Raw genomic sequence first — 115,343 nt, forward strand, 5'->3', positions numbered from 1 at the left:
GATGGCGAAACGATGGAACCGATTAATTTCGATTTTTCTCCGCTTGCGGGGTACTACAACGCGAAGATTAATCTCAGCCTTGCATCCGCACAGGCTCGCTCTGTCTCGTCTGCTCAAGCGTCGGAAGAAACAGCAACATCCAGCAGTGATCTGCCATGGCGCCAGGAAGTTGACCCTGATGACGCGTTGCGCAAAGCGCTGGGCGCAGCCTCTTTCCTTCCCGATAGCGTAGCGCGTGATGCACGCGATGAACGCGGCGACGTACCGAAAATTTTTGCAGCATACTCTGCGCTGGCTAGCATTACGGCGATTGCGCAGGCTGCCAAAGAAGACCGCCTTCCGGTCGGCCAGGAAAGCCGGGCCCAGAAAAGAATGCTGGAAGGCATTCTGGAAGTTAAGAACTTCCTTGCCAGCGTCGATATCCAGAAGACCATTCTGATCGCCGGACAGCGTCTGTCTGCGGCGCAGAGTGAAGCGGCGATCACGCGCTCCTCTTACGAGTACAACACCAAGGTCCTGCACTCTGGCGAGTATGACGCTGAGGTCGCTGCGTTCACCGGCGACAAAGTGTTCACAGTCACGGCCAAGAAGATCAACACGACCGCGTCTGTGACGATTGATCTTGCCGAGATGGAAGCCACGACGGGCAAGACAGTCCGTAATCTCGACAACGTCGCCGAGTTCATCAATTTCAAGCTCGAAGAAGCTGGCATTCGCAGCACGTTCGTCCGTGAAAAGATCGGTACGAAAGACGAGAATGGCGTCATTCAAGGCGATGATTTCGGCTTCAAGATTAAAGGTGTTTCTACCGAGACGCTGAGCTTTTCTGCAGCTGACGCTGCGCCTGCCGCCATCATGGTTGGTCAGTCCGGCATGGGCGATAATGGCGGCGGCCAGCTTTCTGTCTGGACAGGAATCGACGGTGGCGCACCGGTTATGACGAACGCTGCGCGCCTCGGCGAAGATGGCAAAGAAACAAGTATTGCCGCTACGGCGGTTCATCCTGATGGTGGATATGTCGTTGTTGGCACGACTGAAGGCGTGATCGGCGAGAGCGGTATTCGCGGTGAAGAAGACACCTTCATGGCGCGTTATGACAGCCAGGGGCAGATGGTTTGGTCGCGTACGCTCGGCGCTGCGACGTCTGCTGAAGGTCTGGCGCTCGCTGTATCCGATGATGGCAAGATCGCTATTACGGGCAAGACATCCGACGAGCTGATCACGAATGCAATCGGCGGCGGCGATGACACCTTCGTCACCATGTATGATGCTGATGGTATCGAGCAGTGGACGCGACAGCGCGGTAGCACATACGATGATCAGGGCAATTCGATTGCTTTCGCGGCAGACGGTTCGCTCGTCATTGGTGGTACAACAGCTGGCAGCATGACCGAAGACCTGCTCACGGGTGGCAAAGATGCGTTCATTGAGAAGCTGGACGCTGACGGCAACCAGCTCTGGCTGCGCCAGTTCGGCACGACCGAGAATGACTCCGTGAAAGAAGTGAAGGTCGCAGATGATGGCTCCGTCATCGTCGCGAGCATCGAAAACGGTGAAGCCATTCTGCGCAGCTATGCGGGTGGCACAGACGATCCAACCGACTGGACATACTCTCTTGGTAATCTCAATGGCGGCGATATCGGCGCGCTCGAGATTGCAGACGATGGCACAATCTATCTTGGCGGTTCGACGCGTACGACAGGAACCGATGCAACCGGGTTTACCACGGGCACACAATCGGACCGTGATGGGTTTGTTGCAAGCATCAGCGTTAATGGCGGCGGCGTGGTCAGCACGAACTGGCTACAACGTATTGGCGGAGCTGACTATCAGTCTGTTGAAGGGCTGAAAGTTTCCGGTAGCGAAGTGATTATCGCAGGCACCGGCGAAGGTGAGTTCGGTACAGCGACCTCTGATAAAGACCAGTCTGCCTTCCTCAGCTCGCTGTCTGTCGCAGACGGTACGCAGGGCTGGTCGTCCAGCCTGTCAGGCCGCGGCGGCATTTCGTCTGCCAGCGATGTGGTGCTCTCTGACAGTTTCTCCAACACCCTCGACGCGTTCGGTCTGCCGGATGGCGATATGATTCTGGCTGATACAGCGGCCGTGACGGACCGCCTGTCTATTCGTCCGGGCGACCATTTCTACGTCTCCGTAGATGGTGGACGGGATAAGAAGATTACAGTCGAGCAAGGCGATAATCTGCGGTCTCTGACATTCAAGCTGAATGCCGCGCTTGTGCTTGACGGCAAAGCCGATGTTCGCCGTAGCAATGGTTCGCAGTCGCTCAAGATCACACCGAATGAAGGTGTCCAGATCGAGCTGAAATACGGCGCGGAAGGCCGTGATGCGCTCGCTGCGCTTGGCCTGCCAACCGGCGTCATCATGGAAAAACCGATCCCGGGCCGCGATTCTGTCAGCGACAGCCCCGAAATCGTCGCGCTTGGTTTGCTGGACAATCTGAACTTCGACACCAAAGAATCCCGCGACGATGCATTTGATGTGCTTGAAGGCGCGCTTCGTGGTCTGCGTACAGCCTATCGTTGGGCGGTTGATGACCCGACGCTACTGTCGCTTCGGAACAATGATCAGGGGCCGGGCCGGAATTCGGGCGGCGCACCGCCTGCCTATCTCACAGCGCAGATTGCCAATCTTCAGGCTGGCCTTCAGCGCCTGACGGCTGGTGGTGGCGGAGTGAACTTCTTCGCCTGATCAGGCGTCGCGCCACGCGCCGGATGCTAATCCGTCAATGCTCCAGCTTCCAACCGAATAGCGTATGAGCCGTAAGGTCGGGTGGCCGACTGCTGCTGTCATGCGCCGTACCTGACGGTTTCTGCCTTCCGTGATTGAAAGCTCGATCCAGCTGTCTGGCACGCTTTTGCGGACACGTATTGGCGGGTCGCGGTCCCATAGCTCTGCTGGTGTATCCATCGCGCGCACGATGGCCGGGCGTGTCAGCCCGTCTTTCAGCTCAACGCCGTTTTTCAGGGCAGACAGGGCGGCTTCATCCGGCACGCCCTCAACCTGAATCCAATAGGTTTTGGGCTGTTTGAATTTCGGACTTGCGATTCTGTTCTGGAGCTTGCCGTCATTTGTCAGAACGAGCAGACCTTCACTGTCGCGGTCCAGACGACCGGCTGCATAGACGCCGGGAACGCCCACAAAATCGGAGAGCGTTTTACGATCACTGCCCTCCGTTCCCTTATCGGTGAACTGGGACAGCACATTGAATGGCTTGTTGAACAGAATAGTGCGCGACATGGCGCCCTTGTAACGCGGCTTTACAGACTTGCAAAAAGATCCGGCGTTTTGACATCGCGCGCGTTGCGAATGTCCTCGCCGACATAGAAGCACGGATGCTTGAGAGACTGTAGGCCGCCACGCGCTTCATAGTGCGACCAGCCGCCATTAGGCATTTTAGCAGAACGGACTTTCGCGCCACACATCGGGCAGTCATGAAGCCATGTTTTGGAGCCGTGAGAGGTGAGGGCGGTTTCGCGCACCATCCAGCTGCCGGGAATACGTGTGTATGCGCCGGATTTGAGTTTCCGGTCGTGAGCTTTGCGATAAATCAGCTGCACCGTCATGCCTTTCATCTCAGGTCATGGAGTCTCGCCTGATATACTTAATGAAAACTTGGCAAACGGGCCTTAGGCCAAATCCGTAGCGAGCTTTTTTATCGAACAGCGGTGTAGGCGGGAAAGTGCGAATACGTATAGGTTACCGCGCAGTGCCTGAGGGCCTGATCTTCAGTTTGGGTTTTGTCGATGAGTCTGCCGTTTCTTCCTAATATTCCTGTCAGTGATATTTCGGCTGCAATTCAGGTCGCGATTGGTCCGATCTTTCTTCTGGTCGGTACAGGCTCGCTGCTGAATGTCGTGACAGGGCGGCTGGGGCGCGTTGTTGACCGTGCGCGCGTATTGGAACGTCTCATTGAAGAAGGTGAGGAAGAAGTCTTGGAACGGCGTCATCTGATGGAGCTGAAGGCGCTTGACCGGCGTATGAAGTATGGCAACCGCGCTGTACTCATGTGTTCGCTCTCAGCAGTGCTGATCTGTATTCTGGTCGCGCTGGTCTTTGTGCTCGATTTTATCGGTGCGGCGGCCGGGATTATCATCGCCGTCCTGTTCATGATGGTGATGGCTGCCCTCGCAGCTGGGCTGATCAGCTTTCTTCTGGAAGTTCACACTGCGACGCGGTTTCTCCGGGTGCGCCATGAAGTGCTCGCGCGTCAGCACAAGACGGCGTCGAGCGACGCTTAGGCCTATTCCCGGAAATAGACGTCGACCCGTCGGTTCATCGGGTTGATCAGATTGTCTTCGGTGACCGCGTTGGTTTCACCCATGGCGACGATAGCAATGCGGTCCACGTCGAGATCAGCTGCCATGAGAGCGTCCAGCACATTGTCTGCGCGCTCCTGCGATACAGTCATATTCACCGTGTCGCTACCGAGTGCGTCTGATTGGGCGACAATTTCAATCGCTGAAAGGTCGCAGCTCTCTGCGGCCTCGACCGCAATAGCGATGGCATCCTGAGCGATTTCATCAAGATCGGTTTCGTTCGATGCAAAATAGATCGGAAAGTTTCGGTCAGCGCAAACAGGCGTGGTCGCCTCGGCTTCCATAACCGGTGCTTCTGGCGGTGGTGGCGGCAGGGATGTGGTCGTGCAGGCTGTGGCCATCATCATCAGGCCCGAAATCAGTGCGGCGCGCTGGACAGAAAGCGTATTCATTTCAAATTTCCCCCAAACTCCATCAGACCATGTGATGGAACGCGTTGTCTTGCAATCGGTTCCTGATCGATAAAATTTAAATAATGCCATTCACTATACAGTAATCAGTATTAACGGAAATTGGCCTGTTTTTTACCAAGGTAAATGCAAGCGGGTGTTTCATTAATTGGTTTTGTTAGTTTCTCCTGTGGACTACCGCATTTGCTTAACCATACGGAAATCCATAGCTGCGTTAATCAGGGTGTGCCTCACTATGGAGCCCTTATGATGAAAGCTATGATCAAACACGTCGCGTCAGCGACCGGTCTGTCCCCGAAGCGTGCTGAAAATGCCCTTGGTATTGTTCTCAATGCATCCGAACGACAAGGCTCTGTGTTCGTGGTCCAGCTATATAAGAAGCTTCCAGGCGCCAAAGCGCTGTCTGCGAAGGCGGGCAAAGCGACCGGCGCAGCCACAGGTGAACTTGCGCGCCTGATTGAACAGACGCCGGGTGGTCGCATGGCTGTCGCGACAGGTATGATCCGCAATCTGCAAAAGGCTGGCCTCGGCCATAACGAGATATCCGGCATCTTCCCGGCCGTTTCTACATACTGTGAAGAGGCTTTCGGCCTTAAAGGCTTTGGTCATCTTGGCGACTTGTTGGGAACGCGCGGCGCAGACGCAGCCACCGATACTGCCGTTGCCTGACCTGCAGGGCACGAATTGAGTTTCTGAAGGGCCACCCGAACGGGTGGCTCTTTTCGTTTGCGCAGATGTGTGACGCTGGATAAACCGGCGTTATGGCCGATAACGATATCCTCTCTTTTGAAATGATCATGACTGCGCTCCGTGAAGAGGCGGCAGACTGTTTTGCCGATCCTGTATTGGTGACGATTGATTTCAGTAAGATTGCCGATGTCGACCCGAAGGGCGGGGAGGCAAAAGTCCAGCGCGTGAAGGCCTCGCGGCGCGTCGCTTTCCTGAAGGCAGAACTCTATCAGGATGATGCTCTGATCTTCAGCGCGAAAGCAGTCTTCAAGGCTCGCGCCGGACTCGAATAAAGTAAACAAAAAGTAAACATAAAACTTTATTCCAATTTATTCTAAATTTGTTCCAAAACAATATTTACATGAGAACAAAAGAGGAATATCTATGACATATGGAACGGAGGGTGAACATGCCTGTTGTGAATTTCTGTGGTCAGTCTGGTCGGTCAGTGTCTTTCGAACGCGTCTCCCCGGACTCTGATTGGGCGGCGCGTGAAGGCATCGCCATGTTTGCTTCTCATACCGGTTTCGGATGGCGCATTATCCGTATCGTCGAGCTGGACGGTCGTCCTGACAATATCCAGCCGATCTGGGCCTATCGTGACGCACAGCGTTATGGCGCCCGCGCTGTCTTCTTTATGGAACATACCCGAATTCTGGATCGCAAAACGACTATCGCCGATCTTCGCGAAGGTCTTGATCCTGTCTGTGACACCCAACGCGCGAGCCGCGCTGCCTAAACTGAAAGGCCGGTCCGCTGCCCGTGGACCGGCCTTCTTTTTATTGATTTGGGGCGTGATTTATTCGCCGCGACCCGGTGTCTGCAATGCAGCCTGATCTGCCGCGACCTGCGCCGCTCTCACCAGTTGAACAAACTCGCTGCGATAGCCGAACTCATCGCGGCCGCGCGCATCAAGCGCCAGTTCAATGACGTCCTCATATCCAAAACCGTTTTGCATATACGGATCACCGCGCAAGAGCTGGCCGAAAGCGGCAACCGACGTAGCAAACCGCGTATAGAGCGGGGCGTCATCAATGTCGTCAAACACCAGGTCGTCTGTCACGGGCAGAGAAACCAGAATGGATTCATCTTCTTGTGGCGGCTTATAGCGTAGTTGAACAAAGGCCCATTCGTCGGACGTGCTCTCGCCCGCCGGTTCGTCATTCCCGTAACGACGCGGGTTCAGTAAGCCCGTCTCACCCGCCGGTGTGATTTCATAGATAGCCGTTACGGTGTGCCCTGCGCCGATTTCACCGGCATCTACGGAATCGTTGTTGAAGTCGGCTTCGTTGAGCATCCGCGTCTCATAACCGATGAGGCGATACTCGCTCACACGGTCAGGGTTAAACTCGACCTGAATTTTCACGTCTTCGGCAATGGTGAAGAGCGACCCGGACAAATCATCGCTGAGCAGTTTGCGCGCTTCATTCAGCGTGTCGATATACCCGGCGGTTCCGTTACCCGCCTGAGAAATAGACTGCATCATATGGTCGTTATAATTGCCGCGACCAAAGCCCATAACGGATAGATAAATCCCGCTGTCACGCTGACGGGCAACAAAGTCCTCAAGGCGTTCATTGCTGGTAATGCCGACATTGAAGTCGCCATCTGTCAGCATCATGACGCGGTTGACGGAGTCTTCATCAAAGTTCTGCTCGGCAAGAGAGTAGGCTAGGCGCAAGCCTTCACCGCCTGCGGTCGAGCCGCCAGCGCTAAGACGATCAAGCGCTGCCATGATCGCTGCTTTGTCATCGCCGGAGGTCGGCTCCAGCACCGTGCCCGCGGCGCCAGCATAGACCACGATGGAGATCGTATCCTGCTCGGTCATCTGGTCGATCAGCATGCCGAGCGCCTGTTTGGCGAGTGGCAGTTTGTCCGGCGCGTTCATGGAGCCGGAAACATCCACAAGCAAAGTCAGATTGATAGGCGGACGTTCATCCACCGGAATTTCATACCCCTGTAGGCCAACCTGCATGAGGTAATTATTATCTGCCCATGGCGACGGAACGAGTGTGACATTCGTAGAGAATGGTGGATCGGTGCTTTCGGGCACCGGGTAGGTGTAGTCGAAATAATTGATCAGCTCTTCAATACGCACGGAATCAACCGGCGGCATCGTCCCGTCATTCAGATAGCGGCGCATGACGGAGTATGATGCCGTATCCACGTCAACCGAGAAGGTGGACACTGGCTCGTCACTCACGCGCCGCACAGGGTTCGCGTCGAAATCCTCATATCGCTCGCGGTCTACGATATCTTGCTGAGGTAGCGCGATATTCCCGGCAACCGGTGACGGCGCGGCTCTCAGTGCTGGCGATACCATTGCCTGCATCGGAGGCGGCGGCGGCGGTGGTGGCGGAGGAGGAGGTGGTGGAGGCGGCGGCGATGGCGAAGGCGCCATAGCCTGATTGCCTGAGCCGGTAGATTCACATGCGGTTAGCGCAAGCATGCCGCAGGCGGCGAGTAGTGCAAGTTTAAGTGTGGGCTTCATCTTCCCCTCCCAAAAGCTGATCCACCATAACAGCTTGAGAGATATGTTCGAAATGGGGCCGAAACTTGCCGGACTGCGCGGCGTGTATGGAATTCCTGTGTCAGTTCACCTGCGTCGCAATCCAGCCGTCGACGTCGCGTTCGACCAGTGCAAGTGGGCGAGAACCCGTTGAAAGCAGCACGTCGTGGAAGTCCCGAATGTTTAGTCGGCCACCTAATACGCCACGGGCCCGTTCGCGCAGGCTGGTAAAAATGAGGTAGCCTTCCGTGGCGGCGCAGCCAAGGCCGGGTTCTGCTTTGAAGGTTTGAAGTCGTTCACGGGCATCGGCTTCGGAAATGCCAAGGCGTGCCGTCAGCAGATTTGCGGCTTCGTCCTCACTCAATGTGCCGGTCAGCAGCCCGATTTCCGCTTCCGCTTCGGTGAAGGTAACGAGGCGTTGGTACAGCATGGCGGCTTCCAATTGCGGCGCATCTTCAAAAGCAGACCGGCGCGCCAGCACATCCAGCGCATAGGCAGGCCAGCCCAGATCAAACGCAAGCGTGCGAAGTTCGCGCGACAGCAAAGGCAGGTCCTCGCGGCGCTCTTCTTTCATCTCGCGGAAAGCATGGCCCGGATAATAGGTTTGAAGAACCTCAATCACTGACAGGGCCATTGGATTGGCCTCAAGATAGGCGGTCGACACCCGAAGCGGCACAGTGTCGAAAATCTCGAAGCTGGAAGGCGCGTCAAACAGCTGTTCCGGGACAGGTGGGGCAGGGCCTCGCGGAGGTGTTTCGGGCGGTAGAACAGGCGTTAGCTCGTATTCTGGCAGGCGTTGAACCGAGTAGGCGGCCAGATAACTGGACAAATGCTGCAGCGCTCGCTCGAAATTCACAAAGCTCTCAGGCGGCGCGTCTTCGGTCGGCTCTGGCGTTGGTGGAGCAACGGGCTGGCCTTCTGCATCAGTCGCAGGTGTGGCCGGCGGCGGAACGAGCGGTGCACGTTCTTGCCAGACCATCATGGCGCTGAGCGGATTGTCGGGAATGGCTACATTATCGAGAAGCACATTGCCTTCCTCGTCGAGCGGGGCGTGGTCGTTCCAGTGATCCACGAGAAGCTGATCGAAGGCAGCTTCGGTCTCTTCTGCGAGGCGTTGCGCGTTGAACAGGCAGTCTTCTGCATTCGCGACGCCCGAGGTCACTTGCTGAAGTAACGCGTCATAATAATCGGTGGTCGCGCCGGCCGTGGCATCATGCGCCGCCGTTTGCGGTAGGGTCTCAATCGTTGCCAACAGCGCGGTCATTTCTGGCAGCAATAACCGCTCGACGCCTTCTGCGAGCTGGATCGTCCAGTCCGAACGCGGAAACTCTTCACTCTCCAGAGCTTCCCATTGCGCGCGCCAGGCTTGAAACGCTGTCTCGGATGCAAAAGGCGAACGTGTGATCTGCTCGGTTACGTCACTCAGAATGTCTTCCGGGGGTACAACGCCTGACACGGCATCCATGGCGAGTCGGCGATGAGCGCTACGAATATCGTTTGAGATCTCAGGGAGAAGACCCAGCAGCATCGGAACATCAGCCGTCTCATAGTCCAGTTGAAGCACGCCCATAATGTCCAGCGCAGCAAGATGCGGCCCGCTTAGCTGGTCGATCGGGTAGGGGCGGGAATAGATGAGGCCGGTCTGGCCATGACTGAACCGGCTCACCTCGCCAGCACGAACATAGGCGCCATGGATTTCCCAGAAGGCGTTGAAGTCTGGAGCATCTGCTTCCGGAGCTTGCAGATCGGACAGCTCCTCCATCGCGATAATCCGGCGCACGCGTGCATTCTCAAATGCCGCTGGCCCCGGCACGCCCGTATCTCGCAACCAGACGCGCGGGTTGCGCGTGGGGATGCCATAAAGGTCGAGTGGAATCGGTTGCGGTAATTGTGCTTCCAGCTGTTCGAGCTGGATATAGAGGTTCTGGCGCTGAACCGCAGCGGCTTCCGGTGACAGGGCTCCGTTTTCGGGCTGACAGGCGGCTAGCGCCAAAAGCGCGACTGACCCCGCCGACAGCCGTAATGGCGCGAATTTTTCCCGGCTTGGGCGCAGTTTGGAAAAAAAGTTAGCCTGCATGGGTGAGTCATCGCCTGTCGGTGTGTGCAGAAGGTTGTCGCAGAAATTGTTTTCCTTTAAGAGGCCTGCTGCACTGTGTTTTGGGAGACTATTATGGAATCGAATCCAGCCGGACAAGGCCCTGCGCTGTCTGGGAACGTCATGTTCTACAAAAAGCCGGAGCCACTGTCTCCGGAAGCTCACGGTTCGCTCGGCGTTAAGCGTATAGATCAGCCGCTCGGCTTCCTGCGTTCCGCGCACGCTGTACCGGTAACTGTAAGCGAATTCGGAATGGCTGCGGCATCTTTCCCGGTCATCTTCGTCGGTAACGACAAAACGCCTGTAGCTGTTATGGGCATCCGCGAAGGTCAGAACCTTTTTGTTGGCGCTGACGGCAACTCTGATCAGGATTTCTACCTGCCAGCATTCGTTCGTCGCTATCCGTTCGTGTTCGCATCAGACAATCAAAGCGACCGTCTGCTGCTCTGCGTTGACCGCGAAGGTCCGATGGTTACAGACCAGCCGGAAGTTCCTTTCTTCGAAAACGGCCAGCCGACAAAATTCACAAACGACGCCATTGAGTTCTGTAAAGAATTCGAACGTCAGCGCCGTGCGACTATGGAATTCGTCAAGCTGGTCGACAGCTATGGCCTGTTCGAGCAGAAGTCAGTGAACTTCACGCCGCGCGACCAGAACGGCCAAGAAGGCCCTCAGCAGAAAATCGCTGATTACTGGGCGGTTTCCGAAGAGAAGCTGAACCAGCTTCCAGCGGACAAGTTCCAGGAACTGCGCGACAATGGTGCTATCGGCGCGATTTACGCTCACATCCTTTCTCTGCTCAACTGGCAGCGCGTCATCCAGCGCGCTCTGCGCACACCGCCTCCGGGCCAGGCGCTGAGCTAAACTGCTTCGGGGGAAGCAGGAACCACTTCGTCGGGCGCGCAGAGGCAACTCTGCGCGCTTCGTCGTTCTAGGGATGAGTTCAACAGATGGGGCATTGTGCCTCACAAACGCGCGAGAGCCCTTTCGTGCTAACTTTTCCCTTTATATTCCATGCTAGACGACAAGACTGTCATTGATCGAGACACAGGTAGTACGCATGCGCATGAACTCTTTTTCCGCTTTTTGGGCAGGTCTGATTGCTCTTATCAGCCTTTCCTTTGCCGGATTTTCTGCGTCGGCATTGCCGCACGATTCAGGCCATGCGCGCGTCGAACTGATCTCTGACCATGTGAGTGTCGTGCCGGGCCAGACGGTACGCGCAGCGCTAGTGCTCGAACTCGATGACCACTGGCATGTCTACTGGAAGAATGCAGGCGACTCCGGGCTGCCAACCGAAATCATCTGGGATGATACGTCTGGTGTGACCGCAGGCGAGTTTAACTGGCCTGCGCCATTCCCGCAGCCGCTCGATATCCTGATGAATTACGGATACGAAGACGAGCTGATCCTACCGTTCGATCTGGTTATTCCTGAAGACGCTGTCGGCAGCGTGACAATGTCGGGCCTTGCGACATTCCTTATCTGCGCCGACATTTGTATTCCTGAAGACGCGCCGATCCGTCTCGACCTCTGGATCTCCGATACACCTGAACTCAACACAGACCGCGCAGAAGTCTTCCAGCGTGTGGATGCCCAGCTCCCAATGGCATTTGAGGGCGATGCAGCGATTGATCGTAGCTCCGACCCATGGAAGCTCTCAATCGAGAGCGATATAGTGCGCGCTGCGTTTGAAGCAGACATTGCGAATGTGCGTTTCTTCCCGACAGATCATCAGATCCTCCACCCGCCGGAACAGCCGGTCAGCATTGGTCCAAACGGCATCACGCTGGAGCTGCAAAGCTCGGGCCGCAGCCGTGTACCGGACAATATTGAAGGCGTTCTGGTTGTTGAGGATATCGATGCGAACCGTATCGCATTCGACCTGACCGCGCCGGTTGGTGACGTGATCGCAGGCACAAGCGGAACAGCGCTTGCTGGTGGCGCATCATCTCCTTCCTCCTCTGCTCCACCGCTCTCTTTCAGTGGCCTGCTGGCTATTCTGGGCGGTGCTCTGCTGGGTGGCATCATTCTGAACCTGATGCCGTGTGTGCTTCCGGTCCTGTTCATTAAAGCGCGCAGCATTCTGTCTCTGGCGGGCTCTAACGAGATGGGCGAAGTGCGTGCGCATGGCCTGTTCTATACAGCCGGCGTCATCACGTGTTTCCTCGGCTTTGGTGTGATCCTCGTCGCGCTCCGTTCAGCGGGCGAAAGCGCGGGCCTTGGCTTCCAGCTTCAGTATCCGATCGTGATCGCAGGCCTGTCGCTCCTCATGTTCATTCTTGGCCTCAACATGCTGGGCTGGTTCAGCTTTGGTAGCTCGCTCATGGGTGTGGGTAGCAATTTGGCCGAGCGCGGCGGACATCAAGGCGCATTCTTTACCGGACTTCTGGCGGCATTCGTTGGCGCGCCATGCATTGGCCCGTTCCTCGGCGCGGCAGTTGGCGCGGCCGTAAACCAGCCGCTGCACATTGTGCTTCTGGTCTTCTTTACGCTTGGCCTTGGTATGGCGCTTCCATTCCTGCTTGTGAGCCTCGTGCCGGGTATTGCGAAATACCTGCCGAAGCCTGGTGGTTGGATGGAACGACTGAAGCAATTCTTCGCATTCCCGCTCTTCCTGACGGCAATCTGGCTGCTCTGGGTTCTTGCAAACCAGTCCGGCGCTGACGCGGTTGCGCTGGTCGGTCTCGTTGCGGTTGGTCTGACATTCGCGATATGGCTGCTGAAAACGTCGCCGGAAAAAGGCACAGGCCGTAAGGTCAGCCTTGGCGTTGCGCTTGTGGTCACGCTCGTATCGTTGATCATTCCGGCGCAAATGCTGATGGGACCAGTCGGTAATTACGCGCAGGCAGGCAGTGCAGGCGGCGCCCATGCGGGCTATGACGGCGAATGGTCACCTCAGACGGTCGCAGATTTACGTGCAGAAGGTCAGGGTGTGTTCGTAGACTTTACCGCGAGCTGGTGCGTGACCTGTCAGGTGAACAAGCGCACGACGCTTTTCGGTGACCGCGTCCAGAATGCTCTGGATGACCAGAATGTGTCCTTGCTGATCGCTGATTGGACATCCCGCGATGATCAGATCGCAGAAGAACTCGCGCGCCATGGACGCGCAGGCGTACCGCTTTATCTCTACTACGCACCGGGCGCGGATGAGCCGGCTGTTTTGCCGCAAATCCTTAGCCCGTCAATTGTGATAGATACAATCAGTCAGTAATTCCCTGACCGATGTTGCAGACGGATAGAGTTGTGTTGAAGTTACTTCAACAGAGAAAAGGTTTGATTGCAGGCATGGTGCTCGCCATCGCGCTGACAGCGGGTGCGTTCATTTTCTCAACGGATCAGGGCGATCCGCACGGGGCTCTGACGGTCAGCGCAGATCTGGTGCACGAAGCGAACTGATATCTCCGCCACCACACTGGCCGTTAATGTCAGAGTGGAGGCTCATCTCGATCACTTCGCCAGCCTCTAATACGATTGCAGCGGCTTCACCTACAGATACAGCATCTTCCAGCATCTTAGAGAGCCGCTCTTCAGCCTGCATCCGCGACGCGTCAGAACTGTCTCCGCTAAAGGCCGAGAGCTGGAGGTCTGTTTCTTCCGCCATGCCTCTGAAAATACAGCCAAGGTCTTCTGGCAGCGGGGCATCCTCTGACCCGGATGTGGAAAGACGCGTTGCCGTTCGGCCAAAGCGTTGCAGACGAAAGCGCAGGTCATCCGGAAGCGTATGTGTGTCCATCGCTTCAATCCGCGTGTGCAGCTCTGCGGCCTCCTCAGACCAGCTTCTGGCCAGGGCTGGTGATGCGCTGGCTGATCCAGCAAACAGAAGGGCGCCCAATGCGAGCATAAATGACGGGGTCGTTTTCATGGCGCGAGTGTCCCGCGCGCCGGTTAACAGACCTGAAAGGCAGGTGTATTTGGGCGTGTGCGACACGTAAAAATATGCGACAGGCAACACATGAGGTTGGCAAGGCGCTCACAAGGCTCTATCCCGACCAAAAATTCCGGCGATATATCATGGCAAAAAATAAGAAACCCAATCCGAAATCTCTCGCTCGCAAACCTCGCGGTTTCCCGGACAAACGGGAAGACGTGCTGAAAGCTGAGCTGGATATGATCCATCGGGTTTCATCTGTTTATCGTCTCTGGGGCTTTGAAGGCATTGAAACCGGCGCATTCGAATATGCGGACGCGCTGGGTAAATTCCTGCCTGATCAGGACCGCCCGAATGCGGGTGTCTTCGCCATTCAGGATGACGACGAACAGTGGATGTCACTGCGCTACGATCTGACAGCGCCGCTCGCGCGATTTGCAGCCGAGCACTGGGATACGCTGCCTAAGCCGTTCCGTCGCTATGCGTATGGTCCGGTGTGGCGCAATGAGAAGCCTGGCCCTGGCCGCTTCCGTGAGTTCATGCAGTGCGATGCTGACACCGTTGGCGCGAAAGGTCCTGCGGCAGACGCCGAGATGATCGCAATGATGGCCGAAGCCCTCAAAGCGGCTGGAGCTCAGCGTTTTAATGTTCGTGTGAACACGCGTGATCTGATGTCCGGCCTTCTGGACTCCATTGATGCGCGCGATGAAGAAACGCGCCTCACCATATTGCGTGCGCTCGATAAGCTCGACCGCCTTGGTCTTTCCGGTGTGGCTGATCTTCTCGGTGAAGGCCGTGAAGATGAGTCCGGCGACTACACTAAAGGCGCTGGCCTTGATGCAGAGCGCGTGAAGCGAGTTCTGGCATTTGCTGAGTCCGGCAAATCCTCACGCGGTGAAACGCTTGAGGCTCTGGCAGCAGTCGTTTCCGGCAATGAAGCCTATGACCGCGGGATCGCAGAATTGCGCGAGATCGACGGTCTTCTCTCAGCGATGGGTGCGCCGGATGGCGTGGTGGTGTTTGACCCGACAATCGTGCGCGGCCTTGAATACTATACTGGTCCGGTCTTTGAGGGTGAGCTGCTAGACGAAATTCTCGACGAGAAAGGCCGTGCGGTTCGTATCGGTTCTGTCGGCGGCGGTGGTCGCTATGACGGTCTGGTGTCCCGTTTCCGAAATGAAGAAATTCCGGCAACGGGCTTTTCTCTGGGCATTTCCCGCCTTGCCGCAGCTATGTCACTGACAGGTGAGCTGAATGCGCTCTCCGGTCCCGTGGTCGTGCTGGTGCTTGATCGCGAGCATGTCGCTGACAGCCATGTGCTGGCGCATCAGCTGCGTGCAGCTGGTATTCGCTCTGAAGTCTATATGGGCAGCTCCGGCATGCGCCCGCAGATGAAATATGCAGACCGTCGCGGCGCGCCTGCTGTTGTCATCGTTGGCGAAGACGAGCGCCAGAAGGGCACCGTTACGATCAAAGATCTGATCGTGGGTGCCCAAAAGGCCAAGGCGATCAAAGACAATACAGAATGGCGTGAATCCCGTCCGGGGCAGGTTGAAGTCTCGCGTGACGAAATGGTCGCGACCATTAAAGGTATGCTGGAGGCAGACAATTGACCTCATTTCAGTTTGAAGCGATTGGCGGAGACTGGATTGATCCGCCTCTGCTGATCCCTGCGGCTTTGCCGCTGGAGCTTTCGGGTGAGAGCATCCGTTCCCGCCTGATCACCAGCTCTGATACGCCGGGCGAGGAACTGGCGCTGCGTCCGGACCTCACACTGCCTGTCGCCAACCACTATCTGGCGGAAGCGGGCGGTGAGCCGGTGTCTTATCGCTATTTCGGCCGTGCGTTCCGTCAGGCGCGCACAGAAGGCGAGCCGGTTGAATTCAATCAGACAGGCTTTGAGAATTTCGGACACACCGACCGCCTCGAGCGCGATGTGGCAACGCTGACGACAATCTGTTCAGAGATTGCAAGCGCAGGCATTCGCAATGCGCAGCTCAATCTCGGCGATGTGTCTATCTTCCACGCTGTCGTAGACGCGCTTGAACTCTCTGATCACTGGGATGCACGCATCCGCCGCGCGAACAAGCGCCGTGAGGGCGTAGAGGCGGTTCTGGCGAGCGCTGAAGGTCAGACTGTGAAAGCCTCTTCTGCGCTGGCCCAGACGCTTGCCAAACTGCCTGCGGACGATGCACGTGACCTGCTCGATGAAGTTATGTCGATTTCAGGAACGGAAGTCGTCGGCGGCCGTACGAAAGAAGAAATTCTGGAACGCCTTCAGGCCCGCGCTGAAGCGGCGAATGCCGGCGCGATGCCGGATAAGGCGCGCGCTGTGCTTGGCGCGCTCAAAGGTGTCTCCGGTACGCCTGACGTCTTCCTTGAAAAGCTTCGCGCCCTCGCGAGCGAATATGCGCTGAACCTGTCATCCGTTCTTGAATACACTGAGAAACTCTTCTCGGCGCTTTCAGACCGGGACATGCCGTTCTGGGCGAATGCTCATGTCTCCGTACAGTTCGGGCGTCGTTTCGATTATTATGATGGTCTCGTATTCGAGCTGTATCACGCCGGTTTAACCCGCGAGAAGCCGCTGGCGCTCGGCGGCCGATATGACGGCCTCGTGTCCTGGCTCAGCAAAGGCGCGAAAGACGTGCCCGCTGTTGGCGGCGTTGTGCGTCCTGATCGTGTAGAAGCAGCACTTAACCTCGAAGGAGGTGCAGCATGACACAGCTTATGTTGGCGATTCCGTCCAAAGGGCGCCTTAAGGAACAGACTGAAGCCTTCTTTGCAGACTGTGGCCTGAAGCTGAAACAGGTTGGCGGCGAGCGGGGCTATTCCGCCGTGCTCGAAGGCGCGCCTGGTATCCAGATCATGCTGCTTTCGGCGTCAGAGATCGCCAAGGGGCTTCTGGACGGTACGCTCCACCTCGGTGTGACAGGTGAAGACCTGCTGCGTGAGCACGCTGACAATTTTGATTCGCAGGTTCACCTGCTTCGTGCGCTCGGCTTTGGTTATGCGGATATGGTCGTTGCCGTGCCGCAGAGCTGGGTGGACGTCGATACGATCGAAGATCTGGAAGATGTGGGCCACGCATTCCGCGCGCGCCACGGACGCCGCATGCGTGTTGCAACCAAGTATCTGCGTAGTAGCCGCCGTTTCTTCGCTGAACGTGGACTGACACAGTATCGCCTGATCGATTCTGCTGGTGCTACAGAGGCAGCGCCGGCATCCGGCACTGCAGAGCTTATCGTCGACATCACAACGACGGGCGCGACGCTGAAGGCGAACAATCTGAAAATCCTCAGTGATGGTGTCATGCTGAAGTCGCAGGCGCAGTTATCGGCGTCTTTGAATGCTGACTGGAATGAGGACGCGCTGGCGGCGATCAAGAATCTGCTGGATATTTTTGAGGCACGCCGAGTCGCACGGGACGTCTCTGTCCTGACTGGCGGGACGTCTCTCCGGTCTGCAGCCACATCAATTAGTGATGAGGTCACTCTACTTGGTGATTCTGTAGTGCTGCCGCGTGAAAAGGCAAAATCTGTCGCTAATGCGCTGTCTAGTGCAGGCTTTGGACCGGTATCGGTTATGAATCCGGAGTTTCTGTTTCTTGAGGATAACCTTGTGTACGGAGAATTTTCCCGCGCGATTACCCGAAATGCTCAGTAATTTATCACTGAGCGATTAGTTTGTTACCAAAGATGGATTTTTTTTGTTGACACTTTGGTGAAGCTCGGGCCTTATCTTCTTGCAGTTCGGGAGGAAACGTCCTGCTTTATAAAGAACAAACGGCGTAGCTAACAGCTGCGCCGTTTATAATTTCAGCCTACTTCATCAAAATCAAAGTAATTACGCGCGCTCTAGTCTTGTTTATCTTGCATAGCATTCAACAAGTGTTGAAAATTTGCGCGGGTTTATTGATCTGAATTTGCGGCTCGCCTGTCCGGCGAATTCTGCCGCACCTCACGCCCTCTGCCGTCCGACACCGTGTATCTCCCTCAAACGCAAAGAGCAGGTCCGAAGACCTGCTCTCGTGCCCTGGGGAGGCAAACGTGAAAGGGACAATGAAGGGCCGCCAGCAGCTCGGGGGTAGGGGGCAGTGATGAATTGCCAGCGACCTTTTTTGTTCCTTGTTGATAAACAATAAGGATTATCTGATAAACGTCAAGTGAAATTATCGTTATTCGATGAAGTTTCTGTAACGGGCATAAAATTATCCCATATTTCCGTATCGTTGGGCTGATAATTCATGTTTCGCAGAAATGTTGGACGGTTTGCGCACTTTAGTGCGGATGTTGGTCTGGCTGCGGCAGCACGCCGCAGAAATAATTGCTGCGCCAGGTGCAAAATATTTCTACCGGGGCGAGCTATTATGGCTCGGTAAAGGTAGAAGCTGTGTGTTTGCTGAAGCGAAAACTCCGGGTCTGTTAATCCTTTGATCCGGTCATGTAAGCAACTGGTTCGAAGAGGCGTTAGAGCCGGAATCCTAAAGTTCTGATTTCATGACGATTTGCGGTTTATTCAGGAAAAAATGAATAAAGATTTCAGTAAATCCGTTAATGTTGACTCGGCCCAAGACTTGGTTGTGTCTGTATTTCTTAAATGAATAACAGATGTCAGCTTTATTTTAATTCAACTGTTGTTTCCTTTGCCAAATATCAACGCCCTTAAAGAATGTAAGGGTATGAATGAACAAAGGAACTAACGGATGAGAAAGTCTCTTACGGCACTTTCAATCATTGCAGCTTCGATGCTGGCGACGGTGCCTGCCCATGCGGCGGGTGAACGCGATCTCCAGCTTATCGGTCGTGCGCTTAGCTTTGTAGAAGGCGGCGCGACGGGCAATGTGACGCTTGCAATTGTATACGCAGACGATGTTGCCGGATCACAGGCGGAAGCAGAAAGCATTTCCGCAATTCTTGGTTCTGGGCTCAGTGCGGGTCAAGTCACGCTGCAGCCCCAGCTTATTTCAATTTCAGATGTTTCGGGCATTGGCTCGGACGCAGCACTTTTCGTGCCGTCTGGCATGTCGGCGCACTACTCTGCGATCTCTTCAGCACCGTCCATCACGGTCAGTACTGATCGCGCGTGTGCAGAGGCCGGTGCCTGTGTGGTTGCCGTTCAAAGCCAGCCAAGTGTCGAGATCTATGTGAGCCGCTCTGCGGCTGACGCGCGCTCTGTAAGCTTTGCGTCCGCGTTCCGCATGATGATCAACGAACTCTGATTACTCCAAGAAATTTCTCGTTCAGGAAAGAACAGACTGATGTCTAAATTTAATAAGAAATCATCTATCTTTGCACTGTCTGCTATTGCGATGTTCGGCCTGCCGGCAATGGCGCAGTCTATTGATTACGGCTCTCTCGAAATGCTGTTTGACGAGCCTGTCACTACGTCCGCTACGGGCGCGCCGCAGCGCTCTACAGATGCGCCAGTGACGATGGAAATCATCTCAGCTGACGAAATCCGCAATTCTGGCGCCGTCAACATTCCGACATTGCTTTCCCGACTCGCGGGCGTTGAAGTTCAGCAGTATGGTCGTAACTTCCACGATGTCGCGATCCGCGGCTATAACCAGAACAAGACGCCTCGTCTGTTGGTTCTGGTAAACGGCCGTCAGGTCTTCCAGGATTATTACGGGTTCACGGACTGGGACGTCATTCCAGTGCAGCTGGACGAAATCCGTCAGATCGAGATCGTCAAAGGCCCGAATACAGCCCTTTTTGGCTTTAACGCTGTCGGTGGTGTTGTGAACATCATCACCTTCAATCCGCTGTATACGGAAACCAATACGCTGCGCGGCGGAGTGGACTTCAATGATGGCGTTCGTGGGTCTGGCGTGGCGACATTCCGTCCGTTCGAAAATACCGCTATTCGAATGTCAGCGGGTGGCCAGCAGGCACAGGAATTTGAAGACCTGCCATTCGAACTGCGTGGTGACCCGCAGAACGAGCAATGGGCGTTCGCTGCAGAGGCTGGCATTCAGGCGACATCCAACACACAGGTTTTCCTCGAAGGTACGGTGTCCAGTTCTATTCGCATGGAGCGTTTGCCATCGGGCGCGAACATTGTCCGTGACGGCGAGACGACCAGCCTGCGCGCCACTGTTACGCATGATGGCGACTGGGGGCTGATCAACGCAACAGCTTACCGCAATACGCAGGAATACCTGACAAACCCATTTGCGCCGACGCCAAGCTTTGATGTCGAAGCCGGTCTGACCGTGTTCAAAGTTGAAGACCTGTTTAAAGTGGGCGCGGATCACACGTTCCGCGTAGCTGGTGAGTATCGTGAAAACACGCTCGACCTGATCCTGTTTGGCAACAGCTCTTCCAACGAATACAATGTGTTCTCCGTTGGCGGCATGTGGAACTGGGCAATCAATGACCAGCTCTCCTCCACTGTTGCGGTTCGTTCAGATACACTGAACTTCGAAGGCGAGACGATTTTCTCGACTAACTTTGGTGCACCTGAAGCCGAGCGTGAAATCAGCGAGATCAGTTATAACGCCGGTCTTGTGTACACACCAACGTCACGTGATCTGTTCCGTTTCCAGATTGCCCGCGGCATTCAAACGCCTAGCCTCGTTCAGCTCTTCTTCTCTCCGGATGTCGATCCGAGCATCGTGAACAATTATGCGATCGACTATGATCGTCAGATCAGTGAACTTAACGGCAAGATGCGCATCAGCGTATTCTATCAGGACAATCAGGATCTGTTCACGGTTGCCAATGCGGCATTCGCTCCAGGCGTGAACATTCCAACAGGCGAGAATCTTGGCGACTCCGAACTGTTTGGTGTGGAACTGTCTTTTGAAGGTCGTATCGGTAACCACATTGACTGGTACGCGTCCTACGCGATCAACGACACCACAGACGGTGATTTTGCTCAGGTTGCGTCATATGACGGTCTTCGCGACGTTCTGGACTTCGAAGAGTCCAACCTTGGTGACCAGCTGAAAGCCGGTGCTGTTTATGATGATGGCAAATGGGTATTTGGCGCACATGCGCGCGTTGTCCCATCACGTCAGGTCTTCGATTCACTCGATCCGGGCGACTATCAGTACCAGCGTGTGACCGTGGATAGCTATGTCGCGCTTGATATGAACCTCTCTTATCGTCTCAACGATGATGTCACGCTGTCACTTGATGCGTTTGACCTCACCAATGATGATGATGTGCAGGTTCCGGGTGGCGACATCGACTCACGCGTCTGGGCGTCTGTCCGCTTCACATTCTAACGCTAAACCAATGAAATCAGGCGCTTTATTGCGCCTGATTTTCGCCGTCGCATTAAATGAATTGCAATGCGTTCAGGCTATAATGACGAAAAGTTCCGAGGGTGCGTCATGAAGTATTCCAATATCTCCAACTGGCCGTTTACCGCCAAATTCGCAGTCCCGTCTGCTCTGTCTCTGGGAATGATCTGCGTTGTGGCAGGCGTCAGCCATTTTGCGCTGAGTGCGCAGGTGAACCGCACGACCGAGATTGTGGACGTGAACTTCCACAACGCGCTTGAGCTGGTTCAGGCCAACAGCGCCGTGCAGGATGTGAACGGACAACTCTACCAGACGCTGACCAATCAGGCCGCTAACGTGGTGGACTCATCGGCGGCTGCGTCAGAGGTTATGGCGCTGCAGGGCAGTGTCGATCAGATTGTTGCGTCTCTCGAGATTTACCGTGCGAGCACGGCCAGCGCTGAAGAAGCTGCAGCCGTTCAGAACATCATCGAACAGCTGACCACGTACAAAGAAACCATTGAAGTCGTCGCGACGATGATGGAAATCGACTTTGCGTCAGCCGTTGCCTTCGCAGAACCGTTTGCGGAAAACTATACGGTACTACAGACGCAGTTCCAGGAACTGGTCGATGAGGTCGTCGCCTCTTCTGAAGCTAGCGCGGCCGATGGTCAGGTTGCGGCAGGTCAGGCGAAACTAATCCTTCTGCTCGTGGCGCTGTTCGCGCTTCTCGCAGCAGGCGCGATCGCCGCTGTCGTGGCACGCTCTACCACACGCTCCATCCGAGAGATTGCGGGCGCGACGGACCGTCTGGCATCAGGTGATCTGGATACAAATCTCGATGGTCTGAGCCGTGGTGATGAGCTGCAGTCTATCGTCGAGTCTCTGTCTACTTTCCGCTACAATGCAGTCGAGCGTAACCGTCTCGCTGAACGTGAGCGTGAAGAAGCGCGTCTGCGTGAAGAGCGCACCGAGCGTATGGAGAAGCTTATCGCGTCATTCGAGGCGGACAGCCGTGACCTGCTTGGTCTGGTGGCTGGTGCTTCGGAACAACTGCGGTCAACAGCAGAGCACATGCGTGGCACGGCTGGCGAAACAACGAACCAGTCTCAGAATGCATCTCGCTCTGTAGGTCAGGCGGCTAACGATGTGCGCTCTGTGGCTGCGGCATCTGAAGAGCTATCAGCGTCTATTATGGAGATTGCAGGCTCTGTTGAGGATTCTGTCACGGCGATCAATCAGGCCGCTCAGAACGCTATGAGCGCGAATGAGACGATGGCAGATCTCGCATCTGCGGCTGACCAGATTAAAGAGGTTGTTGGTCTCATCAACGATATCGCAGAGCAGACAAACCTTCTCGCGCTGAACGCGACGATTGAGGCTGCACGTGCAGGTGAGGCGGGCAAAGGCTTCGCGGTTGTTGCGACGGAAGTCAAAACGCTGGCGAACCAGACCTCGCAAGCGACAAGCCGCGTTGCTGAAAGCGTAGCGGACATTCAACGCGTAAGCGATACGGTTGCCGGCGCGATGGGCTCTATCAACGACTCCATCAGCAAGGTCACAGAGATTTCTGCGCGTATTTCCCAGTCTATGCAGCAGCAGGGCGGGGCGACACAGGAAATCGCATCCAGCATTTCTCGTGTGTCCAGCGAAACAGAGAATGTGACCAGCTCTATGGTCAGCGTTCAGACGTCTGCGTCCGATACAGACAGCTCTGCAGGCGACGTTCTGGATGCAGCATCCACGCTGCAAAAGCAGGCCGAACAAATGCAGACAAGCGTCCAGCGCTTCCTTGAAGGCATTCGGGCAGCCTGATCGCAGGTTCAATACAAATTCAGAAAAGCGGTGCCCGTACGGTGCCGCTTTTTTGTTTGGAGGTGAAACAAAAAAAACGGCGATCCGAAGACCGCCGTTCTCTTTGTGCCGTAAGGGCGAGTGAAGCGAGGCTTAGAAGCCCATGCCACCCATGCCGCCCATTCCGCCCATGCCGCCCATATCAGGCATTGCAGGTGCAGAGTCGTCTTTTGGCGCTTCTGCGATAGCAGCCTCAGTTGTGATGAGGAGACCAGCAACAGAAGCAGCGTTCTGAAGAGAAGAACGAACAACTTTAACCGGGTCGATGACACCGAAGTTGAACATGTCGCCATATTCTTCAGTCTGAGCGTTGAAGCCGAATGCAGCGTCAGAAGATTCAAGGATCTTGCCGACAACGATTGAGCCTTCAACACCAGCGTTTTCAACGATCTGGCGAACTGGCGCTTCGAGAGCTTTACGAACGATGTCGATACCAGCTTGCTCGTCAGCGTTCAGGCCAGTGACAGTGATCGCAGCAGCCGCTTTCAGAAGCGCTGTACCACCACCAGTGACGATGCCTTCTTCAACAGCAGCGCGTGTTGCGTTCAGAGCGTCGTCGACGCGGTCTTTACGCTCTTTCACTTCTACTTCTGTTGCGCCGCCAACTTTGATGACAGCTACGCCGCCAGCCAGTTTCGCGAGACGTTCCTGAAGCTTCTCTTTGTCGTACTCTGAAGTTGTTTCTTCGATCTGACGTTTGATCTGACCAACGCGGTCTTCAATGTCAGACTTCTCACCAACGCCATCAACGATTGTTGTGTCGTCTTTAGTGATAGAAACGCGCTTGGCAGAGCCGAGCATGTCGATTGAAACGTTCTCGAGCTTGATGCCGAGGTCTTCGGAAACAACCGTACCGCCTGTGAGGATCGCGATGTCTTCAAGCATAGCTTTACGACGGTCGCCGAAGCCAGGTGCTTTAACAGCTGCGATTTTCAGGCCGCCACGGAGCTTGTTCACAACGAGTGTTGCGAGCGCTTCGCCTTCAACATCTTCTGCGATGATGAGGAGTGGACGGTTAGACTGAACAGCAGATTCCAGAATAGGAAGCATTGGCTGCAGAGAAGAAAGTTTCTTCTCGTGAAGCAGGATCAGAGGCTCTTCCATCTCAACCAGCATTTTGTCAGCGTTTGTGACAAAGTACGGAGAGAGGTAGCCACGGTCGAACTGCATGCCTTCAACGACTTCGAGTTCGGTTTCGAGGGATTTAGCTTCCTCAACCGTGATAACGCCTTCATTGCCGACTTTTTCCATTGCTTTCGCAATCATGTCGCCAATTTCGCGCTCGCCGTTTGCAGAGATCGTGCCGACCTGAGCGATTTGCTCAGATGTGTCGACTGGCTTCGCAGACGTTTTGATGGAGTTTACAACTTCAACAACAGCTTTTTCGACGCCGCGACGCAGATCCATCGGGTTCATGCCAGCAGCAACGCGCTTCATGCCTTCGCGAACGATAGCCTGAGCGAGAACTGTAGCAGTTGTTGTGCCGTCACCAGCCACGTCGTTTGCTTTAGACGCAACTTCGCGAAGCATCTGAGCGCCCATGTTCTGGAACTTGTCTTCCAGTTCGATTTCTTTTGCGACTGTTACGCCGTCTTTCGTTGTGCGCGGAGCACCGAAAGATTTTTCGATAACAACGTTACGACCTTTAGGGCCGAGTGTTACCTTCACCGCGTTCGCGAGGACGTCGACGCCCTTCATCATACGTTCGCGAGCGTCAGCGGAGAATTTCACATCCTTAGCAGCCATGTGTATTTTCCTTGTTCAGAATGAATTTAAAAAACGACCAGTGCGGTGAAGCTTACGCTTCAACAACGCCCAGAATGTCGGACTCTTTCATGATGAGGAGCTCTTCCCCACCAACGTTGACTTCTGTGCCAGACCATTTGCCGAACAGGACGCGGTCGCCAGCTTTGACGTCGAGCGCTACGAGGGAACCGTCGTCGCCGCGCACGCCTGTGCCAACTGCAACAACTTCACCTTCCTGTGGCTTTTCTTTCGCCGTATCGGGAATGATGATCCCGCCTTTGGTTTTTTCTTCTTCCTGTACGCGGCGTACAAGCACGCGGTCGTGAAGCGGACGGAATTTCATTGAATGCCCTCTCTCCAAATTGGATTGATACAAAGAGTTTTGCCTGTTTAGCACTCACTCGAGGAGAGTGCTAACAGAGGGGCAATTAAGAACACGGGGAGTTACCGTCAAGGGGCAAAAAACAAGATTTATCCTGTTTGTGCGGCGCCTTCTTCACTTATCCGACGACGTTGAGCCGCGCGGGGATTACGCCAGAAATGAGGATGGCATTCGCAATTACAACCGCGCCCCGGTGAATCTGTGACGGGAAGGCACAGATAAAAAAGAAACCGGCGCGGTGAAGGCGCCGGTTTCATGAATTTGAATTGAAGCGTGTGATCAGGTGATCGTCTGACCGCCATCAATCACCATCATCTGGCCATTCATGTAAGACCCTGCTTTGGAAGCAAGGAATACCGCAGCACCAGCGATCTCTTCCGGCTCACCGATACGTTGCATCGGTGTATAGGCCAGCGAGCGCTTGAGCGTTTCCGGGTTTTCCCAGAGTGCGCGGGCGAAGTCGGTGCGGATCAGACCCGGTGCGATACAATTCACACGGATATTGTCTTTCCCGTATTCCACGCAAAGGTTGCGCGCCAGCTGGAAGTCCGCGGCTTTGGAGATGTTATAAGCGCCGATCACCGGTGAGCCTTTAAGGCCGCCGATAGATGAAATGATCACGACAGCACCATCTTTGCGCTCACGCATTTGCGGCGCACACATCTGGACCAGCCAGTTGTTTGAGATGATGTTGTTCGACAGAATTTTCTGGAACTGGTCGTCATTGATATCACCCAGAGAGCCGTAGAACGGGTTCGATGCCGCGTTACAGACGACAATGTCGACTTTGCCGAACGCAGCATTTGTTTCGTCCACAAGGTTCTGAAGCTCTTCCTTAGAAGAAATGTTCGCCGGAACAGCAATTGCGGTGCCCACGCCAAAGCGCTCGTTAATTTCGTGCGCAGTTTCTTCGCATGGCTCTGGCTTGCGTGATGAAATCACGACGCGCGCGCCCTGTTCAGCCATAGCAATCGCAATCGCTTTACCGATGCCGCGGCTGGAGCCTGTGATAATTGCCGATTTTCCCGACAGATCAAAAAGTGACATATGTTTCTCCCTCTGGACGCTTTTGTCTTCTGATTGCGATCAGATGTAGCGTCCTGAAACCAGCGAGTACAGACGCTTGTTAGCCGACCGGAAGGTCTAATTTCCATTCACGGATAAGAAGCTTTGCCAGTCGCGCCGTCCGTTCGCGAACGATAGCAGGCGTCCATTCTTCATATGCCGCTACGTCACGTGTCAGGGCATATCGGCCGCCTCGCGAAGGGCGACGGAAGAACTCGTCTCGCTTTTGCAGAAAATCCAGACGGTCTGCGCGCTGATTATCTCTCTGTGTCAGCAAGCAGAAATTCCCGAGCGACTCACAGATTTCCCGACGCTCAACCAGGTCCGGCCAGACGTCATACCATTCAGACCCCGGTTCCGGATTGCGTGGAAGGACATGCTCGACGGTGGCGTCGCTTGTGTCGGGTGAGGTCTCGCTGCCATCCAGAAGACTGTTCAGCTTGATGGCCAGCGCGCGTCGCTGCGTTACGGAGCCAAACCGGCCATATAAGCGCTGCGTCAGCTTTTCCCGCTCATCGCCAGTCAGCGACAATGCGCCTGATGGTGAAAAGAGTTGCTGGTCCGACATGACTTCTTCTGAAATCCGCCTGTAACGGCGGGCGCGCGTATCGCGGTCTGTAATGACGAGCTGCATGGCAAAGCCGAGGCGCTCCAGATCACAAAAGAACTCACGCGCCGTGTCGGCATCACGCGGATGATAGACGAGGAATTGCAGGGCAGGGGCGCGCCAGCCCGCATGATCGAGCGATATCAGGCGTGCCAGATGTTCATTGACCGCGGGCATAGGCCGGGAGAGCTGCACATCGCCCTGTTTGAGCTCAAGATAGGCCTCAACAAAGCGCGGTAGTTCTTCCTCGAGGAAGCTACGCGGCGATGTTTCCTGAAGCACCGAGTTACAAAAGCCGGTGACGAAATCGCCGCGCATCTGACGGTCGTGCAGGGAGCGTATCTGGCGAAGAAGATCGTCAAAATCCTTCGCGCCAAGGCGTGCCTCATGCAGCGTCCAGGCCCGCGCCAGCCGGTCAGCGTCCTGAGATGACAGGTTAGCTCGTTCAAACAGCTCTGTTTTCAGAATGTCATGCGCGGTGGGTTGTCGCCCGCGCGTATTGAGTACCTGAAAGACTTTATAACCGGCGTCTCTGTTCTCGACGCAGACATGCACGATCGGACATTGGTGCAGAATGAAATCTGCCAGCGTGTCGCGATCCGCCTCAGAGAGCAGTTTAACCTCCTCGCGAATGGCGATGAGGTTGTCGATCAACATGCTCTGTTCGGATGTCTCAGGCACAACATTCTCGGCGTTTAAGGTCGAGCCGGGCCGTTGGGCGAGCGCGCGGAACACTGGCGCATCGACATGATTGAGCGTCAGCCGCCATTCACCGAGGCGCAGATCATCGGCCAGATAGCTGTGTAGCTCGTTGCGCCGTTTCTTATCTGCCATGGCGTCACGAAGACAGGCGATAAGAAGAGAGATCGTTGTGATGCGCTGCTGCCCGTCGACAATTTCGCAAAGGTCAGGAAAGCCGGTCTCGCAGGTGACGACTGCACCCAGAAAGTGAGAGCGTTCTTCGTCCATAGCCTGAACGAGGTCCGTCAGAAGTCCATTCGCATCAGGTACCTGCCAGGAGTAACTCCGCTGGTAGCTCGGTATGCGATAGCTGGTGCCAGACTTCAGCAGCTCGGCGATTGATCTCGCCTCGGCTGTAACTCCCAACAAACTCATTACTTCTTCCGGTACGCGTAAAAACACTTTATCGCTGCAGTGACGAGACATGGAAAGCAAGAGGTGGCGTGATGAAGTTCGGACGGATCACAAAATTTGGGCAACATTTTTCGGTTGTGTTTCAAAATAACCATGCCTACCGGCTGCAATCTGAGGTGGCGGGCGAAGACAAGCCGATAGAAGCCTGGCTTGCAGATCCTGAAGCGCTTGCTGAAGCGGGAAAGGCTGCCATCGCTGGCGGCGAGGCCATCGAGTTCACAGCAGACGACCTGCTGGCGCCTGTGAAAGCGCCACGCAAAATCCTCGCAATTGCGCTCAACTATCTTGATCACGCCCGCGAAACCGGCCGCGAACCGCCAGAACGTCAGACCTGGTTTGTAAAGCAAGTGACCGCACTCAACGCGCCTTATGGCACGATTGATATGCCGAAAGTTTCAGACCGTCTCGACTATGAAGCCGAACTCGTTGTCGTGATCGGTCGCGGTGGTCGCCATATTCCGGCAGAGCGCGCTGATGAAGTGATTGCCGGTTATATGTGCGGCAATGACGTGTCCGTTCGTGACTGGCAGCGCGCAACCCCAACCATGATTATGGGCAAGGGCTTTGATACGCACGCGCCTGTTGGGCCGTGGATTGTGACGCCAGATGAAGTCGGCGATGCGAATACGCTGGGTGTGCGAACGCTGCTCAATGGCGAGGTTCGCCAGAGCGGCACGACTGCTGACCTGATCCACAAAATCCCTGACATGATCGCGCATCTGAGCGCGGCCTTCACGCTGGAGCCGGGCGATCTCATCTTTACGGGCACACCGGCTGGCGTCGCCGTTGCTTATGATCCGCCGAAGTTCATGAAAACCGGTGACCGTGTCCGTGTAGAGATTGATCGAATCGGCCATATTGAGCACGTGATCGCTGACGAAGCAGGATTGACGCGCATCGGATAGTCGAGTGACGAAGAAGACAGCTCTCATTGCCCTGATTGCAGGTGCCGCCCTAGGCGCTGGAGGGCTTAGCCTGTTCGGACTGTTGCAGCCCGAAGACAAGGCTGGTGCTGAGACGCTGGTGCCGTCCCCGTTAACGGCAGAACCATGGTCCTTCATGGTCAGCTCCTGCGAAGACAGCCCGAGCGCCATTGCGCCCTGCGTGCTTGTGCAGGCCGGCGGCAAACGGCTGGTCTTTGGTGCGCCGCTCCATAATGACTGGCGGGGCATCGGGCCTCTGGACGCTATTTTTCTCATGGACGGGAAGCCTGAGTCTTCGGCTGGCGTGATGGGGCTTCGCTATGAAACCTGGGTTTCCGGGCGTCCCTATAGGCAGGCTCTGGTAACGGGCGAGCTTTATCTGGAAACGCTTCAGGCGCTTGATGAGGCGATGCTGATCCCTGACGCGCTGGTGCAGATGGATAGCGCCAATACGCTCGATTCACGGCAGGCAGGCTTTTCTGTCCGGCCTGTGCCGAGCGCCGCTGAACGCTTTTCCGTCTTCAATACGGGCGATTTGCAGGTGCTGGCGCATTCAAGGCTTAATGATCGCGGCGACCAGATTATTGCCTATCGTGTGACCTATGAAGGGCAGGCGCTGGATATCTATTCATGTGAAGGTATGGACGCTCCCATCTCGGGGCTTTCTCCAGACGGTGTCTTTGTGCCGGTGGTCGACCGGGTGCAGCTTTCCGAAATGCGCCGTTATGCCGAACGTGAAGATCTGGTGGCGCGGCGCCGCGAAATTCTATCGGCCGGTCTGAACTGTCCGTCTCTCACCGAAGCGCGGGATTACGCACAGGAGCGTAGCGCCAGTGCCCTGATTACGGTGGGCGTTGCTAATCCGGATGTGCGCCCGAATTTTCAGTCAGCAGGCCTTAGCTGGCAGCCGGTGGATACAGAGCCAGCTCTGCTGGATTAACTCTGACTGCAGGCAAAAGGGCTCTTAAAAGACGACGGGGCCCGGTGTGAACACCAGACCCCGTACTCCCCAGATCGCCCCCGTCCGGCCATCAGGCCGCGGACTTGAGCTGCCAGATGAATGCCATGTGAATGTTTTCTGGTCCAGACGCTTTTCTGCATCGAATTCAACGAGGTTCAGCTGCGTTGCGCATTTGCCACTCATGAGGTCAACGCAGTTTGGTTTTTGAGCAGACGTTGCAAAAGACGAGTTGGGGGGAGAGGGATGGCACAATATCTTGTGCATCGAACAGCGGTCTTCCCCATGAATTTGGGGTGGTGAGATTGCCATCAGCACTGAATCATAGACAATCAATGTGTTAACCAAAACAGTGTATTAATGCGATAACTGAAGTTTCAACGCACTGATCGCAAAGGCCCTTTATGCCAGCATTCGCGCATATTCTGATTGCTGCCTCCTACGTCGTCGTAGGTGTGTTTCTGGGTATTTGTTTTTTTCAGTTCACGTCTTACTCCTTTGAAATTGCAGTAATATCAGCGCTTGCGACGGTGTCTGTGTCTGGCCTCGTGCATGTCATGGCAGTGAGCCGCGAGCGTGCGAAACTGCTGGAATCTCGCCTTCTATCCATGCGCAACGAGCTGCGCAAAGCGCATCAGAAATCTGAAGTTCTGGAAGCGCGCATGGGGGTGATGGAAGAATCACTGCAGCGCGAAGTGTCTGAGCGTCGTCAGACCCTCGTCGCTGAAATGCGCGAGCTTGAAGACCTTATCCAGCGTCTCGGCAAAAGCTTTGAAGCCAAAATGGAGAGCGCCAAGCGCAATCCGCGTCTGGGTGCTGCTAGCGGCAAGCCGGGTGAACGGTCTCCGGAAGAAGCACTTCAGGCCGTTCAGGACGCGCTCGATTCCAACCGCGTTGACCTGCATTTGCAGCCAATCGTCAGCCTGCCGCAACGCCGTGTCTGCTTCTATGAAGGCTTTACCCGTCTGCGCGACGAGAACGATCAGCTCATCATGCCGGGCGAATTCCTCGGCGCAGCGAAAGAAGCCGGGCTTCTTGGTGTCATCGATAATATGCTGCTCTTCCGCTGCGTGCAGATTGTTCGTCGCCTTAGCGAGAAAGACCGCCGTATCGGCGTATTCTGCAACGTAGCAATCTCGTCTCTGGAAGATGAGGCTTTCTTCCCGCAATTCCTCGAATTCATCAAAGAGAACCGCGATCTTGCCGGCTCTCTGATTTTCGAGATTTCAGCACATGATTTTGCGCGTCGTTCGCCAACGACAGCCCGTCATATGGCGCGTCTGTCTGATCTCGGCTTCCGCTTCTCGCTGGATAAGGCCGACGGCATCGATGTGAACCTGCCGGAAATGCAGGCCGAGCAGGTGAAATTCCTGAAAGTAGAAGGCAGCAAGCTTCTTGAGCAGCTCGTTGACGGCGGACCGCGCCCGATTTCGGCTGTGACGCGTTCAACGTCGCCGCAGGATGTGCCAGCCGTCTTTATGCGCTATGGCGTCGATCTGATCGCAGAGAAGGTCGAAACTGAGAAAGAAGTCGTCGAAATTCTCGACTTCGATATTCCGTACGGTCAGGGTTATGTGTTCGGCGAAGCACGTCCGATCAAAGAGAGCCTGATGGAAGAAACTGCACCGCCAACCGATTTCATGCACCGCAACGCAATCTAAGGCGCTCAGACCCTTTTCTTGATCTGTCGATTAGGCTAACGCCTAGGCCATGACAGCACCGCTTTTTCCTGCCGGACTTTCCGAAATTCACGACCGATACGACGCCATTCTCTGTGATGTATGGGGTGTCATTCATAATGGCCGCGAAGCCTTTCATGATGCATGCGATGCGCTTGCCGCCTTCAGGAAAGAGGGCAAGCCCGTCATTCTGGTGACGAATGCCCCGGTTCAGGCCCGCGAGGTTGAAGCACTGTTTCCGGGCTTTGGCGTCCGCCGCGACTGCTATAACGCGATTGCTTCATCAGGAGATGCGACACGTCTGGTGATAGACGAGCGTGCACCGGGGCCAGCGTATCGTCTCGGAACCGATAATTCATGGGAGCGCGATGACACGCTGTTTGTCGGGTCCGGCCTTGAGTTTTCAGAGCCTGAGGATGCCGCATTTATCGTCGCCATGGGTATGCGCGATCAGGCCAATGAACATCCCGAAGACTATCGCGAAGAGCTGCGTCCGCTGGCAAAGCGCGGTCTGGAGATGATCTGTGCCAATCCGGATATTCAGGTGCGTGTTGGCAACACGCTGCAATGGTGTGCCGGTGCAATTGCGCGCATTTATGAAGAAGAGGGCGGCCCTGTTATCTATCCGGGCAAGCCACATGATGCGATTTACGATCTCGCCGAACAGCATCTGGCGCGCCTCGGATTTACAGATATTCCGCGCTCTCGCCTGTTGGCGATTGGCGACGGTCCGATCACGGACATGAAAGGTGCCAACCATCGCGGCATGGACTGTATTTATGTCGGTACTGGGCTCAACCAGTCGGCCAGCAATTTCGAGGCGAGCACGACTGAACTGCTGGAGCGCAGCGGCGTGACAGCGACCTACGCCATGCCGGGGCTCTGCTGGTAATAAAAAACCCGGCCGCATGGACCGGGTTTTCTTAGATTTAGGCGTTTCCTCGAAATTTTAGTCAAACAGGGCGTCGATATCGTCCTGGGAGACCTCTTCGTCTTCGGCGTCATCGCCAGAAAAGAGGGCATCGATATCATCCTGGCCTGCAGGACCTTCCGCAAACATCGCATCAATATCGTCCTGAGCGGTTTCAGGGCCGCCAATGGCCGGGCCATTGAGGAGGAGGTCGCGGCGGCGCTGTTCTTCCGGCGTAATTTCGACTTCGTCTTCGTCCACACCCATCACTTCAGCGAAGCGTGAGATACGGTCTTCGATCTGCTTCAGAGTGTTGACGACCTTAGACACGCGCTGACCGGTGAGATCCTGGAACGAGCAGGCTTCAATGATGACAAGCATCTTGTCCTGAATCTGCATTCCGAAATCTTCGGTGCTGTCGGGATCCATGGCTAGAACGTCTTCCGCCGTCTGCATGATCTTGTCCGTAGCGATTTCTGTATCGGCCACGATCGCTTCCAGCTCTTCGCCAGCGCTAGGGATCCGGTTTGTCTTGATGTCTTTCGGACGAAGATCACCGATTTCGTTGCGGGCTTTCTTGATAAAGCCTGCAATATCAATGAATTCGTCTTTGATTGTTTCATCAAGTGCACTGAAGAAGTGACCCATCGCATCAGTCAGGACGCCCGAAAGTTCGAGAACATCGACCAGCTGGCGATCTTTCACATTCTGGGATTTCAGATGGCTAATCGCCTCCTTCACCCTTAGTGCTGCATCATTCGCACCCATGTTGTTTTCCTTTTTTATTGGCACGTTCCGGTCTGACGAAGCAGGCGGCTCGTGCGCTTATGTCCACATGAGCAGACTGCAAAACGAACTGCGGGATTAGAAATCACCGATTACAGCGGCGATTTTAGACTTCAGCGTAGCAGCGTTGAACGGCTTAACGATGTAGTTGTTCACACCGGCGCGTTTGGCGGCGACAACGTTTTCCGTTTTAGATTCTGCTGTAACCATAATAAATGGCGTCGCTTTGAGACCGTCGTCGGCACGGACTTCGCGGAGAAGTTCGTAGCCAGTCATCGGCTCCATGTTCCAGTCTGAAATAACGAGACCGAATTTCTGGTCAGCGTTTTTCATTTTTTCCAGCGCTTCCTGGCCATCAGCAGCATCTTCGACATTTTCGAAGCCAAGCTGCTTAAGCAGGTTGCGAATAATACGTATCATGGTCTTGTAGTCATCAACTACGAGTACCGGCATAGACAGATCAACAGCCATTCTTTTTTACCCCAGGATCATCCAAATCCAATTTGTTATGTCCTAGGACTAGCGCATTGCCGCAAATAAACGGTAAACCGCGACGGTCAGATTTTTAACGTGGAGTTCAGAGGTGGCAAAATACGAGGGAAAATGTTTCGAAGATCTCGAAATTGGGATGAGTCACGAGACACATCACACGATTTCTGAAGAAGACATCGAGATGTTCGCAACTGTTTCTGGGGACAGAAATCCACTTCACATGGATGAAGAGTTTGCACAGGGCACAATCTTTAAAGGTCGTATTGCGCATGGCGCGCTGACCGCATCCTATATTTCAGGTATTCTTGGTAATGACCTGCCAGGCCCTGGCGCTATCTTTACCGACCTCGCACTTCAGTTCAAACGTCCGGTTCGTATCGGTGACGAAGTGACGGCTCGCGCCGAGGTCTCTGAGATGTTTGAAAAGGGCAATCGCGTCACGCTGAAAGTTCAGTGCATGGTCAACGGCCGCAAGGTTGTTGCGGGCGAAGCCAAGGTCATGGTTCCTAGCCGCGATAAATAATTCCTGATGGCGGTGATCTCAGATTTCAGAAATGTACCGGAAGAGGCACAGGGCGCAGCAGTCGCTCTGGGCAATTTTGATGGTGTGCATGAAGGCCATGTCGCGGTGATCGACAGTGCGGGCGAAATCGCGCGCGCTAAAGATGTACCGCTTGGCGTTCTGATTTTTGAACCACCGCCGCGGATGTATTTTCAGCCGGAAGGTACACCCTTCCGGATCATGACGCCGGAAACACGCCGCGACGCGCTGCGTGAACATGGCGTCGACATCATTTACGAGCTCCCCTTCAATAAAGAGATGTCTCAGATGTCACCTGAGGCTTTCGTGCGCGATGTGCTGGTCGAAGGCCTGAAGCTGAAACACCTCTCTGTCGGGTTTGATTTCCGTTTCGGTCGCGGGCGCGAAGGCGATGTGAACACGCTTGCCACGCTCGCTAAAACCTATGGCTTCTCTTTCTCTGTGCAGGAACGGATTACAGACGGTTTCACCAAGATTTCGTCGACGGCTATCCGCACAGCTCTGCAGGAAGGCAAACCGGAAACGGCGGGCCATTTGCTCGGCCGCTATTGGCGGGCAACGGGCACGGTTGAAATGGGCGAACAACGCGGACGGACAATTTCTTTCTCGACTGCGAATATGCGTCTCGGTGATCTGATCCAGCCAATGCACGGCGTTTATGCTGTCTGGGCGCAGATTGAGGGCGAGGATAAATGGCGCGCGGGTGTCGCTAATTTTGGTCGTACGCCAACGACAGGCCTACGCGATCCGCTTCTCGAAACCCATTTATTCGATTTCGACGAAGAGATTTACGGCAAGCAGATGACTGTCGCGCTCGTCGATTTTCTGCGCCGTGAAAAGAAGTTCGACAGCTTTGAAGCGCTGACCCTGCAGATCGCTGCCGATGCGGCCGATGCCAAGCAAAGCCTGAAAGCCATGTCTGGCGGCTCTCTATCTGTCTCTGCTCTGCCTAAGCCGGAATAATTTCCGCCTTAGATAGCCCTCCTTATATAGAAGGTGTCTGTTCTTCCCCGCTGCGCCGACTTAAAGATAGGCGAGCTAACATAATATCGCTCGCGGGGAGACAATCATGAGCCTGACAGTTCCAAACGTATTCAATGTAAATGGCAAAGTGGCGCTGGTCACAGGCGGCGGCCGCGGCCTCGGTAAATCTATCGCCGAAGGCTTCCTCGCCGCAGGCGCGGCTAAAGTTTATATTGCATCGCGTGACGCTGAGGCGCTTGAAGCGACGGCGAAAGAGCTCTCCCCTGAAGGCAAATGCATCGCCATTCCGGCAAACCTTGCGACGGTTGAGGGCGTGAAAGCGCTGGCAGACGAGATCAAGGCGCGCGAAGACAAGCTGCACATTCTCGTCAACAATTCCGGCGCAGCCTGGGGCGGGCCTCTGACCGGCTTTCCTGAGAAGGGCTGGGACAAGGTCTTCGACCTCAATGTCAAAACGCCTTTCTACCTGACAGGTGAACTGGTCGATCTGATGGATGCGGCTGGCACGCATGAAGATCCTGCACGCCTGATCAATATCGGCTCCATTGCAGGCGAGGTCTGTTCCACGCTCGGCGCATACCCGTATGGCCTTTCTAAAGGCGCAGTGCATCAGTTCACGCAGATGATGGCGCTGGAGTTTGCACCAAAGAACATCACGTCCAACGCCATCGCGCCGGGCCGCTTCCCGTCTAAAATGACCGAATACGTCATGAACGATAAGGAGCGCTATGACGCGGAAGTCGAAGGCATCCCGCTCAAACGCTGGGGACAGGATGAAGATATCGCCGGCACGGCGCTGTTCCTTGCAGGGCCTTCAGGCGCATATATCACTGGCGCTATTATCCCGGTCGATGGCGGTGCGCGTTTGCGATAGTGCCGAACAGAGGCAATCTGTTCGAAGAAATAGTGTCATGATTCTTCTTTAGATTGCCTCATATGCTGATCTCATTTGCCGTTAAAGACTATCGCTCGCTGCGCAATATCCGGCTCCCGCTGGAGCGCCTGAATGTCATTACCGGTCCAAATGGCAGTGGTAAGTCCAGCCTGTATCGTTCGCTCCAGCTTCTGGCGTCAGTCGGGCAGGGGCGGGTGATTAGCGCGCTCGCCAATGAGGGCGGCCTAAACTCCACGATATGGGCTGGTCCTGAATCAATTGCTCAGTCCGTGAAACGCGGTGAGCATGAGCTGGAAGGAACGGTTCGCAAGCAAACCATTTCGCTCAAACTCGGGTTCGCCAGCGAAGATTTCGGCTATGCCATCGATCTTGGCGTGCCGATAGGCGGAGGAACCGTCTTCCTCAGCGATCCTGACATAAAGACTGAAGTTGTCTGGGCGGGGCCGGTTCTGCGCCGCGCTAACGTGCTGGCACAACGAAATGGCCCTCTGGTGACAGCGCTCGGCAGCAGTGGGGAGCGGGTCTCCATCAAGACCGATCTTGCGTCATACGACAGTATGCTGACCTACGCCGCTGACGCTTCAACTACGCCGGAACTTATTGAGCTTCGCGAGCGTATGCGCGGCTGGCGTTTCTATGATCAGCTGCGCACCGACAAATATGCGCCATGTCGGACGCCCCATGTCGGAACGCGTACCTTCGCCCTGGCAGAAGACGGATCAGACCTTGCCGCTGCCATCGCGACGATCCGGGAAATTGGTGATGGTGATGCGTTTGAGCACGCGATTGAAGATGCCTTTCCGGGCAGCCGCGTAGAAATTCTCCAGCAGGGCGGTCTGTTTGACATTGTTCTGAAACAGCCCGGAATGCTGCGCTCACTCCGAACAGCAGAGTTGTCTGATGGCACGCTACGATTTCTTCTGCTGGCAGCTGCCTTGCTCACGCCGCGCCCGCCTCAGCTCATGGTGCTGAACGAGCCGGAAACCAGCTTGCATTCAGAGCTGATACCAGCACTTGGCAGATTGATCCTGAGAGCGTCTGAGGACTGCCAGATGATTGTGGTGAGTCATAATGCCCACCTCGTCGAAATCCTTGCCGGAGAAGGTGGTCAATTATTGGAACTGTCTAAGGATTGGGGCGAAACGCAGGTTGAAGGCGCGGACCCTGTTACCTTCAACTGGCCATCACGCTAAAGGCGCACTTCTGCGACAGACGAACAGTTCAATCTGTCAGGGTTCTTAGGTGACAACCCCGACTAACCCTGCTAACGCATCGCCCATGCAATGCGCCGCTCTGATATATGTCATTCGAATTAGCGGCCCGGCCGTCAGCTGAACCACAGCTCGCGGTCGGGGTATTTGATTTTGCTCCCAATTTTCAAAGAACAACCTGCTGCTGATTGAAGACAACCGAACTATGGCTGATACAGACAACACCTCCGAAGGCGGACGCGATTACCGCGAGACGCTTTTCCTTCCGAAAACCGAATTTCCGATGCGTGCGGGCCTTCCAAAGGCCGAGCCTCAATGGATCGAGAAATGGGATGAGCTGAAGCTTTATGAGCGCCTGCGCGAAGAGAGCAAAGACCGTCCGAAATTCGTCTATCATGACGGCCCTCCATACGCGAACGGCGACATCCACCTTGGCACTGCAATGAACAAGATCCTGAAGGATATTGTCTGCCGCTCTCACCAGATGTCCGGCTATGACGCGGGCTTCATTCCGGGCTGGGACTGCCACGGTCTGCCGATCGAGTGGAAGGTGGAAGAACAGTTCCGCGCCAAAGGCAAAACCAAAGAGCAGGTGACCGGTTCAGAATTTCGCGCGGCATGCCGTGAATATGCTGCGCACTGGATCGACGTCCAGCGCGAGCAGTTCCGTCGTCTCGGCGTGAACGCTGAGTGGTATGAAAAAGACGGTGATCCGAACACCGGTCCATACCTGACCATGCGTTTTGAATCCGAAGCGAAGATCGTTTCTGAATTCCTGACCATCGCAATGTCCGGTCTTCTGTATCGCGGCGCGAAACCGATCATGTGGTCTCCGGTGGAGCAAACCGCGCTCGCCGAAGCCGAGGTCGAGTATCACGACCGCAAGGCGACAACGATCTGGGTGAAATTCCCTGTGGTGACAGGTCCCGAGACAACCTTGAATGCTAGCGTTGTCATTTGGACAACTACTCCTTGGACGATCCCTGCCAACCAGGCGGTCAGTTTCAACCCGAAGATCAGCTATGGTCTCTATGAGGTAAAAGCTGTGATGTCCGAGGAAGAGCTGGGCTTCAAGCCGTTTGCTGAAGTCGGCGACAAATTGATTATGGCTGACAATCTTGCTGCAGACGTGTTCGGCGCGGCTAAAGTGTCTGAATTCAATCGCGTTGAAGATGTGGACCCAGCGCTAATATCAGTAAAACACCCGTTTAATGGTGCCGAATTTGGTGAAGGCTTCTGGGATCATTCTATTCCTTTGCTTGCGGGTGACCACGTAACTGATGATGCGGGTACAGGCTTCGTTCATACCGCGCCTGCGCACGGTGATGATGACTATATTGTCTTCCTGGGATCTGGTCGTACGGCCAAGGAAATCCGCGATATCGTTGATCCGGAAGGTGCTTACCGCCCGGACGTGCCGCGCTTCGCAGGCCTCGATATCATCCGCACATCTGGCAAGAAGCGCGGACAGGACGGCAAAGCTGGCCCTGAAGTGCTGAAAGCCCTTACAGAAGTCGGCGCGCTGCTTGGCCGTGGCATGACCACGCTGCGTGATGCGCACTCATGGCGCTCCAAAGCACCGGTTATCCGCCGTGCGACACCGCAATGGTTCATCGCGATGGATAAAGCCGACCGTGATGGCAAAACCCTGCGCGATAAAGCTCTGGCCGGTATCGACCAGACAGACTTTGTACCTGCTGCTGGCCGCAACCGCATCCGTTCCATGGTGGAAGGTCGCCCGGACTGGCTGATTTCCCGTCAGCGTAACTGGGGTGTGCCGCTTACACTCTTCGTGAATGCCGATGGCGAGCCGCATACGGTTCTGCCGCAAGCCTCTGAAATCAACGGCCGTATCCTCGAAACCATTCGCAATGGTGGCGTCGACGCATGGTTCACCGCTGAGAAAGTCGATCTGCTCGGCCCGGGCGTGAATGTCCATGAGTGGGAGAAGGTGACAGACGTTCTGGACGTCTGGTTCGATTCCGGAACCACACATGCCTTCACCCTGCGCGAGCGCGGCATCATTGATGACGCGACCGGTCAGGCTGACGTGTATCTGGAAGGCTCTGACCAGCACCGTGGCTGGTTCCAGTCTTCGCTTCTGGAAAGCTGCGCCACACGTGGCATCGCGCCATACAAAACGGTCGTCACGCACGGCTTCATCGTGGACGGCGAAGGTCGCAAAATGTCGAAGTCTATCGGCAATACGGTGAACCCGCTCGACGTTGCCCAGAAGAACGGTATCGAAATCCTGCGTCTCTGGACGGCGACGTCTGACTTCACAGAAGACCTTCGTATTTCTGACGAGATCCTGAAGGCGAACGTGGAAAGCTATCGCCGTCTGCGGAATACGTTCCGTTATCTGCTTGGTGCGCTCGACGGCTATTCAGAAGACGAGAACGTACCGCTGGAAGACATGCCGGGTCTGGAGCGCTGGGTGCTTCACCGCATCTCAGAGCTCGATGTTCTGGTGAAGTCTTCCTACGGGAAATTTGACTATAAGCGGATCATGTCTGCGCTGATCAATTTCTGCGGTGTGGACCTGTCTGCGGTTTACTTTGATATCCGTAAGGATGCGCTCTACTGTGATCCGATCAGCTCTACGCGTCGCCGCGCGAATCGCATGGTGATGAACGAGCTGCTCAAGCGCCTTTGCCTCTGGCTGGCGCCGGTTATGCCGTTCACAACTGAAGAAGCGTTCCAGACAAGCCATCTGTCTGGCCTGTCCGACAGTGTGCACCTTCTGACCTTCGAAGATGTGCCTTCAGACTGGAAGAATGATGAACTCGCTGAGAAGTGGGCGAAAATCTTCAAGGTCCGCCGTGTTGTGACGGGCGCGCTGGAAGTTGAGCGCCGCGAAAAGCGTATCGGTTCGTCGCTTGAGGCGGCTCCGGTGGTTCACATTGAAGACGCCGACCTGCTTGGCGCGTTCAATGGCGAAGATGCGGCTGATCTCTTCATCACATCCAAGGCAATTCTGACCGACGCACCAGCGCCTGGCGTCGCCTTCCGCATGGAAGATGTGCCGGGAGTTGCGGTTGTGCCGGGAATGGCCGAAGGTCGCAAATGTGCTCGCAGCTGGAAGTATTTCGATCCTGCCGAAGCGCTGGATGACTTCCCGGATATCACACCGCGTGATGCCGCGGCGGTGATGGAATGGGACCAGTCGAATGGCTAAAATGAATGTATCCCGCGTAGTCTGGGCGATTGCGGTTGCTGGCGTGATCTTTTTTCTCGACCAGCTGACCAAGCACCTTGTGCTGCGCGAGGATGTATTCAATGCGCTGGCGTGCCTCGATCGCACCCAACCTTGTGGCAAGATCGAGATTTCCTCTGTGATGGATTTCTCAATGGTCTGGAACCGCGGTTTCAGCTTTGGCATGGCCCAGTCTGAAGGCTGGGCGCGCTGGGCGCTCGTAGCGCTGCAGTTCGGCGTGTCTGCCCTGTTCCTCGGCTGGCTGCTTCAGGCGAAGCACCGCGTAACCGCACTGTCGCTTGCGATGGTGATAGGCGGCGCGCTGGGCAATGTGATCGACCGCATCCGTTTCGGCGCTGTGGTCGATTTCTTCGACTTTTCAGGGCCATGGTTCGGGATCGAATTTACCCTTCCTGGGTTTATGGCTGGATTGGAAAGCATATTTACGCCAGAGCACCTGCTTGACGGCAGGCTCGGGCTGGGCTTTCCCTATGTGTTCAATATTGCAGATGCAGGGATTACCGTCGGCGCGATTCTGTTGCTCATCGATCAATTCTTACTGAAGCGTCATGATGTAGACGCTAGATGATCGCAAAAATCCGCGCTAGGAAGACGTAAACCGGAATGAAAGAGGCAAGTTCGATGAAATCAAAGGCGTTCGCAGTGTGTGGTGTCGCGATAGCCGCAGTTGGTCTGGCAGGCTGTAGCTCGCTTGGTCAGTCTTCGGGATTTGCCCGCACAACTCCTGACGAGTTCAACGTTGTCACGAAGCCGCCTCTGGTCGTTCCACCGGAATATGCGCTGCGTCCACCGGCTGTTGGTGCTGTTTTACCAGCTGAGCTGCAGAATCAGGGCAATCCGGGCCGCACAATTCTGTTCGGACAGGATCTTGGCCAGGGCGCATCAGAAGGTGAGCGCGCACTTGTGACTGCAGCTGGCGCAGCCGCTGCTGACCCGACTGTCCGCACTCAGGTTGATTTCGAAAGCGCACAAATCATGCGTAAGCCGAACACAATCGTCGGCCAGATCTTTGACTTTGTTCCACTGAACAACACTTCTACAGATGCAGACGGCAATCCGCTGGACGCCGACGCAGAAGCGGCGCGCCTGCGCCAGATTGATTCTGTAAACAGCGCGACCGGCGGTGGCACTGTTGTAATTGAATACGGAGAGGCAGGTTTCAAACTGCCGGGCACTTAGGCCCATTAGACATCATCAGACAGGGAGGCCCCTTACCCGATGCGATTGATCCGTTCACTGGCCCTCGCAGGGGCCTTGTCCTGCGCTGCCCCGATGGCGCTACTTGCGCCGCAGGCTGTCGCTTCAAGCGAAACTGAAGCCTGGGCACCAGAAACCTTCACCCTCGAAAATGGCATGGAAGTCATCGTGCTTCCTGATCACCGTGCGCCTGTTGTGACGCATATGGTGTGGTACCGCGTTGGCGCAGCGGATGAGCTGCCTGGCAAATCCGGTATTGCTCACCTGTTCGAGCACCTCATGTTCAAAGCGACTGACGACATTCCGGCTGGCGAATTTTCCAAAATCGTCGCGCGCAATGGCGGTCAGGACAACGCGTTCACAAGCTGGGACTACACAGCATACTATCAGCGCGTAGCCGTCGATCGTCTCGAGACGATGATGGAAATGGAAGCCGAGCGCATGACCGACCTCATCCTCTCTGAGGATCAGGTTCTGCCAGAACGCGACGTTGTTGTTGAAGAGCGCCGCCAGCGCATTGAGAACAATCCGGGCGCGATCCTGTTCGAAATGATGATGGATGAGCTGTTTGAAGGCCACCCATACGAAATTCCGATCATCGGCTATATGGACGAAGTCACACAGCTGACCCTTCAGGACGCGAACGACTTCTACGGCTATTGGTATGGTCCGCAGAACGCCATTCTCGTCGTCGCAGGTGACATCACAGCTGCAGAGCTGCGTCCGCTTGCCGAAGACATTTATGGTTCAATCGAGCCGACAGCCGATCTGGAAGAGCGCGTCTGGCCGGAAGTCCAGCCACTCGCTGAGTCCATGACGCTCACACACTCTGACCCGAAAGTACGTCAGGAAGAGTGGGACCAGTACTGGCAGTCCACGTCTTACAGCGTGAACACAGAAACGCTTGAGCCGCACGCGCTTGATCTTGCTGCGCAAATCCTTGGCGGTGGCCGCACAAGCCGTCTCTATCAGGAGCTGGTAGAAGAGCAGGGCGTTGCTGTCAGCGCATATGCATTCAGCTGGACTGATCTGCGTGCAACCGGCCTGTTTGGCATGGGTGCGTCGCCTGCAATGGGCGTTGACCTTGAAACGGTTTCCGAAGCGGCACACGCAGTTCTGGCTGATTTCATTGAGAACGGCCCAACTGAAGAAGAACTGGCGCGTGCTCAATCCAGCATGATCGCTAGCTCCATCTTCCAGCGCGACAACCAGGCCAGCATGGCTCAGCTTTACGGTAGCGCTGCAGCGCGTGGTGATGACCTTGATCGCATCGCGACATGGCCGCAGGAAATCGAGTCTGTGACACCAGAAATGGTTCGCGAAGCGCTTGCGCGTTACATCGCTGACCAACCGTCTATTCAAACCCAGTTGCTGGTTCCGGAGGAAAGCTAACATGAATTTGAAACTGCTTTCTCTTGGCGTTGCGGGTGCAGCGCTTCTGTCAGCCTGTGCAACAAGCACGCCTGTAAACGAGCCGGCTCCGGTTTCTGTCGCGACACCGCCTCCGGTTGTTGAGACAGTTGAAGAAGAAGCCAAAACGGGTCTTTCCAACATTCAGGTTGTTGAAGCCTCCGGTGGGTATTCTGCATGGCTGGTCAGCGAACCGGCTATTCCGATCGTGTCCATCAACATGGCATGGAGCGGCGGTGAAACGTCTGACCCTGAGGGGCTGACGGGTGCAACCGGCCTCATGACCTATATGATGAACGAAGGTGCGGGTGAACTCGACTCCAATGCGTATGCAACGCGTATGGAAGAGCTGAACATGTCCTTCGGGTGTACGTCTGGCGATGACTGGACGTCTTGTTCCATGTCTACCCTGTCTGAAAACTTCGAAGAAGCGATGGATATGGTCCGCATGGGCCTGACAGAGACACGCTTTGATGCGGCGCCGTTTGAGCGTTCCATCGAAGAAACTCTGATCGCCCTTCAGCGCGCTGAAACCAATCCGGGCACACTCGCGCGTCGCGCGCTCTACGAGACCATCTATCCTGAAGGTCACCCGTATGCGCGCTATGCGACACCGGACACAGTTCAGGCTGTAACCGTCGACGATCTGCGCACGCAGCGTGACAACATCATGGTTCAGGACACGCTTCTGATCACGGCTGTTGGCGACATTTCAGAAGAGCGTCTTCTGGCCGCTATGGAATCAACGTTCGCAGGTCTGCCGGAGAGCGGTACGACTGCAGTTGTTGAGGATGTTGTTCTTCTGGATGCGCCTGCAGAGCCGGTCGTACGTGATCTGCCTCAGCCGCAGTCTCTGGTCGCCTTCACAGCGCCAGGCGTTGACCGCGATGATCCGGACTTCTTCGCGGCTTATGTTGCGAACTACATCCTTGGCGGCGGCGGTTTCTCTGCCCGTCTCATGGATGAAATCCGTGAGAAGCGCGGTCTGACTTACGGCATCTACACCTCTCTGTCGTCTCAGGATCACCTGTCTCGCTGGAGCGGGTCGTCCCAGACGATGAACGAACGTGCTGGCGAACTGATCGGTCGTACACAGGCTGAACTTTACCGCCTCGCGACGGAAGGTCCGACAGAAGCTGAACTCGAAGATGCGAAGTCCTATCTGACGGGTGCATATCCGCTCGGCTTTGACTCCAATGCGAAGATTGCCGGCCAGATGATGGGCGTGCGTCAGGACGAGCTGGGCATCGACTATTTTGAGCGCCGCAATGAGCTCGTGAACGCTGTGACAATTGAAGAAGTCCGCAGCGTGGCAGCAGAATATCTGATGCCTGAAAACTTCACGTTTGTCGTTGTCGGTCAGCCGGAAGAACTCGATATGATTGGTGAGTACTTCCAGGACTCACTGGCACCGTCTGCTGAAGAAGAAGCTGCTGAATAGCCCTGATTTCGGCTGAAACAGCTGTTAACAGTCTACGGCCTGCCCATATCGGGCGGGCCGTATTTCTTTTAAACTAGCCGCTATGCCTGATGATTCGTCCCTCCATACGCCAGAACAATCCCGCCTGAACCGCGCTGGCGGAATCCGCCTGCTGCCACCTGATGCGGTAAACCGGATCGCGGCTGGTGAAGTGGTGGAACGCCCCGCTGCGGCCATCAAGGAACTCGTTGAGAACGCACTCGATGCGGGCGCACGCCATATTTCCATTGAAGCCGAGGAAGGTGGATGTACTTTCTTCCGCGTGAGCGATGACGGCTGCGGTATGGACGCAGACGAGCTAACGCTCGCTGTGGAGCGCCATGCCACATCCAAATTGCTCTCCGACGAAAATGGCCGGGTCGACCTTCTCAATATCTCGACGCTTGGCTTTCGCGGCGAGGCTTTGCCGTCCATTGGCTCGGTTGCCCGTATGACGCTGCTCTCGCGCTCTGAAAGCTCGGACGATGCGTTCGAACTGAAAGTCGAAGCAGGCCGCAAGAGCGATCCGAAACCTGCCGCCTGGAAAGGGCTTCTCCCGCACGGTACGAGCATAACGGTTGAAGACCTTTTCTACGCCACGCCTGCGCGCCTGAAGTTCATGAAGTCCTCGCGCGCCGAAGCGATGGCCGTCTCTGACACCTGTCGCCGGCTTGCCATGTCGCGCGCGGATGTCGGCTTCGAGCTCACGCAGAACGGACGCTCTGTCTTTCGGCTGAAGGCGGAGGGCGGAACTCCGGAAGAATCCCGTCTGGCCCGTCTCGGGGCCATTATGGGCCGTGAGTTTCGTGAAAACGCGATGCAGATCGACGCTGAGAAAGAAGGCGTCCGCATTTCCGGTTTTGCAGGCCTGCCGACCCTCAATCGCGGTAATAACCAGCATCAATATCTCTTCGTGAACGGTCGTCCGGTGAAGGATAAACTGCTCACCGGCGTTATCCGCGCGGCGTATCAGGACTTCCTTGCCCGTGACCGTCACCCGATGGCGGCTCTGTTCGTTGATCTTGATCCCGAAGCCGTGGATGTGAACGTGCACCCGGCGAAGACCGAAGTGCGCTTTCGTGATGCCGGTCTGGTGCGCGGCCTGTTGATCGGAGCGCTCCGTCACGCGCTGGCAGATGCTGGTCACCGTGCGTCCACAACAGTAGCAGGTCAGGCGCTCGGCAAAGTGAATGTCGAGCAGGAACGCCCGACGGCGAGCCTGTGGCGTGCCTCCAGCTTGCATGCCGAACCGGCTCAGCGTCCGGTCATGCCGCAACGCCCTTGGGGCGGCGATTTCGAGCCGCAACCGGTTCAGCCGGACCCGTCGGTCAATTTCCGCTCTGATGCACCTGTCCCTATGCCCGAAGGCTTTCGTGAACCTGCGCGGACCATGGACGATCCGATGTCCGTCCGTGTCGAGCAGGACAGGTCTGCGCCAGAGGTTGAAGCACTGCCACTTGGCCTTGCCAAAGCCCAGCTGCACGAAACCTATGTGATCGCGCAGACCAAAGACGGTATCGTTATCGTCGATCAGCACGCAGCTCATGAGCGCCTCGTTTATGAGCGCATGAAGGCCGATATGGCCGAGAGCGGCGTGAAGCGTCAGGCGTTGCTTATCCCCGAGGTTGTCGAGCTCTCCGAAGATGAGGCAGAACGTGTGCTGTCGCGCGCGCCAGAGCTTGAGGCGATGGGCCTTGAGATCGAACCCTTTGGCGGCGGCGCGATTTGTGTGCGGGCCACGCCAGCACTGTTCGGCAATATGAATGTCCACGGTCTGATACAGGATCTGGCCGATGACTTCGTTGAGTATGATGCCGGCCTCTCGCTGAAGGAGCGTTTTGAAGAGGTGATGGGCAATATGGCCTGTCGCGGGTCCGTCCGGGCAGGGCGCAGACTGACTTCTGAAGAAATGAACTCCCTTCTTCGTCAAATGGAAGCGACACCGTATTCCGGTCAGTGCAATCACGGGCGTCCGACCTATGTGGAACTCAAGCTCGCCGACATTGAACGCCTGTTCGGGCGACGCTGACGCGAAGCGAGATTGCTTGATCTTGGACCGGCAAGCTCGTATCGCACACTCATGAGTGATTTTGAGAAAACCTTCGACGGCGAAGAGCCGGTCCGCGTCAATAAATGGCTGGCCCAGTCCGGCGTATGTTCGCGCCGCGAAGCCGAAGGTCTCATCACATCTGGCACCGTCTTCATTGATGGCGAAAAGGTTGACGACGCGGGGCGCAAAATCCTTCCCGGCCAGACACTGACGCTGAACCGAAAGGGCGCAGAAACGCTCTCGTCCAAGCGTACCATTATGCTGAACAAGCCGGTGGGTTTCGTGTCCGCCACGCCGGAAGAGGATCAGATCCCCGCCATTCGCCTGCTGACCAATGAAAACCGCGTTGGCAAAGGCGCGCCGGTGCGCGGCAATGACAGTCTCGCGCCTGTCGGACGGCTTGATCAGGATTCACGTGGCCTCCTTATTCTGTCTGATGACGGCACCGTGGCTAAAGGCGTGATCGGCCCTGATGCCGATCTTGAGAAAGAGTATATCGTCCGCATTCGCGGTAAGATCACGGGCAAGAAAATGGCTTTGCTCCGCGAAGGTCTGGAACTGGACGGGCGCAAGCTGAAGCCTGCGCGCGTCACAGGCATTGCCGACCAGACGCTCCGTTTCGTTCTGCGCGAAGGGCGTAACCGCCAGATCCGGCGTATGTGTGACCTTGTTGAACTGCGTGTCATTGATCTCGTCCGTGTGCGGATTGGTGCGCTGAAACTGGGCGGTCTGAAAGAAGGCTGCTGGAAAGAGCTTCGATCACACGAAATTGAAGCCCTGCTTCGTAATCCGAGCCTTGAGGAGCTCAGAGGCAAAGGCCCTGAAAACAAGCGCTGATCGGGCGTTATGCAAGGGCAGTAAATTGCGCAGAACCCTGCGATATAAACAATTTGTAACCTTGATTATTATTGGTCAACGATATCAGATTGCCCGGCTGATTTGATTTTCCGGGGGTAGCTATGCGCTCATTTCTTATGTCGTCTCTCATTGGTTGCGCTGCATTCGCACTGCCAGCAACCGCACAGACGCAGGGGTATTACCAAACCCCGACTGCAAACGATAACGTTCTGATTTTTGCGAGCGAGGGTGACCTCTGGCAAACGAATGCGGCTGGTGGAACCGCCTTCCGCATGACAACGCATCCGGAAGCGGAGTCCTCGCCAATGCTGTCTCCGGACGGGGCATGGGTTGCGTTTCAGGCAAATTATGACGGGCCATCCGAGATTTATATCATGCCGGTTGCCGGTGGTGCGCCGCGTCAGGTGACGTTCGGCGGCGGCGGTGTCGCCCTGCGCGGCTGGACGCCGGACGGTGAGGTTCTTATCGCGAACCGCAACATTCCTGGCCCTGTGCAACGCATTCTGCAAACGGTTGATATCGACACGTTTGTCACGACGGATATTCCGCTGATGGAAGCCGATCAGGCCGCGTTCAACGAAGACGGCAGCACGATCTTCTTCACCCGCTATGGCCTTTCTATGTCCAACGACAACGCCGTTCAGTATCGCGGCGGCGCGATGGCGCAGCTCTGGCGTTATGACATGGGCTCGGATGTTGAGGCCACTCGTCTCGCCGCAGACCATGGCGCAGGCATGCGTCATCCGATGTACTGGAATGGCCGCGTCTATTTCGTTTCCGACAAATCCGGCTCTGATAATATCTGGTCCATGAGCGAAACCGGCGACGATGTGCGTCAGGAAACCAGCTCTGAACGCTGGCTGATGCGCCAGCCTTACATGCATGACGGTGTGATTTATTATCACCGCGGCGCTGACATCTACAGCTATGAACTGACCTCTGGCGAGACAGCTCTGGTGAGCCTCGCTCTGATTGGCGACGGCGACTATCAGCGCGAGCGCTGGCTGGATGATCCGCTGAACTATATGAGCTCGGCGCAAATCTCTCCTGAAGGCGATTCTGTCACGGTCACGGCGCGCGGTCATTTCGTGACAGCGCACCTGAATGATCGTCGCCGCATTGAATACACACTGCCGGAAGGTACGCGCGCCCGCGATGCCGTCGTCAGCGGTGATGGCGAATGGATTTATGCCTGGGTTGGCAATGAAGAGCGTCAGGAATTCTGGCGCTTCCCTGTGGATGGCTCTGGCGAGGGCGAAGTCCGCTATGCAAACCATGACGCATTTGCATGGGATATCGTGACAGTGCGTGACAGCGCGAACGTCGTCTTCCCGGACAAGGCGGGCCGCCTGATGCTGCTCGACCCTGAAGCGGGTACGATGACCGAAATCGATATGACCGAAAGCAGCAATGACAATGCGTTCTCCGGTTTCAACTTCACATCTGATGGCCGCTATATGGCCTATGAAATCAGTGACGCGCGCGATATCGCGCAAGTCGCGGTTTACGACTTCGAGACAGGTACGCGCACGGTTCTGACCGATGGTCGCTTCCCGTCCTACTCTCCGGCAATCGCCGAGGATGGCAGCTGGCTCTATTTCCTCTCCAGCCGCAATTATGATCCAAATCCGGGCTCTCCATGGGGTGACCGTAATATGGGCCCGGCCTTCAACGATCGCGATCTTGTCTATGCGCTTCAGCTTGATCCTGAGGCTGATTTCCCGTTCCAGCGTCCTGACGAACTGATGATGGAGGATGCGGACGCAGAGGAAGACTCTGATGAGGACGAAGCAGACGAAGAGGCTGAAGACGAAGGCGTCGTCATCGATTTTGATGGTGCAGCGTCTCGCCTCTGGCAGGTGCCGGTCAGCGCAGGCAATTATTCCAATCTCTCCGTCACCGGAAAACATCTCTATCTGATCGAACGTTCCGGTCGTTCTGGCGCGATCAAACGTATCGAGCTGACATATGACGAGCCTGAGCTGGAAACCTATACCAGCGGCGTGATGGGCTATTCGCTCTCCGGCGACCGGTCGACCATTCTGGTGGCAAAGCGGGGCGATCAGCCAAGCTTCTTCCTCGTGGACGCAGGTCAGGGCTTCCCGACAGATACGGGCCCCGCGCAGGTCAATCTCTCTGACTGGAAATTGCGTATCAATCCGGATGATGAGTGGGAGCAGATGGCTAATGATGCCTGGCGCCTCCACCGCGATTTTGCGTTCGACCCGAACCTTCGCGGCCTCGACTGGGAAACGGTCGGCGAGCAATTCCTGCCTTACGCAGAACGCATCGGCCACCGGACGGAACTCAACGACCTGATCTCTCAAATGTCTGCTGAGCTTGGCATTCTGCACAGCCAGATCCGTCAGGGCGATGTGCCGGAAGATGAAGAGAGCGGTGCGCCAGCCTTCCTTGGTGCGAGCTTTGCCCGCCATGCTGATGGCCTCGAAATTGTTGATCTTTACGAGCCGGAGCGTGACCTGCTCGATACGCTTGGTCCGTTGCAGCAGCCGGGCATGGACTTCCGCGAAGGCGATGTCATCACGGCGATTAACGGCACAGCGATCCGCACTGAAGCTGATCTCTCCCGCGCACTGGATCACCGCGCTGGTGAGCAGGTGCTTGTCACTTACGAGCGTAATGGCTCTGAGATGCGGGATATCGTAGAGCCGGTGTCCCGCCGCGGCCAAAGCGGCCTTTACTATCGTGACTGGGTTCAGACGAACCGAGATCGTGTTGCCGAAGCAAGCAATGGCGAGATCGGCTATCTTCACCTGCGCGCGATGGGTAGCGGTGACGTTGCGAGCTTCGCGCGTGATTTCTACGAGCATTTCGATAAGGACGGCCTGATCATTGATGTTCGCGGCAACCGCGGCGGCAATATCGATAGCTGGATCATCGGCACGCTTCTGCGTCAGGCCTGGGCCTTCTGGCAGAGCCCACATGGCGGCCCAGCATACACCAATATGCAGCAAGCCTTCCGTGGTCACCTCGTCGTTCTGATTGACGAGAACACCTATTCCGATGGTGAGAGCTTCTCTGCCGGTGTGAAGGCCCTCGACCTTGCACCTCTGATCGGTACGCGTACGGCAGGTGCTGGTATCTGGCTGTCTGATCGTAACCGCCTCGTGGATGGCGGTCAGGCGCGTGTGGCGGAATACGCCCAATATGGTCTGGATGGTCGCTGGCTCGTCGAAGGTTACGGCATCGGACCGGACATTGAGGTGGATACACCGCCGCTCGCGGCGTATCGCGGCGAAGACCACCAGCTTGATGAAGCTCTGCGGTATCTGGAACAGCAAATTGCGTCTGATCCAATTCCGGAACTGTCTCCTCTGCCAATTCCGCCGGTTGGCACACACGGACGCGACGTCGACTAAACGTCCCTCCGAACTCTGATCGTGAGCGGGTTCTGCCGGTGCAGAATCCGCTTGCTATTACCCTGATCGCGCATAGCTTCAGACTATGACCGAAGAAACTGATCAGGATCACCGCACAGAAGACGATATCCGTCACGGCTTGCTTTATAGCCGTGTTCTGGACGGCCATGGCGGCGCGCGTGAAGTCCATTGGCAGGAAGCCTGCGACTGGAAACCGGAAAAGCCCGGTGAAGTGCTCTGGATCCATCTGGACCGGTCCGCAGAAGGTATTCGTGAATGGCTGATGAGCCAGATTGGCCTGCCTGAAGCCACCGCTGATCTTATGGTGTCTCATGAAACCCATCCTCGTGCGTTTCAGGAAGAGGGCGCGCTGATCGCCGTTCTGCGCGGTATCAATTTTAACCCCGGTGCAAAGCCGGAGGATATGATTTCCATGCAGCTCTGGGCCGATGAGCATCGTGTGATCACGCTGCGCAGACGCCGGCTACAATCGCCTCGCGACGTGATGAAACAGCTCGATGCTGGCAATGGCCCGAAAACCGCTGGCGGGCTTGTGACGGAGATTATCGAGCAGCTTGTTGCGCGGATGAACAGAGCCATTCTCGACATGAATGATAAGCTCGATCATCTTGAGCAGATTGATTTCACGAAAGAACACGAGACCGCGCTGGACGATATCGCGGTCATTCGCCGGAACTGTCTGTCCCTCAAGCGGCATATGTCCCCGCAACATGAGGCTTTGTCCGCGATTGGCCGTGATGCGCCGAAATGGTTCAGCGATATGAACCGCCGCGATGTGCGCGAAGTGATTGCGCGCCTGCATCGTTATCTTGGTGACCTGGACGTTTCTAAAGAGAGCGCCATCCTTATTCAGGATGATATTGATAGCCGCGCGGCGAGCCAGTCGAACAAGACCATGTATCTTCTGTCCATCGTCGCCGCGATTTTCCTGCCGATGGGCTTTCTGACAGGGCTATTGGGCATCAATGTCGGCGGCATGCCGGGGGTTGATAACGCCAATGCGTTTATGATCACCGTGATCGCGCTGGTCGCTATTATGCTGCTGCAGCTCTGGGTCTTCCGCAAACTGAAGTGGCTTTAAGCAAAACGCCGCGCCGCCAGTGAAACCGGTTTGAAACTCATACGATGAACGGCGCAGGGGCCAAGCGTTGCGAGGGCCTCTGAATGGGCTTTCACGCCATAGCCTTTGTGCTTTGCAAAGCCATAGCCAGGATAGGTTTCGTCCAGCTCAACCATCAGCCTGTCGCGTGCGTTCTTGGCCAGAATGGACGCGGCAGAAATCTCGGCAATTTTACCGTCACCTTTGATAATCGCTTCGGCAGGGCAAGGCAGGCCTTGCGGCAGGTCATTACCGTCAATCTGGATGAAATCAGGCGTGATGCCGGTGTCTTCAATGGCGCGGCGCCAGGCGAGATGGGTCGCCTGGCGGATGTTCAACTCGTCTATTTCCTGTGGGCTGGCCCAGCCAAGTCCGAACGCCAGCGCCTTCTCACGTATCTCGGCTTCGAGGGCGACGCGCTTTTTCTCGGTGAGCTTCTTTGAATCGTTGAGGCCTGTAATCGGGCGATCCGGATGCAGGATCACAGCCGCTGCAGTAACAGGTCCGGCCCATGGGCCGCGGCCTGCTTCATCGACTCCGCAAAGAAGGTGTGATTTCGTCATGCCGAAATAAAGACGTGAGTCCCGGAGGTATTCAAATGGTGCAAGCCCGCGCAGTACGAGTTCATGAAAATGGTGGCCCTGAAGTTCTGAAGCTGGAGGATGTGGACGTCCGCGCGCCGGGCGCGGGTGAGGTGCTGATCCGGCAGACTGCCATCGGGCTGAACTTCATTGATACCTATATCCGTACAGGGCTGTACCCGACCAAACTGCCTGTAACGCCGGGCTTTGAGGGTGCTGGCGTGATCGAATCCGTAGGCGATGGTGTTGAAGGCCTGAGCGTTGGTGACCGTGTCGCTTACCCGACAATCACGGGCGCCTATGCGACCCATGTGTGTGATGTTGCCTCTAAAGTGGTTCCTATCCCTGATGGTGTGGCGGACGAAGACGCCGCCGCGCTGATGATGAAGGGGATGACGGCGTGGATGCTGTTGTTTGAGATCAAACGCGTCATGCCGGGTGATACGCTGCTAGTATGGGCTGCGGCGGGCGGCGTTGGATCGATTGTTGTGCGCTGGGCAAAGGCTCTGGGCGCAAATGTCATCGGCGTTGTGTCTACCGAAGAGAAAGCGGCGCGCGTCCGTGAAAATGGCGCAGACCATGTGCTGCTTCAGTCCGCCGATATCCCTGCCGAGGTGAAAGCGCTGACCGGCGGCAAAGGCGTGGACATTTCCATCGATGGCGTCGGTAAGGACAGCGCCATGGCGAGCCTGAATTCCCTGCGTCCGCGCGGCCTGTTTATCACCTATGGCAATGCGTCCGGGCCGGTTGATCCGATCCCGCCAGCGATCCTCAATCAGCGCGGATCACTGATGATGACGCGTCCGGGTCTGTTCCACTTCATCAACACACCGGAAAGCCTTGCGCGCGCGGCCAATGCCGTGTTCGGCGCGCTGAAAGTCGGTGCGATCAAAGCCGATATCGGCCAGCGCTATAAGCTGGAGGACATTGCGCAGGCGCATATTGATCTGGAGAGCCGTAAAACGGTCGGCTCGACGATTATTCAGCCTTAGTAGCCAATGTCGAGCAGAAGGGCCGGGTCGATATAGAAATCACCGCCGCGGTCATCGCTGGCGGTGTTGCGCCATTTGACAGACCAGTGCAGGTGCGGGCCCGTTGTGCGGCCCGTATTGCCGGTGAGCGCAATTTGCTCGCCAGCTTCGACGCGTTGGCCGGCTTCGACCTGAACTTCGCTCAGATGCATGAAGACCGAGACCAGCCCCTGGCCATGGTCGAGGAAGATCGCGCCGCCTTCATAATAGAGGTCGCCATCTGCCAGCGTGATCACGCCATCAGCCGGCGCGACCACAGGTGTGCCAACAGGGGTCGCAATGTCATAGCCACGGTGAACTGAAACGCTGTCACACGCTTCACCCGTGACGGCAGAAACACCGGTATAGCGACGTGTCGGGCCAAACGGAGACGACATCGGGCCTTCGGACGGGCGCGTGATGCCATTCCAGATGCCTGCGCCTTCGTTGAATTCCTGAAACGCAGCCTGTTTCTTCACCCAGCTACGGCCCGCATGGTCAATCTGTTCCTGCGTCCGCGCATCCACGCGGTCACAGTCAAGGCCCTCAAGAACGCGGAAATCATCATCGCGTGTTGCGAGGGTCAGGCTTTCGGTGAAGCGTTCGCCATTGCTGGTGAAGCGCAGGGTGACGTCGGGTTCTGCATGCTGTGCGAGGCCAACGCTGGCGCGGCCATCTGCATCAAACACGGCAACTGCGCCGCCATTCATATAGACCGTTGTGCCCGGTTCGCCGGTGCAGAGCAGAAGTCCGCCCTGCTGGATGGCGCCCGCATTACAGGTCGGCGTTATCGTTTCCTGCGCCGAGGCCGTGACAGCGTTTCCGCCTTCTGGAGAGGTGGCGAGGATAGCGAGAATTGGCAGGGCAATCAGGCGCAGCATTCAAATCAACCTTCGTCTTGTTTCGTCACCATGGCCTGATTTGCGGCAGCCGCATCGGCATAAGGTTGCTGCAGATCAATGCTCCAATAGCGAAGCTCTGTCAGCGGGATCTGCTTGCCCGTAACAGCGCAGACGACGAAGTCGCCTTTTTCAACAATGTTGAAGGTCGCGTCGGTGTATCGGAGTTTAGCCTCACCCGGGAGGCGCGGAGTTTGATTTAGCATAGCGATAGTATGACCTAGTTCGTGTCGGTGTTGAAGGTGTCTTGCACAGTCGTGTCGGCGCTTGGGGCGGGGGTGATGTCCTCAGCTTCCGGCTTTCTGAAACGCATGAAGATAATTCCGGCAAGATAGACCACGCCGGTATAAGCCGAGAGCGAAGCCGTTGCCCACAAGACCACAGTCCAGATTGACAGATAATTGGAGAGGAACGGATCGGGCGTTTCTGCCAGCGCCATCAGAAGCAGGAAGACGGCGATCAGGATCATCTCGATAAAGGTCTTCATCTTCGCGACGAAGTTCACCTTCATGGCATCTGCGCCGAGCCCGATAAAGCGAAGCACCGTAATCAGCACATCGCGGCCGACAATCACCAGAACCGGCAGAGCGATTGGCCACGGCCAGCCGCTTGTCCATGCGAGTGTGAGCAGAGGCACGCCGACAAAGATCTTGTCCGCAATCGGGTCCAGCAGACGACCGAATTTGCTCTCTACGCCCCAGCGGCGTGCCAGAAATCCGTCGAAGAAATCGGTGACCGCCGATAGCGTAAAAATCACAAACGCCACATGGCCCCAGAAGGTGCGGAAATTGGAAATCATCTCCTGATGGATGAGGCGGGTTTCCATATCCACACGCGGAGAGCTGACAATCTCTAAGAGGCTCGCTTCTTTTCCAGCCACCATGAAGATGATGTACGCCACCACCACGCCCAGGACGCATCGCATCAGGGTGAGGGCATTGGGAAGCCAGAAGAGAGGGTGTCTGCGCATGGCTTCTAAGTAGGCCTGATTGGGTTTCGCGAACATAGCTGATCGCAGATTTTTTTACGTTTCTTCCGGTGCCGCCCGCGTTAGGTGCCGGAAACGGCTTCAAAACTTTTTTACTGGTTTGCCGACGCGCAATGCTGCACCCTGTCAGCTCAATGCATTGAATGAGGCGCTGGCCGATGCCAGCCCGTGGAGGACTTATGCAAAAGCGCGCTGTTGGACCCTTTTCTGTAAACCCGGTCGGTCTTGGCTGCATGAACATGATGCACGCCTATAACGACCCGATCTCTGAGGAGGCGTCAGACAAGCTGCTCAACCGCGCACTCGACCTTGGCTATGATTTCTTTGACACGGCAACGCTTTACGGTTTTGGCGAGAGTGAGCGCCGCATCGGTAAGTTCCTCAAACACCGCCGCGACGAGTTCGTGCTCGCCAGCAAATGCGTGCTCGGCTTCAAGGATGGACAGCGCACGCTGGATGCCCGTCCTGAAAGCATTATCGCAGCCTGCGAAGCGAGCCTTCAGCGCCTGCAGACGGACGTAATTGACCTCTATTACATGCACCGTCCGGACCCGCGCGTTCCGATTGAAGACTCCGTTGGCGCGCTGAAAACGCTGGTCGAGCAGGGCAAGATCAAGACGATCGGCCTGTCTGAAATGTCTGCCGACATGCTGCGACAGGCGGCGGCTGTTCACCCGATTGCGGCCATGCAGTCTGAATACTCTCTCATTGCGCGTAACCCGGAAATCGCGGTCATCGACGCGTGTAAGGAACTCGGCACGGCGCTGGTCTCCTTCTCGCCGGTCGGGCGCGGTATCTTCTCGCAAAAGCCGCTCGTGCCATCAGAGTTCGTCGACAGCGATATGCGCAAAGCGAACTTCTTCCCGCGCGTGAACGACCCGCACTTCTCGGAGAATATGAAGCTCGTCGCCAGCGCGCGCGAGATTGCAGACGGCGTCGGCTGCTCTCTGCCTCAGCTCGCCATTGCCTGGGTGCTCGCCAAGGATGAGGAGATCGTCACCATTCCGGGCACGAAGGATATCACCCATCTGGAAGACAATTGGGGCGCGATGAATGTCACCCTCAATGCCGCATCGGTGGCCCAGCTGGACGAGATATTTGCGCCAGAAAACATCTCCGGTCCGCGCTATAGCGAGATGGGCCAGAAGTCTGTCACGACCGAGATGTATGAGTTTGAGAAGGTTTAGTCTTTCGCTCATTCCCGCATAGGCGGGAATCTGGCTCGGTCTTGTGGAACGAGGTCCCTGCCTGCGCAGGGACGAGCGGAGATAAGGCGGGTTTATCGTCCTTGAAACTGTCATCCCGGGCGAAGACCCGGGACCCAGAAAATAGTCTTCTTATACTGGGTCCCGGATATGCCCTCCGGCCATTCCGGGATGACAATTTTGGTGATTAGCGGGCAGCCTTGAGCGCGACCCATCGCGTAGGCGGAGCCGTAGCGGGCGGTCAAAGAATAAAAATCACCAGCACAAGCGACCGCGCAGGCGTTGTTTGTTTTGTGTGCTCGGGCTTGTCGTTCGTGAACTCTCTCGCCCTGCGCCTTCGCGTTGCTCGGGATGGGCACCCTACAAACAATGTTGTTTATTGATCTCACGCCGGTTCGCTTTGCTCACGGCTCCGATGGGGCGGGCTCACGCCCGTCGGCCGGTCGGCCTCTGATTGGAGCCCCACACAAGCGACCGCGCAGGCGCAGGGCCAGCGAGGCAACGAGCGTACGGCCCGAGCACCATCACAACAAAAACACACCCGGGCGAGGCGGCTTCCACCGGTCAAACTCTGGCAGGCGTAGCCTCGGGTCGGGGCCGGGCGGAAAGCCTGCTGCGCCGAGGCCCTCACTCGCCATCAGATGGAGCGAGGTGAGGTCGCCTCTTTCATCCTCCAGCTTGTCGGCAGAGGCCCAGAGCTCTTCCGGTGCTAATACGGAGTGAAGGGAGGAGAGGTATAATGGATTGTTGTCATCCCGGACGCTTTGCATAACGGAGTTGTGCAATGCTGATCCGGGGCCTGACACGAGGGCCGGTGCGGTTTCAGGTCCCGTATCTGCAAGGCACCGCTCTGCGCTGCATTGCGCACGGGATGACATTTTCACCGTCAGCGCGCGGCCCGCGAGGCGTTCTGCCAGCACATCAGCGCGCAATAGCACGCGGGAGAGGCGGCCATAGCGCGCCAGAAGATAGCGGGCATCTACCGGTTCAAAACGATCCGGCATCAGCGTGTAAGGGCGCTTGCCGCCGCGGGATTTGCGGCGCGATTTGCCCTCAATTACCGGCGTGGTGATGGAGAACGGGCTGAGGCGCACCTTACCGGACAGCGCGACGCGCAGCTCACGGTCCTGACGACGAATAATAATGGACGGGCCAGCCGGGTCTGCCTCACCACGCGGGCGGAGGTTAAGCGACTGGGGTTTTACCAGGCCGCGCTCGATCAGCTCTGCTGCCAGAAACAGGATAAAGCATCGCATCTGATGCTCCAGCCGGCGGATATGGAGGAGCAGCCCGTCCATAAAGCCGCGCTGTATTTTCGGTGTGTCTTTGGTGTCGTCTACATGGTCACGGGCATGGCGCTCATGGCGCGCAATATACGTCTCCAGCCGCGCTGCAATGTCTGCAGGGGCTCGGGAGGGTGGGGTATATGCGCTCGCCTCGGTCATGAGGGAGAGTATGGAGCAAGCGCGCAGGCGTTGGATTGTTTTTCTTCCAAAATGCAGAAACCCCGGACGTCACAGCGCGACGATCCGGGGTCCAGTATTGTTTGGCTGGGTCCCGGTCTTGCTTGCTCAGGGCTGCGCAAACCGGGATTTCTGAGGCGAGAGAAAGGGTAGGGTGGATTCGCGGTAAGCGGAATCCATCATTCTGGCCGGTTCGTGCTGGTGCATTACGACATGCGTCCAAGCACCCTATGTGTCTGAGTTTAGCGTTGAAGCGGGGGCTTACGTCCACTAGCCTTAGAATCTTATTACATGAAAATGAGAAGTGGCATCTATGGCAAACGTCAATAAGCTGGATTTTAATGCGGTCGATCAAAAGATTAGTTTGGTGCTGGATGCCTACGAAAACGTAGATACTCGTAGCAAAGCTCTAAGCATAGTTTTTGTTGAGGCGTATTTGGAGGTTGATGTTGAAGACGCAATTGATGCCATAACGGATGGCGGAAATGATCGGGGTTGCGATGCACTTTTTATAGATGACAGCGACAGCCGCAACGACATACATATTATTCAGACCAAGTGCGTTCAGAATTTTGAAAATTCAAAGAAAAATTTTCCCTCGAATGAAATCGACAAGGTCGTTTCTTTCGTTTCAGATTTGCTAAGTGAGGACATGGATGCGTTCGCAGGCGTGAATGCTCAACTACGCCGTAAAATTCACGATGCTTTAGTTACTCTGGAACGACCGAATGCAAAAATCTATGTTCACTTTGTTGGGAATACTGCACCGATAATTAGTTCTGAAATATCAAGAGCACGAGCCGTATTTAGCAGATATAACTCTGTTAACCTTGAAATGCATGACCTTGAGGACTTATCAGACTTTTTCATTACAAAACAACAGCCTAAGTTCAATAAAGAGCTTAAAGCTGTTGATACAAATCATTTCGCGCGCACCGATTCAAACGTTCGAGGGATGGTTTGTACCGTCGAAGCGACTGACCTCGTTGAGTTCATCCGCTCTGAAGAAAATCCTGAGGTCGTTGAGCACCGAGTTTTCGACCAAAACGTTCGAGTTTTTTTGAAGCGGACAAACGCGATCAACCGTAAGATTATTGAGTCGGCGCTGTCGGACGACAATCATATGTTTTGGTATAAAAACAACGGTATTACAATAACTTGCGATAAATTTCTACCAAGCCCGATGAAACGGAATCCTACAATTGGACTGGAGAACGTTCAGATTGTGAATGGAGGGCAAACGTCAAACTGCCTGTTCCTTGCGGCGAAAGAAGACGCTTCCAAAGTCGAAGATGTATTACTCTTGGTTAGGATTATCGAGACTACTTCGGAGGATGTTAAAGCAGCGATTGCGGAGTCTACTAATAGCCAGACCCCAATCAAAGTACGAGACCTTCGAGCGAACGATAAACAACTAAGAATTTTAGAAGAACATTTTTCTGGTTGGGGACTTTTCTTCGAGAGAAAGCATAATCAATTTGTGGATCAACCCGCGGCGGCGCGAGTGGATGCACTGGAGGCTTCACAAGCCTACCTAGCTTACGGTGTGGGACTTCCTGAAGTCGCAAAAAAAGACCGTGGGCGAATTTTTGGAGACTTGTATGAGACGGTATTCTCTGACGATGTCTCTGCTGAAAAGCTTCTCTTTTGTTTCAAATTAATAAAAGAAATCAACCTCCTAAAGAAAGATGTGCGGCGGAAAATTAAAGATGGAGTGGTGTTGGGAAGTGGAGAGATGGCACTTATTGACGGATCTTTCCATGTGATGTTTGCAGTAAAGCAAGTTCTTATTCGAGATAGTAGCGATGAGTGGGATATCGAAAAGGCCCGCGAGGCAATCCCGTTGGCGACTCGAGTTGTGCGAGGGCTTTATGCAAACCGCGAGATGTTCGACGCAAACTTCTCTTCGAACCGTTTTTTCAAAGAAGCGCGCACAAAGGAAATAATTGCTCAAGAAGTCGCTTCAGCTGGACCGCAGTAGCATTGATGCCACTAACTCCCATGAAAATAATTATAAATCCGTTCGGCGAGGGCCTGACTGACGCCATCCACCGTGGCGATGTCTGACAGTTTGGCGCGGGCAATCGCCTTAGCCGAGCCAAACCGGTGGAGCAGCGCCTTCTTCCGCGCAGGGCCAATGCCCTCAATCTCGTCCAGCGGGTTCTTGCGGATATCGGCCGAGCGGCGCGTACGGTGCGCGCCAATCGCCCAGCGGTGCACCTCGTCGCGTAGACGCTGCAGGTAGTACAGCACCGGCGCGGTTTCCGGCAGCATGAAGGGCGCTTTGTCCGGCCGGAAAAACTTCTCGCGGCCTGCATTCCTGTCCGGCCCTTTGGCGATAGACACCAAAGTCACATCCTCATGCGACAGGCCAAGCTCCTGCAGCGTCTCCATCACAGCATGGAGCTGGCCCAGACCGCCATCAATCAGCACAAGGTCGGGATAGTTTGGGGAGGATTTGAGTTTGTCTCTTCTTGATTGGTTTTGCTCGCCAGCCGTTCCTCCAGCTTCGCTGTTCGGGCTGGCTGCGCCTGCGTGGTCACTTGTGGAGTCAGATGAGCTGGCTTCGGCGCTTGTGGTGTCATCTTGGTTTTGACCGCCCGCCTCGGCTTCGCCTTCGCGATGGGTCGCGCTCAGGGCTGTTTTATTTTCTTGCTCGACGGCGTTTCCTTGACCTTCGGTCGTCGGGCCGTCTGCGCCTTCGCGCTTGCTCGTGGGGTGAGATGAGCTGGCGTCGGTGCTATCTTGTTCTGTGTCAGAGTTTCCGCCGATCCCAGTGGAGGCTGGGATCCATGCCTTTGAACTATCACCCGGCGTGTTGTCAGTGCTCTGGCCTGGACCCCAATCTTCATTGGGGGCGGCGGTGTTGGACTTGAGATCGAGACCGGCTTCCTTGATCAACCGTGAGAACCTGCGGCGCATGACTTCGCGCATCATGCCATAGTCATCGCCCGGCTCTATGTCCGAATCCTTGATGTTAAACTTGCGGTACTGGTTCTTCTCAAAGCCTTCCGGGCCGGCGACAATCATGCCGCCCACAGCGTTCGAGCCCTGAATGTGCGAGTTATCGTAAGCCTCGATACGCTTTGGCGTCTCAGGCAGGTCGAACACTTTGCGCACCTCTTCCAGAAGACGCGCCTGACTGGCCGTTTCTGCGAGCTTGCGGCTGAGCGCCTCGCGCGCATTGTTGAGCGCCTGAACCACCAGCTCCCGTTTGCCGCCGCGTGACGGTTTGCGTACTTCGATCTTCCGGTCGGCGCGCAGGGCGAGCGCATCCTCGATCAGCTCGATCTGGGCCGGTTCATGGCTCGTCAGAATGAGCTTTGGCGGCGGGCGTTCATCATAGAACTGCACGAGGAAGGCGGCGACGATCTCTTCCGGCGTCGCGTCGCGTTCGTGCTTTGGATAGAAGGCCTTGGTGCCCCAGTTCTGGCCCGAGCGGTAGAAGAAGACCTGCATACAGGACTGGCCGCCATCCACGGCGAGGGCAAACACATCTGCCTCTTCCACGCCTTCCGGGTTGATATCCTGCGTGGCGCGCACGGCCGCAATGGCGCGGATACGGTCTCGCAGGCGGGCGGCCTGTTCAAATTCGAGGTTTTCCGCCGCCTTTTCCATATCTGCGGCCAGCTCTTCATGCAGGCTGACCACCTTGCCGCGCAGGAAGTCTGCCGCCTGATCGGCCAGCGCCTGATAGTCTTTCTCTGAAATCAGATCGACGCAGGGCGCAGCGCAGCGCTTGATCTGGTGCAGCATGCAGGGGCGGGAGCGCTGCTCGAACACGGTGTCCTCGCAGGTGCGCAGGAGGAAGGCTTTCTGCAGCGTGTCCAGCGTGCGTGTGACGGAGCCTGCGCTGGCGAACGGGCCGAAATAGTCGCCCTTATGCTTTTTGGAGCCGCGATATTTCAGGATTTGCGGGGCAGGGTGATCGCGCCGGATGAGGATGTAGGGGAAGCTCTTATCGTCGCGCAGAAGGATGTTGAAGCGGGGTTTCAGCCGCTTGATGAGGTTGGCTTCCAGCAGCAGCGCTTCGGTCTCTGTCTCGGTGACGACGAATTCCATGGATGCGGTGAGCGAGATCATCAGCGCGATACGCTGGGTGTGGCCGCCCAGCTTGGCGTAATTGCTCACCCGGTTTTTCAGATTCTTCGCCTTGCCCACATAGAGCACCTCACCATCGGCGCCGAACATGCGGTAAACGCCCGGCTTGCCGGGCAGCCGGGTGAGATTGTCCTTGATGACCTCAACGCCGTTCGGGCGGACCGGTTGCGAGTTGTTATGCGCCATGTCTGTTGGTGTATCTCGCTTCGCTGCGGGCGTCACGCGCCGTGGCGTTCAGATATAGGGCATGCTGACAGCTTCGGGAGGGGAGCGCCGCACGCGGCTGTGGAGAGTCGCTGTCGCGGAGGCGTCGTCGTGGCAGGGGAATGCGCTGTATCGACGGTTAAGCTTCACTTTTCATATTGAAAAACGATATTTTATATTGAAAAACAATATGAATGTGTTAGGTAGCCCATCCCATAGACATACTTGCTTCTGTTGCTCCGGATCATCGCAGGGAGATGAATTCGCTCATATTGGCGGCACGGCGCGGAAATAATGAAAGACATAAAATGACATCTGAATCACTGCGCGAGCCCGCGCCGCCCAGTCGCCTGACCGCTCTTATTGAAGTGGTCGCGTTCGTGGCGATCGCAATCATTTCCAAGCTGATTGTGGACCAGTTTATCTGGAAATTTTCCGGACCGATCACGCTGATCGGCACATTGGTACTCATCACCATCTATATGCGCTTTAAAGGCATGAAATGGTCTGACATGGGCCTGCGCGGCCTGCCAGGATGGAAGTCCAAACTGCTGGTCCTGCCGCAAATCCTGCTGATGGCTGTGGTTTTCGCAGCTTCGGTTTTCTTCTTTACGCAGGCGCTGCCGGCAATGGGCGTCGAGTTTATGGCGGACGATGCAGAAGGCGTGAACGAGCGATGGGGCAATATTGAAGGCAATCTTCCTGTCTATCTGCTCTGGCTCGGTATCGTCTGGACGTCTGCGGCCTTTGGTGAGGAGATGTTCTTTCGCGGGTTCCTGATTACCCGTCTGGAAGCTGTGTTCCGCGGCATGCGCTTCGCGGCCATTCCGGCTGTGGTTATCCCCGCGCTGATCTTCGGCTATGGCCATTTCTATTATCAGGGCTGGAGCGGTCTGGTTATGACCGGCGTGATCGGCCTGATTTTCGGCAGCCTGTTCCTCGTCTATAAACGTAACCTCTGGCCGCTGATCATCTTTCATGGCCTGATTGATACGCTGGGTATGACGGCGATGTATTTGGGCATTGATGCGTAAAATGCCCGCGGGGGGAGGCAAAGATGATTGGTCCGGATCTCGATCTGAATGAGAAGAACCTTGTCGGCGCGATAGACCGGCTGGTGGTGAATGTCGGCCTCGCCTTTCTCAGCGTCATTCCGACCCTGTGCCTGCTGATTGCCATGCCAGGCCGGTTGTCCGGACTTCTGACCGAAGACGAGCCGGATGGCCGGAAGGGACTCATTCTCGCCCCGGGCATCTTCTTCATCGCGGCCGTCACACTGGCGCTTCTTTTTGCGGGCGTTCTGGCGACGCCTGGCACGATCGAGACGAATTCCGGTCTGATCGGCCCTGCATATGCGAAAAGCGTCAGCCTCGCCGTCTCAGAAGGTGATGTCTGGAAAGCTGCCTCGCTCATCGGACCGATCTACGTTCTGAGTGTCTTTGCAGGAGGGCTTGGCCGCTGTTTCGGGGTGTTGGCCGGACCTGCCTGGACACTCAAGACCAGTCTTCGCGCCAGCCTGTATCACATGGCAACCGCCGTCTGCTGGATCATCATCTCCGGCGCTGTGATTTACGCTACGGTGGGGCCGCTGGAGCCGGGAACGGCTGAGGTATTGTTCAGCATCAGCACTATTGTGGCGTTCCTTTTACCCGTCTGGCAATATTTCTGGTTCTTCCGGCGGACATGTGACCTTTCGGTTGTGCGGTCTTCTCTGCTTGCCATCGGACAATTCGCAATCATCGTTGGGGTTGTCGGCGCACTGGTAGCGACCTCGGTCGCGATCACGCCCGCGGCTGGGGTGGGGTGATCGCGGCGGAGGCTAAAACCGTGTCCGGCGTATCAGCGCTCTTCCATGAAGGGCGGATAGACCTCCCGGCGTCCCATGTTCTGGGCTTCGCGAACCATGTCTTCAGGTTTCAGGCCGAGAACCTGCTCCCAATAGGCCATAAGTGCGCCGCGGGCTTCGGCGAGCTTGGCGCGCGCTTCCATGATAGCCACGACAGAATCAGCATCTGTCGCAAACTGTGCATAATAATTCAGATAGCCTTCGTGCATGGTGAGGAGGGCGTTCGCCGTCTGAACATCTTCTGCGGTCAGGCCTGCGCCTTCGACCACCATGTCGATCACTTCCTGCGCGAAGTTCTGGATGCGCCAGACCTGATCCTGGAAGAAGGCCGGTGTGACCTTGCCGGAACCGTCAGCGCCGGTCGCGCGGCCAGCCGTGATGCGGCCGCTCCACTCCATCAGGAGCTCACCGAGCGGAGAGACTTCTGCGCGTGCTGGCTGAGAAATGGAAAGTGTGAGCGCGCCCGCAAGTGCGGCGGCCAGAAGGTGTCGTTTCATGCTGTCCCCGTGCATGTATGTGAATCGAGCCGCGATGTTATCTTCTGCGCGCGCCGGAGCAATGAAAATACTGCTTAAAGTAGCTAAACTTATCCACAGGCGGCATCAAGCTTGCAAGTTTCAACCTGAAGCATTTGAATTTCTCAGTTTGGAACAGAGCGATTTTAGTCGAGATTTATCCGATATTCGCCGCTTTAGGGGTGGGGGCGTTTTCCGGAAGCCGGTTGGTTGAAGGACCGGGCAAGGGCACGTTGCAGGCCCTCGCCATGGTCATGCTTCTGTCCGCCCTCGGACTATCTATCGTCTACCTGTTGCAGGCGGTCGGGGCCTTCCCGTTTCAAAACACTTACGCCAATCAGTAGTCAGGCAGAACGGTAGTCAGGCTAGTCGGGATGACCGTGTAATTATACGGGATGTAGAAGATCACATTTACATTGTCTGTGTTCTGCCACTGCATGCGCCCGTCAATGCCGGTCAGGATGACGCGATAGTTGTTGCCCAACGTCGAAGTGACGTCTTCCACCTCTTCAAGGATAAGATCGATCACTTCACCGCGGTACTGATCCGGATCGACGACGCTGACCGTCGGTCCGCCGCGTGTATCAACGGTCGCGCGGCCTTCTCCCTCAACCAGATTTGCAAACTGTTCCAGCCGTTGGACCAGCGGTTGGATGTTGGAAATATCCTGAGGAATGGGGGTGCGAAGCACCAGATTGGCAACGGATGTGTCAGGCCGTGAGCCTGAGGACAAAGGCAGCTCTTCGGTGGACTCAAGCGGATAGATCAGGCCATTCACATCGATACTGATGGAAATATCATCATAGTCGGTGGCCTGAGCGAGAAGAGCATCGACTGTGGTCTCGATCTCGGTTCTGCGCAGGGCGTAGTCGCGCGAATCGCTTGAGACGATGACGTCGATGATCAGGAAGTCGCCTTGTCGTTTCAGATAAACGCCCGGTGTGGAAATGCGCGCGCCTGTCACGACAACTGATTCTTGTCTGTATTCCTGCGCCGCAGCGGTAGAGCCGATGCCCGACATGAACGTGCAGGCCGCAAGAATGCCGTATCCAATAAACTTCATTTTTATTCCCCCGACCTTCGCAAATTATGTGCTCACTTTGTAAGCCGTTTCTCGATGGGTCAACCGCAAGGTGAGCCGGTGGGAGAGGAGTTGTGCTTCATTCAAGCAATCCGGGGGCGGATCATTTCAAACGGCACGCTGTTGCAGAATTACCCAAATTTCCAGGTCTGACGCTTCCGCGACGTAATGGCCCATGCCGAGCCTTGGTTTTTCGTTGGCGTATCTGATTACGTGAGTATAGTGCCCGCGACTTTAACGGGGAGAACGATACATCATGTCTAACCTGCAACTGAGTGAAGCCGTAAATCGTGTCCAGCCATCTGCGACGATTGCCGTCAGCAATAAGGCTATGGAACTCAAACGTCAGGGTATTGATGTTATTGGTCTCGGCGCGGGCGAGCCGGACTTCGATACGCCAGACAATATCAAGGAAGCCGCAATCAAGGCGATCCATGACGGCAAGACGAAATATACGCCTGTCGACGGTATCCCGGAGCTGAAAGAAGCGATTGTTGCCAAGTTCAAGCGCGACAACGAGCTGACTTACACCAATTCGCAGGTGACTGTGGCGCCGGGCGGTAAACCGATCATCTTCAACGCCTTCCTCGCGACACTTAATGCAGGGGATGAAGTTATCATTCCTGCGCCATACTGGGTGTCTTACCCTGAAATGGCGATCATGTGTGGCGGCACGCCAGTGCCTGTCGCGTGTGGTGCAAACCAGAATTACAAGCTGACGCCTGAGGCTCTGGAAGCTGCGATCACGCCGAAAACCAAATGGCTGATCCTGAACTCTCCGTCCAACCCGACAGGTGCGGCTTACACAAAAGCCGAGCTGCGTGCGCTGGCGGACGTGCTTCTGCGTCACCCGCAGGTCTGGATCCTGACAGACGATATGTATGAGCACCTCGTCTATGACGGGTTCGAATACTTCACGATCGCTCAGGTCGAGCCGGGCCTCTATGACCGCACGCTCACCATGAACGGTGTGTCTAAAGCGTATGCGATGACAGGCTGGCGTATCGGTTATGCAGCGGGTCCGGACAAGCTGATCGGCGCTATGCGCAAGGTGATCAGCCAGACAACATCAAACCCATGCTCTATCTCTCAATGGGCATCAGTCGAGGCGCTGAACGGCCCGCAGGACTTCCTGGCGGAGCGTAATGAGGTCTTCAAAACGCGCCGTGACCTGGTGGTCGCAGAGCTGAACAAAGCAGAAGGCCTGCACTGCCCGACACCTGAGGGCGCGTTCTATGTTTACCCGTCTTGCGCAGGTGCGATCGGCAAAACCAGCCCGGGCGGCGTTCTGATCGAGAATGACGAAATTTTCGCAACCGAGCTTCTGCAGCACGGCAATGTGGCGGTTGTGTTCGGCGCGGCCTTTGGTATGGGCCCTGCCTTCCGCGTGTCCTACGCGACGTCTACCGAGGCGCTGACGGAAGCGACGAAGCGTATTCAGAATTTCTGCGCCAGCCTGAAATAGGACCGCGCTTTAAATCAGACTGAAAAGGCCCGCTATAAAGCGGGTCTTTTTATATCTGTATCTCGCATTAAAAATCTTTATATTAGTAATTGCTATTATTAATTTTAAATTCCGGAACTGATCCCTTATCTTGAGTGTTGAGACTTAAAGAGAAAGGGTCACAAAATGTACAATCCAACAGAGCTTTCTGCCGACGACCGCGCGCGCCTCACTGCTGCGCTGAAATCCGTCATGGGCGACACGTATGCGCTGTATGTGAAGACACACGGCTACCACTGGAACGTCACCGGTCCGCGCTTTAAATCGCTGCACGAGATGTTCATGGAGCAATACACAGAGCTGTGGACTGCGCTGGACGAGATCGCTGAGCGCATCCGTACGCTGGGTGAGTTTGCGCCGGGTTCGACCGAGCAAATCCTCGAGAATGCGACGATCAAGCCGGACAATTCCCAACCGGACGCGGACTCTATGGTCGAAAACCTCGCCAAAGGTCATGACATGCTCTCAACCACGCTGAAAAAGGCACTGGATGTAGCTGACGAGATTGGCGACGATGTGACAGTCGACCTGTTCACACAGCGTATGACGGTCAGCCAGAAAACAGCCTGGATGCTAAGGTCTAGTCTTTAGGTTTATTGCCTCACGCCGCGTGGTGGGCTCAGGGCTGCGTTTCTTGTTTTGCTCGAACGCGTCTCCATCGCCTGCGGCTCCAGGCGTTCTGCGCCAGCGCTCTTGCTTGTGATTTGCCAGCGCAAGTCCAGGTGAGGCTCCAGAGCCAGATCAGAAAACGTATCAGCCGCGAGGGTTATCCTTCGCGGCTTTTTCGTGTGCGCAATGTCCGGAAAAAAGAAAAGCCGGGCAGCTATGAAAAGCGCCCGGCGTAAAGTGGTGTCTCGGGGAGGAAACGCCCAATCTGGAGATCAGGCTGCATGATGAGACGTCATGCACAGGCATCAATTTACTTTTTCACTCAGCTTTTACAACACGCAATTGCGGGCTGGTGATATGCTGAAATGCATGGCTTCCGTTAGTCGTTCTCCGTTGCGCGGAATTCAGAGATCTCGCTCGTCACGAAATCGCGGAAGGCGGCGATGCGGTTGGAGCGCCGTAAATCGCTCGGATAGATGAAATAGAGGTCAAAGTGCGGGCCCTTCATACCGGGCAGCACTTTGACGAGATTTGAGTTTTCCGGGATCATATAGTCCGGCAGGTCGGCTACGCCGAGGCCAGCTTCAGCGGCCCGAACCATGCCGATAACATTGTTCACGGTGAGACTGGCCTCACGCGGTGGCCGGTCATCGCGGCCGACACGTTGTGCCCAGTTGGCGTGGTGCATTGGAGAAATCTGCTCGCCATAGACGATGATCCGGTGGTTATCGAGGTCCTGCGGGACTTCCGGCGTGCCGTATTTTTCCAGATAGGACGGCGCAGCATAGAGGCTGGTATTCACCGAGGAGAGCTTGCGCTGGATGAGATCTGCCTTATCAGCCGCCCAGAGGCGGATCGCGCATTCGGCTTCCAGCTTCAAAAGGTCGTATTCACGGTCATCCAGATAGAGGTGCAGGTGAATATCAGGGTGTAGGTCTGCAAATTTCTGCAGGCGGCTGACCAGCCATGTGGAGCCGAACGCAATGGGTGCAGTGACGGTGAGGTCGCCTTGCGGGCGGTCCATCGCGTCTTTCACCACATTGTGCGCCACAGATGCCGCACGGGCCATGTCTGTTGTGGCGGCGTGAAGCTTGATGCCAGCGTCAGTGAGAACAAGGCCACGGGCGTGTCTCTGGAAGAGAGGCACGCCAATACCTGACTCAAGAGCGGCAATCTGACGAGAAACAGCAGACTGGCTGATTTTCAGCCTGTCGCCCGCTGCGGTGAGGCTGCCAGTTTCAGCAGCCGCATGAAAAGATCGAAGTTTATCCCAGTCCATGCAAAATCGATGACCCCTTTTGCGCAAATTTGCAATAGGAAAGGGCGCAGTTACCTGCGCCCTTTGGAATACTAGTTATGCATTTTTGATATATCAGAAACGCTTGGTGACTGTCACGCCATAAGTCGCAGGCTGGTTCGGATAGCCCGATACAGAGCCTGCCTGAGCTACGGACGGGAATGTCTCGATCAGATATTCGTCGTTGAACAGGTTGCGGCCCCATACGGACACACGCAGATCATTTTCAAAGTTGATACCTGCTGCAGCGTTGAAGACGTTTACGTCACGCTGCTGGCGCGGATCGTTCACATCCCAATCAAGGTGGGTTTCTGACTCATACTGATAGTCCGCGCGAACATATGCATCCTGACCGGTTGGCAGGGTGAAGTCATATGTGCCGGAGAATGAGAGGTATGTGTCTGAGATGCCTGCTGGCGCTTCACCAGAGACATCACCCGCCGGAGAGTTCACGAACTCATCATAGACAGGGTCAAGGAATGTACCTGCCGCAACGAGGCGGAGGCCATCGATCGGTGTCCATGTGACGTCAACTTCCAGGCCGGTTGTAGACTGTACGCCCGCATTAGTGAGCGCGAAGCCAGTGCCGGTGAAGGAGTTGGACTGGAAGCCTTCGATTTCCTGATCGAAGATCGCAAGGTTCACTGCCACATTGTCGAACTGGGCTTTGAGGCCGATTTCGAACACTGTGGAGTCCTCAGGACCAGCATATCGTGTACCGGTTGTGAGGTTTGGAACAGACAGACCAGCTGCGTTCAGAGCAGGGATGTCGCTCGCGAACGGACGTGAGTCACGTGAGAGGTTCCAGGAGCTCGCCTTGAAGCCTGTCGCATAAGACGCATAGACGTTGATATCGTCTGTCAGGTCGTATGCTGCACGCAGCGTGTAGGTGAAGGCATCGTCTGCTGTAGAGCCGTTCTCGACCGCGTTCGGATAGTTCACGAATTGCGGGAAGAATTGCAGCGCCTGCAGACCGAGCAGCGGGTTCACTGCAGGGTTTGAGTCGTTTGCATCAGCGAAGGCCTGAGCGCCCGCCTGAATTTGCGCAAACTGCGTTGGGAACGCACCAGCAAATGCCGCGACAGCTGCAGGATCCTGCGGGTTCACGCCTGCGCCTGCGAGTGTCTGGGCGAATGCTGTCTGGAACAGAACGTTGTTACCAATGCTGACAAAGTCGAGCGCAGAGAACGTGTCTGTGCTGACAACGTTTGCGGACGCATCTTTGCGGTCGTCTGTGTAGTTGAAGCCGACAGTCAGTGTCAGACGGTCTGTGACATAGGCATCAACCGTACCGAAGAGGGACCATGCATTGTTGTCCTGAGAGTATGTCTCGAACATGCCCTGGCCAGCCTGACCGAATGTCGTGCCAACCGGCAGGCTGAGCAGAGCTTCAACCTGACCATAGCCGCCGCCAGACAGGAAGTCTGCGTAGCCGCGAAGGTCCTGACCGTAAGTGATCGTGCTGTCGATATCGACGGTCTCGTCGAAATAGTAACCGCCGACCATCCAGTCATAACGTTCGCCGCCTGTGCTTGCGAGGCGAACTTCCTGAGTGATGGTCTCAATCTCTGTGTTGTTAGAGAAACGACCGATCAGGTCTGCGCTTGTGAAGTCAGCGTCAGAATTGGACGCAAAATCAGACACCCGATACGCAGTGATGGAAGTCAGTTCAGCAAAGCCGAGATCGTAATCGACCTGACCGGACACACCCCAGTTTGCGATGTCGTTGGTTGGCGCGAAGTTGCTGTAAACTTGATAGGAGAACGGGTCTTCAGGGTCGATTGCGCCGCCAAGACCGAAGATTGCCGCACCGGTTGGACCGTTGGTGACGTTGCCCGCCGCACAGCAAAGCTCGTCAATCTGGTCATAGTCTGCAATCAGGCGGACAGACATGTCTTCGTTCGGAAGGAACAAAAGCTGGCCGCGAAGACCCCAGCGGTTACGCTCGTTGACGTTCTGGTTGATGCCCAGATCTTCAACATAGCCGTCGCGCTGGTTCATATTGCCAGACAGGCTGTAAGCGATGGTGTCTGTGATCGGGCCGGTAATGCTACCAGCGACGCGGAACAGATCGTAATTGCCCATAGAGGCTTCGATGCTGCCCTGCTGCTCGAACTGAGGTTCCTGCGTGATGATGGAGATTACACCAGCAGAGGCGTTCTTACCGAACAGGGTAGATTGCGGGCCGCGCAGAACTTCCACGCGCTCCAGGTTTGGCAGGTCGGCAATCGCCGCAGCAGAGCGGGAGCGGTACACGCCGTCAATGAAGACACCAACGGATGGCTCGACGCCGGCATTGTTATCGCCATTACCAAAGCCGCGAATACGGAAGGCTGTCTGTGCCGCAGACTGGAACTGGTCTACGCGCAGGGACGGGACAACTGCCTGAAGGTCGGCGAGATCGAGAATCTCTGCCTGATCAATCGTTGTGTTGTCGACAACAGAAACAGCTACAGGAATGTCCTGAAGTGTCGCTTCGCGTTTTGTGGAGGTTACGGTGACGGTCTGGAGGCGACGGTTATCTTCCGCGCTCTCATCTTCTTGCGCCACAACTGAAGGGGCTGTCAGGCCACCGAGTACCAGCACGCTGGCGCTAAGCGCCAGCAGTTTAATTTGGGGTTTCACGTTTGATTTCCTCTTTCCTCAAATCGCCAGCGTGTCGCTGATCGTATTCTATGCGGCGTAGTCCACTACTTTCGCTGAACTTTCGCAAGCATGGTATATGAAGATTTTGGAATATCGCGTGAAGTATTATACCCTGTGTGGCAAAGATGTCGGCAATTTTATACCTGACGTTACGGAAGCTTACTGGTCTTCCAGCTCCGCCAGATAACGTTCTGCTTCAAGCGCGGCCATACAACCCATGCCCGCCGCTGTAACAGCCTGACGATAGTGCTCGTCAGTCACGTCGCCTGCTGCGAATACGCCAGGAATGTTAGTCGCCGTGGTGCCCGGTTTGACGTCGATATAGCCGCTGTCGCGCATCGTGACCTGACCCTGGAAGAGCTCGGTGGATGGTGCGTGGCCAATCGCAACGAAGACGCCATGCGCGTCAATGTCCGTCACTTCGCCGGTTTTGACATTCTTGAGCTTCGCGCCTGTCACGCCGAGCGGCATGTCTGTGCCGACAACTTCATCCAGAACGCTGTCCCAAATGACTTCTGTCTTCGAGTGTTTCATGAAGCGGTTCTCGAGGATTTTCTCACAGCGCAGGGAATCGCGGCGGTGAACCAGTGTCACTTTGGATGCGAAGTTTGTGAGGTAGAGCGCTTCTTCGACAGCCGTGTTGCCGCCGCCAATCACGATGACTTCTTTCTCACGATAGAAAAAGCCGTCGCATGTCGCACAAGCCGAGACGCCGAAGCCTTTGAACTTCTCTTCTGTCGGCAGGCCGAGCCATTTCGCCTGCGCACCTGTAGAAATGATAACCACGTCAGCGGTGAATTTCTTGCCGGAGTCTGTTTCCATCTGGAACGGGCGAACCTGCAGGTCGACTTTGGCAACCTGTTCTTCTTCAACACGCGCGCCCATCGCTTCGGCGTGCTCGCGCATTTTGACCATCAGGTCCGGACCCTGAATTTCTTTCTCGCCCGGCCAGTTCTCGACCTCTGTGGTGATAGTGAGCTGGCCGCCCGGCTGGTAGCCTGCGAGGACGAGCGGATTACGCATAGCACGAGCGGCATAGACTGCGGCTGTATAGCCTGCAGGGCCTGCACCAATGATGATTACGCTTTCGTGTTGAACGTCGCTCATGTCAGCGGTCTCCATAAATATCCGAAAGGGAGTTATGGGGATTTCCGAGGAGAGTTAAACCCCTCAGAGCGATCAACTGTGTGTATTATGGCTGTGATCGTGCTTTTCATGGCTATGACCGTGATGATCGCAGCCATGATCCGCCGCGGAGAGCGTATGGATATCGCACTCATCCAGCGGTTCGAGGTCCAGCTCGATCGTCGCATGGTCGATGCCGAATCGGTCCTTCAGCACCTCACGGACCGCAGGAATAAGATCCATAGCCGTGCCGCGGTCTTTTGGAACCACATGCAGCGTGATGAGGCGGTCCTGTCCGGTGAGGGACCAGGCGTGAATATGGTGGACGGCCGAGACGCCGGGCAGGGCTTCGACCACGCCTGCGGAAATGGCCTGCAGATCAACACCCGCCGGCGTGCCCTGCAGAAGAATGTGCGCAGACTTGCGGATGATCGGGAACGCACCTGCCAGCAGGATCAGCGCCACCAGAATAGAGAGAAGCGGGTCTGCCAGCGTCCAGCCGGTGGTATAGATGATGATTGCCGCAGCTACCGCAGCAACAGAGCCGAGCAGGTCGCCAATCACATGCATGAGCGCGCCCTGCATGTTGAGGTCGTGGCTATGGTCGTGTCCGCCATGGAGCAGCTTTAGCATGGCAAGGTTCAGAAGAAGGCCGATAACCGCTACCCAGAACATAATGCCGGAGAGAACAGGCTCAGGCTCCACGATACGGTGGACGGCTTCAACAATGATCCAGATGCCCAGCAGCAGGAGCAGAAGCCCGTTTACAAAGCTCGCCAGAACCTTGAAACGGGAGAAGCCGAATGTGCGGTTCACATCCGCCGGGCGACGCGCCAGCGCATAGCCGACATAGGCGAGCATCAGGCTGCCAGCATCGGTGAGCATGTGGGCTGCATCCGCCAGAAGCGCGAGCGACCCCGAGATCAGGCCACCGACAACCTCTGCGAACATGAAGGTAAAGGTGATGAGCGCCGCGATACCGACTTTGCGCTGTGCGTCCTGACCACCCGAATGGGAGTGGCTGTGTTCAGAATGTTTATGCAAGTGCAGGTCGCTCATAGCTGTGTCATAGCGCAGTATTCATGTAGCGAGAACATAAAAAATATTATTTTTTCAGTATGTTATACTGTATAATTTGAGAAATCAGTTCAGCTTCAAAGCGCTATCGCCTGTCGAAGTCGCCCTGACGGGCCTCTTTCGGGGCGTCGAACTTCGGCTGCGGGTAGCGCTTGATCAGCTCTTCGACAACGGCATCGGCAACGCGGTCGATTTCGCGAATGGCCGGATAGGTCCAGTGCTCGACTGTGCCTTCAAACCAGCGGGCTGCGCCGCGCTCGACCAGTGAATTGTGGAAGCGGGCAAACTTTTCGTTATGGCCTTCAAGCTTCGCGATATGCACTGGCAGGCCGAAATAGGCGGCCTCTGACAGCATGTTGGAGGAGTCTTCTGTCACGATGGCGACGTCAGACAGCAGAAGGTAAGCCAGATACGGATTTTCGCCGTCTGAAGGGCTTTCCCAGAAACGGGCGCCGACCCGTTCTGCAAAGGCGCGAAAGCGCACACGGGCATGCGTCGGCGTGCGGCGCGAACAAACAATGCGCAGGCGCGCGCCATTACTGGCAATGCCCTGAAGCTTTTGTTCCAGCTTCTCGCAGACGGCTTCCGTCATTTTATGAGATTTGGAATCCCCGCCCAGAATGACCGCGACTTTCATGCCGCGCTCGTCTGCCAGATCGGCAAACATCATTTGCGTGTCTTCCACCCTGTCGGGCGTGAAGTAGGCAGGTGAGCCAAGAATGTCGACGACGTTATCGCCGGACAGCTGGTCATGCTTTGGGGCGACCACCATGTCGAAATCATCCAGCGGCAGCTGCGGGTTCATCACATGGATGGCGAGCGTTTTGCCCTGAGAGGCCTGCCGGATATAGCGTGTAAAAGGCGCAATCTTGCGACCCGCGCCGATGAATACGGTCGGCCATGGTGCCTGGAATATGGATTTCTGGTCTTTTGGAAGGGCGCCCAGTGGTGACCACCACATGCTGGAGGGCAGAAGCGGCTGAAGGCCTTTCGGTGTCAGCTCAATCGGAGCAGACCGGTGGCCTTCGCCATTAATGTGCGCGATCTTCACCCAGCGATACATTTCGCCAAGCGCACGCGCAATCGCCAGGACCTGAGCAGCATTGCCAGCCCGGCCATCCGATGCGACCCAGACTGAAGGCCCGAGTGCACCGGACGTTTTCATTTAAATGAACTCTACCTTGAGGATCTCGTAGGATTTGGCACCGCCCGGTGCAGACACTTCCACGACATCATCAACGTCTTTACCGATCAGCGCACGTGCGATCGGAGAGGTCACAGAGATTTTGCCTGTTGCAACGTCAGCTTCGTCTTCGCCAACGATTTTGTAGCGGGACTCTTCTTCGGACTCTTCGTCCATAATCGTTACAGTCGCGCCAAACTTCACCGTGTCGCCGCTCAGGCGTGATGTGTCGATCACGTCCGCACGCGCGAGCTTGTCTTCCAGCTCAGCGACGCGGCCTTCGATAAAGCTCTGCTTTTCTTTCGCCGCGTGATACTCGGCATTCTCTGAAAGGTCGCCGTGTTCACGCGCCTCAGCGATCGCCGTAATAATGTTCGGGCGCTCTACTACTTTCAGATTCTTCAGTTCTGCCTCAAGAGCCGCATGGCCCTCGGCGGTCATAGGTATTCTCTGCATTCAGGAAATCCATCCGGTTTAGAAGTGAGAAGCGTTTCTCGCTTTTTGACGTCAGTCAAGACCAGCGCACTCGCAGACTTGTTGGAAAGTCCGCTATATCGCGCTTTAAACGCTTCCCCTGTTAAATTCAGCCAGCCCAGTTACCGGTTGCAAGCGCACTTAGGATTGAAGTGAGCGAACTTCAAGAGGTCGGGTGAGCAGGGCGTCAATCGCTTTCACGGCTGCTCGCGAGGCGGCGAGCGTTGTGAAGTAAGGTACGCGCTGCTTCAGAACGGTCTCACGAATGGATTGTGAGTCTTTCATAGACTGCGCACCCTCGGTCGTATTGAACACCAGATGGATTTCGCCATCCGTGATCATATCCACGATGTGACGGGAGCCTTCAGCCACCTTGTTGACGCGCTCTACATTCACGCCAGCCTCTTTCAGATAGCTCGCCGTGCCGCTTGTCGCGCAGATGGTAAGGCCGATCTCTTCAAGACGCTTCACCGCTTTCAGAACGCCCGGCTTGTCAGAATCCTTCACGGACACGAAGACACGGCCTTTTGTCGGCAGGTCTACGCCAGCAGCGATCTGCGTTTTCAGGAAGGCCGCGCCGAAATCATCATCCCAGCCCATGACTTCGCCGGTAGAGCGCATTTCAGGGCCAAGCACAGGGTCCACGCCCTGGAAGCGTGCGAACGGGAAGACAGCTTCTTTAACCGCAACGCGGCGCGGCTTGGCACGCTCGGCCAGTTCAAAGCTTGCAAGCGGAACGCCCGCCATGACCTTAGCGGCAATCGCGGCGATTGGTGCAGCAACGGCTTTCGCGACGAATGGCACAGTACGTGATGCGCGCGGGTTCGCTTCGAGAACGAAGATGTCTTCGCCTTTGACCGCGAACTGAATGTTGATCAGGCCGCGTACGTCGAGCGCCATAGCCAGCTCTGCTGCCTGCGCTTCAAGCTGTGAGATTGTGCTGACCGGCAGCGTGTATGGCGGAAGCGAACACGCTGAGTCACCGGAGTGAACGCCAGCTTCTTCAATATGCTCCATTACGCCAGCAATATGGACGTCCTTGCCATCGCACAACGCGTCAACGTCCACTTCAATCGCGTCAGCGAGATAACGGTCGCAGAGAAGCGGCTGGTCGCCGGATACATTTACCGCGTCACGGACATAGCGCTTGAGGTCGTCCTCATCGCGCACGACTTCCATTGCACGGCCACCCAGAACGTAGGACGGGCGAAGCATGAGCGGATAGCCGATCTTCTCAGCAGCCGCGATGACTTCCTCTTCGGTACGGGCAATCGCAGACGGCGCCTGTTTCAGGCCGATATCATCGAGGATTTTCGTGAAGCGCTCGCGGTCTTCTGCCAGGTCGATGCTCTCAGGGCTTGTGCCGAGGATCGGAATACCTTCTTCCGCCAGCATGCTTGCGAGCTTGAGCGGTGTCTGGCCGCCAAACTGTACAATCACGCCGAGGAGTTCGCCCTTGGACATTTCCTTGCGGATGATTTCCAGAACGGTCTCGCCTGTCAGCGGCTCGAAATAGAGGCGGTCGGAGGTGTCATAGTCTGTTGAAACCGTCTCCGGGTTACAGTTGACCATGATGGATTCAATGCCGAGGTCTTCCATTGCGAAGGCAGCGTGGCAGCAGCAATAGTCAAACTCGATACCCTGACCGATACGGTTCGGGCCACCACCGAGAATGATGACTTTCTTGCGCTCTGAAACCTCTGCCTCACATTCGGCTTCTGTCTGGCCGAACAGCGGCTGCTCATAAGTGGAGTAGAGGTATGGCGTTTTCGCTGCGAACTCTGCGGCGCAGGTGTCGATACGTTTGAAGACAGGGAAGACGCCTGCTTCGCGGCGCTTGCGGCGGATTTCCGTCTCAGAAGAGTTTGTGAGGTAGGCAATGCGTGAGTCCGCAAAACCCATGCTCTTCAGATAGGTCCAGCCTTCGGCATCAACCGGCAGGCCGTCAGCCATGAGTTTGGCTTCTGTTTCGACAATTTCGTTGAACTGGCGCAGGAACCAGAGGTCATAGTGTGATGCTTCATGGACTTCTTCAACGCTGAGACCGGAGCGCAGCGCCTGCGCAATCGTGCGAATACGGTCTTTGGTGCGTCGGGAGACAGCAGCCTTTAGCACGTTGCGGTCGTCATGCTGACCGAGGCCCGGAATGTCGATCTCGTTCAGACCATCAAGACCTGTCTCCATAGAGCGGAGCGCCTTCTGAAGCGATTCCTGGAAGGTCCGGCCAATCGCCATCGCCTCACCAACAGATTTCATGCTGGTTGTCAGGCTGTCGTCAGCGCCTTTGTACTTTTCAAAATCGAAGCGCGGGATCTTCGTGACAACATAGTCGATTGTCGGCTCGAAGCTTGCCGGTGTGACGCCTGTAATGTCGTTGTCGAGTTCGTCGAGCGTGTAACCGACTGCCAGCTTGGCTGCGATTTTCGCAATCGGGAAGCCGGTCGCTTTAGATGCAAGCGCAGACGAACGCGATACGCGCGGGTTCATCTCGATGACAACGACACGGCCGTCTGCAGGATTTACCGCGAACTGGACGTTAGAGCCGCCCGTCTCAACGCCGATTTCGCGCAGAACGGCAATCGATGCGTTCCGCATGACCTGATATTCGCGGTCGGACAGGGTGAGGGCAGGAGCGACGGTGACGGAGTCACCTGTGTGCACGCCCATCGGGTCAATGTTCTCGATAGAACAGATGATGATGCAGTTATCCGCTTTGTCGCGAACAACTTCCATCTCGTATTCTTTCCAGCCGAGCAGGCTTTCGTCGATCAGGACTTGCGCGACCGGAGACATAGCGAGGCCGGAACGGACATATTGTTCGTACTCTTCGCGGTTGTTCGCGATGCCGCCGCCTGTGCCGCCAAGCGTGAAAGCAGGACGGATGATGGCTGGCAGGCCGACTTCCTCGATCGCATCCATTGCCTTTTTGAGGCCAGTGATACGGTCATAATCTACGATACGGCCTTCTTCATTGCGGATTTCCGGTGCGCCAATGATCACAGCGCGCGGATTTTCCAGGCCGATCTTGTCCATCGCTTCGCGGAAGAGTTTACGGTCTTCAGCTTTGTTGATGGCTTCGGCTTTCGCGCCGATCATCTCAACGCCGTATTTTTCGAGGATGCCTGCATTTTCGAGATCCAGCGCACAGTTCAGCGCTGTCTGGCCGCCCATGGTCGGCAGGATCGCGTCCGGGCGTTCTTTCTCAATGATTTTCTCAACGAAGGCCGGAGTGATCGGTTCAATGTAAGTTGCGTCGGCCAGATCAGGGTCTGTCATGATCGTCGCCGGGTTGGAGTTTACCAGAATGACCCGGTAGCCTTCGCTCTTCAGCGCCTTGATCGCCTGGACGCCTGAATAGTCGAACTCGCAGGCCTGTCCGATGACGATGGGACCGGCACCAATGACGAGGATGGATTCGATATCGGTGCGCTTTGGCATTTACGGTCTCCGGCGTAACTTTTTATATGTCAGTGCCTGCTATCGGGCAAACGGCCCGCGTATATCCCTCGAGGAGAGTCGTCGCAAGAGGAATTGACCTAAAAAGCGGGTTTTCCTCTGATGTTTTCGGCGCTGCGGAAAATCCTTTCCGTGTCCCCTGATCAGGGGAAGCAAATTCACCCCGCTTTCTGTCATTCTCGAGCGAAAGAGGGAGATGAAAATGGTCCAGCTTATTCTGAAGTATAAACTGAAGACGGGTGTCGCAAAACCGGACTTTGAAAACTGGGTGAAGACAACAGACTACCCGAAAATGCGGTCTTTAGATCGCGTGAAATCCTTCCGGACTTTCAGGGCTGAAAAGCTGCTCATCGGTGAAGGGTCACCAAGCGTGGAATATATCGAGCTGTTCGAAATCCCCGACCTTGAAGGGTTTACCGCCGAGGATATGCCGGGTGATCTCGTTCAGAGTGTGATGGGAGAGTTTATGGGGCTGGTCGAAGCGCCGGAATTCATAATCGTCAGCGAAGTCGAGTAGGCGCTTGCAATCTGTGCGCGCTGCCTGTCTTTTACGAGACCGGCAGGGGGACACGAATGCCAGACTATCATCTCGCACAGATCAATATCGCAAAGTTTCGCAAGTCACGCGCACATCCGGATAATCGGGACTTTTACGCCGCCATTGAAAGCGTGCATAAAGCGGCCGATGAGCATGCTGGTTTCATCTGGCGCTGGACCGAAGATGATATGCCGGTGGCGATCCGTCAGTTCAGAAACCCGAAGATCACCATCAATATGACGGTATGGGAGAGCCTTGAAGCACTCGGTGCCTTCGCCTATCGCCAGAGCAATCACAAGACCGTCTTTGCGCGCAAGGATGATTGGTTTGAGCCGCTGCCGGTCAGCGTTGCGCTCTGGTGGGTGCCTGCCGGTCATCGGCCATCTATCGAAGAAGGCAAGGAACTTCTGGACTATCTGGAAGCGCATGGCCCGAGCGAACGTGCCTTCACCTTCAAAGAACGCTTTCCCGCGCCAGTCTCCGTTTAGAGATAGTCCCAGATATCGCGGTTCAGTGCGCCGCGGCGAATATCGGGCGCAGCATTGCGGGCGATGCGGAAGGCAGTATTCACCCGGCCGACATCGCCCTCGTAATACATGGACAGGCCAAGCTCGAAGGCTGCCTCACGTTGCTGGGGTGTGCCGTGATGGTTGGGGGAGTTGAAGGCATAGTCGCCAATGTCGAACATTGTGCGCGCTGCCTCTGAAAGAAGCCGCTGGCGCCTCCGGTCGTCAGTGACAAACTCGTCGGAGAAGAGCAGGCCAATCGCCCAGCCCGCCATCATGTCGGCCATCAGCTCCTGCGTCGGCACGTCGACATAATAGCCGCGTGAGAATTGGGCGAGATGCGCAAATTCGTGCGCGAGGATGGTGGCAATGCGTACCGTGTTGAGGTCATTCCCGCCAACATCAATGGCTTCGCGCCAGAGAAGCTCGCCGCCGAACAGAATTGTGCCCCGGCTGTAATTGCCGTTCAGCGTGCGGTTCATCGCGATTGCGTTGGGGCCTTGCCAGTCATCATAAAAGGCAACGTCCGGCACCTGACCTTCATCCAGACCAAATGCCACGGTCATCAACAGAACCTGATTTTCGAAATGGTTTTCGAAATTGCGATTGCCGGGGAAGGCGATGAGGTCATAGGGCATGCCGGACGCGTTTCCGGCAGCATACTCAACCGAACAGCCCATGCCGCCATCCAGATAGACCGTGCCTCTGTAATCAAAGTAAGGGACATCCGGCGTCGAGCCACATGCGGTGAGAACTGCAGCAGACAGAGCGGCAACAGAAATCGAGATCAGCTTGTTCATGGTGTCCCCCTGATGATTTTTCTTCAGGGCATGCCAGCGAAAATTGCTTTCAAGGTCAAGCTCGTGGCTGAGATTTCAGGCGCTCAAACCGATGGCCCGGTTTGAACGAGTGGCTTCGTCATCCGGTAGTTATGGAGGCACACATCTTCCAGCCAGACATCCTGTTTATGGGTGACCTCAAACCCGTACTTCTTAAAGAAACGCTTTGCCGCTTCAGAGGCCTCGGTGGACAGCTCGGCGATCCCTTTGCGGTGCGCCTCACATAAGAGCTCATCGAACAAATCATGCGTGACCTGTGTGCGCGTGACATCCGGACGGGCATAGAAGAAATCGATATGCCCGTCGTCGACGAGATCAATATAGGCAAGCAGTCTGTCGGTTTCAGTCACGGCAACCCAAGCAGACCGCGCTTCGAACTCGGTCTCGAATATGTGCTGAAACCTCGGTGCGCGGCGCGCCCATGCGTCAATCTGGGCGGGCGTGTAGAACCGCGAGGCGACGAGGCGCAGAGCATCATCGAACAGACCCGGAAGCTGGTCTGCATCCGCAAGGCGCGCACGCCTGATTGTAATCATATGTCACCTGCCAAACGGTGGAACGCCTGCGATCTTCCATGCATAGCTCAGAATGACCGCCGTCGTCGGTATGAGAAAATAAACCAGAATGGTGAGCAGGTTACCTTTCAGTTGCTCCAGAAATTTCTTATCGCCCGAAAAATCACCTACCTTAAACAACGCCATCATCGTGACGAAGGCGCAGCAGGCTAATATCGAACTTACAAGACCGCCCGCGCGTTCGCTGACAGTATAAATTGCATACGTTGCGGGCAGCAGAATAAGCGCCAGAAGAATGCTTCCCGTAACGTACAGTATTTGCTTCTGAGAGTTTGAATACTGAGACATATAGGTTTCGCAAAATCAAAGCTTGTAAACGCGGCGCGCCGTGCCGGAGAACATGGCGGTTTTCTCGTCTTCGGAATAATCAGCAGCCGTTTTCTTGAAGGCATTCCAGAGCACCGGATAGCTGATCGATGCCCGGTCTACAGGGAAGTTACTTTCGAACATGCAGCGGCTCGGGCCGAAATGATCGATCGCGTATTTGTACCAGTCGCCCTGATCGGCAACGAGTTGGTCTGAACTCGGCGGCGTTTCCTGCGCGCTATAGCCCCAGCCATTATCCGGCATAGCGAGGCCGCCAATCTTGGCGTGGACATTCGGGCAGGCCGCAAGCTCTGCAATGTCTGTCTTCCATTGCTCGAAGATTTCCGCGCGCTTGCCTTCAAACCGGCCCACCCCTAGCGGGGTGCCGAAATGGTCAAGGATGATGGTGGTGTCAGGCGCAGCCTGCGCCAGCTTTGTCAGGTCTTTGATCTGGAAATGGTAATTCCAGGTGTCATAGGTGAGACCGCGCTCGCCGAGACGGCGCACGCCTGCCTGAAAGTCTTCCATAAGATAGAGACCTGCGGGCTGGTGAGGCTTGATCACCAGAGCCGGATCATCGTCACAGGCACCGGCCTGACGAATACCGCGAAACCGCCCGCTGGCGGCCTGATCATGCGCGTCCAGCACTTCATCCAGAAGGTCGGAGCGCAGATCCGTGTGCGCGATAATTCCGGCGATCTGCGCTTTGGAAGGATCTTTGGCGGCATCGGTGGCAATACTCGCGACGCGTTCCGTCTCGCCGACAGGTTTGAGGTGATCCGGACCTTCTTTGTGATAAGACCAGCCGCACTCCATGAACATGGTCTGGACGACGTTATGGCCGGAGCTTGTGTCTTTCCAGAGCTGATCGAGCAGGTAATTGGCCATGGATGGCCAGTCCCAGAGGTGGTGGTGCGGGTCTACAATTTCCCGCTCCGGCTCGATAATGTCCTCTTGATGAGATGCCAGCCAGTCGTCCCGGTCAAACATGTGTCTCTCCCCTTATTTTTGTCGTTGGAAAAAGAGTTTCACAGTTTGAGGGGCGGGTGAAGATTGCGATGCGCAAAATCTCGTGAATGGCCCTGTCGGTTGAGAAATTTGGAACTTTGAACTTCGGGCCTCGTTATTTGGTCATGTCAAAAAAGAGAAAATCGGCAACGGGCTTCACACTCGGCTTTCTCGCAGCGTCCAGCGTGGCAGCCCTTTTAATCTTCTCCCAAACGTCAGACTGGAGCGTATCTTCACCGGTTGATGCGGTGTCCGCCATGCTCGATCCCGAGCCTGCCGGACCGCCAGTTTTGCACGGACTTGAAGGCATTCGCGCTGATGGTGAACTGGTTGTTCTGACAGTCGCCTCGCCAACCACGTTTCGCGATCGCGCAGGTATTGCGACGGGTTATGAGGTCGATCTGACGAGTGAGCTTGCAGAGGCGATGGGCGTTCAGGTCCGCTACAAGATTTACGATGATTTCAATGCCGTCCTTGAGGCCATTCGGAATGGCGAGGGACATATTGCAGCCCCAGGGCTGACCCAGCGTGAAATCAGGATGGAGCATGAAGAAGAGGGCGAGGTCATTTTTGGCCCTGCCTATAAGAATGTCCGGCCTGTTGCGGTTTGCAGCGGGGGCGGTCCGGCGCCCAATTCTCTTTCTGCAATGTCCGACTATGAAGTGGTCGCCATCCGCGACTCCGGCGCTGAGGCGACACTGGAAGTCGCTGCGCAATCGGTTGATGAACTGGACTGGCGCTCGGTTGACGGCATGACAGGCTATGGCCTGCTGACGGATGTGGCTGAGGGCGACATTGATTGCGCTATAGTAGATTCAAACGTTGCGCAGTTCGCGCGGCGACAATTCCCTGAGCTTATGCGATCCATGATGGTCGGTAGCGAAGATCGGCAGCTTGCCTGGGAAATCGCACCCCAGTCGCGTGATATATTGCCGTTTCTGAGCGACTGGTTTGAAATCGCTCATCAAGACGGGTTGCTCACCGAGTTAGACGAGCGTCATTACGGCCATCTCAACGAATTTGATTATGTCGATATCTCGACCTTCTACCGCCGTATCGAAACCCGCCTGCCGCAGTTCGAGCCGACCTTCCGCGATGCCGCGCGTGAAGAGGACCTCGACTGGACCATGCTTGCAGCACAGGGCTATCAGGAAAGCCATTGGGAAGCCGATGCACGCAGCCCGACCGGTGTGCGCGGCCTGATGATGCTGACACGCCCGACCGCACGTGAAGTGGGCGTGACGGACCGGCTGGACCCAGAGCAGAGCATTTACGGCGGCGCTGAGTATATGCGTCGCATCTATGAACGTCTGCCGGACGGTGTGAGTGGGTATGACAGGCTATGGATGGCGATGGCGGCTTACAATGTCGGCTATGGTCACTTGCTTGACGCGCGGACGCTGGCGCGTCGCCAAAATCTCGATCCTGACCGCTGGTCCAACATTTCGCGCACGTTGCCGCTGCTGACCGAGCGTGAATATCATTCGACCGTGCGTCACGGTTATGCGCGCGGCTATGAGCCCGTGCGCTATGTACGCCGCATTCGCGAATATGACGAGGTACTCACGTCAAATGTGGAAGGGCCCGAACGTCCTCCATTCCGTATGGATGATGCGGGGGTGCCAATTGCGCCGCCCGAACCAGCAACGCCGCTGCCTCAGGAGGTCATGAATGACGATCCCGAAGCGGACGCTGGATGATTATTGCTGTTGCTGCTGTTGTGCCTTCATCTGCGCGACAGCGCTGTCAGACACGAACGGATTGGTCTGACGCTCGTGACCGAAGGTCGAATGCTGGTTATGGCCGGGAATGAAGGTGATGTCGTCGCCCAGCGGCCATAGCTTTGTGGTGATCGAGTTCACCAACTGATCCAGATTGCCCTTTGGAAAATCCGTCCGGCCAATACTGCCGCGGAAGAGCACGTCGCCAACAAAAGCGATTTTGACCTCGGTGTTGTAGATCACGACATGGCCCGGTGTATGCCCCGGCGTATGGACGACGTTGAACGTGTAATCGCCGAGTGTCAGCGTATCGCCTTCTTCCAGATAGCGCGTTGGCACGACATTACGCGGGCCGTCCGTGACACCGTATTTCTGCCATTGCTCTTTAATGTCATCCATCAGCCATTGGTCGTCCTTGTGCGGACCGATAACCGGCGCGCCGGTCAGTTCGCGTACCTCATCAGCCGCGCCAGCATGGTCGAGGTGACCATGTGTGAGCCAGACTTCTTTGATGGTGACGCCGATCTCTTTTGCGACCTGCATGAGCTTTTCTGTCTCTCCGCCCGGATCCACGAAGACACCGTCCATCGTGTCCCGATCCCACAGGAGGGAGCAGTTTTGCTGGAAAGGTGTGACGGGAATGATTTGAAGGCCGAGCTTCGGCTCCTGGCGGTCAGTCATAGAGTATCTCCTTGGCCATAGGGATAGTCGCAACGGCGCAGACGTCAATGTGGTTCAAGGCTTCGCAGGTCATTCAAGCTGGTCTAAAACGTGAGAAGACAGATTCCCGGAGGGTAGGGGTATGCGCACACGTTTGCTGTTGATCGTCATCGCATTGGCAGGGCTGGGGCTCTACTGGTTCTTCAATCAGAAGCCGGTTGGCTATACCGAGCGCAGACAGGTTCTGACGACATCCGTTCAGCAGGAAAATGAGCTGGGCGCGCAGGCCTATGCGCAAATCCTCTCTGAGGCCGGCTCGAGCGTGATCTGCTCAAACCTCTCGCGCCAGTGTGCACCTGCTCAGGAAAATCTGGTCGATGTGGTGAGAGAAATTGGCGACGATCTGCGCCGCGCCGCCATCGCTTATGAGCGTGAACTCATTGCTGCGGGATATCCGGTTGAGCCGAAAGCCGAGAGCTTTGACTGGACATTCAACGTCATCCAGTCGGACCAGCCAAACGCTTTCTGTCTGCCGGGTGGCTATGTTGCCGTTTATACGGGCATGCTGGATGTCACAGGCAATTTCGACGGACAAGTAACGGCCGCCGATGTGATTGACCGCGATAAGCTGGCTGTGGTGATGGGCCATGAGATTGCGCATGCACTTGCGCGCCATGGCGGCGAGCGCATGTCTCAGGGCCGTATCTTGCAGGTTGGCCAGATGGCGATTGGCGTTGCCGCAGACAGCCGCGCTGTGATGGAAGCCTTTGGCATGGCCGCGCAGGCGGGTGTGCTTTTGCCGTTTTCGCGTCAGCATGAAACCGAAGCCGATAAGATTGGCCTCGAGCTGCTCGTGCGCGCTTGTTACGATCCGCGTGAAGCGCCGGAGCTCTGGCAGCGCATGGGTGAATTGAGCGGTGGGCAGGCACCGCCGGAGTTTATGTCGACTCACCCGTCATCAGACCGCAGAGCCGAGAATTTCGAGCTCTGGATGGCTGATGCGATTGCCGAATATCAGCGCCGTGGTTGCCCGACACTGTAATAGGTTCCCAAAAAAACTAATTTTATTCAGCAGTTCCAACCGGAACCTCTATGGGTGGTTGTCGTTTTCTTCTCCAGTTACGGAGAGCCAAAATGTCATCTTTCACGATATATGTTGTCGGATTTATAATTCTGATCGCTGGCCTCGCTTACGGCGCGGCTATGCTAGGTGTTCCAGCTCAATGGATCGCTGTTGTCGCCATCGCAATGTCAGGTCTCGGTCTGATTTCTGCGGTAACCCATACGCGCAAAAAGGATGAAACGGAGGCGTCGCAATAATGAAAGTCTTCCGTGAATATACGACCGCCCTGAAGGCAGGTGTCAGTGCAGCCGCAGTTATGCTGGCTGTCACACCGGCCGCATTCGCCAATCACCATAATGATACTGCTCAGACTTCGGTTGAGTCCCCCGTTCATGAAGCCAATCTTCAGATCGAGGTCGATTCCCGCATGGCTGGCGCGGTTCAGGACCTCTTCATTCAGGAAGACTTCGCAGAGCTGTTTGGCGCTGACGCCACCGAGGGTGAGCTGATGCTTGCACGCTCTGCCTATGCCCAGCGCCTGTTTGAACCGGTATGGACCTATGACGGCGTGGATGGACTGCTTGAAGCTGTCGCATCTGTCGGCCGCTATGGCGTCGTGTTGGGCGATGAAGACCGCCAACGTATTTCCATCCTTGCTGACCGCCGTTTCACGGGTGGTGACGCTGCAGACCGTGCGCGCGCTGATATTCTTCTGACGGCTGAATGGTTCGATCTGATGGCCCGCATTGGTGGCCCGCTGGAGAATATGGGTGAGGCGACTGCGTCTCAGACCAACGCGCCAGCACGTTCAGAGCTTGTTGTCCTGCTGGAACGCTCCGGTCAGGGTGATGTCCGCTCGAGCGCGGAACACGTTGCGCCGCAAGCCGCACAATTCCAGATGCTTCAGGCAGAGCTCGAACGCTATCAGATGATTGCAGCACGCGGTGGCTGGATGGCCATTCCGGATGCCGATGATGCACTTGAGCCTGGCATGACAGACGCTCGCGTTCCGGCACTTCGCGAACGCATGATCGCTGAAGGCTATTACACAGCGGGCGACCTTCTGGAGCGCACGACTGAATTCTTCGCCCAGAATGATGCGGTAGAAGCCGAAACCGTCAGCGTGACGACTGAAACAACACTCACAGAAGACACTGATTCAGACCTTGAAGCCGAAGCCGAGGCGCCAGATTTCAATGAGTGGTACATCACTTACGATGAGACGCTGGCAGATGCTGTAGAAGCGTTTCAGGAACAGCATGGCCTCGAAATTGATGGCGTGCTCGGCCCGAACACGCTGGAAGCTCTGAACGAGAGCGTAGGCTCCAAAGTCGACCGCATCCGCGCCGCGATGGATTTCTGGCGCGAGCAGGGCGATATGGGCGAACGTTTCGTCTGGGCGAACGTGCCATCTTTCACTGCCGAAGGCTGGGCGAACAATCAGCGCGAAATCTCTATGCGCGCTATTTTCGGTCTGCCATCCCGTGCAACGCCGATCTTCTCTGACGAGATTGAGTATGCGGTGGCTAATCCGCGCTGGTATGCGCCGGTAAGCATCGTATCGCGTGATAAAATTCCGCACATGCAGGAAGACCCGAGCTATGCGGCCCGTAACGGCTACACAATTGTAGACCGCGAGACAGGCAGCACCGTCGCGGCTGAAACAGTCGACTGGTATGCTGACAATGCCGGTTCGCGCTATCAGTTCATTCAGGCACCGGGCGATAACAACGCGCTTGGTGAGCTGAAGATTATCTTCCCGAACCAGCACTCTGTGTATCTGCACGGTACGCCGTCAGTGCACCTGTTTGACCGCGCACAGCGTGCGTTCTCTTCAGGCTGTGTCCGTCTGGAAAACCCTGTCGATATGGCGATGTGGGTGGCAGGCGACGACTTTGAGTCGATGGAAGACCTGCAAGAAGCGCTGGATGATAGTGAACTGCGCCGCGTGGACTTTGAAAACAATGTTCCAGTCCACATCACCTATGTCACGGTGACGGTTGCTGAAGACGGTCATGCCCGTTTCTGGCGCGATGTTTATAACCGCGAAAACTCTATCCGCATGGAAGAGCGCGTCGCTCCGCTGTGGGAGCCGCAGGATGAACCCGCTGCCGAGATTGCTCAAATGAGCAGCGTAGCAGCAGGCTCTCTGTAATCGGTAAATTTAACGGGGCGCGCTGTTACCAGCGCGCTCTGTATCCTCGTGCATCGATGTGTACGAATGGGCCGTGGACAGCATTTGCATTGTAGATACCAATGCCGCCATTCGGCCAGTTGGATGGGTCAGCTTCGGCGATCTCCCCTGCCAGTGACGCCAGCGCAACGGCATCATCACGTGTGACACGACCGTCACCGTCCAGATCATCCATCACACCATCCTGATCATGGTCGATATAGATGTCGGCTGCGTCACCGAAGAGGTGGCGCGAAGACGTCGTCGTATTGCCGATAGCTGCGTTATAGAACGGCGTGCGGAAGCCGGACATGACAAAGAAGGTATCAGCTTCCCAGCCACGGTCATTCGCCGCTTCGAGCAGGGTTTCCAGCTTTAGCAGCATGGATGGATCAACCATCAGGAAAACGTTCTCAAAGCCCGGCTGTTGTTTGCAGATGAACTGGCCAAGGCGGAAGTGAGGCGCAATCTGAATGTCCTCCATGCCTGGCTCCATATGAATGAAGCCGGTTGGCGGCACATAGCGCTCAAGGCCACGCAGCGGGTTCGGGTTGTACTCGCCGATGCGATAGCCCGAGAGATCATCGTCACGGCCGTTTTCAAATGGCGTCAGCACGAACACGTTGAGCAGGGCCGTTTCGCCATTTCGCTGGAAGTACAGCTCGTGGTGACCTGGCGTGTCGGGCGCTTTCCAGTGCCATTCACCGTCAATATTCTCAGTGACGCCGGACACAGCAAACAGATTTGCATCCGCCGAAATCGTCAGCGTTTCGCCCGGCATGATTGTGGCCGAGTTGATCGCGAGATCAGAGGAGACACCAGCAAATTCGATACGGAAACCGACGCGTGTAGCGTCCGCCCGGACCTGCGGTGTTTCAAATGGGATATTTTCGGAAGTCGGCGTGTTTTGCGACACAAATAACCCTGTCAGGGCTGCGATTGCGAAGTGCACGGGATTCAAAGCCTGTATCCTTCTGTTCTGAGGCGAGTCTGAGGTATGTTATAACTTACATGGGGCTTGCGAGGATTAATTTCAACAACTGCCTCTGGTGCCGCGAAGATGTAAGATTGCGCCTGTTTACCGGCAGATTTTGTCCGGAAAGTGACGAAACGCGGCTGGAAATCTGCCATTTGTCAGTTCACAACGGGTTGATATTAAAAAATTTGCTCTTGGGAAATCAGACCAATCCACCTATCTGGCAGAGATTGCACTGACGCGGCAGCGGGAGAGATGAGTGACCACACCTACGGCAGACATCGACGAGAACGCGCCGCGAATACAGGACAAGCGCGAGTTTGTTGAATACCTCGCGACTGGCAACAAGCCGAAAGACGACTGGCGCATTGGTACCGAGCACGAAAAGTTTGGCTTTCTGACAGCCGGCTATCGTCCGCTCCCTTATGACGGTGAAGCATCGGTCCGCACTGTTTTGCAGTCTCTGCACGAGCAGTTCGGCTGGGACCCGATCCTTGAAGGTGAACACATTATCGGTCTGCAAAAGGATGGCGCGAGCGTCAGCCTTGAGCCGGGCGGTCAGTTCGAGCTTTCCGGTGCGCCGCTGGAACATATTCACCAGACGTGTAACGAAGTCGGTCGTCACCTTGAAGAAGTGAGGACTGTGTCCGAGCATCTGGGCGTTGGTTTCCTCGGCCTTGGCTTTTCGCCGATCTGGTCGCTGGAAGAAACACCGCTCATGCCGAAAGGCCGCTATAAAATCATGCGCGATTACATGCGCAAGGTCGGTCGTCTCGGTCAGCAGATGATGTTCCGCTCCTGCACGGTTCAGACCAATCTCGACTTCTCAGACGAAGCGGACATGGTGAAGAAATTCCGCGTAAGCATCGCGCTTCAACCGCTTGCGACTGCGCTGTTTGCGAACTCGCCTTTTGCTGAAGGGCGCACGAACGGCTTTGTCGCTTACCGTGCGAATGTCTGGGGCGATACCGACCCTGACCGCACGGGCACGCTGCCATTCGTATTCGAAGAAGGCTTCGGCTTTGAGCAGTATGTCGACTATGCGCTCGATGTGCCGATGTATTTCATTCGCCGCGATGGTGGGTATCTGAACTGCGCGGGCCTTTCCTTCCGTGACTTCATGGAGGGCAAACTGCCAGCGCGCCCGGGCGACTTGCCAACCCTTGAAGACTTCAAAGACCATATTTCGACGATCTTCCCTGAAGTGCGTCTGAAAACCTTCCTGGAAATGCGCGGCGCAGACTCTGGTCCGTGGGATCGTATCTGTGCGCTGCCAGCCTTCTGGGTAGGTATTCTGTATGACAGCCACTCGCTCGATGGTGCGTGGGATCTGGTGAAGCACTGGACTGCGGAACAACGCGAAACGCTCCGCCGCGTCGCGCCGGTGCTCGGCCTGAAAACACCTCTGCCAAATGGCGAAGGCACGCTTCAGGATCTGGCGCAGCAAGTGCTTAAAATCAGTCGTTATGGTCTGAAAGCGCGCGCACGTCTTTCAACATCCGGTGATGACGAGACGGGCTTCCTTTCAGAACTCGACCAGATTGCCGAAAGCGGCAATACTCCGGCTGAACGTCTCCTCCGTCGTTACCATGAGAATTGGAACGGCGATGTGTCTAAAGTGTTTGAGGAGTGCGCATTCTAGGGAGGCTGTATTGAAGCGACGTGAGATGATGCTCCTGAGTGGAGCTGCGGTTTTTGCGGGATGTACTTCAAACACAGGCTTTCTGGCGACGCACAATCTGCGCTGGCGGGAAGGGCCTTCTCTTCCGGCGTCCAAGCAGGAAATCTATCCGGCGCTCCATAATGGTGAAATCTGGCTGACGGGCGGTTTTATCGCCCGCGAGGGACGCATTGTCGGCCCCACGAATGAAACCCTAATCCTTGATCCGCGCTCCGGCGTCTGGCGCGAAGGGCCGGGCATTCCAGCTCCGCGTCACCACCCGCAACTTCAGAGTCATAACGGCAAGCTGCATGTGCTGGGCGGCTTTCAGGCGATTTCGGCTGAAGGCATGTGGCAGATGCAGACGGGTGGCTGGCGACTGGATGAAGATGGTTGGAATCGCCTGCCTGATCTTCCAGAACCACTTGGAGAAGCTGTTACGGCAAGTCTGCCGGACGGGCTCCATTTTGCCGGTGGCCGCACGCCGGTTGCTGACGCTAACGCGGCGTGGACCGATCATGCCGATACGGGCCTGCACTTCGTTCTGGCAGGCGGTGCGTGGGAAAGCGCGGCGCCGCTGCCAACCCCGCGCAATTCTTCAACGGCTGAAGTCATAGACGGTCGCTGGCATGTCGTCGGCGGGCGTACCGTATCTGGCGGGAATACAGCAGAGCATGAGGCCTATATCGCAGGTGAAGACCGTTGGGTGACGCTGGCGCCAATGCCGCAAGCGCAGGCTGGTCTGGCGTCGGGCGTGATTAACGGAAAGCTCTATGCCTTTGGCGGTGAATGGTTCGACAATGGCGGCGGCGTTTATCCGCAATGTTGGGTGTATGACCCGCAAGCCGATAGCTGGCAGGCTGGCCCTGATATGCGCTCGCCGCGTCATGGCCTTGGCGGTGTCACGCTGAATAATGAGATTTACGCCATTGGCGGGGCGCTTCAGCCAAGCGGCAGTGAGACATCAGTGCTCGTGGAAATCCTCGGAGCCTGAAAGAAAAAGGGCGCCGTAATGGCGCCCTAGCTCGTTTAGTTCGCGGAGAGAATTTCCCGCATACCGCCTTCGGGATCATTCACTATGGCAGGCTCGACATCGAGCTGCATGACCGGACGGTCTTCCAGATTGTAAGGCGTCCATTCCGGCAGCAGGTCCGAAGTCGGTACGCCATCACGGGCAAAGCTCACCCAGGCATCAGACATCATCTCGCCGAGAATAACCGGACCTTCACCCGACCCGACCAGAACCCGGCTTTCTTCGACATTGTCGAACATGAACGGGATATCCAGCGTGTGAGGTGAGCGCAGAATGCCGCCATTGGCATCTGACTCATACATAAGCTGATACATGTAGAGCGGCGCAGCATCTGCCTGGCGGGCGCGTTGGTCAGCCAGCGTATACGTGCCGTAGACGAAACGGGCCGTCATCGCGCTGTTGGCGATGTAGGTTGGCGAGTCGTCAGGGCGTTGTGCGCGGTAGTGATCGATCAGCGCCTGACCGTCTTCACCAAGGTTTTGCGCGAACATGGCAAGGCCAGCTTCTGGCAGCGTGCCGAACCATGGTTGCGGCGCGTTGAAGATGGTCATCTCGTCTTTGTTCCAACCGATCATGATTGGAATATCGCGGGACTGTTCAGGCGCGGCAGGCATGAACGGGTGGCGCGGCAGAACCGTGCCATCGACGATCGGGCCGAAGTTTCCGCTGATGCCTTCGGTGCGAGCGCGGGCGAGTGCGTCGCGGCCAGCCTGAAGAACGGTTTCAGCAGGAACAGCCTGAAGCTCTTCAATTGTTTCAACGCCAAGCTCGTCGAGCACGATTTCTGCCAGCGCGGCAGCATCTTCCTGACTACCGGAGGTTACGCCCGGACCAGACTGGATAATAGCGCGGTGGAACAGGCCTTCTGCAGCCGGTGTCGCGAGAAGGTGGCTGACTTTAGAGCCGCCGCCGGATTCGCCCATAATGGTTACATTGTTCGGATCGCCGCCAAATTCGGCGATGTTGTCCCGCACCCATTCGAGGGATGCGACAAGGTCGAGGTTTCCGGCATTGCCGGACGCGGCGTAGTCTTCACCGAAGGCATCGCCGAGATACATATAGCCGAACAGGTTCAGACGGTGGTTCACCGTGACAACGACGACATCGCCATGCTCTGCGAGGTTGCGACCATCATAAGCGGCCCAACCGCCGGAGCCGTAGGCATAGCCGCCGCCATGGAACCAGACCATGACCGGACGGGCTTCATCATCAACACCTGGCGTCCAGACATTCAGGAAGAGCGCGTCTTCATTGTCGAACTTCTCTTCGGCGAGGGTCGGGAAGATGGTTTGAAGCTGGCGGGTGAAGTCAGTCGTGCGCGGGCCGGATGGTGAGTACATCTGCATGGCAGGCGCGCCGAGCGTGGTGGCGTCGTAAATGCCGTCCCAGTCTTCGACCAGTTCTGGCGGCATAAAGCGTAGATCACCGATTGGCGGCGCGGCGTAGCGGAGGCCCAGAAATTCGTGGATGCCATCATCGACAAGGCCCTGAACCTGACCGTTCGCGGTCTCTACAACCGGCGTTGTCGGCGGAATGACATGCTCTTCGGCATAAGGATCATTGACGAGTGGTTCCTGTGCGCTGGCAGCGCCAGCAAAGGAGAGGGTGCCGGCGATAAGCGCACTGGCGCGTATCAGGCGGCTCAGCCTGTTTGTGTTCATGATATTCTCCCTAAGTTTATGTTATGGGAGTATCACTAACCATGTTTAGTCAGAAAATAAACTAGTCTGAATCGCTGAACGGGTTTTCGTCTGAACCCAGAAAGCGCGCGGCGAATGCCCGGTTGTCGGCATCAAAACTCTCATAGACTTCAGGGGCGTCTGGCGCGTCGGCGCTGCGGTCAAGAAAGTGGGCGCGTCTCAGCATTGCGAGACTATATGCCCGCAGGCGCGAACCGACAGGCAGTGTCTGGTTGAGCCTCCGAAGCAGCTTTTGACGCGACTGGCCGAGGCTTTGGTTCAGCGCAGTTGTATCTGCTGATGAGAGCTCAACGGGCTGGTTTGTGATTTCGGAAATCGCCGCGCAAAAATCGGTGCAGATGTCGCCGCCTCTGAGGTGCTTGCGGTCATAGATTCGGGCCGTCAGGGCATCATCGCCAAACGTATCGCCCCAGAGCGAGAACATCCGCAAATGATTATAGTAATGGCTTTCAGGCAGGCATTCCTGAGTAAAGGTGTCGAATGCGCGGGTTTCACCGTTCAGAAGCCGCGTCGTGTAGAAGCTGCGGCACATATCGCCCTGCTCGCGGAAATAGCCGACGACCCGAACGTCCTCAAAAAGCGGGGCGAAAAATTCGCTTAAAGCCTGAACGGCGTCCATGTTTTTCAAAAGCGAGTGGAAATGTTCGCTCGTCAGGATCACCGTATGAATTTGTGCGGGAAGGGCACCAAGCCAGCTGATGAATTCGGACCTGACCTGAGCGCAGAACTCTGCGTGGTCTTCGGCAGTCTTTATGCCCTGTTGGACAAAATAGTCGTCCCAGAATTCCAGATCCTGAAACATGGCGACCATCTGCCGATTGTTCGGAATTTGCGTCGGATCATCTTTTGAAAACCGGAAGAGCGCGTAGCCTGCTTCAGTCAGAGCGGGCTCATTCGAAAACAGACAGGATTGCAGAGCGGTCGAGCCGGTCTTCTCTGTGCCGATATGAATGATGACGCGCATAAATTGCTGCCCCGACCTGAGTGCCACCCTGATCGGGACTAAAGACGCCGTTGCCCTGAATGTCTAGCGGCGTGGGGGATGCCGTTACACCGTGCCCTTGAGCTGGATGTAATAGACAGGGCCGTTATCGTCATTGCGCACATAGCGCTCGGTCTGGATGCCGCTCGAGCGCGGTCCATCATAGATGTTACGTGTGCGGCGGCCGTCCGGCCCGAAAATGTTATCTGCGCCAAAGCGTAGATTCACGCCGAGGAAGCGGCTGGTTTCGACATAAACGTCAAAGTCACCCGTGCCGCGCTCATATGTGCCCCACTCGTCGATGAAGTAGAAGTCGTTGCTCGTGCCCTGATTATAGTCAAATCCGTAGGACCATTGCTGTTCAGGGAAGTCCTGACGGAACTCTACATTCCAGTTGAGCGGCTGCTCATAGGCAAAGACGCGCGTCTCGCCGGTGACCGGATCTTCGACTTCGGAGTCACGATAGGTGATGCCGATATCAAGGCGCCCGTTCTGAATGCCAGCGCTATCGGTCGGGATAGCCGCTTCAGCAGACAGGCGCACGCGTGTGCCATCGCCCATATTGCCCGGGCCATCGAAGATTGCGCCGGAAGATGAGGTGATCGGGATGAAGCCCATCACATCTTCTACGGCGTCATAGCGTGCCGTTAGGGCGAGATTGCCTGTCGACATGATTGGCTGCTCGTAAGAGACCTCGAAGCGCCAGGTCTGGTCCGGCTCAAGCTCCGGATTGCCCGAACGGACATTGTCCTCAAATGCGGAGACGTTGGAGACGAAATCTTCGAAGTTGAGCTGCGCAATCAGGCGCTCAACCGAGAGACGCCATTGGCGATCATTCTCAAGCGTGTAGGTCGCTGCGAGGGCAGGCTTCGGGAAGGTGAATGTACGTGTCGCTTCGGCATCGCCAGTCTGTCCGATCTCGGAATATTCGACCACGATAGCCGGTTCGAGGGTGAGCCGGTCTGTTACGACCCAGACATCAGAGAGGAAGACTTCGCCGCGCCATTCTTCAACCTTGGTCGTCGTGACAGGAATATTGTTCGGTACGCCGCCGGACGCGTCGAAATAGCTATAGCTGCGGTCGGCATCACGGAAGTTATAAGCGATCTCGCCGCCAAACTCGATGGAATGTGCATCGTTCAGACGCCAGCCTGTCTGGCTGCGGATAATGCTTTCGCCGAAGGAGTCTTCAATGTCGGCTTCAAATGCGCCGTCAAAACCGGATGCTGCCAGAATGTCTTCAAACCGTGACTGCGAATTGAATGTCTCGCGGCGCTGATACCAGATGATCTTGCTGGAAATGGCTTCGGTAATGTCGACATCAATGTCGCCGCCGAAGTCATATCCGACCCATTCGTCGCGTACACGGCCGGTTTCTTCAGCAAAGAGCGGGCTGTCCGGTGTCGGGCGATATTCGGCCAGTGTCTGGTCGAGGCGCCAGCTGCCATCCCAGGCGCGGCCATTCGCACGGAAGGTAACGCTGTCACCGAAATCGCGGGAGTACTCGAACCCGGGTGTCCATTCGCGGTTACTGGTGACATGGACTTCGTCGCGATAAGCAAAGAGCGTGTCAGGGAAGGTGTAGCGGAACTCGCGGCGTGCGTTTGTGCCCGCCCAGCCGTGACGTGCCAGCGACAGTGTCAGGTTTCCGCCCGCAAACTGGGTCGACCAGTCGGCATTCGCGTAAAGAGATGTCTGATCCGGATCGTGAAGACGTGCAGAGACCGTGTAATTCAGCTGGTTCGTGGTCAGGTCTTCGCGCAGGACGACGTTCACGACGCGCGACTGTCCGCGCATGTCGAGTTCAGCGGACGTGCCGCGTACGAGATCGATGCGGGCAACATTGTCTACCGGGATGCGGCGCAGAAAGCTCTCAAGGCCTGATTTGGCAGACGGGCGCTCGCCATTGATCAGGACATTGCCTGCCGCGCCTCCGAATCCGCGAACATTGTCACCATTGTCGATAGAGAAACCCGGCAGCTGTGCCACCATATCGAGCGCGGAGATGGGATTGTACTGGGTAAAATGGTCAGGATCGAAAGATGTGATGCCATTATCATTCGGCAGGCTGTCGGCAATTGCAGGCGTCGAAATCATCAGCAGTCCGGCCAATACGCTCACCGAGATTCGACCCACCGCCATAGATAACTCCAATACAAAATAGCAAAAACCTGAGGCAAATCAGCCCCTAACAATGCCGGGATATAAACATGTTTTTGCTAATGGTTTACAGTTACACCGGTGTCAGTTTGCTCACAGCTCCGTGAGAATGATTACAGATTGGTCATGTTTTCCTGCACATTGCCTCTTGAGGTTTGAATACGCCTCGTGAAGATACGTCCCCAGAATATTGATTGATGCAGGCATAAACCTGCAGAGCGGGGTAACATGACAAATATCAGTGCTGACCAGGCGGCGTCAGGCGAGAAAACCATTCTCGGCCACCCGCGTGGACTGGTAATTCTTTTCTTCACCGAGATGTGGGAGCGCTTTTCCTATTACGGCATGCGCGGCCTGCTCATTCTGTACCTCACCCAGCACTTCCTGTTCTCTGATGAGAAGTCATCTGTAATGTACGGCGCCTATACGGCGCTCGTTTACATTATGACGATTGTTGGCGGTACGCTGGCGGACCGTTATCTCGGTCAGAGAAAGGCTGTGACCTTCGGCGCGATCCTGCTCGTGCTCGGCCATTTCGGTATGGCGTTTGAGGGCTCGGGCTCCAAAGAGATCATGACCTATGAAGGCGCTGAGTATCAGCTTACGCTGGATGGTCGTGGCGGTGATGCCAACCAGATCATCATCTCAGACACTGGTGAGTCGCTGATTTCCTTCAACGAAGGTGCCACCACGATGATCATTGCAGACCCGGCTGCTGTTGGGTTGCCTGCAGAAATCTCCCGCGATGCCTACACGACACGTGTCGAGCGTGAAGAGATGTATGTCTACATTCTGTACTTTTCTCTCGCACTTATCATTGCGGGCGTTGGGTATCTGAAAGCGAACATTTCAACGATTGTGGGCGCGCTTTACGGCATCGAAGACAAGCGTCGCGATTCAGGTTTCACCCTGTTCTATATGGGCATCAACCTCGGCTCGTTCCTCTCGTCCATCACCTGCGGTATTCTCGGTATTGTTTATGGCTGGGCATGGGGTTTTGGCCTCGCTGGTATTGGTATGGGACTTGGTCTTGTCGTCTTCCTCTGGGGACAGTCCTGGCTTGAGGGCAAAGCGGATCCGCCAAGCGTTGAGAAGCTGAAAGAGAAAGTCCTCGGCCCAATCAATGTCGAGCTGGCTTGTTACCTCGCCGGTATCGGTATCATCGCCGTATCCATGCTGATCGTGATGAATTCCGAAATCATTCCGGACTGGTTTGTCGGTGGTCTTGGTCTTGCTGTTCTTGCTGGTCTGATCGTTTATACGGTTGTGAACCTTCAGGGTGTCGAGCGTGACCGCATGTTTGCAGCGCTTTACTTCATTCTGGCGCAAATCCCGTTCTGGGCTCTGTTCGAGCAGGCTGGTTCTTCTCTGAACCTCTTCACTGACCGTCTGGTTGACCGGACCATCTTTGGCTGGCCGGTTCCTGCGCCTGTGTTCCAGTTCCTGAATGCCGGTTATATCGTGATCTTCGCGCCAATTCTGGCGTGGCTCTGGGTCACGCTCGCGAAGAAAAACCGTGAGCCATCCACTCCAGTGAAGTTTGCGTTCGGCGTGTTCCTCGCTGGCCTTGGCTTCCTGTCTCTGGTTGCCGGTATTGGTTCATCAGGCGCGACAGGCCTCACGGCGGTTTACTTCATCTTCCTGATCTACTGGATCCACACTATGGGCGAGCTCATGGTCTCTCCCGTAGGCCTGTCCAGTGTGACGAAGCTCGCGCCAGCGCGCGTGGTCGGCATGTCTATGGGGGCGTGGTTCCTGTATTCCGGTCTGTCTAACTATCTCGCAGGTGTTATTGCCCGCGCGACAGGTGCAGAAACCATTGGTGGTCAGCTGACAGACGTTGCTGCAGCTAAAGCCGGCTATGCGGAAGTTTATTCGAACGTAGCTTATGTCGCGATGGGCGTTGCGGTGGTCATGCTGTTGCTTTCGCCGCTCATCAAACGCCTCATGCACATGGACCATCACGCAGATGTCTCCAAAGAGGGCGCTGACCCGTCTGACTATCAGGGCAAGGCCGACAAACTGGTCGACTAGGCGTCTGAAAACAAAAACACCGAAAAGAGCCTGCGCACTGCAGGCTCTTTTTGTATCTGCATCTGGTTAGGTGTATAGAGCGGACTATGACGAACACAGCTCGACGTATCTCTATCTTCCTGACTTTGGCGCTTCTGGCGCTGGCTCCTGCAAGTGCGCAGGACAATGAAGTCTCCAATGAAGTGCATGTCGTAACGCACCCTCATCCGATATATCCGGCTGTTGCCGCGCTCAGCGGAATGGAGGGGCGGTGCCTCACCAAGTTCCGGCTTCTGGATTATGGCGAGACGCTTATCGTGGACGGTGTGATCTGTTCAGCGCCAATCTTTTGTTTGCCGAGCCGGAATGCGCTGCAAGGCGCGGAATTTCAGGTGATTGATGTCGAAGGCACGCTGACGCCGGGTGCGCGTGACGCGATCTTCTATCCGTTCCGCTTCGCGCAAGGGGACGATATGCGCGACATCCCTGATGAGGAGCTTGTCGAGTGCGAGTTCCCCGATAGCGGCGAGACTACATCCTGATATGAAAAAGGCGGACCGAAAGGCCCGCCTTTTTGCTGTCTATGTCAGCCAGTCTATCGGCGGTTCAGCATGTCGAAAATGTCGTCCATGCTATTGCCGTCGCCATCGGCATCCAGAAGGTTACCAAGACTGCCAAGCGGGTTCTGTGATGCACCGGCTTGTTCGTTGGCGCCGCCGAGTGCGCCCATCAATCCGCCCAGAAGTCCGCCGCCGCCAGAGCGTGTGCCTGCCTGCGGTGCAGCGCCGGAAAGCGCGCTTGTCAGCATGCCCGCAATGCTCTGATCTTCGGTTTGCTTGGAAAGTGCGCCCATCGCCATGCTCGCGACAACCGGAAGGATCTGCTTCAGGAGATCGCTTGAAATGCCGGTCTGTTCCGAAGCGCGTGACGCGGCCGCACGGCTGACATCGCGGGAGCCGAGAATGTGACCGAGAATGGCGTTGCCATCCTGCACGGTCTCTTCTGAGGTGAGGCGCTCCGGGTTATCCAGAAGTTCACCGTGGTTACCGTTCTGCAGTGCGCCCATCAGAGCTTCCAGGCCGCCTGGTTGGGAGACGTTACGGCGAAGGCCGGATGACAATGCCGGAAGCAAGGCGCTGACCGCTGCCTGCGCCTGACTTTCGTCCAGACCGAATTGTTGAGCGACTTGTGCAATGCCTGCGCCATCATTTGTGCGCGCCAGCATGTCCATCAGATTGAAACCCGCCATGAATAAACCCCATCAATTGTTGATGGGGTTTGCCTAGGCCGTTACGGCAGATTTGTCGATTACGCATTGCAGCGCAGGTGCTTATCCCGCGCCGCCAACTGTAATGGCATCAATTTTCAGGCTTGGCTGGCCAACGCCAACAGGTACGGTCTGGCCGCCTTTGCCGCATGTGCCAACGCCGTCATCCATTGCGAAGTCATTGCCGATCATGGACACGCGGTTGAGTGCCGTCGGGCCGTGACCGATAAGGGTCGCGTTTTTCACCGGCGCGCCGACTTTGCCGTCTTCAATCATGTAAGCTTCGGTACACTGGAAGACGAAGTTGCCGGAGGTGATGTCCACCTGACCGCCGCCAAAGTCGACAGCCCAGATGCCGCGTTTCACGGATTTGATCATGTCTTCCGGATCATCCTTGCCGCCCAGCATGTAAGTATTCGTCATGCGTGGCATTGGCAGGGAGGCGTAAGACTCGCGGCGGCCATTGCCTGTTGGCGCAACACCCATAAGACGGGCATTCTGGCGGTCCTGCATGTAGCCTTTGAGGATACCGTCCTCGATGAGAACCGTGCGCTGTGTCTCTGTGCCTTCATCGTCAACGCTGAGCGAACCACGGCGACGCTCAATCGTGCCATCATCGACAACAGTCACACCTTTAGCGGCGACCTGCTCACCGATTTTGCCGGAATAAACGGACGAGCCCTTGCGGTTGAAGTCACCTTCAAGGCCATGACCGACCGCTTCGTGCAGCAGAACGGCAGGCCAGCCCGGCCCAAGCACCACTTCCATTTCACCGGCAGGTGTCGGGATGCTCTCAAGGTTCGTCTCGGCTTTCTTCATTGCGCGCTCGACGAGGCCCTTCCAGCGGTCCGGCGCAATCCATTCTTCATAGGCGGCGCGTCCACCAGCGCCTGCGGAGCCGCTCTCGCGGCGGCCGTCTTTTTCCATTGTGACGGAGACATTCACGCGCACGAGCGGGCGGATATCTTCAAAGACCGCGCCATCAGGGCGGACAATCGTCACATGCTTGTGAGAACCGGCAATGCTTGCAGACACCTGCACCACGCGCGGGTCTTTGGCGCGGGCATAGGCATCAATCTCAGCGAGCAGGGATGTCTTCACGCCGAAGTCCGGAGATTCTGTCGGGTCGATCGGATCGTAAAGGCGGCGGTTGATCGGGCGAGGGCCTTCGGCAAGCTCACCGGAATAGCCGCGTTTGGCCGCAGCAGCGGTCTCACCGGCGCGTCTGATCGCATCGTCGCTGAGTTCGCTGCCATGGGAGAAGCCTGTAGCTTCACCGGCGACAACGCGCAGGCCCATGCCTTGTCCTGTGTCGAATGCGGCTGATTTCAGACGGCCATCATCGAACACAAAGCTCTCGCTACGGGTCTGCTCTACATAGATTTCGCCATCATCTGCGCCGCTCACGGCGTCGGCGAGTGTTTTGCGAGCTGTATCGAGATCGAAAGGAAGGGACATGGAAGGCTTTCTACTTATGTACGGTCGTTCTTATAGAGACTTAGGAGTGTTTCGCAGATGTGCAAAGCGCCGATCCATAAGAATCGGCGCTCTGACTGTATTCTGTAAGCGGTCAAACCGCGCCGAATCAGGCGTCCGGTTCGACAGGGCGCTCTTCTACTGTGAAGCGCTCAATCTGACGCGCAGGTAGCGGAGAGTCCGGATTTAGCTCCTGCGAGCGTACAAAATCCCAATAGCCGGAGGTGAGGTCGCCAGACTGTTCGTGAGCGATCCCGCGATTGTAATACGCTGCCCAGAGATGGTTGGCGTCCAGTTCGATCGCGCGGTCCAGCACTTCAATGGCGGGCGCATAATCCTGCTCATAAATATAAGCCGCGCCCATATTCAGAAAGGCCTCGGCATTGTCAGGGTCCATTTCCAGCGCCTGATTATAATCAGACATCGCTGTCTCGAACTCGCCCTCGCGCATATAGAGAATACCGCGATTTACCAGCGTGGAAACGCGGTCCTGGCGGGTCATTGTGCCTTCTGTCAGGGCATTTGTGCACACGCCGATGGCGGCACGCGCTGTCATTCGACTCGTTTCGGCGGCTTCATAGCATTGCCGCCCGAGGCCTGATCCGTAGACAACGACCTGAGCGTTTGCACTGAAGCTCAGGGCAGAAAAAGCGAGGGTAGTCAGCAAAATTCGCATTGTTCATTCCTCCTCATGACCTAGTTTCGTTATTTAACTAGTGTTCAAATCAATGTGGAAATGATACCGGAAAAGTCCAATTTTTGGAACAAGTGTGACATTTTGGGGCTTGGCAAACGCCTGTCAGGCTTTAAGGCCTACCCTGAAAGTCACTTTCGATTTGTAGCCAGGGGAGAAGAGCGTGCGCTGGATCGCCGTTGCTTTGCTTAGTTTGTTGTCACTGCCCGCTATGGCGGACGGTGTACCTGTAGATGGCGCGCTGGGCTTCCAGCCTGCCGCCTCACCACTCATGGAAGAGATCACAAGTTTCCATAACATTCTGTTGTGGATCATTATTCCTGTGACGATCTTCGTACTCGCTCTTTTGATCATCGTTGCTGTTAAATACAACGCGAAGGCCAATAAGGTTCCAAGCAAATTCAGTCACAACACGATGATTGAGATTGTCTGGACACTTGTTCCGGTGATCATCCTGCTGTTCATCGCATTCTTCAGCTTCCGCCTTCTCTACCTCGGCGACGTCTTCCCTGACGTTGATGAGGCAGAGGTCGTGAACGTGAAGGCGCAAGGTAACCAGTGGAACTGGACATACACTTACACTGACGTGATCGTTGACGATTACCCGGTCGAGTTCGTGTCCAACCCGATCCACCGCGGCCTTCCTGGCGAACCTGAAGGTACTGCTGATGCACCACGTAACCTCGCGGTCGACCTGCCAATGGTTGTTCCGGTTGAGACGGTTGTTCGTGTGCAGACAGCAGCTTCCGACGTGATCCACTCATTTGCAGTTCCAGCTTTCGGTATCAAAACAGACGCGGTTCCTGGCCGTCTGAACGAACTCTGGTTCCTCGCAAACGAGACCGGCACATATTACGGTCAGTGTTCAGAGCTTTGCGGTAAAGATCACGCATTCATGCCGATCGAAATCCGCGTCGTCACTCAAGCGCAATACGAAGCGTGGCTTGAGCGTGTAACAGGTAACAGCGTTGAGGACGCTCGCCAGTATCTGGCAGAGATCACCAACGAGTCTCCTGTTCAGCTCGCTTCGGTTCAGTAATAGGTTAGGAGCAAATAGATATGCCTATGGACGCTATTACGCCTGCAGATGAGCTTCACCACGAAGACGATCACAAAATCGGCTTCATCCAACGCTGGTTCTTCTCTACGAACCACAAGGATATTGGTACGCTCTACCTCATCGCGGCTATCATCTTCGGTCTGGTCGGTACATTCCTGTCCGGTCTGATCCGTATGGAGCTCGCCGCTCCTCAAATCGGCCCACTCACACACTTCGTTCTTTGGGGCGTTGAAGGTGCGACACAAGCCGAGAAGATCGAAGCTGCTAAGCACTTCTACAACACGGTTATCACTTATCACGGCCTGATCATGATCTTCTTCATGGTAATGCCTGCTCTTATCGGCGGTTTCGGTAACTGGTTCGTTCCAATCATGATTGGTGCGCCTGACATGGCGTTCCCACGAATGAACAACATCTCGTTCTGGCTTCTGCCAGCAGCCTTCCTTCTGGCTGTTGTCTCTATGCTGGTTCCAGGTGGTCCGTCCGGTAACGGTTTCGGCGGTGGCTGGGTTCTTTATCCGCCATTGTCTTCGACAACCGGTCACCCGGGCCCGTCAATGGACCTTCTCATTCTGTCACTCCACATTGCGGGTATCAGCTCTATTCTGGGTGCGATCAACTTCATCGTGACCATCCTGAACATGCGCGCACCAGGCATGACGATCCACAAAATGCCGCTCTTCGTATGGGCTATGCTCATCACGGCGTTCCTGCTGGTTCTGTCTCTGCCGGTTCTCGCTGGCGCGCTCACAATGCTTCTGACAGACCGTAACTTCGGCACGACCTTCTTCGATCCTGCTGGTGGTGGCGACCCGATCATGTTCCAGCACCTGTTCTGGTTCTTCGGTCACCCTGAAGTTTACATCATGATCCTGCCAGCCTTCGGTATCGTGTCTCACATCGTATCGACCTTCTCCAAAAAGCCGGTCTTCGGCTATCTGGGCATGGCGTACGCTATGGCATCCATCGGCTTCATCGGCTTCGTCGTGTGGGCTCACCACATGTACACAGTCGGTATGAACGTAGACCTGAAGGCCTACTTCGTTGCGGCAACGATGATCATTGCGGTTCCTACAGGCATCAAGATCTTCTCATGGATCGCGACAATGTGGGGCGGCTCTATCGAGTTCAAAGTGCCAATGCTCTGGGCTATCGGCTTCATCTTCCTCTTCACCGTTGGTGGTGTGACAGGTGTTGTTCTGGCTAACGCTGGCGTCGACCACGCTCTGCACGACACATACTATGTGGTAGCTCACTTCCACTACGTTCTGTCGCTCGGTGCTGTATTCGCGCTCTTCGCGGGCTGGTTCTACTGGTACGAGAAGATGTTCGGTATCAAATATAACGGCTTCCTGGCTGGTATTCAGTTCTGGCTGATGTTCATCGGTGCGAACGTTGTATTCTTCCCGCAGCACTTCCTTGGTCTGCAGGGCATGCCACGTCGTTACATCGACTATGCAGACGGCTTCGTTCTCTGGAACCAGGTGTCTTCATTCGGTTACCTGTTCATCCTTGCGTCTCTGTTCGTCTTCTTTGCCGTGGTCATCGAAAGTGTGGTCCGCCGTCGCAAAGCGGATGCGAACCCATGGGGCGAGTATGCGACAACACTGGAATGGACACTTCCGTCTCCACCGCCATTCCACCAGTTCAACGAGCTTCCAAAAGTGAAGTAAGTTCTCTGGAAAAACGAAATCAGAAATCGGGCCCAGGCGGGCCCGATTTTTTTTGCGGTAAAGTTCCGATCGGATAAGATGGCGAACTGGCATAGAATGTGCCTAGGAACGTGTTTTCGCGCGTAATCTTCGAAAAGGTGTCCCGAATGGACTTGTTCAATCCGGAGAATGGCGACTGGGTGCAACATATCACCTGGATGTTCAGCCAACCTGAGTTCTATCCGCCGCTCATCATTATTGGCCTGATTACCATGGCCGTGCTGATCGCGACGTTCCGTTTCATTTTCGCAAAACAGTTCCTCGCGCTGTCTGTCCTGTGGCTGGTCGTCATTGTTGCGGCCGCGGGCCTTGTGTCCTTTTTCAAGACATCGCAGCAGAATTTCGAAGAGGGCGTTAGCGTATCCGCTGAAGGACCGATTCGTGTCGCGGACATGCCGTTCTCGGTTGATCCGAACTTCATCATCTTCGGATCGATTGCCGTCGCCTGCCTTTTTATCTTTGGATTTTCAAAGTTTCGCGCGGCGCTGTCTCCAAATCTCGGGTCTCGTCTGGCCCTTGAGGGACTGGTCATCTCGATGTTGGCGCTGAGCGGGCTGGTTCTGCTGGGTGCGAGGGCTGCCTCTGTTGATACCCAGATTGGTGAGACAGGTTTTGCGCTGGCCCAATATCAGTTCCCTGCGCTTATGACGGCCGGATGGCTCGGCATTGCCATAGTCTATTGGGGGCTTGCAGCACTCGGGCGTAAACCGAACGCCTTCCTGTCGTTTCTGCAATGGCTGGCTTATATGGCGGGTCTGGTTTTGATGTTCGCGCCGACAGGATTGTCACATATGTCAGCTTCCAGCCTGTTCGATATGGACTATCAGGGGCAATTCGAAGTATGGAACCGCATCTCGGGCTTTGGGATGTATTGCATCATCGGCTCGATTGTCATACTCGCCGCACTAGCTGTACTCGCGCTGGTGCGTAGAACCAGATAAGCTGATCAGAACCGACACATGACAGACCAGACTATGAACGCGACCACATCAGCGGCGTCCGTCCGCGATTATTTAGAGCTTATGAAGCCGCGCATTATGATGCTCGTGGTCTTCACGGCTGCGGCTGGTCTGGTGGCTGCGCCATCGGGCATTCACTGGCTGACGGGCGCAGCTGCGCTTCTCGCTGTTGCGCTGGGCTCCGGCGCAGCTGGTGCGATCAATATGTGGTATGACGCCGACATTGATGCGGTGATGACCCGCACGAGCACACGTCCGCTTCCTGCAGGCCGTGTTCAGGCCAGCGATGCGCTGTCGCTTGGTATCTTCATGTCGATCATGTCTGTGATCATCATGACGCTGGCGACGAACTGGCAGGCCGGCGCGCTGCTCGCATTCTCGATTTTCTTTTACGGCGTAGTCTACACGATGTGGCTGAAGCGTTCGACGCACCAGAACATCGTGATTGGTGGTGCTGCGGGTGCATTTCCTCCGGTCATCGGCTGGGCTGCTGTAACAGGCACGATGCCAGTGGAAGCCTGGGCGCTGTTTCTGATCACCTTTATGTGGACGCCGCCGCACTTTTGGGCGCTCTCTCTCGTTGCCAATAAGGATTATGAGAAGGCCGGTGTGCCTATGCTGCCTGTTGTTAAGGGCGCGTCCAACACACGTCTTCAGATCCTGATTTATACAATTCTGCTTCTGCCAGTCACGCTGCTCCCAACAGCATTCGGTACGGGTGGATACATCTACACGGCGATCGCAGCCGTTGGTGGTGTCGTCTTCCTTGGCTTTGCTCTGAAAGTGTTTGCTTCGAAAGCCGGTGATCCCGAAATGGAAGCGAAAGATCGTAAGCTCGCTCTCGGCATGTTTGCGTTTTCTATCCTCTATCTGGCGCTACTATTTGGCGCACTCATTGTTGAGCACGGATTCGGTCTATATTTCTCCTCACCAAATCTTGCGATCTGGGCCGGAGTCTGACCTTGAACGAATTTAATCAATACCAACGCCCGCTAACCCAAGCTGAGGCCAATGCGCGCAAAAAGCGCAATATGGCGCTCGCAATCATTCTTGTTGCCTTCATGGTGCTTATTTTCGGAATTTCCGTTGTGAAGCTGCAGGGCGGCATTGCTCGTCCTCAGGACTGGCAGGAAGAAACAGCAGGCTGGCAGCTTGATGATGCGCCTGTTGAAGCAGGCGAGGGACCTCCGCCCGGAATGGAACCAGCGGAGGAAACAACCAGTGAATAAGAATTTGCTCGGAGCATCTATTGCAGGCGTTGCCGTCGCCATGCTCGGCCTCGCATTTGCGTCCAAGCCGCTCTACGACACTTTCTGTAAAGTGACAGGTTTTGGCGGCACGACGCAGGATGCCACAGAGCGCCCTGACGATATTCTGGATCGCCAGATCACTGTGCGTCTTGATGCGAACGTTGCTGACGTGCCGTTCGAGTTCCGGCCGGTTGACCGCATGACGACGCTGAATGTCGGCGCGACCGAGCTGATCCAGTTCGAATTGACCAACACATCTGACGTGCCTGTCCGTGCGATGGCGAGCTATAACGTGACGCCGCACAAGGCTGGTCCGTATTTCACCAAGCTCGAATGCTTCTGCTATGACGAGCAGGTCTATCAGCCGGGCGAAACGATTACGCTTCCAGTGATCTTTTTCATCAATCCTCTTATCGATGAAGAGCCTCAGCTGGACGATGTGAGAACAATTACGCTGTCTTACACCTTTTATCGGGCAGATGATGGCAATGAATCGCTTGCATCTCTTGGCGATTTGGTTTCAGAACACTAACACGTAATTCAAAACGCGAACGTGCGAACAGCTGCAGGGGAATTCCATGGCGCACGCCGAAGTCAAACACGATTATCACCTGGTCAATCCATCACCATGGCCGCTTTTGGCCTCTATTGGCCTTTTTGTTCTCGCAATCGGCGCCGTGACCTTCATGAAGGGTCTGGCGACTGAAGTTACCGGCGATGAGATCAGCCTCTTTGGCTATCTTGGAAACACCTTCTTCACCGAAGGCAAACTCTGGATCATGCTGCTTGGTTTCCTGATCATCGCATGGGTCATGTTTGGCTGGTGGGGCGACGTTATCAAGGAAAGCCGCGCTGGCGATCACACACCGGTTGTTCAGATCGGCCTGCGTTATGGCATGATCCTGTTCATCGCGTCTGAGGTTATGTTCTTCGTCGCGTGGTTCTGGTCTTTCTTCGAACTGGCGATTTTCCACGGCGCGCGCGCTGGCGGCACATGGGACTCTGCGAACCCGCTTTACGAGAACCTTTCTGCATGGGCGAACTGGCCGCCTCCAGGTGTTGAAACATTCGACCCGTTCCACCTTCCGCTGATCAATACGCTGATCCTGCTCCTGTCTGGTACGACTGTGACTTGGGCGCACCACGCGATCCAGCATGGCGACCGTGAAGGTACACGCAACGGCCTAGTCATCACTGTTCTGCTCGGCTTCATCTTCAGCCTTCTACAGGCGTACGAGTACTCTACTGCGGGCTTCTCTTTCAGCGGTTCGCTCTACGGTGCATCCTTCTTCATGGCGACAGGCTTCCACGGCGCACACGTGATCATCGGTACGATCTTTCTGTTCGTCTGCCTGCTCCGCATCCTTGGCGGCGGTATGTCTGCGAAGAAGCACATTGGCTTCGAAGCTGCTGCCTGGTACTGGCACTTCGTCGACGTGGTCTGGCTCTTCCTCTTCGCGTTCGTATACGTGACGCCGAAGCTGGTTCTCGGCCACTAGGCCAGCCTGAAGACTTCGATTATGAAAAGGCCTGTCACATGACAGGCCTTTTTCACATGCGGCGGTAGCCTCCCGATTAGCGAGTTTTACGTATGACCTTTCGTCCAATGCCTATTATGAGCCTTCTGTTGATCCCTGCGCTTGCGGTGCTGGTCTATCTCGGCAGCTGGCAATGGCAGCGCTATGGCGAAAAGCAGAACGCCGAACAGGGTATCGGCCTGACTGAAACCTTTGCGCTGTCTGTGACGCCTTTGGACGCGCCCCCTCAATTTATCTACTCCACATATGATGGCAGTGCCGTATGGCGCGTGTTCCAGGCGATGACGGGCTGTCTCACCGATGAAGCGGGTGATGAGGTCTGCTCTGACGCACCTTTGTTCGTAGATCTCGGCCTGATCAGCGGCACCGAGCCTTTCGAACGGCTCGCGACGCGCGCAGCGCAGGTAGACATCACTGGTCGCTATCGAGAAGTGCCAGACGGTCGTCGTACCATGCTGACGCCCGAAGACATTCCTGAGCGCGACATGTGGTACGCCGGTGAGGCGGTAACGCTCGCACAGCATCTCGGGCTAAGCGGAGCAAAAGACGCCCGTTTCTTCGAACCTGAGACGATTACCCAGTTTGCGCTGGCCAGTGACGAGATCGTCAATCGACGCATTCCCAACCCGTATGTGAGCATTGCCAATCTGGATAATCTGCCGCCGGCGCGTCACCTCGGCTATGCGCTGACATGGTTTGGTCTCGCGCTTGGTATGATTGGCGTCTATATCGCGCTGCATATGGCGCGTGGCCGGTTGCGTTTCAGCTAGATCGGCATAAACAGGCTTCGCGAAAGAAGGAAGCGAGTGATGGAATACGTCTCGACCCGTGGTGGAAGCGGCCCCGTAAGTTTTGCAGATGCCTGTCTCTCCGGTCTGGCACCGGATGGTGGTCTCTACACGCCGGTCGAATATCCAAAGCTTGCACCGGCTAAACCGGGCGAGAGCTATTTCGATCTCGCAACGCGTATTCTCTCTGCATTCTCTGCCGGTTCCATCGCGCCGGAAGTCATGGCGGGCCTCGTTGAGAAGGCTTATGCAAGCTTTGCGCACCAGTCGGTTACGCCGCTCAATCAGGTCGGACCGGACCGCTGGCTGCTCGAGCTACACCACGGTCCGACGCTGGCATTCAAAGACGTGGCCATGCAGATCATCGCGCAGATCTATGATCACCTTCTGGCAGAGCGCGGTGAGCGCCTGACGGTTCTGTGCGCGACATCCGGCGACACGGGCGGCGCTGCCGCAGCAGCCTTTGCGGGCCTCAAGTCTGTCGACGTTTTCATTCTTCATCCTTATGGCCGTATCTCTCCGATCCAGCGTCGTTTCATGACGTCGACCGGCGCATCGAACGTGCACAACCTTGCACTCGATGGCGACTTTGACGGCTGTCAGGCCATTGTGAAATCGCTATTCGGTGACGCAGGCTTCCGTGATGAAGTCAGCCTGTCTGGCGTGAACTCTATCAACTGGACCCGTATTGCAGCCCAGTCTGTCTATTTTGCGGCGGCTCAGGGCGCGCTGGGCGCGGATCGCAAGCTGCGTTTCGTTGTGCCTACCGGCAACTTCGGTGACGCTCTGGCGGCCTATGTGGCGGCGCGCTGCGGTATGCTGAACGGTCTTGAGCTGGTTTCAGCTGTGAACGCTAACCGCACCATGGTCGACCTGATGGAAACAGGCAGCCTGTCCAAACGCTCTGCGATTGCGACGCACAGCCCGGCAATGGATATTGCGCTTCCGTCAAATGCGGAGCGCCTGTTGTTCGAAGTCATGGGCCGTGACCCGTCCAAACTGAAGAACTTCTATGACAGCTTTACCCAGTCCGGTGAGGCTGAGCTGGACGACCAGTCCAAGGGCGCGCTGAAATGCGTTGGCGTGAAGGCAGTCAGCATTGATGATGATGTCACGGCGCGTGAGATGAACCGCCTCTATGACGAGACAGGTACGCTGCAATGTCCGCACACGGCGGTCGGTTCGGCGTCTGCGCGGGAAGTGCCAACCGACTGCGTTGATGTGATCCTCTCAACGGCGCACGCTGCGAAATTCCCTGAGACGGTTTCCGAAGTCACGGGCAAGACACCGCCTCTGCCAGAGCGGAGCGAATCATTCCTCGCACGTGATGAAGAGTTTGACCGTCTCGAAGCCGACCTCGGTAAGGTTCGCGAATATATCCGCGAGCGTGTAGGCGGGGCGCGCTAAGCGCGGCATTTCATGCTGGGGCGCCTGTTCAGCGACGATGTCATCGAGCTCAAGGTTGAGGGTGCAGACTTTATGCTGCGTCTGGCGTCGCGGCATGATTATCTGAACTGGCGCCGCGCACGTGCAGAAAATCAAGCATTTTTGCAGCCCTATGAGCCTGTCTGGGCCGAAGATGCCCTTGATGAGGACCGCTATCGTATGATGGTGCGCGATGCGCGCCGTGCGTTCCGCTATCAGAGCGGCGCGGTGATGTTTCTCATCCAGCAGGACTCAGGCGAAGTGATTGGCGGTATCAACCTCTCCAATGTCCGGCGCCGTGTCGCGCAGATGGGCACGCTCGGATATTGGATGAGCGAGCGCTGGGGCGGGCAGGGGCGTATGACCCGCGCCGTGGAACGCATGGTTCGGTTTGCCTTTTATGATTTCAACCTTCATCGTATTGAGGCAGGCTGTGTTCCGGATAATGAAGCGTCTGCCCGGGTTTTGCTAAATGCCGGTTTTCGCGAAGAAGGGTATGCAGAAAAGTATCTGCGCATTAATGGCGCCTGGCAGGATCATCGCCTGTTTGGCATCACCCGTCCTGAAGATGATCTCTGACCGCTAATATGGCCGTGGAGCAAAGTATGAGTGACGCGCAGTATAACCCGTCCGAACTAGCCCCTGATCGCAGTGCAGCTCTGGAGGCCGCGCGTGTGAGCGTGTGGGACTGGAACCCGGTGTCAGGACATCTGCGTATCCGCGCGCATGGCGCGGCTGTGATTCCCGAAATTGAAGGTGACTGGAAGCTTGCTGCGTTTCAGTCGCTGCTGAAAGGATTGTCGACACGTGCACTTGAGGGCGCGTTGACCTCCCGTCAGGGACATATTTCGCTTCTCCTGCTGATGGCGGATGGGCGCCGGTTCCGCATGGTGGGCGCGCGTGGCGAGGACGGCGAGGCGCGCGGTCTTCTATTCCTGGCGGACGCTGTAGATGATGTGCGTGCGCGGCCAGCCATCGAAGCCGTATTCCAGCCGATCATTCGTATTTCCGATGAGAAGCCGGTCGGCTTTGAGGCGCTCGCCCGTTGGCGCGACGATGACAATAAACTGCGCCCGGTCGGTGAGTTCTCCATCTCCGGTCATCCGTTCACCGGGTCTGATCTGGCCATCGAAATGCTGAGACAGACAGGCGATGCGCTGTGCGAGTGGTCATCAGCATTCCCTGCAAATCCTGTACATGCGCAGGTCAATCTGACCGGCAGCGACCTGTTTCAGGCTGATGTGATCCAGACGGTAGAGGACCTGATGGGGCAGGGCCGTTTTCCGAAACAAGCGTTGCGTATTGAGCTGACTGAGCAGGCGGCGCTGCGCGATTTCGATGACGGCGTTGCAGCAGCAGCAGCGCTCAGCGCATCCGGCGTGACGCTTATTCTGGATGATTTCGGTTCCGGCCATTCTTCGCTGGCCTGGCTGGCAGCTATTCCGGCAAGCGCGATTAAGCTCGACCCGCAGCTCACCCAGATGGCGGGCTCACCGCGCGTCGATACTGTGCTGAATGGTGTCTGCAAGCTGGCACGCGAGCTGGGCATTTCGATTACGGCTGAGGGCGTCGAGGACAAGTCAAAGGTCGCTTTCCTGCAGAATATCGGCTGCGATTACGTGCAGGGCTACGCCTATGCCCGCCCGATGACGCGCAGCGATGTGATCAGCTATCTGAAAAACGAAGGGTTCGAGCCAGCCTAGGCGCTGCCCGCTGTGCCCGGCTGCAGCTGGGATGGAGACACGCCGAGTTTTTTCATGGCTCGTGCCCACTTCTCATCGAAATCGGTGTCGAAAATAATGTCTTCGTCTGCATCTGCGACGAGCCAGACATTCTGCTTCAATTCGGCCTCAAGCTGATTCGGCCCCCAGCCTGAATAGCCAAGCGCCAACCGGCTTCGATTCGGCGGATCGGCAGACGCAATTGCATTCAGTATTTCCTTGGTCGCGGTGAGGCGTAGCCCATCAGTGATGTTGACCGTCGCGCCCGCGCTTTCAAAGTCTTCCGAATGAATAACGAAGCCGCGATCCTGACCGACTGGTCCGCCGTGAAGCACCGGTTCATCCGGTAGCAGGCCTATAATGGGCACATTCAGCTGGTCGAGCAGGTCTGGCAGGCGCAGATCGCCCATTTCCTTGTTCAGGACGATGCCCATGGCATGTTCTTCAGTATGGGCGCAGAGCAGGATGACAGATTTCTCAAAGCGCTCATCATCAATGCCGGGCATCGCGATGAGCAGTTTGCCTATCAGTCCTTCAGTTTCCTGCAATTCCATCATAACTCCAGAACAATCGACTCTATGGTCCCCCGAAGCGGGCATTCTGGCAAGTGGCAGGTCACACAATCGCGACAAGGGCACGGTTCACACTGGCGCGAGCCATCGCATTTCGGTAAGGCTAGATGAAACAAACCTGACCTGAGGAGACCCGAACGTGAGCATTTCTGTCGGCGATAAACTACCTGAAACAACTTTCATGACGATGGGTGCCAGCGGCCCTGAGCCGGTCGCGTCTGCTGACTTCTTTGCAGGCAAAACCGTTGCGCTTTTCGCGGTTCCTGGCGCGTTCACGCCTACCTGTTCCGCTAAGCACCTGCCGGGCTTTAAAGAGAAAGCCGGCGATCTGAAAGCTAAAGGCATCGACACAATCGCGTGCACCTCTGTGAACGACGTATTCGTTATGGATGCCTGGGGCAAAGACCAGTCTGTCGGCGAAGATGTCGTCATGCTCGCAGACGGCAATGGTGCTTTCGCTGATGCGATCGGCCTCGAAATGGACGGTTCCGGCTTCGGCTTGGGCAAGCGTTCGCGCCGCTATTCCATGGTCGTGAAAGACGGTGTGGTCGAGCAGCTGAACGTTGAAGAAGGCCCGAGCTTTGAAGTTTCCAGCGCTGATTACATGCTGGGCAAGCTCTAAGCACAGGCAGCTCAAAGAATTGCGCCGCAGGAGACTGCGGCGCTTTTTTATGCTTTGTTTTCCAGCTTTTTCGGATTTACGCGTTTGATGCGACGCGCATTTTCGTACTGGGCGAGAACGTCCTCAGGTGCGCCATCCATCATGGTGCGCCCCTTATCCAGCCAGATCACACGGTTACAGGCTTCGCGAATGATGCGGGTGTTGTGGCTGCAAAGAACCGTGATACCGGAAAACTCCAGAAGGCTCTTCATACGGTCGCGCGCTTTCTCCTGAAAATCGCGGTCGCCGACACCAATCCATTCGTCGAGCAGCAGGATCTCCGGAGAGAAGGTTGTTGCGATGGAGAATGAAAGCCGCATGGCCATGCCAGACGAATAAGTCCGCACCGGCATGTCGATGAAATCGCCAAGCTCGGAGAAATCGATGATTTCCTGTTCGACTTCAGCGATCTGGTCTTTGTTCAAACCGCGCATATAGCCACGCAGATAGATATTCTGGCGCCCTGTCGATTCGGCCCGCGTGCCCAGACCTACATTGAGCAGCGAAGAAATCTGGCCCTGCGTCTCAACCGTGCCTGCTGTCGGCGTATATATGCCGGCCAGCGCGCGCAGAATGGTTGATTTACCCGAACCGTTGCGACCGATAATGCCGAGGCGCGCACCCGCGCGAAGGTCGACGTTGAAATTGTCGACCGCGAGAATGAATGAACGCTTCTGACGGGCGACAACGTCACCACGGCCCGACCCGTCCGAACTTACGCGTTCTTCGGGCTTGTTCAGGCCGATGACCGGATAGGCGATTGTCACGTCTCTGGCGATTAGATGAACCATATTGCGCCCCTAGAACCAGAAGACCATGCGCTTGCGGAAGCGCGCATAGAGAGCGAATGCCAGAACCGTCACGATAAGCGCGAGGACGGATGTGAAAATCCAGCTGTCGACGGGAATTTCATTGTCGAGTACTGGCGTTCGGAACAGCCACAGGAAGTGGGTGAACGGGTTCCACCAGAGATATTTCATCG

103 protein-coding genes (2 of these 103 only partly in view) are annotated in these 115,343 nt (G+C 56.0%); 61 read left to right on the top strand and 42 right to left on the bottom strand.

From position 1 onward, the window contains the following. On the top strand, positions 1-2,709 hold the 3' portion of the coding sequence (locus P1U45_RS09840) for a hypothetical protein (RefSeq protein WP_301058898.1). The gene continues 45 nt to the left of window position 1, outside the view; the window shows 2,709 of its 2,754 coding nt (coding positions 46-2,754); its start codon lies off the left edge, out of view; the stop codon is at positions 2,707-2,709. Here the strand turns inward: P1U45_RS09840 and P1U45_RS09845 are convergent, their stop codons facing one another. Both P1U45_RS09845 and P1U45_RS09850 read right to left on the bottom strand, forming a co-directional pair. Then, positions 2,710-3,258 (bottom strand): rRNA large subunit pseudouridine synthase E, encoded by a 549-nt coding sequence (locus P1U45_RS09845; RefSeq protein WP_301058899.1) that lies wholly within the window; start codon positions 3,256-3,258, stop codon positions 2,710-2,712. A 20-nt stretch (positions 3,259-3,278) separates the two neighbouring features. After that, positions 3,279-3,584, bottom strand: a complete 306-nt coding sequence (locus tag P1U45_RS09850; RefSeq protein WP_293609534.1) for a hypothetical protein — start codon at positions 3,582-3,584, stop codon at positions 3,279-3,281. A gap of 180 nt (positions 3,585-3,764) precedes the next feature. Between P1U45_RS09850 and P1U45_RS09855 the strand changes: the two genes are divergently transcribed. Then, positions 3,765-4,259, top strand: coding sequence for a DUF2721 domain-containing protein (locus tag P1U45_RS09855; RefSeq protein WP_301058901.1), 495 nt, complete (start codon positions 3,765-3,767; stop codon positions 4,257-4,259). Between the two features lie 2 nt (positions 4,260-4,261). On the opposite strand, the gene P1U45_RS09860 is transcribed toward P1U45_RS09855, so the two are convergent. After that, entirely contained in the window at positions 4,262-4,729 is a 468-nt protein-coding gene (locus P1U45_RS09860; protein WP_301058902.1) for an OmpA family protein, read from the bottom strand. A gap of 264 nt (positions 4,730-4,993) precedes the next feature. On the opposite strand from P1U45_RS09860, the gene P1U45_RS09865 reads away from it, so the two are divergent. The 3 genes from P1U45_RS09865 (at position 4,994) to P1U45_RS09875 (ending at position 6,215) form a co-directional block, all read left to right on the top strand. Continuing rightward, the gene (locus P1U45_RS09865) at positions 4,994-5,416 is read left to right on the top strand and encodes a hypothetical protein (RefSeq protein WP_301058903.1); all 423 of its coding nucleotides are present in this window, start codon (positions 4,994-4,996) and stop codon (positions 5,414-5,416) included. 92 nt (positions 5,417-5,508) lie between these two features. Continuing rightward, positions 5,509-5,769: an acyl-CoA thioesterase domain-containing protein gene (locus P1U45_RS09870; RefSeq protein ID WP_293609538.1), complete on the top strand. Its 261-nt coding sequence runs from the start codon at positions 5,509-5,511 to the stop codon at positions 5,767-5,769. Positions 5,770-5,885: 116 nt separating this feature from the next. After that, positions 5,886-6,215, top strand: coding sequence for a hypothetical protein (locus tag P1U45_RS09875; protein WP_022694821.1), 330 nt, complete (start codon positions 5,886-5,888; stop codon positions 6,213-6,215). A gap of 60 nt (positions 6,216-6,275) precedes the next feature. Here P1U45_RS09875 and P1U45_RS09880 read toward each other — a convergent pair whose 3' ends face one another. Further along, positions 6,276-7,967, bottom strand: a complete 1,692-nt coding sequence (locus tag P1U45_RS09880; RefSeq protein ID WP_301058904.1) for a VWA domain-containing protein — start codon at positions 7,965-7,967, stop codon at positions 6,276-6,278. Between the two features lie 100 nt (positions 7,968-8,067). Beyond that, positions 8,068-10,062, bottom strand: coding sequence for a DUF885 family protein (locus tag P1U45_RS09885; RefSeq protein ID WP_301058905.1), 1,995 nt, complete (start codon positions 10,060-10,062; stop codon positions 8,068-8,070). Positions 10,063-10,155: 93 nt separating this feature from the next. Between P1U45_RS09885 and P1U45_RS09890 the strand changes: the two genes are divergently transcribed. From P1U45_RS09890 to P1U45_RS09900, 3 genes are all read left to right on the top strand, one after another. After that, complete coding sequence (locus P1U45_RS09890; protein WP_301058906.1) at positions 10,156-10,944, top strand: SapC family protein; 789 nt, start codon at positions 10,156-10,158, stop codon at positions 10,942-10,944. Positions 10,945-11,140: 196 nt separating this feature from the next. Next, positions 11,141-13,294 carry a thioredoxin family protein gene (locus P1U45_RS09895; protein ID WP_301058907.1) on the top strand — a complete coding sequence of 718 codons (2,154 nt, stop codon included), beginning with the start codon at positions 11,141-11,143 and terminating at the stop codon, positions 13,292-13,294. A 32-nt stretch (positions 13,295-13,326) separates the two neighbouring features. Beyond that, entirely contained in the window at positions 13,327-13,479 is a 153-nt protein-coding gene (locus tag P1U45_RS09900; RefSeq protein ID WP_155802637.1) for a hypothetical protein, read from the top strand. Here P1U45_RS09900 and P1U45_RS09905 read toward each other — a convergent pair. Continuing rightward, on the bottom strand, positions 13,448-13,945 hold the full coding sequence (locus P1U45_RS09905) for a hypothetical protein (protein ID WP_301058908.1): 498 nt from the start codon (positions 13,943-13,945) through the stop codon (positions 13,448-13,450). The two genes, P1U45_RS09900 and P1U45_RS09905, sit on opposite strands and share 32 nt — an antisense overlap. A gap of 146 nt (positions 13,946-14,091) precedes the next feature. Between P1U45_RS09905 and hisS the strand changes: the two genes are divergently transcribed. The 6 genes from hisS to P1U45_RS09935 all read left to right on the top strand — a co-directional run bounded on the left by hisS (position 14,092) and on the right by P1U45_RS09935 (position 22,997). Next, the gene (gene hisS, locus P1U45_RS09910; protein ID WP_366144992.1) at positions 14,092-15,564 is read left to right on the top strand and encodes a histidine--tRNA ligase; all 1,473 of its coding nucleotides are present in this window, start codon (positions 14,092-14,094) and stop codon (positions 15,562-15,564) included. Beyond that, positions 15,561-16,673 (top strand): ATP phosphoribosyltransferase regulatory subunit, encoded by a 1,113-nt coding sequence (locus tag P1U45_RS09915; RefSeq protein WP_301058910.1) that lies wholly within the window; start codon positions 15,561-15,563, stop codon positions 16,671-16,673. The genes hisS and P1U45_RS09915 overlap by 4 nt, the downstream gene beginning before the upstream one ends. Beyond that, on the top strand, positions 16,670-17,617 hold the full coding sequence (gene hisG, locus P1U45_RS09920) for an ATP phosphoribosyltransferase (protein ID WP_301058911.1): 948 nt from the start codon (positions 16,670-16,672) through the stop codon (positions 17,615-17,617). The genes P1U45_RS09915 and hisG overlap by 4 nt, the downstream gene beginning before the upstream one ends. Before the next feature lie 1,039 nt (positions 17,618-18,656). Beyond that, positions 18,657-19,172, top strand: a complete 516-nt coding sequence (locus P1U45_RS09925; protein WP_301058912.1) for a hypothetical protein — start codon at positions 18,657-18,659, stop codon at positions 19,170-19,172. A gap of 39 nt (positions 19,173-19,211) precedes the next feature. Beyond that, entirely contained in the window at positions 19,212-21,185 is a 1,974-nt protein-coding gene (locus P1U45_RS09930; RefSeq protein ID WP_301058913.1) for a TonB-dependent receptor, read from the top strand. 108 nt (positions 21,186-21,293) lie between these two features. After that, positions 21,294-22,997 carry a HAMP domain-containing methyl-accepting chemotaxis protein gene (locus P1U45_RS09935; protein ID WP_301058914.1) on the top strand — a complete coding sequence of 568 codons (1,704 nt, stop codon included), beginning with the start codon at positions 21,294-21,296 and terminating at the stop codon, positions 22,995-22,997. A gap of 132 nt (positions 22,998-23,129) precedes the next feature. On the opposite strand, the gene groL is transcribed toward P1U45_RS09935, so the two are convergent. The 4 genes from groL to P1U45_RS09955 form a co-directional block, all read right to left on the bottom strand. Further along, positions 23,130-24,782, bottom strand: coding sequence for a chaperonin GroEL (gene groL / locus P1U45_RS09940; protein ID WP_301058915.1), 1,653 nt, complete (start codon positions 24,780-24,782; stop codon positions 23,130-23,132). Between the two features lie 52 nt (positions 24,783-24,834). Next, positions 24,835-25,125 carry a co-chaperone GroES gene (gene groES / locus P1U45_RS09945; protein WP_022694835.1) on the bottom strand — a complete coding sequence of 97 codons (291 nt, stop codon included), beginning with the start codon at positions 25,123-25,125 and terminating at the stop codon, positions 24,835-24,837. A gap of 318 nt (positions 25,126-25,443) precedes the next feature. Further along, the gene (locus tag P1U45_RS09950) at positions 25,444-26,211 is read right to left on the bottom strand and encodes an SDR family oxidoreductase (protein WP_293608397.1); all 768 of its coding nucleotides are present in this window, start codon (positions 26,209-26,211) and stop codon (positions 25,444-25,446) included. A 79-nt stretch (positions 26,212-26,290) separates the two neighbouring features. Beyond that, positions 26,291-27,952, bottom strand: a complete 1,662-nt coding sequence (locus P1U45_RS09955) for a DUF262 domain-containing HNH endonuclease family protein (RefSeq protein WP_301058917.1) — start codon at positions 27,950-27,952, stop codon at positions 26,291-26,293. A gap of 71 nt (positions 27,953-28,023) precedes the next feature. Between P1U45_RS09955 and P1U45_RS09960 the strand changes: the two genes are divergently transcribed. The 4 genes from P1U45_RS09960 to P1U45_RS09975 all read left to right on the top strand — a co-directional run bounded on the left by P1U45_RS09960 (position 28,024) and on the right by P1U45_RS09975 (position 32,443). After that, a complete protein-coding gene (locus tag P1U45_RS09960; protein ID WP_301058919.1) occupies positions 28,024-28,896 on the top strand; it encodes a fumarylacetoacetate hydrolase family protein in 873 nt (290 codons plus the stop codon). A gap of 4 nt (positions 28,897-28,900) precedes the next feature. Then, complete coding sequence (locus P1U45_RS09965) at positions 28,901-29,854, top strand: hypothetical protein (protein ID WP_301058921.1); 954 nt, start codon at positions 28,901-28,903, stop codon at positions 29,852-29,854. A gap of 422 nt (positions 29,855-30,276) precedes the next feature. Next, complete coding sequence (locus P1U45_RS09970) at positions 30,277-31,533, top strand: EAL domain-containing protein (protein WP_301058922.1); 1,257 nt, start codon at positions 30,277-30,279, stop codon at positions 31,531-31,533. Between the two features lie 49 nt (positions 31,534-31,582). Beyond that, the gene (locus tag P1U45_RS09975) at positions 31,583-32,443 is read left to right on the top strand and encodes a TIGR01459 family HAD-type hydrolase (protein WP_301058923.1); all 861 of its coding nucleotides are present in this window, start codon (positions 31,583-31,585) and stop codon (positions 32,441-32,443) included. Between the two features lie 57 nt (positions 32,444-32,500). On the opposite strand, the gene P1U45_RS09980 is transcribed toward P1U45_RS09975, so the two are convergent. Both P1U45_RS09980 and P1U45_RS09985 read right to left on the bottom strand, forming a co-directional pair. Further along, on the bottom strand, positions 32,501-33,229 hold the full coding sequence (locus tag P1U45_RS09980; RefSeq protein ID WP_301058924.1) for a protein phosphatase CheZ: 729 nt from the start codon (positions 33,227-33,229) through the stop codon (positions 32,501-32,503). A gap of 96 nt (positions 33,230-33,325) precedes the next feature. Beyond that, complete coding sequence (locus tag P1U45_RS09985; RefSeq protein WP_022694843.1) at positions 33,326-33,718, bottom strand: response regulator; 393 nt, start codon at positions 33,716-33,718, stop codon at positions 33,326-33,328. Between the two features lie 157 nt (positions 33,719-33,875). On the opposite strand from P1U45_RS09985, the gene P1U45_RS09990 reads away from it, so the two are divergent. The 13 genes from P1U45_RS09990 (at position 33,876) to P1U45_RS10050 (ending at position 52,043) form a co-directional block, all read left to right on the top strand. Then, positions 33,876-34,262, top strand: coding sequence for a MaoC family dehydratase (locus tag P1U45_RS09990; RefSeq protein ID WP_293608405.1), 387 nt, complete (start codon positions 33,876-33,878; stop codon positions 34,260-34,262). Between the two features lie 6 nt (positions 34,263-34,268). Beyond that, a complete protein-coding gene (gene ribF, locus P1U45_RS09995) occupies positions 34,269-35,243 on the top strand; it encodes a riboflavin biosynthesis protein RibF (protein WP_301058925.1) in 975 nt (324 codons plus the stop codon). 106 nt (positions 35,244-35,349) lie between these two features. Then, on the top strand, positions 35,350-36,138 hold the full coding sequence (locus tag P1U45_RS10000; protein ID WP_301058926.1) for an SDR family oxidoreductase: 789 nt from the start codon (positions 35,350-35,352) through the stop codon (positions 36,136-36,138). A 62-nt stretch (positions 36,139-36,200) separates the two neighbouring features. Then, positions 36,201-37,352: an AAA family ATPase gene (locus P1U45_RS10005; protein ID WP_301058927.1), complete on the top strand. Its 1,152-nt coding sequence runs from the start codon at positions 36,201-36,203 to the stop codon at positions 37,350-37,352. 223 nt (positions 37,353-37,575) lie between these two features. Next, positions 37,576-40,548 carry an isoleucine--tRNA ligase gene (gene ileS, locus P1U45_RS10010; RefSeq protein WP_301058928.1) on the top strand — a complete coding sequence of 991 codons (2,973 nt, stop codon included), beginning with the start codon at positions 37,576-37,578 and terminating at the stop codon, positions 40,546-40,548. Next, positions 40,541-41,155 (top strand): signal peptidase II, encoded by a 615-nt coding sequence (gene lspA / locus P1U45_RS10015; protein WP_022694851.1) that lies wholly within the window; start codon positions 40,541-40,543, stop codon positions 41,153-41,155. The genes ileS and lspA overlap by 8 nt, the downstream gene beginning before the upstream one ends. Positions 41,156-41,208: 53 nt before the next feature. Continuing rightward, a complete protein-coding gene (locus tag P1U45_RS10020; RefSeq protein ID WP_301058929.1) occupies positions 41,209-41,766 on the top strand; it encodes a DUF3035 domain-containing protein in 558 nt (185 codons plus the stop codon). Between the two features lie 39 nt (positions 41,767-41,805). Continuing rightward, positions 41,806-43,176, top strand: a complete 1,371-nt coding sequence (locus P1U45_RS10025) for a pitrilysin family protein (protein ID WP_022694853.1) — start codon at positions 41,806-41,808, stop codon at positions 43,174-43,176. A gap of 1 nt (position 43,177) precedes the next feature. After that, positions 43,178-44,635: a pitrilysin family protein gene (locus tag P1U45_RS10030; protein WP_301058930.1), complete on the top strand. Its 1,458-nt coding sequence runs from the start codon at positions 43,178-43,180 to the stop codon at positions 44,633-44,635. A gap of 82 nt (positions 44,636-44,717) precedes the next feature. Continuing rightward, a complete protein-coding gene (gene mutL, locus P1U45_RS10035; RefSeq protein WP_301058931.1) occupies positions 44,718-46,682 on the top strand; it encodes a DNA mismatch repair endonuclease MutL in 1,965 nt (654 codons plus the stop codon). 51 nt (positions 46,683-46,733) lie between these two features. After that, positions 46,734-47,540, top strand: coding sequence for a pseudouridine synthase (locus P1U45_RS10040; protein ID WP_366144993.1), 807 nt, complete (start codon positions 46,734-46,736; stop codon positions 47,538-47,540). Positions 47,541-47,662: 122 nt separating this feature from the next. Beyond that, complete coding sequence (locus tag P1U45_RS10045) at positions 47,663-50,941, top strand: S41 family peptidase (protein WP_301058934.1); 3,279 nt, start codon at positions 47,663-47,665, stop codon at positions 50,939-50,941. 85 nt (positions 50,942-51,026) lie between these two features. Next, on the top strand, positions 51,027-52,043 hold the full coding sequence (locus tag P1U45_RS10050; protein ID WP_301058935.1) for a zinc transporter ZntB: 1,017 nt from the start codon (positions 51,027-51,029) through the stop codon (positions 52,041-52,043). On the opposite strand, the gene rnhB is transcribed toward P1U45_RS10050, so the two are convergent. Beyond that, the gene (gene rnhB, locus P1U45_RS10055) at positions 52,040-52,624 is read right to left on the bottom strand and encodes a ribonuclease HII (RefSeq protein ID WP_293608420.1); all 585 of its coding nucleotides are present in this window, start codon (positions 52,622-52,624) and stop codon (positions 52,040-52,042) included. The genes P1U45_RS10050 and rnhB overlap by 4 nt on opposite strands. A gap of 35 nt (positions 52,625-52,659) precedes the next feature. On the opposite strand from rnhB, the gene P1U45_RS10060 reads away from it, so the two are divergent. Continuing rightward, a complete protein-coding gene (locus P1U45_RS10060) occupies positions 52,660-53,634 on the top strand; it encodes a quinone oxidoreductase (RefSeq protein ID WP_301058937.1) in 975 nt (324 codons plus the stop codon). Here P1U45_RS10060 and P1U45_RS10065 read toward each other — a convergent pair. The 3 genes from P1U45_RS10065 to P1U45_RS10075 are packed head-to-tail and all read right to left on the bottom strand — an operon-like array spanning position 53,631 to position 55,521. Continuing rightward, positions 53,631-54,533, bottom strand: coding sequence for a M23 family metallopeptidase (locus tag P1U45_RS10065; protein WP_301058938.1), 903 nt, complete (start codon positions 54,531-54,533; stop codon positions 53,631-53,633). The two genes, P1U45_RS10060 and P1U45_RS10065, sit on opposite strands and share 4 nt — an antisense overlap. Positions 54,534-54,538: 5 nt before the next feature. Beyond that, positions 54,539-54,757: a DUF2093 domain-containing protein gene (locus P1U45_RS10070; RefSeq protein ID WP_022694860.1), complete on the bottom strand. Its 219-nt coding sequence runs from the start codon at positions 54,755-54,757 to the stop codon at positions 54,539-54,541. A 14-nt stretch (positions 54,758-54,771) separates the two neighbouring features. Next, positions 54,772-55,521: a CDP-alcohol phosphatidyltransferase family protein gene (locus P1U45_RS10075; RefSeq protein ID WP_301058939.1), complete on the bottom strand. Its 750-nt coding sequence runs from the start codon at positions 55,519-55,521 to the stop codon at positions 54,772-54,774. A 197-nt stretch (positions 55,522-55,718) separates the two neighbouring features. Between P1U45_RS10075 and P1U45_RS10080 the strand changes: the two genes are divergently transcribed. After that, positions 55,719-56,726, top strand: coding sequence for an aldo/keto reductase (locus P1U45_RS10080; RefSeq protein ID WP_301058941.1), 1,008 nt, complete (start codon positions 55,719-55,721; stop codon positions 56,724-56,726). A gap of 542 nt (positions 56,727-57,268) precedes the next feature. On the opposite strand, the gene P1U45_RS10085 is transcribed toward P1U45_RS10080, so the two are convergent. Then, positions 57,269-58,189, bottom strand: a complete 921-nt coding sequence (locus P1U45_RS10085) for a hypothetical protein (RefSeq protein ID WP_301058942.1) — start codon at positions 58,187-58,189, stop codon at positions 57,269-57,271. A gap of 331 nt (positions 58,190-58,520) precedes the next feature. Here P1U45_RS10085 and P1U45_RS10090 point away from each other — a divergent pair, with 331 nt between their 5' ends. Continuing rightward, positions 58,521-60,188, top strand: a complete 1,668-nt coding sequence (locus tag P1U45_RS10090) for an AIPR family protein (protein ID WP_301058943.1) — start codon at positions 58,521-58,523, stop codon at positions 60,186-60,188. An 11-nt stretch (positions 60,189-60,199) separates the two neighbouring features. On the opposite strand, the gene uvrC is transcribed toward P1U45_RS10090, so the two are convergent. Further along, positions 60,200-62,494, bottom strand: coding sequence for an excinuclease ABC subunit UvrC (gene uvrC / locus P1U45_RS10095; protein WP_301058944.1), 2,295 nt, complete (start codon positions 62,492-62,494; stop codon positions 60,200-60,202). Between the two features lie 326 nt (positions 62,495-62,820). Here uvrC and P1U45_RS10100 point away from each other — a divergent pair, with 326 nt between their 5' ends. Together P1U45_RS10100 and P1U45_RS10105 are read left to right on the top strand one after the other, a co-directional pair. Next, positions 62,821-63,546 (top strand): type II CAAX endopeptidase family protein, encoded by a 726-nt coding sequence (locus P1U45_RS10100; RefSeq protein ID WP_301058945.1) that lies wholly within the window; start codon positions 62,821-62,823, stop codon positions 63,544-63,546. 23 nt (positions 63,547-63,569) lie between these two features. Beyond that, positions 63,570-64,319 carry a hypothetical protein gene (locus tag P1U45_RS10105; RefSeq protein WP_301058946.1) on the top strand — a complete coding sequence of 250 codons (750 nt, stop codon included), beginning with the start codon at positions 63,570-63,572 and terminating at the stop codon, positions 64,317-64,319. Between the two features lie 32 nt (positions 64,320-64,351). Here P1U45_RS10105 and P1U45_RS10110 read toward each other — a convergent pair whose 3' ends face one another. Further along, the gene (locus tag P1U45_RS10110; protein ID WP_301058947.1) at positions 64,352-64,855 is read right to left on the bottom strand and encodes a hypothetical protein; all 504 of its coding nucleotides are present in this window, start codon (positions 64,853-64,855) and stop codon (positions 64,352-64,354) included. Positions 64,856-65,079: 224 nt separating this feature from the next. Between P1U45_RS10110 and P1U45_RS10115 the strand changes: the two genes are divergently transcribed. Further along, a complete protein-coding gene (locus P1U45_RS10115) occupies positions 65,080-65,217 on the top strand; it encodes a hypothetical protein (protein ID WP_301058948.1) in 138 nt (45 codons plus the stop codon). Here the strand turns inward: P1U45_RS10115 and P1U45_RS10120 are convergent. After that, the gene (locus P1U45_RS10120) at positions 65,211-65,936 is read right to left on the bottom strand and encodes a hypothetical protein (RefSeq protein WP_301058949.1); all 726 of its coding nucleotides are present in this window, start codon (positions 65,934-65,936) and stop codon (positions 65,211-65,213) included. The two genes, P1U45_RS10115 and P1U45_RS10120, sit on opposite strands and share 7 nt — an antisense overlap. A gap of 274 nt (positions 65,937-66,210) precedes the next feature. Between P1U45_RS10120 and P1U45_RS10125 the strand changes: the two genes are divergently transcribed. Both P1U45_RS10125 and P1U45_RS10130 read left to right on the top strand, forming a co-directional pair. After that, entirely contained in the window at positions 66,211-67,419 is a 1,209-nt protein-coding gene (locus tag P1U45_RS10125) for a pyridoxal phosphate-dependent aminotransferase (RefSeq protein ID WP_301058950.1), read from the top strand. Positions 67,420-67,584: 165 nt separating this feature from the next. Then, positions 67,585-68,049 carry a Dps family protein gene (locus P1U45_RS10130; RefSeq protein WP_293608433.1) on the top strand — a complete coding sequence of 155 codons (465 nt, stop codon included), beginning with the start codon at positions 67,585-67,587 and terminating at the stop codon, positions 68,047-68,049. Between the two features lie 397 nt (positions 68,050-68,446). Here P1U45_RS10130 and P1U45_RS10135 read toward each other — a convergent pair whose 3' ends face one another. The 7 genes from P1U45_RS10135 to carB form a co-directional block, all read right to left on the bottom strand. Next, the gene (locus P1U45_RS10135) at positions 68,447-69,346 is read right to left on the bottom strand and encodes a LysR family transcriptional regulator (RefSeq protein ID WP_293608434.1); all 900 of its coding nucleotides are present in this window, start codon (positions 69,344-69,346) and stop codon (positions 68,447-68,449) included. Between the two features lie 93 nt (positions 69,347-69,439). Then, positions 69,440-71,989 (bottom strand): TonB-dependent receptor, encoded by a 2,550-nt coding sequence (locus tag P1U45_RS10140; protein ID WP_301058951.1) that lies wholly within the window; start codon positions 71,987-71,989, stop codon positions 69,440-69,442. 180 nt (positions 71,990-72,169) lie between these two features. Then, positions 72,170-73,117: a thioredoxin-disulfide reductase gene (gene trxB / locus P1U45_RS10145; protein WP_301058952.1), complete on the bottom strand. Its 948-nt coding sequence runs from the start codon at positions 73,115-73,117 to the stop codon at positions 72,170-72,172. Between the two features lie 72 nt (positions 73,118-73,189). Then, positions 73,190-74,194, bottom strand: a complete 1,005-nt coding sequence (locus P1U45_RS10150) for a cation diffusion facilitator family transporter (protein ID WP_301058953.1) — start codon at positions 74,192-74,194, stop codon at positions 73,190-73,192. 103 nt (positions 74,195-74,297) lie between these two features. Further along, positions 74,298-75,377 (bottom strand): mitochondrial fission ELM1 family protein, encoded by a 1,080-nt coding sequence (locus P1U45_RS10155; protein ID WP_301058954.1) that lies wholly within the window; start codon positions 75,375-75,377, stop codon positions 74,298-74,300. Beyond that, complete coding sequence (gene greA, locus P1U45_RS10160; protein ID WP_301058955.1) at positions 75,378-75,851, bottom strand: transcription elongation factor GreA; 474 nt, start codon at positions 75,849-75,851, stop codon at positions 75,378-75,380. Positions 75,852-76,010: 159 nt separating this feature from the next. Further along, positions 76,011-79,307 (bottom strand): carbamoyl-phosphate synthase large subunit, encoded by a 3,297-nt coding sequence (carB, locus tag P1U45_RS10165; RefSeq protein WP_301058956.1) that lies wholly within the window; start codon positions 79,305-79,307, stop codon positions 76,011-76,013. A gap of 220 nt (positions 79,308-79,527) precedes the next feature. Between carB and P1U45_RS10170 the strand changes: the two genes are divergently transcribed. Both P1U45_RS10170 and P1U45_RS10175 read left to right on the top strand, forming a co-directional pair. Then, positions 79,528-79,842, top strand: a complete 315-nt coding sequence (locus P1U45_RS10170) for an REDY-like protein HapK (protein ID WP_293608443.1) — start codon at positions 79,528-79,530, stop codon at positions 79,840-79,842. A 56-nt stretch (positions 79,843-79,898) separates the two neighbouring features. Continuing rightward, entirely contained in the window at positions 79,899-80,351 is a 453-nt protein-coding gene (locus P1U45_RS10175; RefSeq protein WP_301058957.1) for a DUF3291 domain-containing protein, read from the top strand. On the opposite strand, the gene P1U45_RS10180 is transcribed toward P1U45_RS10175, so the two are convergent. The 4 genes from P1U45_RS10180 to P1U45_RS10195 all read right to left on the bottom strand — a co-directional run bounded on the left by P1U45_RS10180 (position 80,348) and on the right by P1U45_RS10195 (position 83,079). Beyond that, positions 80,348-81,169 (bottom strand): hypothetical protein, encoded by an 822-nt coding sequence (locus P1U45_RS10180; protein ID WP_301058958.1) that lies wholly within the window; start codon positions 81,167-81,169, stop codon positions 80,348-80,350. The two genes, P1U45_RS10175 and P1U45_RS10180, sit on opposite strands and share 4 nt — an antisense overlap. 83 nt (positions 81,170-81,252) lie before the next feature. Further along, positions 81,253-81,744, bottom strand: coding sequence for a GNAT family N-acetyltransferase (locus P1U45_RS10185; RefSeq protein WP_301058959.1), 492 nt, complete (start codon positions 81,742-81,744; stop codon positions 81,253-81,255). A 3-nt stretch (positions 81,745-81,747) separates the two neighbouring features. Then, on the bottom strand, positions 81,748-82,071 hold the full coding sequence (locus P1U45_RS10190; protein ID WP_301058960.1) for a hypothetical protein: 324 nt from the start codon (positions 82,069-82,071) through the stop codon (positions 81,748-81,750). 15 nt (positions 82,072-82,086) lie between these two features. Then, a complete protein-coding gene (locus P1U45_RS10195; protein ID WP_301058961.1) occupies positions 82,087-83,079 on the bottom strand; it encodes an amidohydrolase family protein in 993 nt (330 codons plus the stop codon). Between the two features lie 143 nt (positions 83,080-83,222). On the opposite strand from P1U45_RS10195, the gene mltF reads away from it, so the two are divergent. Continuing rightward, positions 83,223-84,797: a membrane-bound lytic murein transglycosylase MltF gene (gene mltF / locus P1U45_RS10200; protein ID WP_301058962.1), complete on the top strand. Its 1,575-nt coding sequence runs from the start codon at positions 83,223-83,225 to the stop codon at positions 84,795-84,797. On the opposite strand, the gene P1U45_RS10205 is transcribed toward mltF, so the two are convergent. Then, on the bottom strand, positions 84,798-85,499 hold the full coding sequence (locus P1U45_RS10205) for an MBL fold metallo-hydrolase (RefSeq protein ID WP_301058963.1): 702 nt from the start codon (positions 85,497-85,499) through the stop codon (positions 84,798-84,800). A 121-nt stretch (positions 85,500-85,620) separates the two neighbouring features. Between P1U45_RS10205 and P1U45_RS10210 the strand changes: the two genes are divergently transcribed. The 3 genes from P1U45_RS10210 to P1U45_RS10220 all read left to right on the top strand — a co-directional run bounded on the left by P1U45_RS10210 (position 85,621) and on the right by P1U45_RS10220 (position 88,696). After that, complete coding sequence (locus tag P1U45_RS10210) at positions 85,621-86,520, top strand: M48 family metallopeptidase (protein ID WP_301058964.1); 900 nt, start codon at positions 85,621-85,623, stop codon at positions 86,518-86,520. Positions 86,521-86,612: 92 nt separating this feature from the next. Beyond that, on the top strand, positions 86,613-86,798 hold the full coding sequence (locus P1U45_RS10215; RefSeq protein WP_022694891.1) for a hypothetical protein: 186 nt from the start codon (positions 86,613-86,615) through the stop codon (positions 86,796-86,798). Further along, on the top strand, positions 86,798-88,696 hold the full coding sequence (locus tag P1U45_RS10220; RefSeq protein WP_301058965.1) for a L,D-transpeptidase family protein: 1,899 nt from the start codon (positions 86,798-86,800) through the stop codon (positions 88,694-88,696). The genes P1U45_RS10215 and P1U45_RS10220 overlap by 1 nt, the downstream gene beginning before the upstream one ends. A gap of 25 nt (positions 88,697-88,721) precedes the next feature. On the opposite strand, the gene P1U45_RS10225 is transcribed toward P1U45_RS10220, so the two are convergent. Continuing rightward, positions 88,722-89,675: a hypothetical protein gene (locus P1U45_RS10225; protein WP_301058966.1), complete on the bottom strand. Its 954-nt coding sequence runs from the start codon at positions 89,673-89,675 to the stop codon at positions 88,722-88,724. A gap of 274 nt (positions 89,676-89,949) precedes the next feature. Here P1U45_RS10225 and P1U45_RS10230 point away from each other — a divergent pair, with 274 nt between their 5' ends. Next, on the top strand, positions 89,950-91,332 hold the full coding sequence (locus P1U45_RS10230; protein WP_301058967.1) for a glutamate--cysteine ligase: 1,383 nt from the start codon (positions 89,950-89,952) through the stop codon (positions 91,330-91,332). A gap of 10 nt (positions 91,333-91,342) precedes the next feature. After that, a complete protein-coding gene (locus P1U45_RS10235; protein ID WP_301058968.1) occupies positions 91,343-92,344 on the top strand; it encodes a kelch repeat-containing protein in 1,002 nt (333 codons plus the stop codon). Positions 92,345-92,379: 35 nt separating this feature from the next. On the opposite strand, the gene P1U45_RS10240 is transcribed toward P1U45_RS10235, so the two are convergent. The 3 genes from P1U45_RS10240 to P1U45_RS10250 form a co-directional block, all read right to left on the bottom strand. Then, positions 92,380-94,044, bottom strand: a complete 1,665-nt coding sequence (locus P1U45_RS10240) for a carboxylesterase/lipase family protein (protein WP_301058970.1) — start codon at positions 94,042-94,044, stop codon at positions 92,380-92,382. Positions 94,045-94,105: 61 nt separating this feature from the next. Next, positions 94,106-95,047 (bottom strand): hypothetical protein, encoded by a 942-nt coding sequence (locus tag P1U45_RS10245; RefSeq protein WP_301058971.1) that lies wholly within the window; start codon positions 95,045-95,047, stop codon positions 94,106-94,108. A gap of 84 nt (positions 95,048-95,131) precedes the next feature. Beyond that, positions 95,132-97,207 carry an outer membrane beta-barrel protein gene (locus P1U45_RS10250; protein ID WP_301058972.1) on the bottom strand — a complete coding sequence of 692 codons (2,076 nt, stop codon included), beginning with the start codon at positions 97,205-97,207 and terminating at the stop codon, positions 95,132-95,134. 246 nt (positions 97,208-97,453) lie between these two features. Here P1U45_RS10250 and P1U45_RS10255 point away from each other — a divergent pair, with 246 nt between their 5' ends. After that, a complete protein-coding gene (locus P1U45_RS10255; RefSeq protein ID WP_301058973.1) occupies positions 97,454-99,259 on the top strand; it encodes a peptide MFS transporter in 1,806 nt (601 codons plus the stop codon). A gap of 86 nt (positions 99,260-99,345) precedes the next feature. Then, entirely contained in the window at positions 99,346-99,780 is a 435-nt protein-coding gene (locus tag P1U45_RS10260) for a hypothetical protein (RefSeq protein ID WP_301058974.1), read from the top strand. 53 nt (positions 99,781-99,833) lie between these two features. Here P1U45_RS10260 and P1U45_RS10265 read toward each other — a convergent pair whose 3' ends face one another. From P1U45_RS10265 to P1U45_RS10275, 3 genes are all read right to left on the bottom strand, one after another. Continuing rightward, positions 99,834-100,487 carry a DUF937 domain-containing protein gene (locus P1U45_RS10265; RefSeq protein ID WP_293608460.1) on the bottom strand — a complete coding sequence of 218 codons (654 nt, stop codon included), beginning with the start codon at positions 100,485-100,487 and terminating at the stop codon, positions 99,834-99,836. An 81-nt stretch (positions 100,488-100,568) separates the two neighbouring features. After that, a complete protein-coding gene (gene tldD, locus P1U45_RS10270) occupies positions 100,569-101,963 on the bottom strand; it encodes a metalloprotease TldD (protein ID WP_301058975.1) in 1,395 nt (464 codons plus the stop codon). A 127-nt stretch (positions 101,964-102,090) separates the two neighbouring features. After that, complete coding sequence (locus tag P1U45_RS10275; RefSeq protein WP_301058976.1) at positions 102,091-102,657, bottom strand: tetratricopeptide repeat protein; 567 nt, start codon at positions 102,655-102,657, stop codon at positions 102,091-102,093. Between the two features lie 181 nt (positions 102,658-102,838). On the opposite strand from P1U45_RS10275, the gene coxB reads away from it, so the two are divergent. The 11 genes from coxB to P1U45_RS10330 all read left to right on the top strand — a co-directional run bounded on the left by coxB (position 102,839) and on the right by P1U45_RS10330 (position 113,110). Next, positions 102,839-103,714 carry a cytochrome c oxidase subunit II gene (gene coxB / locus P1U45_RS10280; RefSeq protein WP_293608463.1) on the top strand — a complete coding sequence of 292 codons (876 nt, stop codon included), beginning with the start codon at positions 102,839-102,841 and terminating at the stop codon, positions 103,712-103,714. 26 nt (positions 103,715-103,740) lie between these two features. Then, positions 103,741-105,408: a cytochrome c oxidase subunit I gene (gene ctaD, locus P1U45_RS10285; RefSeq protein WP_366144994.1), complete on the top strand. Its 1,668-nt coding sequence runs from the start codon at positions 103,741-103,743 to the stop codon at positions 105,406-105,408. Between the two features lie 146 nt (positions 105,409-105,554). Beyond that, on the top strand, positions 105,555-106,388 hold the full coding sequence (locus P1U45_RS10290) for a hypothetical protein (RefSeq protein WP_301058978.1): 834 nt from the start codon (positions 105,555-105,557) through the stop codon (positions 106,386-106,388). A gap of 18 nt (positions 106,389-106,406) precedes the next feature. Then, positions 106,407-107,366, top strand: coding sequence for a heme o synthase (locus tag P1U45_RS10295; RefSeq protein ID WP_301058979.1), 960 nt, complete (start codon positions 106,407-106,409; stop codon positions 107,364-107,366). Positions 107,367-107,368: 2 nt separating this feature from the next. Further along, positions 107,369-107,635 (top strand): hypothetical protein, encoded by a 267-nt coding sequence (locus tag P1U45_RS10300; protein ID WP_293608467.1) that lies wholly within the window; start codon positions 107,369-107,371, stop codon positions 107,633-107,635. Further along, positions 107,628-108,188 (top strand): cytochrome c oxidase assembly protein, encoded by a 561-nt coding sequence (locus P1U45_RS10305; RefSeq protein ID WP_293608468.1) that lies wholly within the window; start codon positions 107,628-107,630, stop codon positions 108,186-108,188. Before P1U45_RS10300 ends, P1U45_RS10305 begins: the two co-directional genes overlap by 8 nt. A 46-nt stretch (positions 108,189-108,234) precedes the next feature. Then, a complete protein-coding gene (locus P1U45_RS10310; RefSeq protein WP_293608469.1) occupies positions 108,235-109,155 on the top strand; it encodes a cytochrome c oxidase subunit 3 in 921 nt (306 codons plus the stop codon). Between the two features lie 92 nt (positions 109,156-109,247). Then, entirely contained in the window at positions 109,248-109,964 is a 717-nt protein-coding gene (locus P1U45_RS10315) for an SURF1 family cytochrome oxidase biogenesis protein (protein ID WP_301058981.1), read from the top strand. Between the two features lie 39 nt (positions 109,965-110,003). Beyond that, positions 110,004-111,389 carry a threonine synthase gene (gene thrC / locus P1U45_RS10320; protein WP_301058982.1) on the top strand — a complete coding sequence of 462 codons (1,386 nt, stop codon included), beginning with the start codon at positions 110,004-110,006 and terminating at the stop codon, positions 111,387-111,389. A gap of 12 nt (positions 111,390-111,401) precedes the next feature. Further along, positions 111,402-111,986, top strand: coding sequence for a GNAT family protein (locus tag P1U45_RS10325; RefSeq protein WP_301058983.1), 585 nt, complete (start codon positions 111,402-111,404; stop codon positions 111,984-111,986). Between the two features lie 26 nt (positions 111,987-112,012). Further along, positions 112,013-113,110 carry an EAL domain-containing protein gene (locus P1U45_RS10330; RefSeq protein WP_301058984.1) on the top strand — a complete coding sequence of 366 codons (1,098 nt, stop codon included), beginning with the start codon at positions 112,013-112,015 and terminating at the stop codon, positions 113,108-113,110. On the opposite strand, the gene P1U45_RS10335 is transcribed toward P1U45_RS10330, so the two are convergent. Continuing rightward, on the bottom strand, positions 113,107-113,685 hold the full coding sequence (locus tag P1U45_RS10335) for a YqgE/AlgH family protein (RefSeq protein WP_301058985.1): 579 nt from the start codon (positions 113,683-113,685) through the stop codon (positions 113,107-113,109). The two genes, P1U45_RS10330 and P1U45_RS10335, sit on opposite strands and share 4 nt — an antisense overlap. 154 nt (positions 113,686-113,839) lie before the next feature. Here P1U45_RS10335 and P1U45_RS10340 point away from each other — a divergent pair, with 154 nt between their 5' ends. After that, the gene (locus tag P1U45_RS10340) at positions 113,840-114,322 is read left to right on the top strand and encodes a peroxiredoxin (protein WP_293608475.1); all 483 of its coding nucleotides are present in this window, start codon (positions 113,840-113,842) and stop codon (positions 114,320-114,322) included. Between the two features lie 47 nt (positions 114,323-114,369). Here the strand turns inward: P1U45_RS10340 and P1U45_RS10345 are convergent, their stop codons facing one another. Both P1U45_RS10345 and P1U45_RS10350 read right to left on the bottom strand, forming a co-directional pair. Further along, positions 114,370-115,152, bottom strand: a complete 783-nt coding sequence (locus P1U45_RS10345) for an ABC transporter ATP-binding protein (protein ID WP_301058987.1) — start codon at positions 115,150-115,152, stop codon at positions 114,370-114,372. Positions 115,153-115,161: 9 nt separating this feature from the next. Further along, a protein-coding gene (locus P1U45_RS10350; RefSeq protein WP_301058988.1) for an ABC transporter permease crosses the window boundary here: on the bottom strand, positions 115,162-115,343 show its 3' portion. 661 nt of this gene lie beyond the right edge of the window; the window shows 182 of its 843 coding nt (coding positions 662-843); its start codon lies beyond the right edge, outside the window — the gene reads right to left on this strand; the stop codon is at positions 115,162-115,164.

The sequence above is a fragment of the Ponticaulis sp. genome (assembly GCF_029210165.1).
In the GTDB taxonomy this organism is placed as follows: domain Bacteria; phylum Pseudomonadota; class Alphaproteobacteria; order Caulobacterales; family Hyphomonadaceae; genus Ponticaulis.

Coding starts and splice junctions, on each gene's coding strand:
- P1U45_RS09845 (WP_301058899.1), bottom strand. CDS start 3,258: ATGTCGCGCACTATTCTGTTCAACAAGCCATTCAATGTGCTGTCCCAG.
- P1U45_RS09850 (WP_293609534.1), bottom strand. CDS start 3,584: ATGACGGTGCAGCTGATTTATCGCAAAGCTCACGACCGGAAACTCAAA.
- P1U45_RS09855 (WP_301058901.1), top strand. CDS start 3,765: ATGAGTCTGCCGTTTCTTCCTAATATTCCTGTCAGTGATATTTCGGCT.
- P1U45_RS09860 (WP_301058902.1), bottom strand. CDS start 4,729: ATGAATACGCTTTCTGTCCAGCGCGCCGCACTGATTTCGGGCCTGATG.
- P1U45_RS09865 (WP_301058903.1), top strand. CDS start 4,994: ATGATGAAAGCTATGATCAAACACGTCGCGTCAGCGACCGGTCTGTCC.
- P1U45_RS09870 (WP_293609538.1), top strand. CDS start 5,509: ATGGCCGATAACGATATCCTCTCTTTTGAAATGATCATGACTGCGCTC.
- P1U45_RS09875 (WP_022694821.1), top strand. CDS start 5,886: ATGCCTGTTGTGAATTTCTGTGGTCAGTCTGGTCGGTCAGTGTCTTTC.
- P1U45_RS09880 (WP_301058904.1), bottom strand. CDS start 7,967: ATGAAGCCCACACTTAAACTTGCACTACTCGCCGCCTGCGGCATGCTT.
- P1U45_RS09885 (WP_301058905.1), bottom strand. CDS start 10,062: ATGCAGGCTAACTTTTTTTCCAAACTGCGCCCAAGCCGGGAAAAATTC.
- P1U45_RS09890 (WP_301058906.1), top strand. CDS start 10,156: ATGGAATCGAATCCAGCCGGACAAGGCCCTGCGCTGTCTGGGAACGTC.
- P1U45_RS09895 (WP_301058907.1), top strand. CDS start 11,141: ATGCGCATGAACTCTTTTTCCGCTTTTTGGGCAGGTCTGATTGCTCTT.
- P1U45_RS09905 (WP_301058908.1), bottom strand. CDS start 13,945: ATGAAAACGACCCCGTCATTTATGCTCGCATTGGGCGCCCTTCTGTTT.
- hisG (WP_301058911.1), top strand. CDS start 16,670: ATGACACAGCTTATGTTGGCGATTCCGTCCAAAGGGCGCCTTAAGGAA.
- P1U45_RS09925 (WP_301058912.1), top strand. CDS start 18,657: ATGAGAAAGTCTCTTACGGCACTTTCAATCATTGCAGCTTCGATGCTG.
- P1U45_RS09930 (WP_301058913.1), top strand. CDS start 19,212: ATGTCTAAATTTAATAAGAAATCATCTATCTTTGCACTGTCTGCTATT.
- P1U45_RS09935 (WP_301058914.1), top strand. CDS start 21,294: ATGAAGTATTCCAATATCTCCAACTGGCCGTTTACCGCCAAATTCGCA.
- groL (WP_301058915.1), bottom strand. CDS start 24,782: ATGGCTGCTAAGGATGTGAAATTCTCCGCTGACGCTCGCGAACGTATG.
- groES (WP_022694835.1), bottom strand. CDS start 25,125: ATGAAATTCCGTCCGCTTCACGACCGCGTGCTTGTACGCCGCGTACAG.
- P1U45_RS09950 (WP_293608397.1), bottom strand. CDS start 26,211: ATGTCACTTTTTGATCTGTCGGGAAAATCGGCAATTATCACAGGCTCC.
- P1U45_RS09955 (WP_301058917.1), bottom strand. CDS start 27,952: ATGAGTTTGTTGGGAGTTACAGCCGAGGCGAGATCAATCGCCGAGCTG.
- P1U45_RS09960 (WP_301058919.1), top strand. CDS start 28,024: ATGAAGTTCGGACGGATCACAAAATTTGGGCAACATTTTTCGGTTGTG.
- P1U45_RS09970 (WP_301058922.1), top strand. CDS start 30,277: ATGCCAGCATTCGCGCATATTCTGATTGCTGCCTCCTACGTCGTCGTA.
- P1U45_RS09975 (WP_301058923.1), top strand. CDS start 31,583: ATGACAGCACCGCTTTTTCCTGCCGGACTTTCCGAAATTCACGACCGA.
- P1U45_RS09980 (WP_301058924.1), bottom strand. CDS start 33,229: ATGGGTGCGAATGATGCAGCACTAAGGGTGAAGGAGGCGATTAGCCAT.
- P1U45_RS09985 (WP_022694843.1), bottom strand. CDS start 33,718: ATGGCTGTTGATCTGTCTATGCCGGTACTCGTAGTTGATGACTACAAG.
- P1U45_RS09990 (WP_293608405.1), top strand. CDS start 33,876: ATGAGTCACGAGACACATCACACGATTTCTGAAGAAGACATCGAGATG.
- ribF (WP_301058925.1), top strand. CDS start 34,269: ATGGCGGTGATCTCAGATTTCAGAAATGTACCGGAAGAGGCACAGGGC.
- P1U45_RS10000 (WP_301058926.1), top strand. CDS start 35,350: ATGAGCCTGACAGTTCCAAACGTATTCAATGTAAATGGCAAAGTGGCG.
- P1U45_RS10005 (WP_301058927.1), top strand. CDS start 36,201: ATGCTGATCTCATTTGCCGTTAAAGACTATCGCTCGCTGCGCAATATC.
- ileS (WP_301058928.1), top strand. CDS start 37,576: ATGGCTGATACAGACAACACCTCCGAAGGCGGACGCGATTACCGCGAG.
- lspA (WP_022694851.1), top strand. CDS start 40,541: ATGGCTAAAATGAATGTATCCCGCGTAGTCTGGGCGATTGCGGTTGCT.
- P1U45_RS10020 (WP_301058929.1), top strand. CDS start 41,209: ATGAAATCAAAGGCGTTCGCAGTGTGTGGTGTCGCGATAGCCGCAGTT.
- P1U45_RS10025 (WP_022694853.1), top strand. CDS start 41,806: ATGCGATTGATCCGTTCACTGGCCCTCGCAGGGGCCTTGTCCTGCGCT.
- P1U45_RS10030 (WP_301058930.1), top strand. CDS start 43,178: ATGAATTTGAAACTGCTTTCTCTTGGCGTTGCGGGTGCAGCGCTTCTG.
- mutL (WP_301058931.1), top strand. CDS start 44,718: ATGCCTGATGATTCGTCCCTCCATACGCCAGAACAATCCCGCCTGAAC.
- P1U45_RS10040 (WP_366144993.1), top strand. CDS start 46,734: ATGAGTGATTTTGAGAAAACCTTCGACGGCGAAGAGCCGGTCCGCGTC.
- P1U45_RS10045 (WP_301058934.1), top strand. CDS start 47,663: ATGCGCTCATTTCTTATGTCGTCTCTCATTGGTTGCGCTGCATTCGCA.
- P1U45_RS10050 (WP_301058935.1), top strand. CDS start 51,027: ATGACCGAAGAAACTGATCAGGATCACCGCACAGAAGACGATATCCGT.
- rnhB (WP_293608420.1), bottom strand. CDS start 52,624: ATGACGAAATCACACCTTCTTTGCGGAGTCGATGAAGCAGGCCGCGGC.
- P1U45_RS10060 (WP_301058937.1), top strand. CDS start 52,660: ATGGTGCAAGCCCGCGCAGTACGAGTTCATGAAAATGGTGGCCCTGAA.
- P1U45_RS10065 (WP_301058938.1), bottom strand. CDS start 54,533: ATGCTGCGCCTGATTGCCCTGCCAATTCTCGCTATCCTCGCCACCTCT.
- P1U45_RS10070 (WP_022694860.1), bottom strand. CDS start 54,757: ATGCTAAATCAAACTCCGCGCCTCCCGGGTGAGGCTAAACTCCGATAC.
- P1U45_RS10075 (WP_301058939.1), bottom strand. CDS start 55,521: ATGCGCAGACACCCTCTCTTCTGGCTTCCCAATGCCCTCACCCTGATG.
- P1U45_RS10080 (WP_301058941.1), top strand. CDS start 55,719: ATGCAAAAGCGCGCTGTTGGACCCTTTTCTGTAAACCCGGTCGGTCTT.
- P1U45_RS10085 (WP_301058942.1), bottom strand. CDS start 58,189: ATGACCGAGGCGAGCGCATATACCCCACCCTCCCGAGCCCCTGCAGAC.
- P1U45_RS10090 (WP_301058943.1), top strand. CDS start 58,521: ATGGCAAACGTCAATAAGCTGGATTTTAATGCGGTCGATCAAAAGATT.
- uvrC (WP_301058944.1), bottom strand. CDS start 62,494: ATGGCGCATAACAACTCGCAACCGGTCCGCCCGAACGGCGTTGAGGTC.
- P1U45_RS10100 (WP_301058945.1), top strand. CDS start 62,821: ATGACATCTGAATCACTGCGCGAGCCCGCGCCGCCCAGTCGCCTGACC.
- P1U45_RS10105 (WP_301058946.1), top strand. CDS start 63,570: ATGATTGGTCCGGATCTCGATCTGAATGAGAAGAACCTTGTCGGCGCG.
- P1U45_RS10110 (WP_301058947.1), bottom strand. CDS start 64,855: ATGAAACGACACCTTCTGGCCGCCGCACTTGCGGGCGCGCTCACACTT.
- P1U45_RS10120 (WP_301058949.1), bottom strand. CDS start 65,936: ATGAAGTTTATTGGATACGGCATTCTTGCGGCCTGCACGTTCATGTCG.
- P1U45_RS10125 (WP_301058950.1), top strand. CDS start 66,211: ATGTCTAACCTGCAACTGAGTGAAGCCGTAAATCGTGTCCAGCCATCT.
- P1U45_RS10130 (WP_293608433.1), top strand. CDS start 67,585: ATGTACAATCCAACAGAGCTTTCTGCCGACGACCGCGCGCGCCTCACT.
- P1U45_RS10135 (WP_293608434.1), bottom strand. CDS start 69,346: ATGGACTGGGATAAACTTCGATCTTTTCATGCGGCTGCTGAAACTGGC.
- trxB (WP_301058952.1), bottom strand. CDS start 73,117: ATGAGCGACGTTCAACACGAAAGCGTAATCATCATTGGTGCAGGCCCT.
- P1U45_RS10150 (WP_301058953.1), bottom strand. CDS start 74,194: ATGAGCGACCTGCACTTGCATAAACATTCTGAACACAGCCACTCCCAT.
- P1U45_RS10155 (WP_301058954.1), bottom strand. CDS start 75,377: ATGAAAACGTCCGGTGCACTCGGGCCTTCAGTCTGGGTCGCATCGGAT.
- greA (WP_301058955.1), bottom strand. CDS start 75,851: ATGCAGAGAATACCTATGACCGCCGAGGGCCATGCGGCTCTTGAGGCA.
- carB (WP_301058956.1), bottom strand. CDS start 79,307: ATGCCAAAGCGCACCGATATCGAATCCATCCTCGTCATTGGTGCCGGT.
- P1U45_RS10170 (WP_293608443.1), top strand. CDS start 79,528: ATGGTCCAGCTTATTCTGAAGTATAAACTGAAGACGGGTGTCGCAAAA.
- P1U45_RS10175 (WP_301058957.1), top strand. CDS start 79,899: ATGCCAGACTATCATCTCGCACAGATCAATATCGCAAAGTTTCGCAAG.
- P1U45_RS10180 (WP_301058958.1), bottom strand. CDS start 81,169: ATGAACAAGCTGATCTCGATTTCTGTTGCCGCTCTGTCTGCTGCAGTT.
- P1U45_RS10185 (WP_301058959.1), bottom strand. CDS start 81,744: ATGATTACAATCAGGCGTGCGCGCCTTGCGGATGCAGACCAGCTTCCG.
- P1U45_RS10190 (WP_301058960.1), bottom strand. CDS start 82,071: ATGTCTCAGTATTCAAACTCTCAGAAGCAAATACTGTACGTTACGGGA.
- P1U45_RS10195 (WP_301058961.1), bottom strand. CDS start 83,079: ATGTTTGACCGGGACGACTGGCTGGCATCTCATCAAGAGGACATTATC.
- mltF (WP_301058962.1), top strand. CDS start 83,223: ATGTCAAAAAAGAGAAAATCGGCAACGGGCTTCACACTCGGCTTTCTC.
- P1U45_RS10205 (WP_301058963.1), bottom strand. CDS start 85,499: ATGACTGACCGCCAGGAGCCGAAGCTCGGCCTTCAAATCATTCCCGTC.
- P1U45_RS10210 (WP_301058964.1), top strand. CDS start 85,621: ATGCGCACACGTTTGCTGTTGATCGTCATCGCATTGGCAGGGCTGGGG.
- P1U45_RS10215 (WP_022694891.1), top strand. CDS start 86,613: ATGTCATCTTTCACGATATATGTTGTCGGATTTATAATTCTGATCGCT.
- P1U45_RS10220 (WP_301058965.1), top strand. CDS start 86,798: ATGAAAGTCTTCCGTGAATATACGACCGCCCTGAAGGCAGGTGTCAGT.
- P1U45_RS10240 (WP_301058970.1), bottom strand. CDS start 94,044: ATGAACACAAACAGGCTGAGCCGCCTGATACGCGCCAGTGCGCTTATC.
- P1U45_RS10245 (WP_301058971.1), bottom strand. CDS start 95,047: ATGCGCGTCATCATTCATATCGGCACAGAGAAGACCGGCTCGACCGCT.
- P1U45_RS10250 (WP_301058972.1), bottom strand. CDS start 97,207: ATGGCGGTGGGTCGAATCTCGGTGAGCGTATTGGCCGGACTGCTGATG.
- P1U45_RS10255 (WP_301058973.1), top strand. CDS start 97,454: ATGACAAATATCAGTGCTGACCAGGCGGCGTCAGGCGAGAAAACCATT.
- P1U45_RS10260 (WP_301058974.1), top strand. CDS start 99,346: ATGACGAACACAGCTCGACGTATCTCTATCTTCCTGACTTTGGCGCTT.
- P1U45_RS10265 (WP_293608460.1), bottom strand. CDS start 100,487: ATGGCGGGTTTCAATCTGATGGACATGCTGGCGCGCACAAATGATGGC.
- tldD (WP_301058975.1), bottom strand. CDS start 101,963: ATGTCCCTTCCTTTCGATCTCGATACAGCTCGCAAAACACTCGCCGAC.
- P1U45_RS10275 (WP_301058976.1), bottom strand. CDS start 102,657: ATGCGAATTTTGCTGACTACCCTCGCTTTTTCTGCCCTGAGCTTCAGT.
- ctaD (WP_366144994.1), top strand. CDS start 103,741: ATGGACGCTATTACGCCTGCAGATGAGCTTCACCACGAAGACGATCAC.
- P1U45_RS10290 (WP_301058978.1), top strand. CDS start 105,555: ATGGACTTGTTCAATCCGGAGAATGGCGACTGGGTGCAACATATCACC.
- P1U45_RS10295 (WP_301058979.1), top strand. CDS start 106,407: ATGACAGACCAGACTATGAACGCGACCACATCAGCGGCGTCCGTCCGC.
- P1U45_RS10310 (WP_293608469.1), top strand. CDS start 108,235: ATGGCGCACGCCGAAGTCAAACACGATTATCACCTGGTCAATCCATCA.
- P1U45_RS10315 (WP_301058981.1), top strand. CDS start 109,248: ATGACCTTTCGTCCAATGCCTATTATGAGCCTTCTGTTGATCCCTGCG.
- thrC (WP_301058982.1), top strand. CDS start 110,004: ATGGAATACGTCTCGACCCGTGGTGGAAGCGGCCCCGTAAGTTTTGCA.
- P1U45_RS10325 (WP_301058983.1), top strand. CDS start 111,402: ATGCTGGGGCGCCTGTTCAGCGACGATGTCATCGAGCTCAAGGTTGAG.
- P1U45_RS10330 (WP_301058984.1), top strand. CDS start 112,013: ATGAGTGACGCGCAGTATAACCCGTCCGAACTAGCCCCTGATCGCAGT.
- P1U45_RS10335 (WP_301058985.1), bottom strand. CDS start 113,685: ATGATGGAATTGCAGGAAACTGAAGGACTGATAGGCAAACTGCTCATC.
- P1U45_RS10345 (WP_301058987.1), bottom strand. CDS start 115,152: ATGGTTCATCTAATCGCCAGAGACGTGACAATCGCCTATCCGGTCATC.